Here is a 115,343-nt window from a genome sequence, read left to right as displayed (position 1 = left end):
AAAAAGAGATAAAATCCTCCTGGTCTTTATTTTGAAATCTCCGCAGTTCTTCGATTTCTTCTTGGAAACTCTCTAATACATGTTCGGTCCGCTCGATCTTATCACGAAGCTGTCTGATTTCAGTGAGGTCTCTGGAAGTAAAGATAATGAATTCAATATTTCCTTCAGAATCAAGGGATGGGTTGCCAATACAATGGATTGTATGGCCAGTTCTTGTTCTTTGAATCATGGATACCCGTTCTTTCCTTTCTTTTACGATAGGAAATAGTGAAGGGGAAAACAGTCCCTTTCTGGCAAGATCTTCAGTGTTTTTTCCTACTAATTCATTTGCTTTCATGCCATAAAATACTTCACCTGCCGGATTGACCCGCAGTACTTTTCCGTTGCCATCAGTCACGAAAATTTCGTCAAAACAGGTATTAATGATCGTTTCTAATTCATGATTTAAAGCCTTGTAAAGTGTAATCTCGCTTGCTTCCATCTATTCACCTCCATTTTTACAATTGAAATTCTAATAATTGATAATGAAATAATAGCATAATAAGCAGACAGCAACAATTCGTAATATTTAGAATGATAAATATAATAATGCGGTGGTGCATTATTTGTAATGCATGAAATCATCAAAATTGAATTAAGGCATCATTTATTCTTCATCTAATAAATATCTATTTTTCTGGCATAGAACTTGCAGAATACTTTTTTAAGGACTTTTATCTTAATCATCTATTATAAGGAGGTAATCTTTATGTCCACGTTTAATAAAGATCAAATCCAGAAACTCCAAGAGTTGGATAAAAAGCATTATTTGCACCCAACATCTTCATTGAGACAACACCAGGAAAGCGGCCCTAAACGAATTTTTACTGAGGGGAAGGGGGTTTATTTAACAGATGTAAATGGAGATCGCTATATTGATGCGCTGGCATCCTTGTGGAATGTAAATGTAGGGCATGGAAGGAAAGAACTTGGCGAGGCTGCCAGCCAGCAGATGGGCAAACTTGCATATAGTTCATCTTTCAATAATTTTTCACACGATACGGTTATTCAGCTGTCTGAGAAGCTGGCAAGCCTAACACCTGGGGACTTGAATGTGTTTTTCTTTACTTCCGGCGGATCCGAATCAAATGATACCGCATTTAAGCTAATAAGACATTATTGGAAGCTGAAGGGTGAGCCGGAAAAAAAGAAGATTATCGGATTAGAGCGTGCCTATCATGGAATTACTATGGGGGCAACAAGTGCAACTGGAATTCAGCAATTTCAGAATATGACAACCTCACTAGCGCCTGATTTTCTACATGCGGCAGCTCACAAAACGAATTGTGAATTAGGAGATAAGAATGATCCGGATTATTCAAAAAGCATAAGAGGGATTATCGAAAATGAAGGTCCGGAAAAGATTGCTGCTGTAATCGTTGAACCGATACAGGGGGCAGGGGGAGTTATAATTCCTCCGAATGGTTATTTAGAAGCTGTTCGTGAACTTTGTGATGAATACGGAATCTTAATGATAGCTGATGAAGTTATCTGTGGTTTTGGACGAACAGGAAAAATGTTCGGTGTAGACCATTGGAATGTGGTACCTGATGTCATGTGTATGGCAAAGGGAATTACAAGTGGTTATATTCCTTTGGGTGCGGTTGCCATTACTGAACGATTAAGAGACAGCCTCGCAGAAGTATCAGATGATGTTTTCTTCCATGGGTTCACTTATAGCGGCCATCCGACTGCCTGTGCAGTTGCATTGAGAAATATCGAAATTATTGAAAAGGAAAATCTGCCAGCTCATGCAAGCAAGATGGAGAAAGAACTAATTAAAGGATTTGAATATTTGACAGAAAAGCATAAATCTGTGTCAAAATCCCGGGCAAGAGGTTTGATTGGGGCTTTTGAATTATTTGAGGATAGAGAGCAGGAGACTCCTTTTGCACCGGAGAAAATGGCTGCACAGAAGCTAGTTGAAGAATGTCTTTCTCGAGGACTGATAGTGCGATCTGTTACGTTTGGGGGAACAAACATAATTGCACTATCACCACCGCTTATCATTTCGAAAGAAGAAATTGAAAAAGTGATATCAATCTTTTCAGACGCGATTCAAGTTGTTGAAAAAAGTTTAAAATTACAGAGTGTATAAGGGTTTTCATACAAAGAATCTAGTGCCTATTCATCTGAATAGGCACTGTATTCAGCATTAATATCAGAACATTTATTATATTTGGATTTATCGTACTTACTTTCAAACTTTTTTCACCTAAAAATGAGTGGAGGTAAATGAATGAGTGAAAGCAGATTTATAAAAACACTTGGGAATCGGGATGTCCTTTCTCTTGCTTTTGGGGCAATGATTGGCTGGGGCTGGGTGGTTACAGCGGGCATATGGATTACGGAAGCAGGCTCGCTTGGTGCCATTCTTGCCTTTGTTATAGGTGGCTTGCTTGTTACTTTTGTTGGACTAACATATGCAGAATTGGCATCGGCTCTTCCCTTGGCAGGAGGGGAACATGTATATAGTTTTAAAGCCATGGGGAGGGTTGCCAGTTTTATCACAACATGGGCGATCATTTTAGGCTATGTTTCTGTAGTAGCATTTGAAGCTGTGGCTTTGCCGACTGTATTTGAGTATTTAATTCCTGATTATAGTAAAGGCTACTTATACACAATAGCAGATTGGGATGTAACACTTACATGGGCAGGTGTAGGTATTATAGGTTCAATTTTCATTGCGTGGATTAATTATCGGGGAATCAAGTTTTCAACTGCAGCTATGTTTATATTGACATTATTAATTCTTATAGCAGGTGTATTACTAATATCAGGCAGCTCTTTCTTAGGAAACGGGCAAAATATGCAACCTTTATTTGAAAAAGGAATGGCGGGTATTTTAACAGTTGTCATTATGACTCCTTTTATGTTTGTTGGGTTTGATGTGATCCCACAGGCAGCAGAAGAGATAAAGCTTCCACAAAAACAAATTGGGAAATTGTTAATCGTGTCCGTCATTCTTGCAATCGTTTGGTATATTGCAGTAATTTTCGGTGTTTCCAGGGTGTTAAGTCCTTCTGAAATTGCTGAATCCAATCTTGTAACAGCTGATGCAATGGCAAAAGCATTCAATAGTCAAATGATGGGCAATATACTTGTCCTTGGAGGGATTGGCGGGATTTTAACAAGCTGGATTGGATTTTATGTTGGCGGAAGCAGAGCCATTTATGCGCTTGCACGGGCAGGCATGCTGCCGAAATCTTTAGGTGAACTCCACCCAAAATATAATACCCCTCATAAAGCTATTTTATTAATTGCTGTATTATCAACAGCTGCTCCTTTGCTGGGAAGACCTGCGTTAGTTTGGTTAGTAGATGCAGGCGGGCTTGGGTTAGTTGTAGCATGGTTTATGGTAGCCCTTTCTTTTGTGATTTTACGTAAAAAAGCTCCTGATATGCATCGGCCATTTCGTCTTCAAGGAGGTTCATCCATTGGATGGATCGCGGCTATTATGTCATTGGGCGTAAGTATTCTTTATATGCCAGGCATGCCTTCAGCGCTTATTTGGCCATATGAATGGGTAATCGTATTTGCCTGGGTTATCCTTGGAATTGTTTTTTATAAGATCTCAATGTCAAAATACGGAACTGAATACTCCGATAAACATATGAATGAAGAAATCGCCCGGGTCATAAAATACGAGGACCAAACTGATAGAAGGGAAAAAAGCAGCTAACGGGTACCAGGTACCTATACCACTTAAGCCAACTTGGTATAGGTGCCTGGTACTTTTTTGCGTATAAAAAGGCATCCGGCGCCTCAAAATAAAAACAATTTCAACAAGGGGGGGTACATGATGGGCGAAAAATGTTTTTATTGCACGGATGAAATTGAAGGAAACCAAATGCATATGATTACGTTTGATGTAGCTAAAAATGAAAGGGAAGAAGTTCTTTGTAAAGATTGCTACCAGGAATGGCTTCAAGGAATGAAAGGTTAGGAAAAGAAATTTTGGAGGTTGTTTATGAAAAGGGATAATGATAAATACAATCTGGATACCAAGGGTGTAGAGTTCAAAAGTGAGCCAGCTGAAGGAATTCTGGAAATCAGTTCAACAGGGTACGGGTTGGAGTCTGTGTCAAAAGACGAAGCCAGCCATACTGAAAGTCAGCAGGAAAATTCATCTGGCTGTGGAGGATTATAATAAAAGTGTCTGCTTAAATGCAGGCGCTTTTAAATTTAGGAAAAAAGGTACAAACTGAGCAGCTGTTATGAAGGAATACCTTTTCCCTGCCTTGAATACAATAAGAAAATGGAAACAACTTCCTAAAAAGAGATATAGGAAGAATATAAAGAAAAGCTGGGGGAGAAATGAGTAAGCGAAAATGGGGAATTTCACTATTGTTGATTGGCAGTTTAATAGCGTTAGCTGGGTGTGCGGAAGAAACTTCAGCTGATAAAAAAACAGAGGAAAAGACAGCTGAAGAGAATGCAAAGGAAGAAGAAAAAGCCAGGAAAGAAGCTAAGTTAGAAGAGCAAGCTAAAGAAGAGAAAAAGGAGAAAGAAGCAAAGCCAGTTGTTGTAAATGTAATCGACCCAAATACAAAAGCGATTCTTAAAGCCTTTAAACCAGCTGAGATGGGATTTGGATCAGGAGATGAGAAATATAAGGCAGTGCTTGAGAAGTGGGCGAGAGAAACTGCTAGGGGTACGGATAAAAAGCAAGGCTACGATCAAAGGATGATTCTGGATAAAATAGGGCCAGACGGAAGGGTCATAAAGGGTCAGCCTGAGATCATTCTGGAAGAAAGTGAATTAGTTGAGAAAATCCTTGAATCCTCTGTAAGCGGTGGAGATGTGGGACTACCGCTTTATGTAACAGAAAGTGGATATAATCCTGAAGATCTCCCAGGGCTGGATGAGGTTGTAGTTGCATCTTATACGACCCATTTCAATAGTGGAGTGGCAGGCAGAACGAAAAACATCGAGCTTTCTGCAGAAGCAATCAATAATATTATTCTTGGTGTCGGGGATCATTTTTCATTTAATACAACAGTTGGGCCAAGTGACGAAGCCCATGGATATCAGCCAGCAGAAGAGGCGATTAATGGGAAGCTTGTTATGGGTATTGGCGGCGGAATCTGCCAGACATCCTCGACTTTATTCAATGCCGTTGATAAAGTTGGAGTCAGTTATGTGGAAAAGCACCATCATTCTGTAACCGTAGGCTATGTTCCCAAAGGGCGGGATGCAACTGTTTCCTACGGAGGCAAAGACTTCAGATTCGAAAACACAACAGGTGTACCCCTCCTGGTAAAAACCCATTTCGGTAAAGGGGTATTAACCATTGAACTTAGAACCTCCAAACAGTATGAGGGAATGTTTAAGAAAGCCATTTAATCGGTACCAGGCCCCTATGCCAGTTAAGCCAACTGGTATGGAGGCCTGGTACACTTAAAATAATTATTGAAATATTCAATTAAATATAATATAATTGTTTCAACAAACCGATGACAGCAATTTTCTTGCTGCATGTACGGCTTGAATTTTAGTTAAAAAGAATATTTTTAACAATTGGCTTTGTTCACTTGATCTTCCTTGCCGGGAGACGAGCCTTGGATAAGAGTCAGTAAAGCGTTCAATGTCCTTAAGACATTGTCTGTTTTGCTGGCTCTTTTTTGTTTATTTAAATGGACGAAAGAGGTGAGAGTATGAGCGGTGCACTAGAGGGGATTCGGATTATTGATGTCTCCCGTGTATTGGCCGGCCCTTTTTGCTCAATGATTCTTGGCGATCTGGGGGCAGAAGTTATAAAAATAGAACATTATAAAACAGGCGATGAAACACGCGGTTGGGGTCCACCTTTTGTAAATGGAGAAAGTGCTTATTACTTATGTGCCAACCGCAATAAGCAAAGCATCACATTGAATCTAAAAACAGAAGAGGGAAAAGAAATTTTTCGGAGGCTTGTCTCATCAAGTGATATTGTAGTCCAAAACTTTAAAGCAGGAACTCTGGAAAAAATGGGCTTGGGATATGAAAGTTTAAAAGAGTTGAATCCAAATCTGATTTTGGCTTCCATTACCGGATTTGGTTCAACTGGGCCATATAAGGACCTGCCAGGCTATGACTATATTATTCAGGCGATGAGCGGTCTTATGAGCATTACAGGAGAACCAGATGGAAGTCCTATGAAGGTAGGTGTAGCCATAGCAGATGTACTTACTGGGCTCTATACATGTATAGGAATCTTGTCAGCGTTACACCATCGCACTCAGAAAGGAGAAGGCCAAGAAATTGATATCTCGTTAATGGATTGCCAGGTTTCTTCATTAATTAATGTCGCAAGCAATTATTTATGCAGTGGAGTGATACCTGGCCGGTTAGGAAACCAGCACCCAAATATTGTTCCTTACCAGGTGTTTTCTGCAATGGATGGAGAACTGGTTGTAGCAGTTGGGAATGATGAACAGTTTAAACGATTTGCGGATGCTCTTGGCAGACCAGACTTAGCTGAAATAGATGAGTTTGTTCATAATGAGAACAGAATGGAGAATAAGGCAAAGCTGATTCCGATTTGTGAAGAGCTGCTCTCTAAAAAAACAAAAAAAGAATGGAAAGAGATTTTGGATGTAGCGGGGATTCCTAATGGTCCAATAAATACGGTTAGAGAAATGTTTGATGATCCACAAATTAAAGCTAGAGAAATGGTAGTGGAAATGCATCATCCATTAATTAAAGACCTAAAATTGACAGGATCTCCGATAAAACTATCCAAATCACCAGTGAAGATGAGACATCATCCTCCTCTTTATGGCGAACACACGGAAGCAGTATTAGAAAAAATGGGGTATCAGCCGGACGAAATCAAGGAATTTAAACAAAATAAAATTATTTAGGAGGAATTAATATGATGAATTTCGAATTAACTGAAGAACAGCAGAGTGTAAAGAAATTAGTAAGAAAGTTTGTAGATAAGGAAATTATCCCCAATATTCAGGAGTGGGACCGCCAAGGCCATTTTGAACCTTCTATTTTAAAGAAATTAGCCGAGCTTCAATTGATGGGAGTTTGTATCCCTGAGGAATACGGCGGTGTAGGAATGGACTACAATACACTGGCTATTGTATGTGAAGAATTAGAGCGGGGAGATACAGCATACCGTACAGCGGTTTCTGTCCATACCGGTTTAAATAGTATGACTTTGCTGCAGTGGGGTTCAGAGGAACAGAAACAAAAATATTTAGTGCCTCAAGCACAGGGCAAACAAATTGGGGCATTCGGCTTAACTGAACCTAATGCAGGATCAGATGTTGCTGCCATGAATTCTACAGCGATCAGGGATGGAGACTCCTATATTTTAAATGGATCAAAAACCTGGATTTCACTTTGTGATGCAGCAGATAACTTTCTCATTTTTGCTAAAACTGAACACGATGTAGGCCACAAGGGGATTACTGCCTTTATAGTTGAACGTAATTTTCCTGGAGTGGTATCAAAGGCAATTAAAGGCAAGCTGGGCATTCGCGCGGGAAACACCGGCGAGGTATTTTTGTCAGATGTCAGAGTGCCGGTATCCAATAGACTTGGTGAAGAAGGGGAGGGCTTTAAGATTGCCATGTCTGCGCTGGATAACGGAAGATTTACAGTTGCAGCGGGTGCTGTCGGATTAATCCAAGCAAGTCTGGAAGCAAGCTTAAAATACTGCCACGAACGCAAAACTTTTGGCAAAGAGATTGGGAAACATCAACTGGTACAGCAAATGATTGCTAATATGAGTGCCAATTTAGAGATATCCAGATTGCTTGTTTTTAAGGCAGGATGGCTAAAGAACCAGGGTAAAAGGAATACAAAGGAAACTTCCCTTGCTAAGTGGATTTCATGCAATGCGGCTTTTGAAGCTGCCAATGATGCTGTGCAAATTCACGGTGCATATGGATATTCAGATGAATATCCAGTCGAACGTTTCTTAAGAAACTCAAAAGCTCCAGTCATATATGAAGGCACCAGGGAAATCCATACCATCATGCAAGGAGAATACGCTCTGGGCTACAGGGAGGATAAGCCGCTTCGAAAGCAATTGCCGGCTTGGCCTTTTGAAGAAGTGTCGGTCCATTAATTATGAATTAACTGGCTTCATTTAGCCCCTTTTTTAAAAGCCCCTCTTAAAAAGTCGGCTAACCACCCTGTTCATTAGAGTAGTAAAAAGGAGATTCAAATAATGAACACATATTTCATTGCAGGGCATGCCAAACTTCCACAAGGAATGGCAGCCAGGAATTTATATGATTCCATTACCATTACATTGGAATTGGACTTTAAATACGGGGTGATCGTCGATTCATCCTGTACGCTTGCAACCGAGCATGGAAGGGAGTATATCCGCCAGCTCTTGAGAGGTTATTGTCTAGGTGATGGAGTTGAAGAACTTATTGAAAAGGTTCAACTCCATTACCGGGGGAAAGCAGGCCAGGCTATTCAAGCGGCTTTAAGGGATGTTAATCTTCAATTTGAATTGGTTTCATGTAAATAAATAATAAGTATAGATCTAACCTTATCAATCCAGGTTAGGTCCTTTTTAATCCTATATTTAAAGACATTGGATAGAGTCCATAGCTATGTGGAAGGTATCTCATATTTGTAAATCCGATTATATTTCAGCATAATCTTTGTAAATTTACTATTTTTTTATCATGATATGATAGGCCCATCATTTTAATTTAGGTTTGCCCTTTCGGAAGGTTTTTACAGACCAAAACATATAAATTTCAGAATTTATTGACTAATAGAAATCTTTTTTTTATCATAAGATTGTAATATCAGGTCTTAAAAAGGAGGGTTTACCTATGAATTCAATTTGGCTGGCTGTCATTGGAATGACTGTTTTTGCCATCGGCTATCGCTTTTATTCAAAATGGGTGGCTGAAAAGATTTACAGGCTTGATCCGAACTATGTAACACCTGCTCATCAATTTAAGGATGGAGTCGATTTTGTCCCGACCAATAAAAAGATTCTTTGGGGGCATCATTTCACCTCAGTAGCAGGAGCTGCACCGATTGTCGGCCCGGCAATTGCGGTTTATTGGGGGTGGCTGCCTGCGTTCCTTTGGGTTATTTTAGGAACAGTGTTTGCTGCCGGTGTCCATGATTTTGGCACCTTGGTATTATCGGTGCGCAATAAAGGCCAATCGGTTGGTACGATTACTAATAGGCTAATTGGAAAGCGCGCGAAGATGTTGTTCTTATTCATTATTTTAGTCCTTGTACTGATGGTAAACGCTGTATTTGCCTGGGTTATTTCCAATTTGTTTGTCAAGTTTCCCGCAAGCGTGCTGCCTGTCTTCATCCAAATTCCGCTTGCCATCTGGATTGGATATGCCGTTTATAAGCGGAAAGCAAGCATGCTGGTTCCTTCTCTGATTGCACTGGCAGTCATGTATGGTACAGCTGTTTTGGCTAGCCGTGTACCTGCCTTGCAAATTGACTTGGTCAGTTATTTTGGGGGTGCTGAAAACAATGTTATGTTTGGGTTAAATGGTGTGGCGATGGCTTTTTTCATCTGGATCATTGTTTTAATGGTGTATTGTTATATTGCATCGACATTGCCGGTATGGAAGCTTTTGCAGCCTCGCGATTATATTAATTCCCACCAGCTTGTTGTGGGTTTGCTCATTCTTTATCTTGGTTTGGTGTTCCTGCAGCCGAAAGTAACAGCACCGGCCACAAATGCAGCTGCATCTGATATTTCATGGTTTCCATTATTATTTATAACAATTGCTTGTGGTGCTATTTCTGGTTTCCACGGCCTCGTTTCTTCTGGAACATCCTCCAAGCAGCTTGATAAAGAGACAGATGCCCGATTTGTCGGTTATCTAGGCGCAGTAGGAGAAGGTGTTCTTGCTTTAATTGCAATTATTGCGGTTGTTACGTTCTTCTCTTCTCAGGGCGAATTTATATCCACATACTCGAGCTTTTCTGCAGCAAGTTCCGGCGGTTTAGGCGTCTTCATTCAAGGGGCTGCCCAATTAGCAACCGGGGTTTGGATACCCGCTGATATTGCCAGCACCATTGTATCGGTTATCGTTGTATCGTTCGCAGCTACAACACTTGATACATCTGTTCGTTTGATGCGCTATATCATTGCTGAAATCGGAAGCGAATACAATTTAAAGCCATTAACAAAAACCCATGTAGCGACAACTATTGCTGTGGCTTCCAGTGCAGCGCTGGTTCTGCTGCCAAAAGGCCCGAATGGTTTCGGCTCAGGCGGATATTTATTATGGCCGCTGTTTGGCACAAGCAACCAGCTGCTTGCTGGGATTAGTTTATTGCTGATTTCCATCTGGCTGAAGCGCCAGGGACGAAACTATCTAGTTACTTTTATCCCGATGGTGTTCGTATTCTTCATGACAGTCTGGGCTATGATTCAGCAAGTCGTGTTCCAGTGGTCCGGCTATGGTGAATCAGATGCGAATATGCTGTTATTCATTCTTGGCGGTATGATTCTCATCTTTGTTTTCTGGATTATCGTTGAGGCCATTAGTGCATTTAATAAGGATCATACACCAACTTTGACACAGGACATGTAAAGTAATGGAGGCCGGGATGACCCGGCCTCTATTGTCATTGTGAAAGGAGGAGCATCGTGAGCATAATGGAAAAGTTGAAAAGGGCTATAGCTCTTTACGATGAAATTCTCAAACAGCCCCACAGGACTGAACTGGCCAGGGAATTCAGAGATGAAGAAGATTTGTTCATGCTCCTCTGTTTTTCTGAAATGCTCGGGCTTCCTAACCCGGCTTTCTACTACACCCTGGAACTATATCCAGTGATCATCGAGAGATTCCACGAGTGGCATTTGCGGATGGGTATGGAAAAATCGCCGCTTGATGGAATCCGCTGCTGTTAGAAAGGGGAATAGAGATATGGATTTTTTAAACAAGAAGATTTACTTTGTCGGCGGCAAAGGGGGAGTTGGAAAAAGCACCACGTCTGCGGCCCTTGCCCTGCTTTTATCCAAACAGGGCAAAGACGTCCTCCTTGTTTCCACTGATCCTGCACATAATACGGGAGATTTATTTCATATTGAGTTGACTGGAGAAATTACATCGGTCAAGAAGGGGCTGGATGTGCTTGAGATAAACTCCGGCAAGGAGACTTCCCGTTACATAAATGGTGTAAAAGAAAATATTAAAGGTCTTGTCAAATCAACGATGCTTGATGAAGTACATCGACAGATTGACCTTGCTGCAGCATCGCCTGGAGCAGAAGAGGCAGCGCTGTTTGACCGGATTACATCGCTGATCCTGGAAACTGTGCACCAGTATGACAGCATTGTGTTTGATACAGCCCCAACTGGACATACCATCCGCTTGCTGACTCTTCCTGAGCTAATGGGCGTCTGGATGGACGGGCTATTAGACAGACGGAAAAAAATAAACAAGAATTACACAGAATGGATGAATGATGGTGATCCAGTGGAAGACCCCATCTATGAAAAGTTAATGGAACGAAAAAATAGATTTATGAAGGTAAGGAATTATCTCCTTAATCAAGGCCAAACAGAATTCTTATTTGTCTTAAATGCCGAGCGGCTCCCGATCCTGGAAACGACAAAGGCCATCAATACACTGCATAATCACGGGATCGATATTCATACGTTAGTTGTTAATAAAATTATTCCAGTTGAAGCAGACGGACAATTCATGGAAAATCGGCGAATAAATGAAAAAATTTATTTAGACGACATCCATGATCTGTTTTCTAAGAAAAGAAAGCTGCTGCTGCCATTACTCGATAAAGACATTTCGAGTTTTGAAGATTTAGAGATATTCACTTGTAATTTGCGAAACTCTTTATTAGAAGGAAGCCAGCCGTCCATTTCTGTACAATAATGCTGTATTTAAAATCATAAGTGAAATGTTCATTGAGATTATGGTATAAACCCAAAATCCTGTAAGAGTGTGGCGTTAAGGAGCAAAAAAATGAGAAAAAAGCGGAAAGGTTTGTCCACACATTTTCATTCAAATTTAATACACTAATATAGAAGATCTCCTCCCTAAGGATCTTTGGTCTGCATAGTTGCCGTTATTCCGCGAACCGGAATAGCGGCTTTTTTAATGGGCGTAAGAGAGGACGTTGAGCGCAGTTGAGCGCAACTAAATTAGTTGAGCAGAAGTTGGCAAGCCGGCGTGGGCAATGGAAGAGGTCTCTTCCTTTCCTAATTCGCTTGCAAGACTGGCTGATGAGCTTCATGTGGTGGTTTCACGATTTAAACTATAGTGATATTTTACAAGAAGGGACTCAGAGGAGCCCATTCTTTCTTATAGAATTCTTACATTAATCGGGTACAAGTAGGGAATAAAAGGCTCATCTATTTCTTCCCAACCTGTAATCTTAATAAGAGGCATTTCAGTTCCATTATAGGTTGCCGTATCAATGACGCCTTTTACTTTAACCCACATATTTTCATACAATTCCGGTGCCTCCTCCAATTCTGAAAGAAATCCGATCATACTGGCATCAGCCACACAATGGGTAATTAAAAACCTTGAAATTACAAGTTGGTTAGAAGAAAGGCCTTCCTCCTTATAAACAAATCCCTGAAATTCTATTTGGCGTCCTTTAAATCTCTCTATATCTTTACTTATTTCCTCGTAATACAAACTAAAAACAAAATCATCCATTTTAATGACAGAGCTTGAATATAGCCCCTTCTTTAAGTGTTCAAATTCTTCCTTGGAAACTTCCTGTTCTTCTTCGTATAGAGGAGGTTCCTGTTCAGCCGAATCCTCGAAATCCTCTAAAGAATCCCGAATAGAGTAGTCTTCCATATCATCATTCTCATCAACGCTAGTCGAATCGGCCTGGTTTGAATTAACATTATTTTTGTTCCCAAGTACAGCTAATCCGCCCTTTTTATCGGCTATAGATGCATCAAGTGTTGCAGCGGGTAGATAGAAGCCAGTCAATAATGGAAAAATGATAATGCTGTATGAAAACAATTTTTTTACTGTAAACGGTGTATCCCCGTGATCATGATGGTGTGAGCAATCATGATCATCGACATGATGGCAGCAGGCCCCGCCTGCGTGTTGTCCGTGGGACTCCCCCTCTTTTTTAGAACTCCATATTCTTGTGATTTGAATAAAAAACAAGAATAGAAAAAGTATGGATGCAGACTTGCTTAGTGGGATGTATTTTGGATTAATATATTTCGTTATATCACCTGTATAGTGCAAATAAAAAATCAATCCGCAAAAAGCTAGAAGTATCAATGCCCTTAGGGCCTGCTGGAAATGAAATGCCATTTGAAACCCCCTAAATGATATTTTGAAAAAGAAGGATTGTAATAAATACAACTGAAGCGGTCAATACCAATACTCCTAGTACGAACTTCAGGCGAAAAACACTAAGCATCATAATGGAATTTTTAAAATCAATCATCGGTCCAAAAATGAGGAAGCCCAGGATTGAGGGACGTGGAAAAATACTGCTGAAAGACGCACCAATAAAGGCATCTGCTTCGGAACAAAGTGAAAGAATATAGGCAAAGCCCATCATAATTACTAAAGAAATAACAGGGTCATCCGCAATTTGCAAAAACGCTTTTGCAGGCATAAAGACTTGTACAATAGAAGCTAAAAAAGCCCCAATAATTAAATATTTCGCCATATCAAAAAACTCATCAATGGAATGAGTAAGCATGGACCAAATCTGCTCTATCAGGGAACGCTTTTTTACATAGCTGTGGTGATGAATGACTTGAACTGAATCCTTCAGATGATTTGATCTAAATATTATACTCACTATAAATGCTATTATTATAGCAATCAAAAATCCCAGTCCCATTCTAAGACCTGCCATTTTAAGATCATTCCCAAAAGCCATATATGTAGAAACAATCACAATTGGATTAATAAGCGGGCCTGTCAGCATAAAGCCAATGGCTGCATAAACAGGTACACCTTTTGATATGAGGCGGCGAATTATCGGAACAATCCCGCATTCACACGCGGGAAAAAGAGCTCCAACAGTGCAGCCCATGACAACAGCTGCGGCTTTATTTTTCGGGATCCATCTGCGGATATGTTCTTCCGTAATAAAAATTTGAATAAAACCTGCAATGAAAACACCAATCAATACAAAAGGCAGTGCTTCTATTAAAATGCTGATAAAAATAACATTAAGATTTAGAATCGAGGCAGGTATTCCAATAGGCAAGTTCAGTCCGGAACTAAAAGAGATGAGATAAACTAGAATCCCCAATAAAATAATGCCAGTGAAATCAATTAGATGACTTCTAAATATTTGGATTATAAACTCCTCCTGTAATAAAAATCGTAACGATTACGTTTTAAACTTTACATTAATTCTATGAAGTTGTAAATGGAAATATGAACATTTTGAGAGGATAGGAAAAAAGTCAGAAAAATATTTTTTGAATAGGACTTGCAATCAGCTGGAATATCGAATACCATTCAAATCATAATAATTACGATTTGATAAATCTTAATATACTGCAACAAAAAAAGCGGGTTAAAGCGCTGTATAGATAACTTTTCACAATATCTAAATCGTAATGAATACTATTTATTTGGAAGGAGTGTTTATCCATGGACAAAAAAATTCCTGTAACAGTATTAAGCGGCTACCTTGGCACAGGTAAGACGACATTGCTGAATCACGTTTTACATAATCGAGGGGACAAAAAAATAGCTGTTATTGTAAATGATATGAGTGAAGTGAATATTGACGCTTCGATGGTTAAAAAGGGGGGTTTTTCAAGAACGGATGAATAGTTGGTTGAGCTTCAAAACAGCGGTATCTGCTGTACTCTGAGAGAAGACTTAATGATAGAAGTAGAAAGACTGGTCAAGGAAGGAGAAATTGACTATATCCTCATCGAATCCTCAGGTATATCAGAACCAATCCCAGTTGCCCAAACTTTCACATATATCGACGAAAGCATTGGGATTAATCTTTCTGATCGATGCCGGCTGGATACAATGGTTACAGTTGTGGATGCAAACCGCTTTTGGCATGACTTTGCATTTGGTGAAACTTTGCTTGATCGTAAACAGGGAACGGATGAAAGGGATAACAGGGAAGTAGTTGACCTATTAATTGATCAAATCGAATTTGCGAATGTACTGGTGCTAAACAAAATTGATTTAGTGGATGATGAAAGTGCAGCTGAACTAAAAACGATTTTGCAAAAATTGAATCCTGATGCAATGATAATTGAAACCGTTCGGTCAGAAGTGGAATTAAAAGAGATTCTAGATACTGGCTATTTTAATTTCGAAAAAGCTAGCCAGGGAGCTGGCTGGATAAAAGAATTGAATGAAGAGCACATTCCAGAATCGGCCAGCCAGAGGATGCAGCAAACCTGGCAGCCTTTCTTGCCAGTGAAGTTGGCAAGTGGATAAGGGCAAGTACTTTATTCCGAGGGTGCTTTCTCCGCAGCTGAAGTAACCTGAGTGTCAAAAAATCAAGTAACAGTTATATAACAAATCATTGCTATTTTTATCATTTTCGATACAAAATACCTGAAAGGGTTTATAGTTCTCTTCCGAATGTGTATAAATAGAAGATAGTAAAGGGGAGAGACCTATGAATAATCTATTAAATGACCCTGATTTTGTGCAATTTTGTGAAACTGCTTCCCCGCTTGAAATGGTAGAGCGTTTAACAGATGGTAATATAAGAGGACTTGAAAAAATTGCATTGGGGACATTGACAAACAGGAAACAGCTTCCTGCAGATGTTGTTAACGTCCTGCTTGTTTATTTTTTCAGTGCTTATGCCAATGAAGTATACGACCGAAATGATTTGGCCAGGTTGTACGATTACTGGTCATCAAGTTATGTATATAGCTTTTCAAAAGCACAGGAAATGACAGAGCAAAACATAGATCAGGTTTTATCAGGATTAAAATAATGATTATGTATCAAATGAAAAAAGTTCAATCCCCAAGGGGTTGGACTTTTTCAAATGCTGCTATACTAATCCGCTGGAAACGAGATTACATTGAACAAGTAGCCGGATACACATAAGACAAATAAATCCGCCTAACACGAAAAAGAAAGCTTTCGTGACCCACCCACCAAGGTGGCTTTTTCAAAAGATATGGCATATGTCCGATATTTTGCATATGTGATTCATAGCTATATTTTTTGCCGAAGTACAAGAATGGCAAACCAAACAGGAGAAAAATGAAAACCACAATCCATCCTTCAAACCACGATGGCGGATTTTGTTTATACATGATGACAATAATCTCCTTAATAAAAAAATTTTAAAATATTTTAAGCAAATCTTTAGAAAAAGTTATAAAAGAAGTCCTCTATTCGAGGACTGAAAGGGCTATTTCTTCTTTCTTGCTGAAGCGCCTTCTAACGTTTGTTTCATCATTTGATGTCCGAGTACGGCCACACCTGCAGCTGTAATGCCATTGATGACACCACTTACTGAAAAACCGAAAGCGATGCTCCCGGTTATAACCGAAATGATGACAAGGATCCAAAGGATCGACCAATCAGGCACAGAAGGTGTTTGTTTTAGCCCATAGCCAATAACCCATAAAGCAGGTACTAGCATATAGTAATTCTGGCTCAGGAAATCAAGTAAATTCAAAAGAGTCACCTCCTAAATGTAATACTCCATTATATGAATGGCTCTACTATAACGTTTGTTTGCTTGTCTTCATCCTGCAAAAAGAAACTGGTTTCTTTGGCGAGTATCTAATCTTTACATATAAGAAATTGCCTGTCCTGCTAATGGTTTAAGCGCTTTAAACATGATTATGATTAGTTGACATTCATATTTAATAGTGCTAAATTTAAATCAGCCGTTATGCATCGTATTATATTTTGCTAGCTGCTTCTTCAACCGTTAGGAAATGGTCTGGATGAGTAATGAACGTAAAGTTATAAGCGTGTATAAGGTGAATTTACACATGGCTTTTTGAAGCCAATAGGAGGATTTTTTTCATGAAAAACGGTAAAGTAAAATGGTTCAATGCTGAAAAAGGTTTCGGATTCATCGAAGGTGAAGACGGAAACGACGTATTTGTACATTACTCTGCTATCCAATCTGAAGGCTTCAAGTCTTTAGAAGAAGGCCAAGAAGTTTCTTTCGAAGTTGTTGAAGGCGCTCGCGGTCCTCAAGCTGCTAACGTAACTAAACTATAATTGATTGACCCATACAAAGACAGCCTGGCTTTTTAGCTGGGCTGTTTTATTTTGCCTAAATTGCATAGTTGCCCCTTCATTTCCACATCCTATGAAAAAACAAGGAAGGTGGCTTCAAAATGAATTTTGCCTGGCAATCAATCCTATTAGTTTTTGCTGGAGTTTTGCTTTTGCGTGTTGCCGGAAGAAAATCTATTTCGCAAATGACACTCGCCCAAACTGTTGTAATGATATCGATAGGTTCCATAATTATTCAGCCCATCATAGAGACAAGTGTTTGGAAAACCATTGTAGCAGCTGCCATTTTCATTGCATCCTTGATATTAATGGAATATTTGCAAGTGAAGTTTAATTTCATTGAAAAATTAATAACAGGCAAATCCAAAATTGTGATCGAAAATGGCAAGCTTCGGCCTGCTAATATGAAAAAGCTCCGCTTCACAGCTGATCAATTGGAAATGAGACTGAGAACGAATGGAATTACAAAAATATCGGATGTGAAAATGGCAACACTCGAATCCAACGGCCAATTGGGATATGAACTAATGGATGATGCAAAGCCATTGACAGTTGGGGATTTCAAGCGGCTTATGGGCGGAATGATCTTGCAGTCTCCCGTGCAGCCTATCCCTCGGCAATCAGAAGATATTTTTCAGGAACTTAAAGAAGGCCATACTCAGCCACATTCCCAGGATCTTCATTAATTTGGACAGGGAATGAATCCGTAAAATGAAAAAGCCGCCCAAGTTTGGCAGACTCCTCTCGTTATTCCATGTTTGAATTTTGCAGGCTTCTTCTCGTATCAAGGATTGATTCCTGAATACGCAAATGATGAATAATGGTCAAAATGATGATGCAGATGCTGAAGAGACTTGATAAAAACGTACTTCCAACCAAAAATCGAACAGACTTCCGATCGAACATTGTTCCACTCCTTTTTTCCTTAGTATTTCAATAGGAGGGAAAAATATGTTTATTTTCAATAAAAATCCCAAACAAAATAATCTTGAACTTTATTGGTTTTCCTGTATAATTTTCAAGCAGGAGTTAATACATGAAAATTAAATAGAAGTATCTTATCAAGAGAGACGGAGGGACTGGCCCAAGGATGTCTCGGCAGCGGGCTCAATATGAGCGCTGTGCCAAATCCAGCAAGCATTGATGCTTGGCAGATAAGAAGGGACTGTGAAATAGCTAAGATCTCTTCTTGTTTGAAGAGGTCTTTTTATTATGTTGATAAAGCCAATTATGGAGAGTGGATTAATATGAAAAAAGCAGGTAAAGGAAATCCTTGGGCATTATTCCCGCTTATTGCATTTCTTTTGATTTTTATTGGCAGCGGAATTGCGACAGGCGATTTCAAAAAAGTTCCCATTATTGTTGCTGTAGTAATAACTGCGGGTATTGCACTATCGATGAATAGAAAGGTACCATTTATGGAAAAGGTTGATATCTTTACAAAAGGAGCAGGAAACCCGAATATTATCTTGATGGCGATCATTTTTATTCTTGCTGGTGCATTTTCAGGAACAGCCAAGGGAATGGGAGCAGTCGATTCGACAGTTAACCTGGCCTTGAATTTTGTTCCGCAAAACTTGCTTATGGTAGGGATTTTTGTTATCGCGTGCTTCATTTCCCTTTCTATGGGAACTTCTACTGGTACAGTCGTTGCACTTGCGCCAATCGGTGTTGCTCTTTCAGCTGAAACGGATATATCTATAGCGTTGGCTATGGCTGCCGTCATCGGCGGAGCCATGTTTGGCGACAATCTATCTGTCATTTCCGATACGACCATTGCAGCTGTCAGGACTCAAGGGACCAAAATGACTGATAAATTCCGTGTGAATTTTTTAATTGTACTGCCTGCGGCATTGATTACTGCCCTGATTCTTGGATTATTAACAGCCGGACACGAAAGTGCGGTAACGAGCCAGGAATTCAGCCTACTAAAAGTAGTGCCGTATTTAGGTGTACTGGCGGCAGCGCTATTAGGAATGAATGTAATTATAGTTTTAAGTGGCGGTATTCTGCTCGCGGGGATAATTGGAATTGCTGATGGAAGCTATACAATCGTTACATTCCTGCAGATGATTGCTGAGGGGATGGCAGGAATGCAAACTCTTGCGATCATTGCAATCCTAATTGGCGGTGTGGTGGAAATTATCCGCTTCAATGGGGGAATTGACTATTTACTGAACTTAGTGACAAGCAAAATAAACTCCCGCAGGGGAGCCGAGTTTGGAATAGCATCGCTTGTCTCACTTACGAATATTTCTACTGCGAACAACACCATTTCTATCATAATTGCAGGGCCCCTGGCAAAAAATATTGCGGATCAGTATGATATAGACCCAAGGAAATCTTCAAGTATACTGGACATTTTTGCTTGTTTTATTCAGGGGATTATACCTTATGGAGGCCAAATGCTGGCTGCTTCCGGACTTGCTGCGATTTCGCCGGTGAGCATTATGGCATACTCTATTTATCCAATATTGATAGGGATTTGCGGGATTATTGCCATCCTAATCAACTTCCCAAATCTGAAAGATGCTTCAAATAAACTACCTGAGGGATTACACTCTGGTAAGTTAAAATAATTGTAGAGTAAATCTAAAAGAGCCTGGGTGTCAGGCTCTTTTAGATTTTTTCTTAATAACTATGTTCTGGCAAATCTTTCTGATATAATAAGAACGAATGTTCTGTTAATAAGATTTCCTTTTTTTGCAGAAACTCTAAATTTTTGGGTTTGCTATAATGGTAACATTGCATAGATTGAACGAGTCAGAAAAAGAGGGTGGTTATGATGAAATTTATCCATACGGCAGATTGGCATCTGGGAAAACTGGTTCATGGCGTTTATATGACAGAAGACCAGCGCCATTTTTTAAACCAATTCATTGAAGTTGTAGAAGAAGAGAAGCCGGATGCTGTAGTAATCGCAGGAGATTTATATGACAGGTCTGTCCCTCCCACAGATGCTGTTGAATTGTTAAATGAAATCCTTTTTAAAATAAATGTAGAACTAAAAACGCCAGTAGTGGCAATTGGCGGAAATCATGACAGCGCTGAAAGGCTTTCGTTTGGCAGCTCGTGGTACAGACAAAGCCATTTCTATTTAAAAGGAAAACTTGTAAATGATTTCAAGCCTGTACATATCAATGGTGTTAATTTTTATCTGGTGCCGTATGCAGAGCCAGGAATGGTCAGGCAATTGCTTGATGATGACGGTGTTCATTCTCATGATGATGCCATGAAGGCTATTGTTGGGAAGATAGAAGAATACTTAAAACCGAATGAACCCAACGTATTTGTTGGTCATGCATTTGTCCTGGGCGGGGCAACAACTGATTCGGAAAGGACTCTATCCGTGGGGGGCTCAGGGTGTGTTCATTCCAGCTGCTTTGATCCTTTTTCTTACACTGCACTTGGGCATTTACATAGTCCTGATGCAATCAAGCATGACAAAATCCGCTATTCAGGCTCCCTGCTTAAGTATTCTTTTTCCGAGGCGAAACAGGAAAAGTCCATTTCTATTATTGAAATGAAAGATAACGGGGAATTTGAACTTCGTACACGCTCGCTTACGCCTAAGAAGGATTTAAGAGAAGTGGAGGGCCATCTTGATGAGCTGATGGATCCATCATTTTATGAAAAACAAAATCTGGATGACTACCTTAAAATCACACTGTTGGATGAAGGGGCCTTGCTTGACCCAATAAACAAGCTTCGGCAGATATATCCGAACGTCCTTCATCTTGAACGGAAGATTTCTATTACGGATATGAAGAAAAAAAACTCCTTCTTATCTATAAAGGAGGAGAAAAAATCAGAGCTTGAGCTTTTCAAGCAGTTTTACGAGCAGATGACAACCTCAGAATTTACAAAAGATAAACAGCTTGTTATGACCGATGTAATTGAAAATGTGCTCAAGGAGGAGGCACTGAAATGAGACCTTTAAAATTAAAGATGCAGGCATTTGGCCCTTATGCAGATTGTGAACACATTGATTTTACAGAGCTTGGGAACCGGACGATGTTTGTTATTTCCGGAAAAACCGGATCAGGAAAAACTACTATATTTGATGGAATCAGCTATGCCATATACGGAAAAGCAAGTGGCGAGGACCGAAATGGGCCGGAACTTAGAAGCCAGTTTGCCAAAAATGAAACACTGACTGAAGTTTCCCTCGAATTTACATTAAGGAACAAAACCTACTATATCACCAGGTCCCCACAGCAGGAAAAGAAAAAGGAACGGGGCAATGGTACAACAACAGTGAGTGCCAAAGCGGAACTCTACACGTACGGTAATGATGGAAGCCGTCAGCTGCTTGCATCTAATGTCAGGGATGTCGATGAAAAAATAAAAGAAATCATGATTATCGACAGCAATCAATTCAGGCAAATTCTCATGATTCCTCAAGGTGAGTTCAGAAAGCTTCTTACCTCTGAAAGCAAGGACAAGGAAGTTATTCTTCAGCGATTATTTCATACTCAAATTTACAAAAGGATTGAAGAAAAACTTAAGGAAGAGGCTTCTGAGCTAAAAAAAACAGTTGAAGATCAGGTTAAGCTTCGTAATCAGCACTTACAGAATGCTCAAGTTGTTTATAATGAGGAACTGAAGGGTTATTTGGAAGCAGGAAGTGTAAATGACTCAATTTTGCTCCCTTTATTGGAAGCAGAAATTACGAAAATGGCTGAGGGGATCGAACAATTAACAGCTGCAGGCATGAAACAAAAAGAAAAAAGGGACGCACTCCAGCAAAAGCTGTTTGAAGCAGAAACGATCATGAAGCAGCTGAATACAAAAGAAGAACTGAAGCAAAGAAAAAACGGGCTGGAAGAGTTAAAAGAACAGTATGATGGTAAAGAAAAGCTTATTTCCCTTGCCCAGAAAGCTGTTTTGCTTCACCAGCAGGAACAGCTTTGCCATGACTTAAAAAATGATCTGGATGCAGCGAATGAAGACCTTTCTGCAATAATGAAAAACTTTGCATCCCTGGCCGGCCTTCTAAAGCAAAATGAAGAAAGATTGGAAACCGAAAAGAATCGGGAAGGCGAAAGAAAACAGGCTGCTGAACAGGTAAATCGTCTGCAAAACATGAAGGAAGATATAAACTCCTATGCAGATGTAGAAAAGCAGGTCCGTATTCTTCGAGAAAAGCTAGAAACCCTCCGTATGCAAAAAAAGCAAAAAGATGCAGCGTTAAAAGATACCGATCAAAATTTTCAGGGGCTAGTAGAGGAAAAACAAGACATTGAAAAAAGCCATTTGACATATATCGAGAACGATCGCCACCTTGAAAAAATGGCAGAAGAACTAGAAAAGCTGATTAAGTATGAAAACCTGCAAAAAGAGAATACGCAGGCTCTTGAAACCCTTGATAAGGAGAAAAGTTATTTTGAACAAGCTTCATCAAGGTTGGAAGATGCGAGACTGCTCGTTGACGAATTGGAGCGAAAATGGCTGCATGGACAAGCATCCATATTAGCTGGCAAGCTGCAGAATGGGGAAGCATGCCCTGTTTGCGGATCTGATCATCATCCTAATCCTGCCACATCGCAGGCCGATATTCCAGATGAAAGTGATTTAAAGTCAGCAAAACTTCAGGCATCCGAAATTGAAGCAGAAAAAACGAAAGCCGAATCATCATTTTATGAAGCTCAATCCCATATGAAATCTCTTGAAAATGCTTCAGATGAACTCTTTAAAAGGATACAAAAACACCTACCTGATTTTGAAATAGGAAACTTGGAGTTACTAAAGGAAACATTGATTTCAAAGAGGACGGAACTTTCTAATCATCAGGTGGTGTTAAAGAAAAAGAATTTCAGGCTGGAAGCTTGCACTTCAGAAATTGAAAAATGCAAAAAGGTGAAGGAATCCCTGGCTGCAGACATAGATCAGCTTCAAGATCAACTCAATGATGCCTCCATTCTCCATGCAGAAAAGAACAGCAACTGGATGAGGATGACTGATGCCATACCGGAAGGCCTTCGATCCATCAAGACTTACCAGGCCAGCTTAAAAGCAGCAATGGAACAGCAGGAACAATTGCAAAAGAACTTGGAAATGGCACAGCAAAAATATCAGGATACAAAGGCTGCATACTTGGCAGAACAAGCAAAGCTTGAGACACTTGAAAAGCAGGCTGCTAGGCTAGAAGAAAAACTTACGGTTGAAAGGCAAAACTTTGTTCAGCAAATGAAAGACCAGGGCTTTGAGGTATATGGAGAATACCGTAATGCCAAGAAATCAGACAAAGAGATAAAAAGCCTTGAAGCAGAGGTTCGTAAATATCGTGAAGAAGTACGGTCAGTAAACGATCGTTTCATGGAACTCACGCAGCTTCTCGACGGCGCTGATACACCTCATATGGAAAATCTTCATTCGGATTTAAGGGAAACAGATGAAGAATTGAAACAGCTCCAGGACCAATACACAAATCTTTATATGAAAAAGAAACATAATGAAGAAACAATCAATAGGATTATCGAAATAAATGATAAGATGAAAGCTCTTGAAGATCGTTATAAAGTCATTGGACATTTATATGAAATCTCCAAGGGGCAGAATACTTATAGGATTACATTTGAAAGGTTTGTGCTTGCTGCATTTCTGGATGATATTTTAAGAGAAGCAAACGGACGCTTAACTCAAATGACGAGCGGAAGGTATCAGCTGCTAAGAAAAACTGACCGGTCAAAAGGAAACGCACAAAGCGGCCTAGAATTGCTTGTTTTCGATCAATATACTGGGCAGGAAAGACATGTTAAAACATTATCAGGCGGAGAAAGTTTTAAAGCTGCTCTTGCTCTTGCACTTGGGCTTGCTGAAGTTGTACAGCAGTATGCAGGTGGAGTTTCTCTTGAAACTATGTTCATTGATGAAGGGTTTGGAACACTTGATCCCGAATCCTTAGATCAGGCCATTGAGGCATTAATTGATATCCAATCGGGCGGAAGACTCGTCGGTATTATCTCACATGTTCCTGAGCTCAAAGAAAGAATTGATGCCCGACTGGAAGTATCCGCCAGCCAAACAGGAAGCAGCACGCAGTTTCAATTTCTGAATTAAGCATTGTCTTAAGCTAAGTGTGAGCTGGGATAGTTTTAAATGTGAATCTGCGGTTTTAAAGATCCATATAAATGGAAGATGATAGATTGCCTATCCTGTTCTTCCTAACTTAAGCGGTTAAGAAGGTGTGAAAATGAATAATAGAGTAGCTTTATCCTGGAGCGGCGGAAAAGACAGCAGCCTAGCTTTAGACGTTTTAATAAACAAGGGAGTTGAGGTTGCATGTCTGCTTACAACTGTGCCAGCAGAAATCGGCAGAACCTTTGGGCATGGCGAGAAGATAGAATTGATTAGCCTCCAGGCAAAGGCTTTGTCGATTCCCTTGGCATTCGTTTCTTGTTCTTTTGAAGATTATACTCAACGTTTCGTTGACGATTTAAAGAAAATTAAAGAAGAGTACAGCCTAACAGGCATTGCTTTCGGGGATTTGTACCTGGAAGGACATCGTGAATGGGGAGAAAAGGCAGCAGCTGAAGCAGGGATAGAGGCTGTATATCCTCTCTGGATGGAGGAAAAAGATAGTATAAAGGCTTTGGAAACATTTATAGACTCTGGCTATAAAGCGAAAGTGATTCGCGTGTGTGAAGATGTGCTGGATTCCTCATGGCTTGGAAGAGATCTTGATTCCGCTTTTTTGCGAGATATTCAGAATGTGAATGCTTGTCCAATGGGTGAGTCTGGAGAGTATCATACTTATGTTTATGATGGGCCTTTATTCTCTCAAAAAATCCAGCTGGCATCTCCCAAATTAATTCAGCTGGAAACAACAAAAAAATTAGAATTCGAAGCATATCAACTTACCGAAAAATAGTATAGAAACCTCCGCTATTATAGAGTTTTTATTTTGGCTAAACTGTATACTGCGGCTAAAAAATACGTCAATGACGAGAATGAGCAGGTAATAATATGATTGAGATTAAAACATCTACAATTAGTGATGGTGAACATAACAGAGGTGTTTTTGCAACACGTGATATAAAAAAAGGAGAATTAATTCATGAAGCTCCAGTTCTCTCTTATCCCAATGAAGAGCACAGGCACATTGAAAAAACCGCCCTTGCTGATTATGCATTTGAATACGGAAGTAAGCACAGCGCTATCCTCTTAGGCTATGGCATGCTTTTTAATCATTCCTATAAACCCAATGCTGTCTATGACATTAATTTCGACAATCACACCTTCGACTTTTTTGCCTATAAAGATATAAAAGCTGGCGAGGAGATACTGATTAATTATAATGGCGAAGTGGATAATGACGATCCGCTTTGGTTTAATGAGTAATGCAAAGATGGCAAAAAACGTGAGGTAATCCCATTTACCAGTCAATCCAAGGAAGCGCAGCAAGGTTTGCAGAAAGGATAGAATAAGGAATCAGTCTGGAGGGAGACTTATCATGCCAGGAATTTTTTCTTATGATTATAATGCTTTCCCTTTTACTGTTTTTACAGCTTCACATATTTTAATGATTGTTTTACTTGCTGCTGTTTCCGGCATCCTCTTTATACTCAGGAAGAGGCTTCGTCAAGTTGACGCCTGGGTTAGGGGAATGATGTTTTTCCTGCTTTTTGTTTTAGAATTGCTTTATCATATCTGGCTCTTCAACAATGGCCAATGGGATATCTCCTTCACTTTGCCTCTCCATTTATGTTCAATTAGTCTTATCCTTTGTCTGGTACTACTGGCAACAAAATCAAATGCGATCTTTCAGGTTGTTTATTTTATCGGGATTGTAGGCGCTTTAATGGCTATTTTAACTCCCGAGCTTTTTTTAGGGTTTCCGCACTTTCGCTATTTTCAATTTTTCATTACCCATAATCTTATTATCTGGACATGCCTTTATTATGTGTTTGTCCATCAATTCAAACCAACTGGCAATGGGATGCTTCTTTCCTTTCTGTTTTTGAACATTAGTGCCTGTGCAGCTTTCTGGGCTAACCAAATAACGGGTGGAAACTATATGTTCGTTGCCTATAAACCTGAAAATGCTTCATTGCTGGATTATCTTGGTCCATATCCGTTTTACATCTTGTCGCTTGAAGGAGCTGCACTATTGCTGTTTTTTATTTTGCTGGCTCCATTTAAGATGAATAATAGTAAGAAAGAACGAATGGAGGATATGTCATGAAACCGGTTAAAATTGGGATCGATGCAGGAGGCACTTTGCTGAAAATGGTTTATGGAGAGAAAGGACGATTTCACTATAAAACATTTTCAACACATGAATTGCAAGCGCTTACGGGCTGGCTGAACATAACTATACCGGTTGCTTCCATTGCCTTGACCGGAGGAAGATCCGCAAGCCTAAAAAAAGATTACTTTCCGGATGCGTCAATCATTTCCGAGTTTGAGGCAAACTGTGAAGGAGCTGCTTTTTTAATGAAGGGGGCAGGAATTTGGAAGGATCCATATCTGCTGATTAATATTGGAACGGGTACTTCCATTTACATGAATAAAGGCACAAGTTATAGCCGTTTATTAGGAAGTGGCATCGGCGGAGGTACATTTATGGGCCTTGGGAAGCTGCTTACTGGTGTAAATGACTTTGCGGAGCTAGTTTCCCTGGCAGCCAAAGGGGATAACAAGGAAACTGATTTACTGGTTAAAGATATCTACTTTCCTTCCAAACCGCCTATTGGTGGAAGCCTGACTGCCAGCAATTTTGGAAAATCGAAACTAAATGAAAATGTCAGCAATGAAGATAAAATGTCGAGTTTAACAAATATGATTGCAGAAACCATTGTTCTGTTGAGTATGCAGGCAGCTGCCCTTCATCAGGTTCATGATCTTGTTTATATTGGAGGCACACTTAAAAGTAATAACCTGCTGAAATCGCGTTTAGAGCATTACACGAGGATGCTGAACCTTTCTCCTAATTTCCTTCCGAATGGAGAATACAGCGGAGCAGTCGGCGCTTTCATGTCCTTGTAAAATCAGTTTGATTGAAAGATTCTTTTTTTCAAGATACAGTAAAAAAATGTACGAATAAGTAGGTGGCATAATTGACAAAAAGGTATTTTACTATAGGTATGGCAGGCCATATCGATCATGGAAAAACAACTTTGACTAAAGCATTAACAAATGTGGATACAGACAGACTAAAAGAAGAAAAAGAACGGCAGATTTCCATTGAGCTTGGATTTGCACCCCTACATGAGGATGGAGAAATCCAAATTTCAGTTATAGACGTTCCAGGCCATGAACGATTCATCAGGCAGATGATTGCCGGAGTTGCAGGTATCGATCTGGTTGTCCTTGTGGTGGCAGCGGATGAGGGTGTGATGCCGCAAACGAAAGAACATTTGGAGATACTCGACTTCCTTGGAATCCAGAATGGTATTGTAGCAATCACAAAGATGGATCGGGTAGACAGCGAATTCATCGATCTTGTGAAAGAGGAAGTCATGGAGGAACTTCAAGGAACTGTTTTTGAAAGTGTACCATTTGTGTTAACAGATAGTTTATCAGGAAAAGGAATAGAAGAGTTAAAGAACTTAATCATACATATTTTGAAAGAACAAGATACAAGGGATGCCAAAGGGGCATTCCGGCTTCCGATTGATCAGGTATTTACTGTAAAAGGGCAAGGAACGGTTGTAAGGGGAACTGTTTACGAAGGCAAAATTGAGGAAGGTCAGGCTCTTAAAGTTTTGCCAGCAGGTCTTGATGTAAAGGCAAGACAAATTCAAGTCCATCATCAGCCTTCTCCTTCTGCGTTTGCAGGGCAAAGGGCTGCGATTAACCTTTCCGGTGTTTCCAAAGAAGATCTGGAGAGGGGAGAAGTCCTAGTTTCTTCTGAACATTTTAGTGTGACAAAAACAATTGATGTGGCTTTAAGAATTGTTGATGATCTTGAACATCCCATCAAACAGCGGATGCCTGTTAAATGTCATATCGGCACTGCCGAGGTTATGGGAAGAATTGTATTTTTCGATCGTAATGAATTGAAAGATACTTCAGGAGAAATTCTTTGCCAGCTGCGTTTGGATGAGGAGATTGTAACAAAAAGGGGAGACCGGTTTATTTTACGCAGGCCAAGTCCGGTGGAGACTATTGGCGGAGGCTGGGTAATTGATCCAAATGGTGATAAATACCGGTTTGGACTGCAAACCATTGAAGACCTAACTAAGAAAAAAGAGGGAAGCCCCAAAGACCGAATTATTGCAGCTTTAGCAGAAGACAAAAGCCTGGCGCTTCCTGAAATCATGGCAAAAACTTCACTTGATGAACAGACGGCAAGTGAAGTACTTACTGCCTCTGATTTCCTTCAAATTAATAGCAAAGATTTTATACTTGCTTCACAGCAAAAAAGTCTTGAACAAGAAATATACGGCTATTTGCATGAATTCCACCATGAAAATTCATTGAAACAGGGGCTAAACAAAGCGGAGCTTCTACAGGTCATGCAAAGGGTCTATCCAAAAGCACTAATTGAATATGTAATTAACCTAGGGATAGAAAATGGTATTTTCAGAAGGAAAGGGCAATTTCTGCATAATGCAGATTTTAACCCCCACGCACCGAAGAGCTGGCAAAAACGCACTGAAAACCTTCTAGCAGATTTGAAAAAAGATGGCTTAAAAGTAAAGAATTTTGATGATTACTATCAATCCGCAGGAATTCCAGATCATCTTAAGGTTGATTTAAAACGCTTCTTAGAAGATCAGGGGGCAATTTCCCCTCTTGATGGACAATTCTATTGGCATGGAGATTATTTCAGGGACGCAGTGGAAAAGCTAAAGAGAGGGACAGGTTCAGATTTCGAAGTCGGGGATGCCAAGGAAATCCTTGGGCTTTCGAGAAAATATATGATTCCTTTCTTGGAGAGGCTTGATTCAATTGGACTTACAAACAGAGTTGAAAACAAAAGAGTATGGAGATAAACAGAACTAAAAGCTGGTCTATTGGACTGGCTTTTTTCTTTTGTTTTGAGGAAAATAGCAAAAGAAACTTAAAATTGGGGTTATTTTCTAGTAAAAAGTTTATTTAAAACTTTCGGATTATTTGGTTTGTATTACACGTATTTTTTATTTATTTATTTGAAATTATCCCTTATACCGGGACTATGTAACTATTGATTATAGGAATATAAAGGGATACTAGGAATATTAAGGAATTAAAAGTTTTCCTTTCCAAACACTCCAATATTTTCAGGTAGGATTTTACTAGATTAATTACTAATATTAGGTTGTCAAAGAAATTTAAGGAGTGTACAACTTGAAAAAACAACTACTTACAATGGCTGCGACAGCTGGATTATTGTTTACAACGTTCAATGGTGAAGCAAGTGCTCATGAAAATAGATATAAAGTTCAATCAGGTGATACATTATGGAGAATTTCCATTAATCATAATCTATCAGTGGAAGAATTAAAGAAATGGAACAATATTTCGGGTTCAACGATTTATGCCGGAGTGTCTATGACACTATTACCACCACATAGCCATGAGTCATCTCAAAGTACAGCGGGAAGCGTAACTGTTAGCTACACAGTGAAATCTGGCGATACTTTATGGGGAATTGCAAGAAAAAATGGCCTCTCTGCCAATGCTCTTAAGAATTTGAATGGATTAAGCAGCGATATTATTTATTCTGGCCAAAGACTAAGAGTCAAAGGAAGCTCTTCTGCTCCTGCGCCAACTGCTTCTTCAGGAGACAGCAGTGTCTATACAATTCAAAGAGGAGACACCCTTTCAGGGATTGCATCTCGCCATAATGTATCGGTTTCACAATTAAAGGCTCTAAATAATCTGTCTTCAGACTTGATTTATGCCGGTCAAACGCTAAAAGTGTCTGGTTCTGCAGCCAGCCAGCTGTCAGAAACAAGAGTAGCAGCCCAGTCAACATCCAAGGTTAATGAGCTTATTGCCGGGGCAAAAAAATATATTGGTGTTCCTTATGTATGGGCAGGCAGCACACCATCAGGCTTTGATTGCTCTGGTTATCTTAACTATGTCTATAGCAATGCAGGAATCTCTATACCTCGTACCGTAGCTTCCATTTGGAGTGCTACAAGATCTGTTACATCACCGCGTGAAGGTGATCTGGTTTTCTTTGAAACTTATAAAGCTGGCCCATCTCATGCGGGAATCTATCTTGGAAATAACAAGTTTATTCATGCAGGTTCTTCACGAGGTGTCGAAATCAGCGATATGAATAATTCTTATTGGAAGCCACGTTACCTGGGTGCTAGAACAACTTTTTAATCTATTACCCAATTAATTGTAAATGAAACATAGACACGCAAAAAAGGTACCAGCAGCTGGAAAAGCTGCTGGTACCTTTTTTAATTTCTTGAATCATTGAAGGTTTTTGATAGTGCTTCTTCGTATCGCCCCATGTTTCTTTGGCTTGGCCTTTCATCTTCTCCATATTGCCTTCAGTTTCTTTCGATTCATTATTGGTAAATTTTTCGTACTGTTTTTTCATCTCGCCTTTCAGCTGATCAATATTGCATTTGTTTGTTCTCTGTTTATTCAAGTCTCCTCCTTGGCTAATATTTCTTGGCTTTTATATACCCTTAATTAAACGGCTAAAACCAATTGCACAAAAAAATCTTTTCTTACTCCCACAAGAACGTAAGCGTTTCCTAAAGAAGTCTGAATATAAAATACTTATTGACAATTTACTTGTATTGATATAATATTTTCACTATCAACTTAATAGCAAACTTATCAAGAGTGACTGAGGGATCAGGCCCTATGACGTCCGGCAACCTCCAATACGGAACGGTGCCACTTCCTGCAGAATGATTTCATTCTGAAAGATAAGTCGTCATACATACACGATGCCTCTTTCCGAATGGAAAGAGGTTTTTTACTTGAAATTGGAACAATGAATGGGGGATCTGAATGATAGAAATAAAGGAACTAGTAAAAGTATATGAAATGAAAAAAGGCAGTGTAATGGGTGTAGATCATGTAACACTTACTGTGGAAAAAGGAGAGATTTTCGGAATTGTAGGGTACAGCGGGGCAGGGAAAAGCTCATTGCTTAGATGCTTAAACCTATTAGAAACACCGACTTCAGGAGAGATAAAGATTGATGGTCTGTCATTAACTGCACTTGGTAAGAAAGACCTGCGAAAGGCTCGCTTGAAAATAGGAATGATTTTTCAGCATTTTCATCTGGTTAGTTCAAAAACAGTCTATGAAAATATTGCATTTGCATTAAAAGCGGCACACAAAACAAAGTCCCAAATAGATGCACGTGTAAAAGAGCTGCTTGATATGGTGGGACTGACAGACAAGCGGGATGTATACCCGTCACAGCTAAGCGGCGGACAAAAGCAGCGTGTAGGCATAGCAAGGGCTTTGGCCAATAATCCATCTGTTCTTTTATGTGATGAGGCAACATCCGCGCTGGACCCTAGCACAACAAAGTCAATCCTGGCTCTGTTAAAAAAAATCAATAAAGAACTTGGCTTGACCATTGTATTAATTACCCACGAAATGGAAGTTGTGAAAGATATTTGCGACCGGATGGCGGTCATGCAGGACGGAAAAGTCATTGAAGAAGGAAAAGTGTACGATCTCTTCTCAAACCCGCAGCAACCGCTGACAAAAGATTTCATAAACAGCATCCTGCAGTTTGATTTGCCGGATAAGCTTTTAAAGGAGCGAGACGGGAAAATTATCAAGATCTATTTCCAAGGCAGCATAGCCGAAGAATCAGTTATCTCAGATGTGTTCCAGCAATTTAAAGTGAAAGGCAATATCCTTCACGGGAAAATTGAGTATATACAGGATACGCCGCTCGGAATCTTTGTCATGGAACTGACGGGTGCGACGCTCGAAATTGAACGTGCCATCCATTACATCACGGAGAGGACAAAGAGTTTGGAGGTGATCAGAGATGCAGCTTGATAGTTTAATAAGTATACTGCCAGAACTCAATAAAGCGTTTTTTGAAACCATCTATATGGTTGGGATTTCAATGATTGTTGCCATTGTTATTGGGCTTCCGACAGGTATCTTGCTATTCGTTACAGATAAAGGTTTATTTATGGAAAACACATCTTTTAAAAACATTGTTGGTTTTATCGTTAACATGATTCGTTCCATTCCATTCATCATTCTGCTCATTGTCTTATTGCCTTTAGCCAATATGATCACAGGAACAACCATAGGACCGACTGCTGCATCGGTATCACTCTCAGTAGCTGCCATTCCATTTTTCGCAAGGATTGTTGAACAGTCACTGCGGGAGATTGATAAGGGTGTGATTGAAGCTGCTGTAGCTGTTGGAGCGTCGCCATGGATGATTATAAAGGATGTTCTCGTTCCGGAGGCGAAACCGGGAATCATCCAGGGTATTACCATTACCGTCATCAGTCTTGTCGCTTACTCAGCGATGGCAGGCATTGTCGGCGGCGGCGGAGTCGGTGACCTGGCCATCCGCTTTGGATATTACAGATACGATAATACAGTTATGTTTACAACCGTTATTATTCTAATTTGCCTGGTCCAGCTTTTCCAATTAGCTGGTGACCGGATTGCCAGATTAGTTGATAAAAGATAAAAAAATACATCAGGGGGAAAAGAAAATGAAAAAATTAGGATTAGCACTATTGCTTCTTCTTACATTAGGGATTTTGGCAGCATGCGGAAGCGAGGATTCTTCTTCTGAAGCAAGCGCCGAAAAGAAGGAAATCAGTATAGGGGCTACGTCGGGTCCCTACAGTGACATGGCAAGCAAAGCAATTAAACCGATTCTTGAAGACAAAGGCTACACTGTGAAAGTCGTTGAATTCAGCGATTATATCCAGCCAAATCTGGCACTTTCAAAAGGTGACCTGGATGCAAACCTGTTCCAGCATAAAATCTATATGGAAAACTTCGCAAAAGAACATAAAATTGATCTTTCGGAAGTTATTTCTGTTCCAACTGCGCCAATGGGAATTTATTCAAAAAAATTCACTTCACTTGATAAAATTGAAGATGGGGCAGCCATTGCGATTCCTAATGATCCAACTAATGCAGCACGTGCTTTCTTAATTCTTGAGGACGCTGGACTTATCACATTAAACCCGGATGCCGATCCGCTTACAGTCTCTGAAAAAGATGTTGAAAACAATGTGAAAAACCTGCAATTTAAGCCAATTGAAGCGGCTCAGCTTCCGCGTGCTGTGGATAGCGTTGATTTATCAGCCGTTCCAGGAAACTTTGCCCTTGCAGCAAAAATGAATCTTCTGGATGCATTGCAGCTTGAGAATATGCCAGATCAATATCGCAACAGGGTTGTAATCGACTCAAAGAATGATGATACCCAATTAGCTAAAGACTTAAAAGAGGCAGTTGAATCAGCCCAGTTTGAAAAAGTGATCGATGAACAATTCAAAGGTTTCGGAAAGCCGGAATGGATGGAAAATCGATAATTATAGGAAGCGCGCCAGCAAATGCTGGCGTCTTTTTAATTGGTGAATCAGAGATAGGCAATCTCTCTCTAAATGAAATTTGTTCAATTTCCTGCTAAAATAATAAAAGCATCTATCCAAAGAACCAGCAAAGAAAGGACATTTATCATTGTTTTTTAAACAATTAGGAAGCTTTGTTCTCTTTATATTAGTGATTACAACTGTCGGACTCATATTCTATCAATACATTCAGCAAATAGAAGAACCCGATCTTAAAGACGTACCTCTGCCTGTTCATCTTCATCCAATCGTTGCAGAAAAAAAGGAAGAGCTGATTGCCAAAGCTGCGGATAAAGGAATTAACGTGGTCATTACACAGGATTTTAGAAGCATCGAAGAGCAGGATACCCTTTATGAAAAAGGCCGCTCCAAGGAAGGAAGCATTGTAACACATGCCAAGGGGGGCGAGTCATACCACAATTTCGGGCTGGCAATTGATTTTGCATTGCTGTCTGTTGACGGCCAGGTTATTTGGGATATGCAATACGATGGCAATGGCAATGATAAGGCTGATTGGATGGAAGTAGTCGAAATTGCCAAGGGACTCGGTTTTGAATGGGGAGGGGATTGGAAGCATTTTAAGGATAATCCTCATCTGCAAATGGATTTCGGACTTTCCATCTGGGAACTGCAAAGAGGGAAGAGACCGCCTGAAGAAGAATAGAATTATAGACATATAAAAACTGCACTCCGGCTGACCGGGTACAGTTTTTTAACTGATTATAGGACCATCTCTGATTGAACATAATGGTAAAGCAATTTAGCCGTATTTTCAATTGAGTCTTCATGTGTGCGTTCAAAGGCATGGGAAGAGTCGATTCCCGGACCGATTAAACCATGTACAATATCGTGGCCTGCCCGGATGGCAGCTGAAGCATCAGATCCGTAAAAAGGATATATATCAAGCTTGTAGCCAATCTCATTTTCCTGTGCCAGCTGAACAAGCCGTTTTCTTAATTCGTAATGATAAGGGCCGCTCGCATCCTTTACACAAATGGATACTGTATATTCATCTGTTGATTGGCCATCTCCCATTGCCCCCATATCAACCGCCAGATATTCAACGGTTTCCGGAGTGATATTCGAGTTTCCGCCATAGCCAATTTCTTCATTGTTTGAAATAAGGAAGTGTGTAGTATATGGCAGCTCAATGTTTTCTGCTTTCAGCTGTTTAATAAGCTGAAGAAGAATGGATACGCTCGCTTTGTCATCAAGATGGCGGGATTTAATATATCCGGAAGGTGTCGTTTGCACCCGGGGATCGAAGGAAACAAAATCTCCCACTTCAATGCCAAGAGCACGCACTTCTTCAGCATTATGTACTTTTTCATCAAGGCGGACTTCCATATTGTCCTGATTTCTTTCAGCATTCCCAGCATCTTTATATACATGAACAGAAGTCTGATGCATAAGAATGGTGCCAGTGAATTTTTTGCCGGAAGAGGTTTCAATTTCGCAATATTCACCTTCAATGGAGTTGTATTTAAAACCGCCGATAAGGTCAATTTTAAGCCGTCCGCCAGGCTTAATTTCTTTAACGATTGCTCCCAGTGTATCCACATGCGCTGTCAGCATCCGGTGATTTGCTTGATCCTTTCCAGGAAGTGTCGCGATAAGGCCGCCTTTGCGATTCCGCTTTGTTTCGACATTCAGCTCATTCAGGTACTTTTCTACATATGTGATCACTTCATTTGTTTTACCGGAAGGGCTCGGAATGGAAACAATTTCTTTTAACAAACTAATGGTTTCTTTTGTGTTTGGATAGGACATAGTAAAACTCCTCTCAATATATTTCCGCAATTCTTATTATACTGTTTTATTTAAGAAGAATCATATCCTATAAATTATCTCGGCAAAAAAGCTGCCGTTTTAGCAGCTTCCAGCTCTATTTATTCTTCAGACAGAATGCTTTCCCGAGTTCTAAGTCTGTAAAATTTTCTAAAGTCCTTCACGATTACTTTTATGATTGAGTATACAGGGATCGCAATAAGGATTCCGATAAATCCATAAAGAGAACCGGCAACCATTAAAATAATGATGACTGTTAGGGGGTGCAAGTTCAGTCTTTTTCCCATTACATGGGGGGACACCAGATTGCTCTCTAGCAGCTGTACAGCAATCAGAACAAGAAAAATTTTAAAGACCATTCCAGGACCTTGCATTAATCCAATAAAAATGGCCGGAATGATTCCCAGAATAGGCCCAAGGAAAGGAACAACGGTCAGAAACATGGCAAATATAGCTAAAATTAAAGAATACTCCAGACCAATAATCAAATAGCCAATATACATTAGGACACCATCGACAACGGCGACAATAAACTGTCCTGTAACATAAGAAAATAACGTCTTATCTATATCCCCAAGTATTCTATTTCCTTCTTCCTCATGTTTATCAGGAAGATATTTTAAAAGAAATGGTCTAAGCTTATAATCATCTTTAAGAAAATAGAAAAGGATAAAAGGAACAACGACTAATACCGTTACAATGCTCGTAATCGTGGAGAATACGTTCATAATATTTTCCCCAGCACCAGATAAAAGAGATTTTAAAAAGTTTAATACTCTGTTTTTTAAATTGTCATATGAGACCATACCCATATTATTTTTCTCAACAACTTTTTCTGTTTCTTCTGATAGCTCCTGCATTTTAGCAGGCAAATTATCGCTGAGCTCTGTTATTTGGCTGCCAACAGTATTGCCCATAAATTGAAAGACTAAATATCCTAACCCTATGAATGCAGCAAAGATAACGAAGATACTGGCTGTTCTGGGTAATCCATTAGATAACAATCTTACCAGAGGCCTTAATAGGTAATAAAGTACACCTGAAAGCATTATGGGGAAAAAAATCGAAGCAATCAAAGCCCGGAATGGCCACAGAAAGTAATCAATTTTGCCCAGGAGAAAAATAATGATCAAAACTAATATAATGCCTGTTGCATATTTGAAAAACGGTTTGTTCATCCACATTCACGTTCCACAACCTTATAAAATAATATAATCATCAACTTTCCTTTTTTTATCATTGTTAAACATCTCTTTTGCTTATACATATCTGTTTAATTAGGCAAAAAAGAAGGAATACGTATAGCATCAGAAATTAAATTAGGTGAGTGTTAATGGCAGAATGGGATAGATCATTGTTTTTTATTAAAAATGTAACGATACAGGAGGCTGCTTTATTTCTTTTATTCAGCAGCGCCATTTTAGCAGCAAAATGGACGATCAATGCGGTTCTGGATAAGACAGGACAGAAAAAGTCCATTCACACCGAGCGCATTTTGCAGGGAGTTGCTTCGCTTGTAAATTGGGCTGCTTTCTATGGAATCATTATTCTCTTTCTGTTTTATTTTTCGAAGGAAGAGTGGATTTTTTATACTTTATTTACTGCAGGTGAAGTTGAAGTAACGCTCTATTTGATTATGGTAGCGTTTCTAACCGTATCGCTTGCACATCGGCTGGTCAAAATAGTAACCAAATATGTGCTGACCTCTGTATATGAATTTTACGGAGTCGACAGGGGCCTAGGCTACTCTTTAAATCGTATGATATATTATACAGTTATGATAGCAGCACTTGCGGTGAGTTTAACGACTGTTGGGATCGATTTAAGCGCTGCTGCAGCTTTATTAGGGGTCCTTGGGATAGGGATTGGTTTTGGGCTGAGAAATGTTGCAGGTAACTTTATTTCTGGTATTATCATCCTATTTGAAAGGCCGGTTGAAATTGGAGAAGTGATTGAAATCAATAATAAGATTGGAAAAATTGAAAGCATACGTTTGAGGTCTACGATTGTCCGGACTGCAAAAGAAGGAATGCTGATTGTACCCAATCAATATTTCATCGAGCAAATCATTAAGAATCGGACCGGTTCGGAAATGCTGTCACAGGTAATGATCAGTGTGGCCTATGGAACGGATACTGAAAAGGTAGAAGCACTTTTAATGGAGATAGTAGAAAGAGAAATACCCCATTCGGAAGGAGTTTTACTCTCTCCCCCGCCGGATATCCGGTTTGTTGACTTCCGCAATAGGGCTATGGATTTTCTTATTGAAGTGCCTGTTGCCCATTTCGAAGCGAAGCAGAAATTTGAAAGCCGTCTCCGCCATGGAATTGCGGAAACTTTTTATAAAAATGGAATTGAACTCGCATCGCCTCAGGTTTTCCCTTCTGAATAGTTTTTAAATAAAGCCAATCTGCAGCAGACTAGTGCAGTCTGGCTTTTTTATTGTTTTTTTATGGATGGGACTAATTCTAAGCAACTTTGCCTAAATAAAAAGCATCGGCGAATAGCCGATGCAGCGTTACTGTAACTCTATCTTCCAAGTAAAGCTTTTACGCCAAGGTAAAGAGTGGCCAGGCCAAAAATTATCATTGCAAGACCGCCGACAATGGTGAAGAAGCTGGTAATACCAGAAGTAATAACTGCAGTAACAGGCACCATTGTCAAACCATAGCCAGCCAGCATACATGCTAAATACAATAAAGCCAATTGATACATGATTGATCCCTCCTTCACTTATTAAAATATGAGGAGGAACCGAGGTTGCTTGGTCTAATATCATGAATTTTTCCAACAAAAAATAAACAGTACTTTAGGAGGAGAATAGTGAATCCCGATTTTGCAAATGTTTCTCTAACTCAGAACGTACGTGCTATAATGGAGACACAGTCATTGTAAGGAGCCGGTTCAATGCACGAAAAGATAAAAATATCTGTAAGGTCTTTAGTTGAATATGTTTATAGAAGCGGAAGCATTGAAACAGGGTTTCGGTCTTTTATTTCCCTTGCCGAGGGAGTCCGGGTGCATTAAAGCATTCAAAAACAATATAGGAAAGAGGATCAGAAAGAAGTCCTACTGTTCGCTGAACTTTCATTAGAATGACTCGTGCACACTTTTTGCATAATTTTAATGTACTCTTAGACTGAATCAAGGTCTTAGGAAAAAAGGTGGCGTTCTTGTTGTTTTTATACAAACAGATATATTTGAATATGTTTGACATCTATACAGCAAAAGCTAAAAATCAGAAATGATGGAGTGAGAAAGTTGAAAATGCTATTGATTGTGGCAGCTGCCGGACTAACAATTGGATTAACTGCATGCAGCCAAAATGAAGAACCGAAATCGGCAGACAAAGAAAAAGAAGTCGTGGAACAGTCTGGAAAGGATGAGGAAACCGAAAGTGAGAAACAAACAGAAGATAAAATGGCTATAGCAAGTAATGAATTTTTTGAACCGTTTAATGGGAAAATCGATCACATACATGGCGTGGGATATGCAGGGGATCAAGGAGCACCTTTTTATGCAGCTCATGATGGCTTGAAAGTATTTGAAGATGGCAAATGGTTTAAAACAAAAAAGCAAAACAATGATTATATGGGATTCAATGCTACACAAGACGGTTTTTATTCCAGCGGACATCCAGGCGAGGATTCTGATCTTCCCAATCCAATTGGTATTCAAAAGAGCACCGATAACGGACAAACTCTCGAAAGCTTAGTATTAGAAGGAGAGATTGATTTTCATATTATGGGAGTCGGGTATGAAAATAAAGCAATTTTTGTTCAGAACCCGCACGGCAACTCTTTAATGGAAGCTGAGAAATTTTATTTGAGTGAAAACAATACTGATACATGGCAGGAAATGAATGCCAATGGACTTCAGGATGAAATAATCAGTGTTGCTGTTCATCCTCAAAAGACGGATTACCTGGCGGCTGCAGGACAGCAGGGAATTTATCTATCAGAGGATAAAGGCAGCCATTTTGAAAAAATAACAAATGGTGGCCAAGGCACATCTGTGTTCTTTACAAATGAAAGTTTGATATATGGATCTTATCAGGATGGCACTCCCAGATTGGTGAAGCTTTCGCTCGATGATGGGGTGGAAACTGAAATTCCGCTGCCGAAAATGAAGGAAGATGCAGTCATGTATTTTGCACAAAACCCCAAAAATAAACAAGAAATGACTTTCACTACTTTTAACGGAAATATTTTCTTTACAGAAGATGGCGGGAGCAGCTGGGATCTAATGGTAGAGGCTGGCAATCTTAAATAAATGGAAACGGAATGGGGATCTCCTCATTCCGTTTCATAATTTTCGGACACTTTTCTTAAAAAGTATGCAGAAAACATGCAGTTTACTAAAAAGATGCCGGGGTAGATTAATAATGTGAGAAATCTCAAGGAGGGATAAAATGTATAATCAGTCATATGAACAATGCATTCAGGCTTGTCTGGAATGCATGGAAGCCTGTAATGTGTGCTATGATGCATGCCTTGGTGAAGAGAACGTTAAGATGATGGCAGACTGTATCCGTTTGGATAGGGAATGTGCAGATATATGTGCTTTTGCAGCTAAATCTATGCAATCCAATAGTCCATTTGCCAAGCAAATTTGCAGTTTATGTGCAGAAATTTGTGAAGCCTGCGGTAATGAATGCAAGAAGCATGATCACGATCATTGTCAAAAATGTGCGGAAGCATGCTTTAAGTGTGCAGAGGAATGCCGCAAAATGGCTTCATAACAGCAAGTGATAAAAGCAGGCACCGATGAGTGCCTGTTTTTTAATGTTATGGTTTATCTCCTCACTTTCTCCTTATTTTCGTGTTATAAATAATACATATTTTTCCTGGGAGTTTTGGATACCATGGCTTACTGGACAATAGGATAGGCAACAAAGTTTGTTCCTTATTTTCTGCACATTTTATTGCCATAATTGAAAACAAATGAAGGAGGTTACAAAATGAATAGCATCAAAAGTTTTCTTTTTGGTATCTTTGCATTAACAGCTATACTATTACTATCAGCTTGCGCAGGTAATGAAGAGGAAGCAAGTCCTGAAGATAATGGGGGTAATTCTGCAAATACAGAACAAAGCTCAAAGGAAAGTGAACACGCAGGAGATCACTCAGGTATGGACCATTCAGGCACTGGTGAGGTTCCGGAGGGTTTAAAAGAAGCAGAAAATCCGAAATATGATGTCGGCAGCAAAGCCATTATTACAGATGGACATATGGAAGGCATGAAAGGTGCCGAAGCCACAATAGCTGGTGCCTATGACACCACAGTTTATGCGGTTTCTTATACTCCAGCAACAGGTGGAGAAAGAGTCGAAGATCATAAATGGGTTGTCCATCAGGAAATTGCTGATGCTGGTGAAGAACCTTTCAAAGAAGATGACGAGGTGAAACTAAAAGCCTCACATATGGAAGGCATGGAAGGAGCAACTGCTGAAATTGACTCAGTACAGGAAATGACTGTATATATGATTGACTTTACTACATCAGATGGGCAGGAAGTTAAAAATCACATGTGGGTTACAGAAAGTGAACTTTCCCCAGCTGAGTAAACAATAAATAAATCGCTTAAAAGGGCTTACATGGCTAGTATGTAAGCTTTTTTTCATAAATTTGTGAAAAGATATGGCTTTGAACATTTGCGCTCGAACAGATAACGTCTTTATGAAGATTCAAATGTTCAGCCATAAGGCTTAAATCCATTGCTCTAAGTATCATGTTAATCCTCCTTCTAATGCCAGATTCACGCTCTTACTATGTATATCACTTCGGGGCTTGCCCTAATGACAAGAAAAAAAGAACAGCAAAACGCTGTCCTTTACTTGCTTCTTCTTTTCCATATAAAATGCAATAAAAACATTCCAGCAGCCAAAAAGATAATGATGATTTGTATTTCGATTTTCATTGTAAGTGCGTGGGAAATCGTGTAAGCTTCAATAATTAAAGCAGGAACCTTTCCAAGTGTGCTGGCTATGCTGAATGACAGCAGGCCCATTTGGCTGATTGCGGCAGTGAGCGTCACTGCTCCTGATGGAACAAAGGGTAAGACTCTTAAAAAAATAACAATAAAAAAGGCATTGGAACCTTTAGCATCTTTTAGATTAAGCAAGTAGCTCCTTTTTTTATTATTCGATTGTGGCACTCTGGAGAGAAGCTTGGAGAGACCCTTGCGGTAAAGAATAAAACTTACGACTGCTCCAGCTGCTTCTCCAATAATTAAAAGGACTAATCCCGTTTTAAATCCGAATAAGGCAACAGTGCCGGCTGTTATAAAGGCACTGGGAAGAACTCCTGTTATGGCTACCGCTATGTTCATTAATATACTGAATAGTGCGGCCAATATAGGCTGTCCAGACAGCCAGCCAAGAATTTCAGCAAACATCCTTTATTCCTTTCCAGTCCATTTGTATCCAACACCCCAGACGGTCATCAGAAAATTATCTGCAGGGAAACCGGCTTTCCGCAATTTTTCCCGTAGATTACGGACATGTGAATCGATTGTGCGATCTTCAATTGATACCCCATAGCCCCAAACAGAGCTGATTAAATGCTCACGGGAGAATACTTTGTTTGGGTTAGCGAGAAACAGCTTTAGCATGGAAAATTCTTTAGGAGTCAAAAGGATTTCTTTTTCTTTATAATAAAGTTCAAATGAGTCCTCTTTCAATACTAGTCCTTTAAAAGTTAATGTCTTACCTTCTGCTTTGCTTCTTCTTAATACCGCTTCGATTCTAGCAATCAGCTCCTCTTCGTCAAAGGGTTTTAAGATATAATCGTCTGCTCCGATATTAAGTCCCTTAACGATATCCGGCTTCTCGCTTTTGGCTGTGAGCATGATAATTGGGATATCCCAAAACTTCTTAATTTCCCTGCATGTTGTCCAGCCATCCATCTCAGGCATCATGACATCCAAAAGAATGAGCTCTGCTGAATGGGAATCCAGATATAACAAAGCATCCGCACCTGAAGTTAGCTTAACGCAGTTATATCCGCGCGGCGTTAAATATAATGAAATTAAATCAAGCATTCTTGTTTCATCGTCAACCAGTAGTATTGTTTTCATCAATCAATATCTCCCTTAAAGACCATTTTAAATTCAGTTCCTTTATTCTCTGTGCTCTTAACACTTATGGTTCCTCCATGGGCGTGGACAAGCTCCTTTACAATCGCAAGTCCTAGGCCTGTCCCGCCAAGTGCTCTTGTACGGGATTTATCGACTCTGTAAAAACGATTAAAAACATAAGGCAATTCCTGTTCGGGTATACCTTTTCCTGTATCTTTGACCCGAATGACGACTTGTCTTTTATGTTTCTCAACAGCTACATATGTTTTATCGCCTGGAGAGGAGTACTTTAAGCTATTATCTAAAAGATTAAAAATAATCTGTTCAAGACGGGCTGCGTCTGCATGCAGGAATATAGCATCTGAACACTTTACCTCAAGCTTCATCCCGTTTTCGATGAAAGCTGGTGTAAACTTTGCCGTTATTTTTCTGGTAAAATCCTGCAGATCAATTGGTGTTTTCTTAATATCAAATGTATTTTTATCGATTTTAGCCAGATCAAACAGGTTCTTAACCATTTCTGATAACCGGTTAGTTTCTTCCAGGATAATTGTTAAATACTGATTCCTTTCTTCTGCACTCAAGTTTCGTTTTTGAACAATATCGGCATATCCCTTGATATAAGTAAGGGGAGTCCGAAGTTCGTGCGAAATGCTGGATAAAAATTCGCTTCTTTCTTCCTTTAGGTAGCTCAGATCATTGGCCAATAGTTGAATTGATTGGGCCAAGTCCCCAAGTTCATCGTCTCCTGTTTTTGGAAGGGAAACGGAAAAATCCCCTTTGCTGATTTGTGAAGTTGCTTCTTTCATTTTAACTAAGGGTTTTGCCAATGCTTTTGATAAAAAGATAATGATGGTAATGGTAAAAATGACAGCTATGAATCCAGCAAATAGGAATTGTTCATTCAATCGGGAAATCAGAGATTGAATCCATGCTGTATCCTGAAACATATAAACAAAGCCGATTTGCTTGCCATCCTGTTCTATTGGGCTGACTGTAACGATAAATTTCTCTTCTTGCCATTTATCCACGATCGTTTGCCCTTCTCTGGGGACGGAAGAGGTGGCATTTTCTATATAACCTTTGATTAAACTGTTTTTTACAGAAGAACCGAGTATTTCTTTCCTTCTATTCGTAATAACTACATCAGTATTTGCTTCAGATTCCATTAAGGCTACATGGGATATAGTGTTTTCGTCAAAATGTCTTTCAAGGATGGCACGGTGAGAATTCCCTCTTGTCTGCAGGGCGATAAGCTCTTCCTCCACACGCGATTCAACAAGCGTACTATGTAAAAAGAAAAACATAAACGTTTCAAGCCCAAAAAGAATCAGGAAAAACAGCAAACCTAATTTTAGGGATAGTTTTTTCAAAAAAACTCACTCATTTCTAATCAATTACTTCTATTATATTTAAAAAGTCTGAAGAATCCATGCAGATGTTTTAATACGAGTGGAGGAAGGTAAAATAGAATTATGTGCCGAAATGTAAAACATAAAAAAAGGCAGAAATTCAGGAGGGATAAAGATGAGCGAATGCAAATTGGATCATTCATTGGAAGATGTACAAAAGAAATTCGAACAGCAGGAACCATTCCTGCCAGATGAGATGAAACCGCTATTTCAATCTTTTTTTAAAGAAGAGCATACACAGGATTTACTTAACGAAGTTTTTCATTTATTGAAGAAGTTTGACCTTGCATCAGATGAAGAAAAAAGCGAGCGTGTGAATAGGCTAAATCTTGTTTTGAAAAATGTGTAAATGTGAAAATGCCGCAGCCAAATGGTGATGCGGTATTTTTATTATTCTACAAATTTTTTGTAGCTATTAAAATTTTATTTTAATTTTTTTCTTTTTATGGTATGATTCAATTATTGAGAAATATAGAGTAGTATAATAATGTAAGCAATTTCAGAAGGAAGTGACAGAAATTGAAGGAATGCCATAAAACAGTTTTTGATTTGGCGATCCGGACTGCCGATATGCTTGTCAGAATGTTTGGTTCACGCTGCGAAGTGGCAGTGCACGATTTCAGCGACTTAAAAAAATCGCTTATTCATATAGCAGGTAATGTAACGGACAGGAAAATTGGATCTCCCATTACAGATCTTGTTTTAAATGAATTAGCCAAGTACGAAAACGATGTTAATGATATAGCCAATTATAAAACACAATCAAAAAAAGGCAATGTAATGAAATCATCCACGATCTTTCTACGTGATGATGAACATAAAGTTATAGGTGCTTTGTGCCTGAATTACGATATTAGCCTTCTCATGCAATTTGGCGGAGAGATAGAGGAGTTCATCAGGTTTGATGATCACCATGCCAAATCGGAAAACTTCTTTAACACCGTACAGGATGTCATTCACGAAATGGTTGACCAGGTTCTTCAAGGTTTCAAAAAGGCACCTTCACTGATGACGCTTGATGAAAAAGTGGAATGTGTGCGGCAGCTTGAGGATAAAGGGACTTTTCTCATTAAAGGAGCCACGGATTATGTAGCCTCCGTTTTGGGTGTCTCAAAATTTACAATCTATAACTATCTTCAAAAAATCAGGACTATCAATGAACTTCATCCTGAAGCAGCTATAGAGCAAAAATAATGCATGTTTTTTCTTTTGGAATATAATCAGCTTTGGCACAGTAGATAAATGATTTTATTCATATGAAAAAGCTGATACAATTAAATTTTGCCGCTAAAAAATAGAATTTCAACATTATAGTAAAGGGGCACATAAAATGAAATATAGATCTGCGTTTGATATTATCGGTCCTGTGATGATTGGGCCATCAAGTTCACATACAGCTGGTGCTGCTCGAATTGGCCGTGTTGCCCGCACCCTTTTTGGAAAGCCGCCAGCTAAAGCGGAGATTTCTTTATACGGTTCTTTCGCCAAGACATACAAAGGCCATGGAACGGATGTGGCGATTGTTGGCGGAATTCTTGATTTTGATACATTCGATGAGCGTATTCCATCTGCCCTGCAATTAGCAGAAAAGGCAGGGATTGAAGTGGTTTTTATTGTAGAGGATACAGTGACAGACCATCCTAATACCGTAAGAATCAAGCTGAATGAAGGAGATCGGGAGCTTGAGCTTGTTGGAATTTCGATCGGCGGCGGTACGATTGAAATAACGGAGCTGAATTCTTTCGAACTGAAATTGTCTGGTGAACATCCAGCCATTCTCGTTGTGCATAATGATCAGTTCGGGGTAATCTCTGCTGTTACGAATATCTTATCAAAACACCAAATTAATATTGGGCATATGGAGGTTTCCCGCAGAGAAAAAGGTAAGATGGCGATTATGGTCATTGAAGTCGATCAGAAGATTGATGAACATGTAATAGCTGAACTGGAAGGGCTTCCTAATATTACGCAAATTATCAGGATGGTAGATTAATAGGAAAAAAGTAAGACAAGAAAGAGCATGGAAGGCTGGCTCAGTATTAGACAGCTGTATTCCGGACTTTTTATGCTTCTATGATTAGGATGCTGGGCATCAGGAGGGAAAGACTTATGCTATTCAGAAATGTCGCAGAGCTTGTTGAGCTCGCTGAAAATAAAAGTGTGAAAATCGCTGAAATTATGATTCAGCAGGAAATAGAGGTTACTGGCCGGACACGCGAGGAGATTTTTGAAAAGATGGACCGTAACCTGACAGTTATGGAACAGGCAGTGGAGCGTGGCCTAAATGGAGTGACATCTGTTACGGGATTGACCGGAGGAGACGCTGTTCTGCTGCAAAAATATATTAAAAGCGGAAAAGCATTATCCGGCCATATTCTTTTAGATGCGGTCAGTAAAGCGGTTGCAACAAATGAGGTAAATGCTGCAATGGGTACGATCTGTGCCACACCGACAGCTGGTTCTGCCGGAGTTGTTCCTGGTACGCTTTTCGCAGTAAAAGAAGTACTGAATCCTACTCGTATAGAAATGATTGAATTCCTTTTTACTTCAGCAGCATTCGGGTTTGTTGTAGCGAATAATGCATCCATCTCAGGTGCAGCTGGCGGCTGTCAGGCAGAAGTTGGTTCAGCAAGTGGGATGGCTGCTGCATCCATCGTGGAAATGGCTGGGGGAACACCTAGTCAGGCAGCTGAAGCAATGGCCATCACTTTGAAAAATATGCTGGGACTGGTTTGTGATCCGGTTGCCGGACTAGTCGAAGTTCCTTGTGTTAAAAGAAATGCGATGGGTGCCTCAAATGCTATGACAGCAGCTGACATGGCACTGGCAGGGATTACAAGCAGAATCCCTTGTGATGAAGTGATTCATGCGATGTTCCAGATCGGCCAGACCATGCCGTCTGCACTTAGGGAAACAGCAGAAGGCGGTTTGGCAGCTACTCCGACAGGCAGAAGGCTGCAGGAACAAATTTTCGGGAAAATGAAATAGCTTATCCTGTGTTTTATTTTCGATAACACCAATTCGAAAGGGAATTGGTGTTATTTGTTTTATGGAATAAATTGGATAAAAGTATAAAGCAGATTTACGATATACTTACAAAGGAAAATTTTTAATAGGGGAGAATGATTGAGTGAAGGCTGTAAGATTGGTTTTTAGTACTATAGCAATATTATTTATGTTGCTTTTGACCATTGTTTCACCAGCTGCTTTAACCGGATTAGTGATATTTTTAGTTGGTTTATATTTAAGCAGTCAGTATCACCGATCTAAAACAAATTTTAATAAGTCCGGATGGGTAATGGCAGCTGGACTATTTTTGTCCGTTGCATTGGCTGCTGGATTTTTAAGCGAAACGGCAGTGGAACCGGAAATAGAGGATACACCTCAACAGGAAGAACAGAAGGACGAAGAGCTAAAAGCTAAAGAAGACGAAAATGCTAAACAAGAAATACAAAAACAAGAAAAACTGGCTGAAGAAAAGGCCAAAGAAGAGGAAAAAAAAAACAGGCTGAAGAAAAAGCAAGATTAGAAGCAGAGAAGGCAGAAGAAGATAGACAACAGAAAGAAGAAGAAAAACAGAAGCAGGAAGAGGAACAGAAAGCTGCAAGCTTTGGTCTTGAGCTGATAATAGTTGGCAGAGTAGTCGATGGAGACACGATTGAAACATCAGATGGAAGAAAAGTTCGATTGATTGGCGTCAATACACCGGAATCGACTACAAGAATTGAAGATTACGGTAAAGAGGCCAGCCGATATACCACATCCGAGTTGACAGGGAAACAAGTCTGGATGCAAAAAGATGTTTCAGATACAGACCGATACGGCCGTCTTCTGAGAATCATTTGGCTCGATATCCCGGTAGATGATATGGATGAAAACGAGATACGAACCAAAATGTTTAACGCAAAGCTAGTTTTAAATGGTTATGCCGAACCATCTACCTATAACCCGGATGTAAAATATAGTGAATACTTTAGAAAGTTTAGCAGAGAAGCAAGGGAAGAAAATAAAGGACTTTGGGCATATGGAAAAGAAGGAACGACAAGGGGAGATTTGGATTCCTCCGGCGGAAGCAGCAGTTCTAGCGGTTCCTCATCCAGCTCAGGATCTTCAAGCACTCCAGGCGGAGCAAGTTCGGGGACCAATTCCACTGCTAGTGATTCGGCTTCTTCAGGATCCGAATCTTATCAAAATTGTACCGAATTAAGAAAGGTTTATCCGAATGGTGTGCCATCTACACATCCAGCATATGACTCAAATCATGATCGGGATAAAGACAATTATGCCTGTGAACGATAATGAAAGGGGCCGGCTCGAGTTAAAGAGCCGGTTTTTCTTTGATTAGGGAATTAGAATATTGCCTGAATGCTGAGCAGGCCATTGCTAACTGACCAAATTGTTCTGCATACAGACACAGATGAAGCTGATCGATTTTACATAGCTTATGGCTTCAAAAGAAGCAATGCTTTTCCTGAATCTACTCATGTTTATATATTAAACAAGCTATGTTAAACCTGCACATACCTTTTGATCCAGTCCTGCTGGTTTGGTTAATAAACAGTCTATGCACCGAGCAGCGGTATGACCGATACTTAAAAGCGAGCTTCATGATTGAAATTCAACAGGCAAACAAAAAACACTGGCTATAAACCAGCGTTTTAAGATGTTCTTCTATGTTGGCCATTCAGCTTGATAAGCGAGCCTCTTTTAATCCAATAATGAAAGCTTTCTGCAGGAAAAACTCCCCGGCCGCTGGAGCGATCCATTTGAATCACTATGCTGTTTGGTGTTACATCCAATATTTTAAGGGTTTGGGAACGGCTAAGATTCGGAGCGAAGCAACTCTTAATTTCAAACTGCATATCCTTTTCCAGGTTCAACGATCACACCTCCAAGAGTATTGTTATCCTTATGGTTGCCATTTTTTCATTTTCTATCCATATATTGGCCAGTATATTGGACCAAAAAAATTTAATGTAGCTTTGTTTGGAAAAGAAAACGAAAAATCTCCAGTTTTTATAGCTGGAGATTTGTATTGGCTGTACCTATTCTACATACACAGAATGAAGATTTGTTTTCCTTCCTTTGCTTTCAATGACATCTGGATTTTGCTTTTTCAAATAGTTTTCATATTTTATGGACCAAAATCTTTGTGCGATCAGGAAATTGCTGCTGTGATTATGATAATTCCTCCGATGATAGTCCAATATACTGGAGATACAATCCCATTTTTATATGCCAGGCCGGCCGGAGAGAAGGTTACATAGGCAATAGCAACAGCAGAAAGAAGAATAACCGAAATGGGAAGTGCATATTTCCATGGGATCATCTCTACTTTTGGGACAGTTTTAAACTGGTAAACATATTTTCTAGGCTTGATTCTTCCAATGACCAGCATTAATGTAACTTCGATCACAAACAGGATGGCATAGATATGGATAAAATGTATAGGAACTGTGAAACCGAATAATTGGTCCGCTCCCCATACTAGCATGTAATAGGTTATGACATGAAAGACGATGATGACTTTGGCAGCAATTGCCGGAACAAATTTTGTGAAAATGCCCACAAGAACAATCACAATAATTGGAATATTAAAGAAACCTGTAAACCTCCTGATTAAATCCCATAATCCTTCTGAAGCATTCATTAGCATAGGGGAAATGAATAAAGAAACAATTGCCAGCAAAGTTCCAAACCATTTGCTGACAGAAATCAGTTTCTGGTCATTAGCCTCTGGATTAATACGGGGTTTATAAATATCAAGAGCAAACAAGGTAGCAGCACTGTTTAATATAGAGTTAAATGAACTGAAAACAGCTCCAAGGAGGACGGCAAGGAAAAAACCTGACAAATATCCAGGCAAAATCTCCGAAATTAATGCAGGATAGGCAAGATCAACTGATCTTAGGGAATCTCCATAAAGATGAAAAGCTATTACTCCAGGAATCAACATGAACACAGGAACAAGAAGTTTATAAAAGCCCGATACTAAGACACCTTTTTGGCCCTCGGCAAGGTTTTTGACCCCTAATGTCCGCTGAATCACATATTGGTTGGCGGACCAGTAAAATAAATTCGCATAGATCATGCCGGTAAAAAGGTTCCAAATGGTACAGAGTCCTCACTAGATCCAATTGAATTCAATTTTTTGGGGTTATGGCTGTTTACCTGCTTCCAAAATATCTGGGCGGAAGTGTCAATAACAGAGAGCCAGCAATAAATCTTCCTGTCAATCCCCGGCCTGCCAAAAAGTATCCATCTGAATTGCTGACTTTTGCTTTCGTTTTTAAATAAGAAACCCAGGCAACCATACCCATAAAAAAAGCACAAGAAACCATAGTGAACCAGATAGAATCAAACAAATACATTCTCCCCCTAATGTTTTCTTTCGCTGTTCTCTTAAAAATTGTTGATATTACCTACACGAAGTCGCCGAGTGGCTCATTGGTCAGGCATTTGAATGAAAATAAAAACAGTTTTTTCTAAAAGTAAAGTTTATATATCTTTTAAAGAAGGGTAAGAGATTCAAAAAACGCTGGAGCAAATATTAACGTCAAATTAGAGGCACATTTGTGTCTCTTTTTTTGATCTTTTCCATTTCGATACATTTGTAACGAAATATCCACAGCTTTTAGCAAAATGCCGATGATAAAATGAGTCTAAAAAAAAGACGAGGAGAGATCATTATGGAGGAGCTACTAAAACAGCTGCTGGAAAGCAGCAAGGACATTAAGAATCAGCTGATCCAAATTGATAAAAATGTAAAGACACTTGAGCATAGATTAGACCGCCTGGAGAAAGTTGATAGCATTGAACACCGTGTCATGGTAAACCAGATTGATTTGACAGATATAAAAGAAATCGTTGAAAAATTGGACTCTTTCCAAAGGGAAGAAATGAAGGATTTTTTGGAGATTATGAAAGAGACTGCACTAAAGCAAATGTTAAGTGAAGAGATTCATCAAATACACCAAAGGCATGATGCGCAATTAACAAAGATTGCTAATAATGAAGAAGCAATCCTCATGATGGAGGGCAAATCATCTTCAAAAGCAGTTTAATAACAATTAGCTTGACCTCTTATTTTTAGAGGTTTTTTATTTCGAAAATTCACAAAAATGTATTGCTAAAAGTGGGGAGGCAGGATTATGATTACATATGAAATATTTAGTGTGACGAAATAAGAGGAAAGGAAGATGGACAGATGGCATTTCCGGCCGTAGAAATGAAACTTAAATTTGAACTTTATTGGTTTCTAATTTAAAAGGATAAAAAACATATACTCGAAAATGTCCCGCTATTTGATGTATAATAATGTAGTATGAGTTCTTCTAAGTGCAGAAGAATTACATAATATTTTACATTTTGATAGATCCAAAGTTGAAAGAGAGTGGGACATATGGGCCGTAAATGGAATAATATTAAAGAGAAGAAAGCTTCAAAGGACGCGAATACGAGCCGTATATATTCCAAGTTTGCACTTGAAATATATGTTGTGGCCAAACAAGGCGAGCCTGATCCAGAAGCAAACCAAGCTTTAAAATTTGTGCTTGAACGTGCAAAAACATATAATGTACCAAGAAATATCATCGACCGTGCATTAGAAAAAGCAAAAGGCGGAGCAGAAGAAAATTATGATGAGCTTCGCTATGAAGGGTTTGGGCCAAACGGGTCTATGGTTATTGTTGATGCATTAACAAATAACGTTAACCGTACAGCTTCCAATGTGCGTGCTGCCTTCGGGAAAAATGGCGGCAATATGGGAGTGAGCGGATCAGTATCCTATATGTTTGATTCAACAGCAGTTATTGGAATGGAAGGCAAGTCAGAAGAAGAAGTGCTTGAAATTTTAATGGAAGCGGATGTTGATGCCCGTGATATATTAGAAGAAGATGGTACGATCATTGTCTATGCAGAGCCTGATCAATTTCACGCAGTTCAGGAAGCTTTTAAAACGGCAGACATTTTGGAGTATACGGTCGCTGAATTGACAATGCTTCCTCAAAATGAAGTGACACTGGATCCGGATGCCCAGGCACAATTCGAAAAACTGATTGATGCGCTGGAAGACTTAGAGGATGTTCAGCGAGTTTATCATAATGTTGATTTAGGTGAATAGATTTGTAAAAAGGAGTCCACATTAAATTAATGCTGGACTCCTTTTTTTAGATGAGATTGTTTTACATAATAATATTATGTAAACAGGTGGGTTAAATTTAAGAATTTCTAGATAAAAACGTTGTGAAAAAATCGATTGCATGTTAAAATCAAAAAACGCGGTTTATTTCAATTGTTCACAAAAAATGAATAATATTATCTACTCTAATCATATCACATCTGGTTTGACAGTGTCAATAAAATGGCCGCAATTTTTTTCGGGGAGTGGTTTTATGAGTGAGATGCAAAACAAAGCTGCAGAACAAAAAAGAGTAAATTCAATTGTCGATCTAATCCAGTTTAAAATAAGTTCCTACTTGGAAAAGACTCAGAATGTGGGAGCTCATGTATGGGAGATACGGCAAACGTTTTGGGATGATGTAACAGTCAATCTCGATGAACCGGATGATGTTATTGAGACTTTTACAAGCATTAAGCAGCAGGCAGAATTGCTCTCCGAACGTGAAAGAATAAAGGGGCATCTAGATAAACAGATAAAAGTGCTTAACCGTCTTGAGAAGTCGCCATATTTTGGGAGAATTGACTTTAAAGAAGAAGGTGAGAGTGAAATAGAGCCCATTTATTTAGGCATTGCTTCCCTTATGGATGAGAAGGATGAAAATTTTATCATATATGATTGGCGGGCTCCGATTTCAAGCCTTTATTATGATTATTCACCGGGTGCAGCCGAATATCGGACACCTATCGGACGGATGCATGGAGAAATGACGTTGAAGCGGCAATTTATCATTCGAAATGGTGTTATTGAAGGAATGTTTGATACCGGAGTTACAATTGGAGATCAGCTTCTTCAGGAAGTGCTAGGAAATCAGGCTAATTCTCAGATGAAGAGTATCGTCGCAACCATCCAAAAAGAGCAGAATGCAATTATCCGAAATGAAAGAAGCAAAATTCTTGTTGTACAGGGAGTTGCAGGCAGCGGAAAAACATCCGCCGCACTTCAGCGTGCAGCATTCCTGCTATATAGATACCGGGAAACTTTAAACTCTGAAAATATCATGCTTTTCTCACCTAATCCTCTTTTCAACAGCTATGTGGCAACAGTCCTACCCGAGCTGGGAGAAGAAAGCATGAGACAAACGACCTTCCAGGGATATTTAACACATCGGCTAGGAAATGATTTTCAAGTAGAAGATCCGTTTACACAACTTGAAGAAATCCTTACTTCTGAAGATGATCAAAATTTAAAAATAAGAATGACAGGAATCGCATTAAAGGCAGATTTAAACTTTAAAGAAAGGATGGATCAATATTTGCTTACTCTATCTGACAAGGGCCTTGTTTTCAGGGATATCTCCTTGAAAGATAAAGTTCTAATAAAAAGCAGGCAAATTTCGGAACAATTTTATTCTCTTGATTCCTCCTTTTCAATTCCCAATCGGATTCAACTCATTCAGGAATGGCTTCTGGCCGAGATCAGGCAGCAGGAAAAACGCGAGCGAAAAAAGGAATGGGTAGAGAAAGCGATTGGGTACCTGGATAAAGAAGATTATTTGGAAGCTTTCAAACAGCACCAAAGAAGACAAAGAGAAGAAGAGTATACTTTTGATGACCAGGAGATGGAGGAAAAATATCTGGCAAAAATGGTTGTCAGCAAAGCGTTTAAACCGGTTAAGAAAAAAATAAAGCAATATAAATTCTTGGATATGCCTGCTATTTACGAGGGTTTTTATAAGGGTATGGATGGATCTGCTGACAACTGGGAGGAAATAAGCAAACAAACCATCATGAAAATAAGCAGCGCTCAAATGCCTTATGAAGATGCAGCCCCATATTTGTATATACAGGATAAGATAGAAGGAAAGAAATCAAATACATCCATCAGGCATGTATTTATTGATGAAGCACAGGACTATTCACCGTTGCAATTTGCCTATATCTGTGAACTTTTCCCATTTAGCAAAATGACATTGCTTGGAGATATAAATCAGGCCATTTATTTGCAGCAGGCAGGCAATTCGACCATTTTCGAGACTGTTGAGGAAAATGAAAAAGAAACATTTCTCCTCATGAAAAGCTATCGTTCAACCAGGCAAATCGTGGAATTTACAAGAGGCATCATTCCGGGCGGAGAAAAGATTGAAGCATTTAATCGAAATGGAGATCTGCCTGTTGTGATAAAAGCAGCGGATAAAGAAGTGAGGAATGTCCAGCTGCAGAAAGAAATTGAATCTTTGCAAAATGAGGGACATCAATCGATAGCAGTAATATGTAAAACTGCCAAGGAAAGCCTAGAAGCTTTTTCAATTTTAAAGGAAATGGTAAATGTGCGGCTAATCGAAAAAGGTACGGGTTCCTTTGAAGGCGGAATCATCGTTATACCATCCTATCTTGCAAAGGGCATTGAGTTTGATGCAGTGATCATTTTCGATGCATCAGAATACAGAAAGGAAAGGGAAAGAAAGCTTTTTTATACGGCTTGTACCAGAGCCATGCACCGTTTATTATTATTTTCGCTTGGTAAAAATTGTCTGTTTATCGGAAGTATAGACCAAAATACGTATCATAATGTAGATATTAATTGATATTTGTCGAGTAGCAGAGTGATAGCGTTTGCTAGCAATTTGCTGCGTAAAGTGTCGCATCTCGGCATTTATTTAATGAGGAGTTTAATCGCATCATTTGCCGGGAAGATAAACGACGAAAGGAGAGTTTTACTACATGAATTCGTTTAAAATTATTTATACTTTTGAAAAAGATGTAAAAGTTACTGAAGTTGTTGAAGCAGAAAACAAATCTGAGGTGATTGGCAAAATAAAGGATCTTGAGGGGTTCGTTGAAATGACAGATTCTGAAGATCAATACCACCGATTTGATTTTGCTGACGTTAAATTAGTAACGATTACTGAATAAAAGGAAGGCCTTGAGAAAGGCCTTCCTGTATTATTGCCCGCTAACAGCAGTAGTAATTCTACTTTCTCACTAAATCAGCAACTAAAATATAACGCTGTGGTGCATCCCCAATAAAATCAAAAGGATAACAGGTAGTCACCGTGAGAGTTGCTCTAGGCTTAGGTACGATGACTGTTCGATCATCGGCTTCTACTATTCTTACTTTACGGATTTTATAGGTAAACTCACCAGCAGAAGTGGTTACCACAAGCAAGTCCCCTACTGCTACTTCGCCCAGCTTTCGGAATACGGTATCTCGATGGCCTGACAGGACAGAATTATCAGGCTCGCCAGGAAGAACGCTCCCTGCGAAATGGCCAACCCCTTTTTCCAGTTCATCTTCGTCAGTTCCATGGAAAATAGGAAGGCTTGCAGAAATTTTGGGTATGGAAAGTATCCCAATCTCTTCTCCGATAGCAGGAAGTTCCGGATACAAAGAAGCTGCCTCTGCTTTCATCCCTTTTGGTACAGGCTGCGTGTTATTCTGTTCGATCGGTTTTTGATCGGTAATTGCAGTCGTTTTATAGGCAGTGAAAAAGGGCTTGCTATAAAAAAAGATAAGCCATATTCCAACCATGATAACAGCAATTCCAAGAACCTTTAAAAGTCTGTTCACGCAGATTTCACTTTCCGTTTACGGATGATAAATGCGCCTAAAGCAATTAAGCTCATACCTGCTAAAATACCTTCTGCATAATTACCTGAGGTATTTGGCAGCTTGCCGCCTTTAACTGTTTTTATGCTCTTAGGAGCTGGCATTGCTTTAGCAGGCTCCTGTTTGTTAATAACAGTTTCCGCCTGATTCAGATCACTTACTGTGTCTTCAATCAATTCTGAACTGAACATATCAGCAGTAATAATCATATCAGCAAGGAATTCACCTTGAGTGCTATATAGCTCGATTAGCAGGTCATAGCCATTTGTTTCTTCCAAAATCATCATTTCTTCGGTAGTTAAGTGAATTTTTTCACCACTATTATTTACCAAGTAAAATTCTGCATCAAGCTGGAAGAGGTCCATCATTTCCTGCATGACGCTGATCAGTTCAGCGATTTCTTCCTCAGTCAAATCCTCAGCGCTCTCAAAATGGCCGAATGCCATTAAGCGGCTTTCAAGGCCCATCATTTTGTCAAGCAGTGGAGGGTCTTCAAAATCCAGACTCATAAAATGCATCATTAATGCTTCAAGTTCTTCATCAGTAAGGCCAATATCAGCAAGCATTTGTGTAAGCTCGTCTTCTCCAGGCATTTCTTCTGCACCTAGATAAATAGAAACCATGATATCAAGGTCTTCAATATAATCGTAGTTTTCCAAAGAATCCTCATTATCCTTTAGCAATGCATGCAGTTCTTCAAGAGTAAGCCCATATTCGTCCAGGAGCACTTTAAGCGTTTCATCGTTAATCTCCGTGCCTGTATATGTTAGGAATGAGGTTGTTATATTCAGTGCATCAATGTACTTAAAAACGTCACGAACATTTTCGTTCGCTTCCATTTCTCCATTTTCCACCAGAAGTGCTATTAATTCTTCCTCGTTAGCAAATCCATAGTCATCCAATAATTGCTGCAGGTTTTCTTCAGTAATCGGTTCACCAAGGAAAGCGATTAATTCCTCCGCTGTGTCAAAATCCTCTACGCTTACATCCCAAAAATATTCGAGGTGATCATTAAGCTCTGCTTCAGTCCAATTGACTTTTTCCAGGAATTCAGCCAAATCTTCTTCGGTTGGAGCTGCGTAGCTTGCAGCAGGGAACAAACCGATTAATAGAATAGCAGTTAATAATATGTGCAGTTTTTTCAAAGGTGATTCCTCCGTAATAGAAAATAAATTCTAGAATAATATAAGGGAAAAAATATTTTTCGGATAGAATTGTTATTTCATTATTTATCAGCTATAATAATAGGATTTTTTTTGAATGTTTAGCAGGGGTATAAAATGCTGATTTATCTAGGATTATAGCTGGAGTTTATAAACTTGTTTGCTCCTGGAATTATTAATTTTTCCTTAATTAACTAATTTTACCTTTATTTTTATAAAATAATTTTTATCTTCAATACCCCATAAGCTTGTTCATAAAGTTAAGACTTCCGTAAAAAATCCAATTTATAAACTTTAAATTTTTCCGTAAGGTATTGAACAAGGATGCAGCGTAAGAGATTGTCTGAAAAATTTTCATGGATTCCAATCCTGTTGTCTGGTGTCATGTTATTGGAACCTTATTATGCAATTTTGCGGAATATTGAGGTGCCTGTTTTGTTCACAAGTGAACTATATGTGCTGCCGCTCGTTTCTCTCATTATTTTTGCAAAGAAAATTCTCAAAGATCGATTTTGCAAAGTAACACATCGGCTGCAATGGGGTGTCCTCATTATTGTTTCAATGCTGCTGGTACAGGATGGGCTTGCAAGCAACACGGTATACGATGCGCTTATCGTTGGAACGCTATCACTAGCCTCAGTGCTTGCTGGAACTTTTTACCGGATTAAATCCTATTTCTTTGTAGGATCGGGCGTTTTATTATTGAACGTTATGCTGCAGACGAGGCCTTATGGGGGAAACCTCCCATGGTGGGCATACCTCTTATTAACGGGCTCTCTTCTTATTTCTATAGCCAGCTATAACGAGTGGCAAAAACAAAAGACATCAAAAGGTGAAGAGACTCTTCTTTCACAATGGAAAGATAGCATTGCCAGGAAATTAAAGGAGTGGCAATAAAATGAGAAGCCCGCAAATCCGCGGGCTTTTTTGCGAACAAATTTCCAATGGGTCATTTTATACACCATAGAAATTAAATTAGTAAATATTCAGAAAATAAGTTGACTTTTTACTATTTACAAGGTATCTTTGTGTTAAATATATGACACATATTAAATATAACGATATATAAACGTTATATAATTAATTATCTTAGTATGATAATTAGTGTGGGAGGTTTTGCTTTGATTCTGCATAATATTGAAACGGAAAGCCGCGGTTATATTGAAGAATTGCAGTTGGGCCGGCTCAAGCAGACAGTGAACAGTGTTTTTAACAAAGTCCCTTTTTATCGGAAAAAATTTTTGGAAAGTAATATTACACCTGAGGATATTAACAGCCTGGATGATATTCAAAAGCTGCCATTCACCGTTAAAGCAGATCTGCGTGAACATTACCCATTCGGGCTTTTTGCCGTGGAGAAAAAAGAAATCGTTCGCCTTCATGCTTCCTCTGGAACAAGCGGAAAGCCGACTGTTGTGGGATATACAAGGAAAGACATTCAAATGTGGAGCACTCTCATAGCCCGTGCGATCACGATTGGGGGAGGACTTCCGGGCCAAACATTGCATAATGCCTACGGGTATGGTCTTTTTACAGGTGGTTTGGGCCTTCACTATGGGAGCGAACAGCTCGGAATGGCCACGGTCCCTATTTCAGGCGGAAATACTGACCGGCAGATTATGCTGATCCAAGACTTTGAGCCAGAAGTCATTTGCGGAACTCCTTCCTATATCTTGAATCTTGCTGAAAAGATGGAAGAGCAAGGGATAGACCCAGCAAGTACATCTATAAAATATGGCATTTTCGGTGCTGAACCCTGGTCAGAAGAGATGAAGCATACCCTTGAAAGAAAACTTGGCATTAAAGCGTGTGATATTTATGGGCTGAGTGAAGTTCTGGGGCCAGGAGTAGCCATGGAATGTCATGAGGCACAGAATGGGCTGCACATTGCAGAAGATCATTTTTATGCCGAGGTGATTGATCCCATAAAAATGAAACCGCTTCCAAGTGGCGAGGAAGGCGAATTGGTATTTACAAGCTTAACAAAGGAAGCTTTCCCGGTTATTCGTTATCGTACAGGCGATATTGCATCACTATCAAAAGAAAAATGCGGCTGCGGCAGGACGACTATACGAATGAGCCATGTGAAAGGCCGGATAGATGACATGCTCAATATAAATGGGGTTAATGTTTTCCCCTCCGAAATTGAACGGTGCATTTTTAGGATTCAAGAGCTCGCACCTCATTATCAAATTCATGTCACTCAAAAAGGAAGTTTAAAAGCATTGGAGCTTCAATGTGAATGGAGCGACGGCTTTTATCGAAATATGGTTCAGCCCGAATTGGTAAAAAAGAAGATCCAGCAAATGCTAAAACATCATTGCTTTATCAGCATAGCACTAGAAATCCATCCGCCGAAGACCTTGCCAAGGTCGGAAGGCAAAGCTGTTCGGATCGTGAATCGCTTAAAGGAAAATGCAGTTACCTGAAGAGAAACAATTTTATTTCATTGGGGGTGAACTCTATGTCTGAAGCAACTTTATATCAAGAATGGACAGACGAACAAAAATATGCTCATTTTATGAAACGCATCGAAGTAGGCGAAAAAATAGAAGCGGATGACTGGATGCCGGAAGATTACAGGATGACATTGATTAAATTGATTAGCATGCATGGCATTAGTGAAATCATGGGGGCCCTGCCTGAAAAAGAGTGGGTTCCTAAAGCTCCTTCATTAAAAAGAAAGCTTGGCATTATGGCAAAGGTTCAGGATGAAATGGGGCATGGGCAGCTGCTGCTCCGTGTTGCAGAGGATTTGATGAAGCCGCTTGGCAGAACGCGGGAAGATATCATGCAGGATTTATTTAGCGGCAGACTTAAGTTTCATAATGTCTTCCATATGGAGGCACCAACATGGGGAGATGCAGGATTGATCGGCTGGCTGGTCGATGGTGCGGCAATCATCACCCAGACCAATATGCTGAATGCCTCTTACGGACCATATGCCCGGGCACTAAAAAGGATTTGTGCTGAAGAAGTCTTCCATGCCCAACATGGTGAAGCCATTATCATGGCCTTGGCTGAGGGTACCGAAAAGCAAAAAGTGATGGTCCAGGATGCGGTGAACCGCTGGTGGGAGGCTCTTTTAATGTTCTTCGGGCCAGGTGATGCTTCAACTACTGGCACTTCGAAACAGGATATAACCATAAAGTATAAAATCCGTACAAAGACCAACGAAGATCTAAGACAGGATTTCTTTACAAAGTATATTCCGCGTGTTCTTTCGCTTGGTCTTACACTCCCGGATGAAACGATGTATTTTGACCAGGAAAAAAATCTTTGGGTGTACAAACAGCCTGACTGGAACAAATTCAAGAATATTATCAAAAATAATGGACCAAAATCCAACGAGCGTCTCAGCCTGCGCCGCACTGCTTATGATACAAACAAGTGGGTGCGCGAAGCCCTCAATACAGCAAATTAATATGGATAAGTTGGGAGGGAACACTTTGGGAAGCGAAGGTTTTTATCAGGAATTCGAGGTTTTTAGCAAACGAACCGACACGTCTCCTCTTCAATATCAATTTTCATTGCTGGCACCAAACCGGGAACTTGCCCTTGTTATGGCGCAGGAGAATTTCATGAGGAGAGAGCCGGTGGCTGATATTTGGGTAGTCAAGCGTTCAGATATCAGAAAGATGTCATTAGATGAAAAACAATCACTTCAGCGCCTGGATAATAAAGACTACCGCACGACAAAAGGCTACGGGTATTTGAAGAAAAAATGGCGTCATTATGAACAGGAGATGCTTGATGAGAACGAAATCCTATCTTGGGGAGGGTTGAAAAAAAGTGAGTAAACCAGAAAGAAAGCTGATTGATGAAATAAACCCAGCGTTAACCTCTTTACTCTATCAGCTGGCTGATGATGATTTCATCCTTGCTTATCGCGGTTCGGAATGGCTTGGCCTTGCCCCGCATATTGAAGAAGATGTCGCCTTTTCATCAATCAGCCAGGACACAATGGGACATGCGGCGATGTTTTATCAGCTGCTTCAGGATTTCGGTGAAGGAGATGTAGATCATCTTGCACATGGCAGAAAATCTTCAGAACGGAAAAATGCGGTCCTTTTAGAAATGGTAAATGGTCCTGGGCACTATTTATCGACTGCACAATATGACTGGGCTTTTGCAGTAATAAGAAATTATTTTTACATTCAATCAAAGAAGATTCGAATGGATTCGCTTAAAAACTCATCTTATCAGCCGCTAGCCGAAGTGGCAGTAAAGGTCAATATGGAACTTTATTATCATCTTCTTCACTGGAAAACCTGGTTTGTGCAGCTGATGGAGGCAGGTGGCGAAGCAAGATCAAGAATGGAAGCTGCCGTAAAAAAGACACTAGCCGATTTCGGAGGAGTCCTCAGTTTGGGGCCGCTTGCAAAGGAAATGGGGGAACAAGGTCTAATTGAAGAGGAAGAAATATTAAAGCAGCGCTGGTTTTTGATGATGAAACCGATCTTCGAATCTGTAAATCTAACGGTTTCCGAAGCTGACTTTGCAATGAAGAATGGTAATGGGCGTAAAGGAGAGCATACAGCCGACCTTGATGCTGCATTGTCCACTTTAAGTGAAGTGTACAGCGCAGATCCGGCCGCAAGCTGGTAAGTTGTAAAAGGGTGATAGATATGGCGCAGGAGCAATTGTTGGCAGAAACAGCGTTGGCAGCACTTCAAAAGGTGAAAGACCCTGAAATTGATTCCATTTCAATTGTTGATTTGGGAATGGTTGAGATTTTGGAGGCTGAGGTAAGGGAGGTAACAGTTAAACTATTGCCTACCTTTATGGGCTGTCCAGCGCTAGATATAATACGAAAAAATGTAGAAGCAGAATTAAGAAAAGCTGGCGTTTTTGAAAGAATAGAAGTTCAATTTATCCATCATCCTCCATGGACTTCTGACCGGGTTACGGAGAAGGGCAGGAAGCAGCTGAAGGAATTCGGAATCGGCCCGCCTCCCAAACGGATCAGTGAGACAGGTGAATGGCATGTGGAGTGCCCGTTTTGCGGCTCGGCTTATACCACAATGGATAATCTTTTTGGGCCGACTGCATGCCGAAGCATTCTTTACTGCAAAGCATGCCGGAATCCATTTGAGGCAATGAAGCCAGTATCGACAATGATGTAGGTGATGATTTTCTGATGACACTATTCTGGGTGAATGACAGGCAGTTTCATTGGGCAAACGGTCAAACTGTGCTAAATGCCAGATAAATTTTAATAAATGCTAGATAAAACTGAAAACATGCTAGATAAATTTTAATAGGTGCTAGATTAATGGGGAACTATGTTAGATAAACAGGTAAATAGGCTAGATAAATCCTGGAGTTCCCAATATTTTATTTGAAATGGACCAAATAACATATGATTTCCTCTCCAGGAATATTAATAAATGAGTAATTCTACTACTATACCGAAAGGAAGTTGTCCAAATGGTAAAACTAATCGCGCTTTATAAGCATCCTGAAAATAAGGAGGCATTTGATGACCATTATTTTAATACGCACGCGCCGCTTACAGCCAAAATACCGGGTCTCCGTAAAATGGAGGTTACAAAAATTGTTGGCAGTCCTATGGGGGGCGAAGGGAAGTACTATTTAATGTGTGAAATGTATTATGACAGCCATGAAGCTTTGCAGTCAGCAATGAAAACTGATGAGGGAAAGGCTTCAGGGAAGGATGCCATGAAATTTGCCGGGGACTTAATCACCCTCATGATCGGTGAGGAAGTAGATGAGTAAAAACTATGAATTAATTGAAGTATCAAAGCAAGGGAAGCTAGGCTTAATTGCTTTAAACCGACCAAAGGTGCTGAATGCTATTAATCGGCCGATGGTTTCAGAAATCTTAGATGCGATGGAAAACTTTGAGGCAGACAGCAGCGTCAGGGCCATTGTGTTAAGCGGCAAGGGCAGAGCTTTTGCTGCCGGAGCAGATATAGATGAAATGGCAAATGATAACGCAATTGATTTTGAACTTCGTAACCAATTCAAGGATTGGGATCGCCTCGCTATGATTAAGAAGCCTATTATTGGTGCTGTTCAGGGCTTCGCACTAGGAGGCGGCTTCGAGCTGGCTTTATGCTGTGACATGCTTTACGCAGCTGATGACGCAGAGTTTGGGTTTCCCGAAGTGAACCTCGGGGTCATGCCTGGGGCTGGAGGAACACAGCGCCTGACGAAGCTTGTTGGGAAAACAAGGGCGATGGAATGGCTCTTTACTGGAAAAAGAATATCGGCACGTGAAGCGCTTCACTGCGGCATTGTTAATACCCTGATTGCAAAGGAGCTCTTATTGGAAGAAACGATTAAGGCTGCTGAGCTTATAGCAAATCAGGCTCCAGTTTCGATTAGGTTTATTAAAGAAGCTGTTCTTAAATCGGTGGATACTCCTTTAAATGAAGGAATGGAACTTGAACGCAAAAACTTCTATCTATTATTTTCTACTGAAGATCAAAAAGAGGGTATGAGGGCCTTTATTGAAAAGCGCAAGCCTGAATTTAAAGGGAAATAGAGGAGGTGTACATACCACATGTTCGAAACGGTGAAATATGAAGTGGCCAAGGGCGTAGCCTGGATTACACTAAACCGGCCAGATAAACTGAATGCTTTTACAGAGCAAGTAAATAAAGAGGTCCAGCTGTCCGTTAAACAGGCAAGCAGGGATAAAGAGGTACGCTGCTTAGTGATCACAGGTGAAGGACGCGCCTTTTGCTCAGGTCAGGATCTTCAAGGTGTTAACGAAGATATGGATCATGGCGAAGTACTACGCAAATTCTATAACCCGATGGTAATGGAGCTGCATAGGTGTGAAAAGCCGATCATTGCTGCAGTAAATGGTGTGGCAGCGGGAGCAGGAATGAGCCTTGCTTTGGCATGCGATTTCAGGATTCTTTCTGAAAAAGCGAGCTTTTTAGAGGCTTTTATCCATGTAGGACTGGTGCCGGATGCGGGGAACCTTTATTTTCTGCCAAAGCTTATAGGTCACGCGAAAGCGATGGAACTTGCCGTGCTCGGTGAAAAGATAACTGCTGAGGATGCGTAAGACCTGGGTCTGGCTACCATGGTTATTCCGATGGAGAATTGGCAAGATGAAGTTGCTTCTTTTGCTGAACGGCTGGCCAGCATGCCGACAGCTGCTATTGGCATCATAAAAAAGAACCTCAAGGCGAGCTGGGAATCCACTCTGGAGGAGAGCCTGGAAAGGGACGCACAAGGCCAGCGCATTGCAGGACTTACTCATGACCATAAAGAGGGCGTCAAGGCTTTTATGGAGAAACGCAAGCCTGTTTTTCAAGGGAAATAGATAAGCAATCATCACGAGCCGAGTCTGACTGGAAAGTGCAATCAAATATTCTGCCCGTTATATCTTTTTTGTGAGCATCTCACTGCGGATGCTCGTCTTTTTTAAGTGAAACCTTCAGCAGTAGGGATTTTGCTGCTTGTAAAAATCAAGAAGGAGGCTTTAATGTGAAGAATCTAGTTGTGGTTGGGTCTGGGGTAATGGGACGCGGAATTGCCTATATAAGCTCGGTCGGAGGGTTTCATACTACACTGGTCGATATCAGCCAGGAACAATTAATCCGTGCAGAAAAAGAGATTAATAGCATTTTTGAAAAAGGGGTTATAAGAAAAAAGTTAACGATTGCTGATTTAGAAGAATGCAAAAGCCGACTTCACTATTCAGTAAGTCTTGCTCAGCATGTGAAAGAAGCCGATCTTGTAATTGAGGCGGTTCCTGAAGTAATGGACATTAAAAAAAATATCTTTGAAGTAATCGATCAGCACGCTCCTGAATGCTGTTATTTTGCTACTAATACTTCTACAATGAGTCCGACGGAAATTGGCTCCTATACAAAACGGCCTGATAAAGTAATCGCCATGCATTTCTTTAATCCGGTACACAAAATGCCGCTTGTAGAAATCATAAAAGGACTCGAAACAAGTGAAGAAACAGCAGAAGCAATAAAAAAGGCTGCCCAGCAAATGGGAAAGGAAACAGTCATCATTAATGAGTTTCCGGGATTTGTAACGAGCCGGATCAGCGCGCTTGTCGGGAATGAAGCGTTCTACATGCTCCAGGAAGGTGTGGGCACTCCGGAAGAAATTGATAAAGCGATAAAGCTTGGATTGAATTATCCGATGGGACCATTTGAGCTTGGAGATCTAGTTGGTCTAGATACACGACTGAATAATTTAAAATATCTTCACAGCAAGCTTGGGGAGAAATACCGTCCTGCACCTCTACTTGAACAATATGTGAAGGCAGGAAGGCTAGGACGTAAATCTGGGAGAGGTGTATACGATTATTCTGCAAAAGAGGAAGTTGTACAATGAGAAAAGTGGTTATCGTTGATGCCGTCAGGACTCCAATTGGAAGATATAAAGGCGCTTTAAAGAACATACGTCCTGATGACCTGGGAGCAATAGTTATTAAGGCCCTGTTAGAACGAAATCCTCAAGTAAATCCAAGTGAAATAGAAGAGGTTGTACTAGGGAATGCCAATCAGGCTGGTGAGGATAATCGAAACGTGGCCAGAATGTCAGCTCTTCTGGCTGGGCTTCCAGTCGAAGTGGCAGCTGCAACTGTGAACCGGCTCTGTGGTTCGGGATTAGATGCTGTAAATTATGCTGCACGCGCCATTTTGGCAGGCGAAGGGGATATTTTTATAGCCGGCGGCACTGAAAGCATGACTCGGGCACCTTTTGTTATGGCCAAGCCAAACAGCGAGTTCCCAAGAGGGAATATAGAAATGTACGACACAACCATCGGCTGGCGCTTTACAAACAGCAAGCTGGAAGAGATGTATGGTGCTGACAGCATGCCGCAAACTGCAGAGAATGTGGCTGAAAAGTATGGTATTACTCGCGAAGAGCAGGACCGCTTTGCTTTTGAAAGCCAAATGCGAGCTAAGTCGGCTTTAGACAATGGTCTTTTTGATGATGAGATTATTCCTGTGGCTTACTTGGATAGAAAAGGAAATAAGATCATTGTAGATCGTGACGAACATCCCCGTCCGGAAACTTCATATGAAAAGCTTTCAGGATTAAAGCCTATTTTTAAGGGAGGGTCTGTTACAGCTGGAAATGCTTCAGGAGTAAACGATGGGGCAGCTGGATTGCTGCTGATGTCAGCGGAGAAAGCGAGAGAACTTGGGTTAAAGCCTCTGGGAAGCTATGTAGTTTCTGCCACGGCAGGGCTTGAACCATCAATTATGGGAATAGGCCCGGTATATTCCACAAGGAAGGCTTTAAAAAGGGCTGATCTTACAATAAAAGATATCGATTTAGTAGAATTAAATGAAGCTTTCGCTTCACAGTCCATTGCATGCATAAAAGAGCTCGAAGCGGATTCAGAACGGGTGAATATTAACGGCGGTGCAATTGCATTTGGTCATCCGCTTGGGGCGAGCGGTGCCCGGATCCTCACTTCTCTTCTTCATGAAATGAAGCGAAGAAATTCAAAGTATGGTCTTGCTACCATGTGTGTAGGCGTCGGCCAGGGGATTTCAACCATCGTTGAGCGTGATGATAGCTAACAAGCCAGAACCATAGAGATTGTGTCTCTATGGTTTTACTGCACTCTAACGGGCAGTAAGACCTCCAATCTAATAATCAGAGTTAAAGGAGAATAGATGGGAGTCAAAATGCCTGTAGGCCCGATTGGCAACTAACAATTAGGGCCCAATAATTAAAGTTTCACTTTATCTCTGACACAAAATATTTAGTATTACGAAAAAATATTTTTCAAATTCCCCCAATTTTAGTACAATTGTTATATAACGAATTAATTCCGTGCAACCCACTTAATGAAATGAGGATGAAAGCAAGTTGAATACGAGGTCAATGATTTTTACACTTTATGGAGATTATATTTCGCATTATGGGAGTAAAATTTGGATTGGCAGCCTTATTAAGCTATTGAGTGAATTTGGACATAATGACCAATCGGTCAGGGCAGCTATTTCCAGAATGAATAAGCAGGGGTGGGTCCAGTCGGAAAAGATTAGCAATAAAAGCTACTATTCTTTAACGCCAAGAGGTCAGAAAAGGATTGAGGAAGCAGCAAAACGTATTTTTAAATTGAAGCCTGAAGATTGGGATGGACAATGGCGGATCCTTATGTATACTATCCCTGAAGAAATCCGGAGTGTACGTGATGAATTGCGGAAAGAACTGGTTTGGAGCGGTTTTGGCTCCATGTCTAGCAGCTGCTGGATTTCTGCAAATAATCTTGAAAAACAAGTATTTGATCTGATAGATAAATACGATATTGCCAACTATGTCGATTTTTTTATTGCCAGATATGCAGGTCCGCATAAAAATTATGAAATCGTCGAAAAGAGCTGGAATCTTCAAGAAATAAATGATAGATATCAGGAGTTTATTTCGAAATACAGCCAGAAATATATAATAGATAAACATAAAATACAAAAAGGAAATATGAGTGAAGCAGAATGTTTTGTCGAAAGAACGAAGCTTGTTCATGAATACCGGAAATTTCTTTTTGTTGATCCGGGGCTTCCTGAGGAGCTTCTTCCTGATAAGTGGCTCGGCAGTCACGCCGCTGCTTTGTTTAGTGATTATTACAAAGAGCTGGCAGAACCTGCATCAAAATTTTTCGAGAGTGTGTTTAAGGAAGGGAATGAACTGAAAAAACGGGATGCCGATTATGACGTTCTTAACCATCCATACATGGTAGAGTAATAAAAAGCCATCATGTTGCCCAGCGGGAACGGATGGCTTTTCCTTTTTCACTGGCTGGATTAGATTGATTGGCTTTATATGAATTTTTTTATAGCCCCAAAGAAATAATAACTAATTAAAGAGACTGACCACTAAGGTGATATTATGGCACTGCCTGCAGCAATTGTTATAACCTTATATCAAATATATTTTTTCTATTTATTAAAAAAACGTTTATCATTTCTGCAAAACTCAATCGTTTTTATGTTTATTTTTATACTTTTAACATATTTTTCAACCATTATTAATCTACAGCTAAAATGGCTGGATGTTACGGAAGATTCTTTATTATTTATGTTTTATTTGCTTAACCGGGATATAATCAAACCCTTGTTTGTACTTGTTTTTATTAACGTTTTTGCAGGGGGAAAAACGTTTGGAAAAAAAGGTATTATCTTTATCGCAATGGTATTATCCATGCTTCTTTTAGATATATTAAGCCAGATTTTTGGGGTTGTTACATATATAAAATGGAACTTGTTTTACGCTGCATTAGCCAACGGTGCATTCCTTATGCTGGGTCTGGGGTTAGCAAAAGGGGTAAAATATCTTAAGCGGGTGAGTTCATAGTATGGTAACAGTTTATGAGAGAGCTTTTGATTGGAATGAATGGTTTGTGATAGTCAGCCTTTTTGGATTAATAATTATATGGAAATTACCGAAAATTTTATCACCTTTAGAGGGGACAGCGCATTTTTTATATGGAATGCTTGTTGTGACTTTTTATGATCACACTATAAGTATCAAGCCTTGGGATTTTTTTGATGTGAATGATTCATCAGCATTTCAGTTTATGGATTTTTTAAGCTATATAACGTACGGGCCATATGCCTATATTTTTATATACCTTTACAAAAAGTTAGAAATTAAGGGATATAAAAATTTGCTGTATGTTTCCGCATGGTCTTTATTTTCTTTACTAATGGAGCTGCTTTCGTTAAAAGCAGGTGTGTATCATTATGATAAAGGATATAGCATGTTTTGGTCCTTTCCGATCTATTTAATTGCCCAGATTGTGCAAATATTTTTTTATCATACAAGTTTAAAACTTGAAAAAGCCGCTGAATAACAGCTTTTATTTTCAGTATTTTGTCATGTCCCTAGTATTAATCACTTCTGTCAAATTGCTTTTATACTCTTGGCCTTTTTTACATAAGTTTCGATGGAAAGCTGAATTAGCTCAAGATCCTTTACAGACAGTTCTCTGACGACTTTTCCTGGAGAACCGACTACAAGTGAACGCGGCGGAATCTTTTTGCCTGCAGGTATCAGCGTATTTGCCCCGATAATGCACTCCTCTCCGATTTCGGCACCATCGAGTATCGTTGCTCCCATTCCAATAATCGTTTTCTTTCTAATGGTACATCCATGTAAGATGGCATTATGGCCAACCGTTACCTCGTCTTCGATCATTAGAGGAGAGCCTTCGTATAGATGGCAAGTTACATTGTCCTGGATACTGCACCGATTACCAATATTAATGGCATCCTCATCTCCTCTTAGGACTGCATTAAACCATATGCTTGATTCTTCCCCAATTTCCACGTCACCTATCACATAGCATCCTGGAGCCAGAAAAACGGACTGATGGACTCGAGGCATTTTGTCATTGTAAGATAATTGCACAGTGATTCCCCCTGTCTTAAAGTGGATTTTTCTTAATTGTCAAATGATTAACATTAGTATAACATTATTTTAACGAAGGGGGAATTTTATTGAATATGTTGTTGAGTACCTTGAATATTAAATATCCAATAATCCAGGGTGGCATGGGAAATATAAGCAATGCCATTTTAACAGCTGCAGTATCAGAAGCCGGGGGACTTGGCACAATAGGAGCTGGTACGATGCTTCCTGATGAAGTTGAAAAAATCATTATGGAAACAAAAAGAAGGACTGAAAAGCCTTTTGCTGTCAACTTAGCACTGAGTGTGTGTCCGCATGTAAAGGAGATCCTTTCCCTTGTGATTAAACATAAGGTGCCGGTTGTGTCTCTTTCAGCCGGAAACCCCGCTCCTTTTATACCGAAATTGCATGAAAATGGTGTAAAGGTTATTTCTGTTGCAGCTTCTGTCAGACAGGCGATGAAAGCAGAGGCAGCTGGGGCGGATATCATTGTGGCTGAGGGATATGAAGCAGCGGGAATCAACTCTGCACTTGAAACAACCACACTTGCACTGGTCCCGCAAATCGTCAGCCGGGTTTCCGTTCCTGTAGCTGCTGCCGGGGGGATTGCTGATGGAAAAGGACTTGCTGCCATGCTGGCACTTGGAGCAAGCGGCGTCCAAATGGGCACAAGATTTATTGCCACAAAAGAAGCACCCTTTCATCCTGATTATAAAAAGAAGATTATTGAAGCGTCCGACCATGCAACCGTTATAGTCGGACGATCAGTTGGCAGGATCAGGAGAGTTCTTTCAACAGGCTATGCTTATAAGCTGCTGGATATAGAAAATAAGGGAGTCAGTCTTGAAGATTTTAATTCTTTAACTACAGAGAAATTTCATAAAATCGGAGCTTTAGAGGGAAACGGAGATAAAGGATTTATGAACAGCGGCCAAATTTCGGGGCTGATTGCTGACTTGCCGAGCGTGAAGGAGCTTTTGGACCGAATGGTAAATGATGCGAGTCACCAGCTTCTGAAGGCAAAAAGTATATTAAGCTAGCGTGCAGATGAGTTATCTGCATGCTTTTTTTGTTTCTGTTAATGCAATAATTGGATGTATTTGTATGCTAACATCAAGTAGAGCAGAGTTTTTAAAGTAAAATGCCTATATTTATCATAATATATTAAATTTTTGGAATATTATTGACACTTGAGTAGGTCTGATGATAATATAACGTTGTATTTACGATATTAAAAGTAAATATCATATAAACGTTACTAACAGGACAGAGGTGATTTCTCAGCTTTCTTTTACAGCATTATGTAAGCGCATACATAATAGTTGGCATAATCAGACTTCTGGTAGAAATTAATTAGAATAGGGGGATACAGAATGAAAAAACCGTTTAGGGCTATATCTTTATTAATGGCTTCTGGCATGCTTGTGCTAAGCGGCTGTGGAAAGGAGGCATCGAATGGCTCGTCTGAAGAAGGAAATGAAAAGAAACAGTACTCGATTGGCATAACACAATTTGTTGAACATCCTTCCCTTGATGCAGCAACTGAAGGATTTAAGAAGGCATTGGAAGATGAAGGTTACAAAGAAGGAGAAAATGTTAAGTTTGACTTTCAAAATGCCCAGGCTGATATGAATAATACTCAAACAATTGCCAATAATTTTGTGGGTGACAAAGTGGATATGATATTTGCCAATGCAACACCTAGTGCTGTCAGTGCCTTAAATGCCACAAAGGACATTCCCATTTTGTTTACATCAGTGACTGATCCTGTTGGAGCTGGGCTGGTTGAGTCCTTCGATAAGCCTGGAGATAACATTACTGGTACAACAGATAACCATCCGGAAGGGACTTCGAAGACAATTGATTTTATGATTAATGAGGTTGGCGTCAAAAATATTGGAATCATTTATAACTCGGGGGAACAGAATTCCGAAGTCCAGGTAAAGCAGGTAAAAGAACTGGCTGAACCGCAAGGGGCCAAAATTATCGAGGCATCTGTTTCTACTTCTGCGGAAGTTAAACAGGCGGCAGATTCTCTGATAGGCAGGGTGGATGCCATCTATATTCCTACTGATAACACTGTTGTTTCTGCATTGGAGTCGGTTATTTCGGTGGCTAACAGCAAAAAGGTTCCTTTGTTTGTCGGAGAGTTGGATTCAATGAAACGCGGTGCTATTGCCGCTAGCGGATTCAGCTATTATGACCTAGGATACCAAACAGGCAAAATGGCGGCAGAGGTTTTAAAAGGAGAGAAAAAACCATCTGAAATTCCTGTTGAACTACCTGGCAGCCTACAGCTAGTCATCAATAAAGAAGCTGCAAAAGCACAGGGGCTGGAAGTAAAAGAAGAATGGTCAGAAATTGCTGAGTTCTATGAAGAATAAAAGAGCTAAGGATTTGCCGGCGGGCTAAGCCGTTTTAAAAACCTGCCGGCTATCTTCGTTTTAATAAACTTCTGTAAAACTATATACGGCATTATATAGGAAAAGGGCGTGATTCTTAGTGTTTACAGCCATATTCGGTGCGTTTGAGTCAGGAATTATATACGCAATTATGGCACTTGGAGTGTATTTATCTTTTAGAGTATTGGATTTTCCAGATCTAACTGTTGATGGAAGTTTTGTAACTGGTGCAGCAGTGGCAGCTACGATGATTGTCAGCGGGGTTAACCCTTTTATTGCAACGATTATTGCTATGTTTGCTGGATTTATTGCAGGCTGTCTCACTGGTATTATTCATACTTTTGGAAAGATCAATGCCTTGCTGTCGGGAATTTTAATGATGATTGCCCTGTATTCGATTAATCTACGGATTATGGGGAAATCAAACGTACCGCTGCTTAATACCGAAACGGCTTTAACTTATGTAAGGGAATTTTGGGATAAAATTGGGATTGATTCTTTTTTCAACATTCTTTTATCCATGGTTGGACTTGGAGACAGCCTGCCAAGAACATGGGGTATCATTATTTTTATGGTCTTAGTCACCTTTACGATTAAATTCTTCACAGACCGTTTTCTTAGCACTGAGATTGGATTAGCATTACGGGCTACAGGCGATAACAAAAGGATGATAAGAAGCCTTTCTGCCAATACGAATTTAATGGTCATTTTGGGTTTGGGCTTGTCCAATGCCATGGTGGCTTTATCAGGGGCTCTTATTGCCCAGCAAGGCGGATTTGCCGATGTTGGGATGGGGATTGGAATGATTATTATCGGTCTGGCTTCAGTTATCATCGGGGAAGCGTTGTTTGGCACTAAAACGATTGCAAGAACGACACTTGCCGTTATTGGCGGAGCCATCATTTACCGAATCGTTGTAACGATGGCACTCCGGGTAGAATTCCTAGAACCAGGTGATATGAAGCTAATTACTGCGACGATCGTTATTCTGGCTTTAATTATGCCGAAAATAATTGACAGGACAAAAGAGAAGAAGCGCAAAGCTAAGAGACTTGCAGAAAGCGTATCTTTAAGCGAATTGCCTTCAGGCAGAAAGGGTGAAGCCGGTGCTGCAATTAAATCAGATTCATAAAGTTTTTAATGAAGGTACACCGGATGAAAAACTTGCACTTGATACGATCAGCCTTATATTAAATGAAGGTGATTTTGTCACTGTAATTGGAAGCAATGGAGCCGGGAAGTCGACTATAATGAATATCATTTCAGGGGTAATCTTCCCGGATGCAGGTTCCGTTTATATTGATGGCCAAAATGTAACTGCGATGTCGGAATATAAACGCGCAAAACTCATCGGACGTGTATTCCAGGACCCGATGGCTGGAACTGCTCCTTTGATGACCATTGAGGAAAATTTGGCTATGGCCTACTCAAGGAATAAAACAAGAACATTAAAAAAAGGGGTTACGAAGAAGCGCAAAGATTATTTTCGTGAAGTGCTTGAAACCCTTCATCTTGGACTTGAAGATCGGTTAAATGCCAAAGTTGGATTATTATCTGGGGGAGAAAGGCAGGCACTCTCATTGCTGATGGCTACCTTTACGGAGCCTTCCATTCTATTGCTTGATGAACATACGGCTGCCCTGGACCCGGCACGTGCTGAACTCATCACGAAACTCACAAAAGAAATTGTAGAAAAATACAATTTAACAACCTTAATGGTTACCCATAATATGCAGCAAGCCTTGGACCTGGGAAATAGGCTGATCATGATGGATAAAGGACAGATTATACTTGAAGTGGATGAGAAACAGAAGGAGGAGCTAACAATTGAACAGCTTCTGAACGAATTCCAGCGTATTCGCGGGACAAAAATGGCAAGTGATCGTGCCCTTCTTTCATAGAAATAGAAAAAGGATTAGCCAAATGGATGTGTTAATCCTTTTTCTATGTCCACAAAACCAAAAGAGTATTTAAAATTTTTACAATTTATTGACTATTTATTTGACGTAATGGTATTATATCGTTAATTAAACGTCATACATATTATTGTTAAGCGCGGGAGGGATATTATGAAACCTGGGCTGAAAATAGGAAATCAGGCGGTTATCCATGCAGTTGTTACTCCGGAAATGTTTGCTCAATTTGAAGGGAACACGGTGCACCGGGCGTATTCAACTGTAACTATGATTTATCATATGGAGTGGGCTTCTCGTATGCTGATTCTTCCCTGCCTGGATGAAGAAGAAGAGGGGATGGGAGGTGGAGTTTCCGCTAGCCATCTTGCCCCTTCACCAGAAGGAGCATCCTTAACGATTACAGCAACAGTTGCCAGGCTGGATGTAAATTTCGTGCACACAGATGTAACTGTCCATAATGGAGAAAAACTGGTAGGCAAAGGTGAAGTAAAACAGGTAATCCTGCCTAAAAGCAAAATTGACGAAATGCTTAAGCGAGAATAAAAGATTGTAAATATTCAAGCTTAAAAGATCCTATCGGCTTTTTTAATTGATTTTATTGTAAGCGCTATCATAAGTAAAGGGGAGAATGAAATGGCAGATATGTTTCAAAAAATCAAAAATCATGAACAAGTCGTTTTCTGCAATGATGAATCCACTGGGTTAAAGGCAATCATTGCAATCCATAGTACAAGACTGGGGCCAGCCATGGGAGGCTGCCGCATGTTTCCTTATAACAGTGTTGATGATGCACTTGAAGATGTCCTCCGTTTATCGAAAGGCATGACATATAAGTGTGCGGCAGCAGATGTTGACTTCGGAGGAGGAAAAGCAGTAATTATTGGTGATCCTTCAAGGGATAAAACGCCAGAATTATTCCGTGCTTTCGGACAATTTGTGGAATCATTAAATGGACGCTTCTATACTGGAACAGATATGGGTACATCCACTGAAGATTTTGTTCATGCACTAAAAGAAACCAACTGCATTGTCGGTGTTGATGAGGTATACGGAGGCAGCGGAGATTCGTCTGTCCCAACTGCACAAGGGGTTATTTACGGCCTGCAGGCAACGAATAAAGTATTGACAGGTTCAGATGACCTCTCAGGAAAAAGCTACTCAATACAAGGACTGGGGAAAGTTGGCTATAAAGTGGCTGAAAGATTACTCGAAGAAGGTGCTGATCTTTATGTAACCGATATTAACCAGAAAGCAATAGACCCGCTGCTAACAAAAGCCAGAGAAATAGGTGCAGGAATTAAGGTCTTATCCAGCAATGAAATTTACGGTGCACAAGCTGATATTTTTGTTCCTTGTGCTATGGGTGGAATCATTAACGATGAAACAATCTGCCAATTAAAAGTAAAAGCTATCGTAGGTTCAGCCAATAATCAGCTATTGAAAATAAACCATTGCCAAATCCTGAAGGAAAAAGAAATTTTATACGCGCCTGATTATATTGTAAACGCAGGCGGGTTAATCCAGGTTGCTGATGAACTTTATACTCCAAATAAAGAAAGGGTACTTCGCAAAACAAAGGCAATCTACAATTCTCTTCTAAACATCTACGAACATGCTGAAGCAAATGGAATTACAACTGTGGAAGCATCCAATCAATTCTGCGAGAGCCGCATTGAAGCACGCACACGCAGAAACAGCTTCTTTTCCCATATGAAACGTCCGAAGTGGGCGGTTAGAACCTAATTTTTTGAATAGTTAACAATATATGTACCATTAATAAGTTTTGAAAAAATAAGGCTGTTTTCGTAAAGTATGTTGCTTTACAATATCTTAGTTATATTTACCTAGTTGATTGGAACGGAGGGTACTTGATCCTCGAAAATGCATCCGCATTTTCTTCGTGCGGTGTTGATTCGAGGAAGATTATTCAATGTCCTGCGGGAGGAGAGGGAGCGGGAGACCCCACAGACGCAGAGCGTCGAGGAGGCTTCCGTTCCTCCCCGCGGAAAGCAAGTACCTCGTGCTGAAATCAACGGCTAAATTCATAAACAAAAACAACAATCTATGAGAAAAAAGCCAAAAATAATTATGCTAAAGGGTGAGAAAATGGAAAATCACTTTCCAATCCGGCAAATATTAGATAAAAATGGGAATGTTATTGCCGCAGAGTACAAAGAAAAAATAACTGAAAAACTAGCAAAAGATTTTTACAGACAAATGCTGAGATTACGAATTTTTGACCGTAAAGCCATTTCGCTTCAGCGTCAGGGCAGGATTGGAACGTATGCACCATTCGAAGGACAGGAAGCTTCCCAGGTGGGTTCAGCCGCAGCATTAGCGGGAAATGATTGGATGTTTCCGACCTATCGTGACCATGGCGCAGCTATGTCATTTGGCCATTCACTGAGAAATGTTCTTCTTTTTTGGAACGGAAGAAATGAAGGATGCATACCACCTGATGGAAAAAGGATTTTTCCGCCAGGCATCCCAATTGCAACCCAAATCCCGCATGCGGCAGGTGCGGCTTTTGCAGAAAAGAAAAAAGGCACTGCAAATGCAGCCATTGCTTATTTTGGCGATGGGGCGACATCTGAGGGAGATTTCCATGAAGGCTTAAACTTTGCCAGCGTCTTTAAAGCCCCAGTCGTCTTTTTTAACCAAAACAATCAATATGCCATTTCCGTACCAATCGAAAAGCAAATGAATACAAAGACAATAGCTCAAAAATCTCTAGCTTATGGTATGCCAGGAATTAGAATAGACGGCAATGATATCTTTATCGTCTATTTTGAAACATTAAAAGCTCTTGAAAGGGCGAGGAAAGGCGAAGGGCCTTCACTAATTGAAGCTGTTACCTGGAGATACGGGGCCCATACGACGGCGGATGATCCTTCAAAATATCGGGATCAATCGGAAAGCAGGGCCAGAAGGCAGGAGACAGATCCCGTTCTAAGATTGGAACGATGGATGCAAAATCAGGGAATATTTGATGAAAAATGGGTGCAGGCCGCAGAGGAAGAGGCAACAGCAGAAATCGACCATGCTGTAGCTGAGATGGAAGAGTTTCCTCCTGCTGATCCGGCAGCTATTTTTGACCATGTCTTTGCAGAGCCGACATGGCAAATTAAACAGCAAAAAGAAGACTACCTGAAAGTGATTGGGGGTGGCCGAGAATGAAAACAGCAGTGGGTGCAAAAACCATGACACTAGTGCAAGCCATTACCGATGCGCTGGATACGATGCTTGATGAAAGGAAAGAAGTTTTGCTGCTCGGTGAAGATATAGGGAAAAATGGCGGAGTCTTCCGAGCTACTGATGGCCTTCAGGCTAAATACGGCGAAAGCCGGGTCATTGATACTCCTTTAAGTGAAGCCGGCTTTGTTGGAGCAGGGATTGGGATGGCTGTTAATGGTTTTTTGCCAGTCATTGAAATTCAATTTCTTGGTTTTATTTATCCGGCTTATGAGCAAATCATGACCCATGCTTCCAGGCTGCGAATGAGAACAATGGGCCACTTTACCGTCCCGATAGTGATTCGGGCTCCCTATGGTGCAGGGGTTAGGGCTCCTGAAATTCATTGTGATTCAACGGAAGCCATTTTTACCCATATGCCAGGAATTAAGGTTGTTTGCCCCTCAAGCCCTTATGACGCAAAAGGCCTTCTAATTGCAGCCATCGAAGATCCGGATCCTGTCCTGTTCCTTGAGCCGATGCGCTGCTATCGTTCAGCAAAGGAAGAAGTGCCTGAAGGAAGATATACAATAGAAATTGGAAAAGGAAAAAAGCTTATGGAAGGTGATGATGTAACAGTCATTACATGGGGAGCGATGGTGCCCGAGGCTATGCAAGCGGCAAAGAAGATGAAGCAAAAGGGGATTCAATGTGATTTGATCGATCTAAGGACACTCTTCCCTCTTGATAAAGATATAATTGCCGAATCTGTTCAAAAAACAGGCAGAACAGTGATTGTTCACGAAGCACATGCTACTGGGGGAGTCGGAAATGATGTGCTTGCCATCATTAATGACACATCCTTTTTATATCAAAAAGCTCCTGTCGAGCGAGTAACAGGATTTGATTCGCCGGTGCCATATTTTGGTTTCGAGGATCATTATCTGCCGACTCCAGTGAGAATCCAGCATAGCATCGAAAAAGTAATGAAGTTTTAGGAGGGGAGAAGTCGTGGAAGTTAAACTGCATGATATTGGAGAAGGCTTGACAGAAGCAGAGATCAATTGCTTCTTGGTCAAACCCGGGGAAGCAGTTAAAGCTGATGCACCGCTTGTCGAAGTACAGACTGATAAAATGACTGCAGAAATTCCGGCTCCCAGAGCAGGTATTATTAAGGAATTTAAAGTCCAGCCTGGCGAAACGGTTTCAGTTGGGACCACAATTTTAATTTTAGAGGAGGAAGGCCAAGCCGGTCCGGAAAATGAAGAGGAAGCCATCTCCATGGGGGCAGCATTTAAGCCGCAGCAAGAGCTCCTGCATTCTTTTGCCGCATTTAAAGGCAAACGAGTGCTTGCCTCTCCTTTTACGAGAAAAATTGCACGCGAGAATGGAATCGACATTGATAATGTTATAGGAACAGGTCCTGCTGGCCGTGTGATGGATGAAGATATTTTTAAATGTATGGCATCGGCACAGACGAAACCTGTTGAACTGGAAATAGCATTTTCACCGGAACATTTGGAAAAAACGACTACAGATAAAGGCATCATCCCTTTTAGAGGCAGAAGAAAAGTGATTGCCAAGAAAATGGAAAAATCGCTTTCTACCATTCCCCATTGTACCCATTTTGAAGAGGTCGATGTAACAGAGCTGATCTCGTTTAGAAAAGAACTCAAGAGTCTGAATCAAAATATATCGGCAACGGCATTCTTCCTGAAGGCTTTATCCATCTGCCTAAACGAGTTCCCGGTGTTCAATGGGGAGCTACATGAAGCAAAAGAAGAAATTCATTTGCACAGTGAGCATCATATCGGTATGGCTGTGGATACGGAAGAGGGCCTGATCGTTCCGGTTATTAAGCATGTTAGTAATAAATCGATACGGGAAATTCATGCGGAGATGAAGCGTCTCACGGGGAAAGCGATTGAAAATAAACTAACTGAGAAAGAGATTGCTGGAGGGACATTTACGATTAGCAATGTGGGTCCGCTAGGCGGAAGTTTCGGAGCGACGCCTATTATTCAGCATCCGCAGACAGCTCTTGTGTCTTTTCACAAAACAAAAAAAATGCCTGTTGTGGCAGATGGCGACCAAATTGTAATCCGCTCAATTATGAATATATCCATGTCCTTTGACCATCGAGTTGCAGACGGAGCAACTGCAGTACGCTTTACAAACCGGTTTGCTGAACTGATTCAAAATCCGAAAATGATTGTTCTGGAGTTGGTATAAATGGTAGTTGGTGAACTTGCACATGAGCGTGACGTGATCATTATCGGCGGCGGCCCTGGGGGATACCATGCGGCGATTCGAGCTGCACAGCTTGGGCGCCATGTTACTTTAGTTGAAAGGAGCTTGCTTGGCGGCATTTGTTTAAATAAAGGCTGTATTCCTTCGAAAATCCTTACACAGTCTGCTGGGAAATTCACTGCTTTTCAGGACGGGGAAATCTGGGGTTTAGAAGGGGAGGCTATATCAGTTAACCTGAAAAAGCTTAACCAGTACATGAAGAAGACGATTGAACAGCTGCGGGCTGGAATTGAAGCTCTTTGCCGAACCAATAAAGTAGAGATTCTTGAAGGTTCGGCATCTTTTCTGTCGGAGGATAGGGTAGGAATCGAACATGGCGACAGATTTGAAGTGTTCAAATTTAAAGATGCGATAATCGCAACCGGAGGAACACCAAAAAAACCTCTATGGCTTAAGGAAAAAAGTGAAAGGGTGTTCGATATTCATTCATTTGCAGAACTGAGTGAAACACCCAAGAAGCTTTTAGTTTATGGAAGTGATTATATTGCGCTGGAAATAGGTATGGCTTTTCAGGCTCTTGGTTCTGAAGTGATTTTTATCCTCGATGAAGGCAAAACTGAGTTCGATTTTGATCACTCAATCTGCCGGGAGCTGAAGAGGATGTTTAAAAAGAAAAAAATAAATGTTCTTAGGAATGTAGATGTAATGGATTCACTGTTGGCTGAAGATCATGTAGTGCTAACTTTGGAGTCAGAGGGAAAGTCAGAAACCATTACTGGTTCGCAATTATTTATCTCTGCATCTATAAAACCGAATACGGATCAGCTTTGCCTGAATCGTATAGGGGTTGAACAATGTCCTGCTGGTTTTATTAAGGTGGATCACCGAAGCAGAACCACACAGCCTAATATTTTTGCGGTCGGTGATGTAACAGATGGCCCGGCACTTGCTGTTAAGGCTATTAAACAAGGAAAAACAGCTGCAGAAGCAATTGCAGGAATCAAATCCGAATCAGACTTTCATTTTATTCCATTAGTAGCACATACCCAGCCACCAATTGCCAGTGTGGGCTTAACGGAAGAAGAAGCTATTAAAATGGGCCATGATATTGACATTGGCCAATTTCCACTTTCGGCTAACGGATACAGCATATTAACAGGTCAGAAAGATGGATTTATTAAGGTGATCAGCTGTAAGGAAAAGCATGTTCTTCTCGGTATCCATATGATTGGAAGTGGTGCGATTGAATTAATTTCAAGCGGAATCACAGCTTTGGAAATGGCAGCAAGGGACGAAGATATGATTTTCCCAAATTATCCTCATCCTAGCGTGAATGAAGGATTGCTGGAAGCTGTGGAAGCCTTAAAGAATAAGGCAATCCATATGCCGCTGAGCAAGAAAGAAGAGAGGATGAAAGTTTAAAGATGACTGAAAGGGCTTCATATTTACATGCTATAACTGTAAGTGAATTCCTTTAGGAGAATTTATTTACTTTACTGCATAAGTGCATTATAGCTTTAATTTGAACTCTTGAGATGATTTGCAAGTTTCATATATGATAATTCTAAATATTAGTAATATTCTAACGGAGGGATATACATGCAAGAAGAAAAAATGTTAAAGGAACAAAAAACAGAGGATTTCTTCCCTGTAAAGGAAGTGGATTATTTAGAGATCTATTCCGGTAACGCGAAGCAGTCCTTCCATTATTTCTGTACTGCTTTCGGCTTTGAACCTGTCGCGTATTCAGGATTGGAAACAGGCAATAGAGAAACGGTTTCCTATGTTCTTCAGCAAAGAAAAATTCGCCTGGTCATCACCGGTACTTTAAACGATAGCTCTCGAGTATCAAGCTTTATTAAAAAGCATGGAGATGGAGTCAAAGATATTGCTTTAACGGTTGAGGATGTTGAAAAGGCCTATAAAGCGGCAGTTTTAAGAGGTGCTATAGAAATACAGCCTCCCTATGAAACGAAGGATGAGAATGGCACAGTGAAAAAAGCAGTCATCGGTACATATGGAGATACCATCCATACATTGGTCCAGCGGAATAATTATAGGGGAGTTTTCATGCCTGGCTTTGAGCCTTATGAAACGCAAGTCCCTTTTGAGGATGCAGGGTTTATCGGCATCGACCATGTTGTCGGAAATGTAGAAAGAATGGACGAATGGGTGAACTATTATGCGAACGTGATGGGCTTCAAGGAAATGAAACATTTCACAGATAAGGACATCACAACTGAATATTCCGCTCTCATGTCCAAAGTCATGCATAATGGAGGAAGAATAAAATTTCCAATCAATGAGCCGGCTGAAGGGAAGCGCAAGTCCCAAATTGAAGAATACCTTGAATATTATAATGGACCCGGTGTTCAGCATCTTGCCATTCTAACGGAAGATATTGTGAACACAGTCAGTATTCTGCGAAAGAATGGGGTCGAGTTTTTAAGCACTCCTGATTCCTATTATGAAATGCTTTCTGAACGGGTTGGGGAAATTGATGAAGAGATTGATAAACTGAAAGAATTAAATATTCTGGTTGACCGAGATGATGAAGGCTACTTACTGCAGATATTTACAAAGCCAATCGTTGACCGTCCAACACTATTCATTGAAGTAATTCAGCGCAAAGGCGCCAGAGGCTTTGGTGAAGGGAACTTTAAAGCTCTTTTCGAATCGATTGAACGCGAGCAGGAAAGACGCGGAAACTTATAAACAAACTGAAAAGGGAGATGCTGTCTCCTTTTTTTAATAACAAAAATCCGAGCAAAGGAGGCGATATCTATGGCAAAAATCCAGACGAGAAGCGCAGTGAAAAAGATCATGTCTTACCCGCTGGGAAGCTCTCCAGAAGAGATTAAACAAAAATTCAATTTAAAGGCTGTTCGCAAAATGTCCGATAATGAGAACGTCTACGGCTGTTCTCCTGATGTAAAAGAAAGCATCAGTAAAGCAATTAGCAGCTTATATTTTTATCCGGATGGCACAGTTTCTCAGCTGATACGCAAGTTGGCTGAATTCTATGGGATCAATGAAGAGAAATTTCTGGTCAGCAACGGCTCTGAAGAAATCATCCGTCTTCTGACTAGAGCCTACATAAGCCCGGGCGATGAAGCAGTAATGGCTCAAATCACCTTTCCGAGATATCAGACAAATGTAGCCATTGAAGGCGGTAAGTCAGTAACCGTCCCTGTGCAAAATGGCACACATGATTTAGAAGGTATGTATGCGAAGATAAATGCTGAAACAAAAATGGTATTTATCTGCAACCCTAACAATCCTACAGGTACAATTGCCGCAAAAAAAGACCTATATAGTTTCATACAAAAAATCCCGCCGAACATCTTAATCGTCTTGGATGAAGCTTATTATGAATACGTGAGGTCTGAAGATTACCTGGATTCGATTTCGCTTCTTGACAAATATCCTAATCTGATCATCCTAAGGACTTTTTCAAAAATATATGGCCTTGCCGGACTTCGAGTGGGTTATGGTATGATGGATTCTGATATTGTTAAAGAACTCCATAAAGTAAAGGATGTATATAATGTAAACCATCTGGCCCAGGCAGCTGCAGCAGCTGCGCTTAATGACCAAGCTTTTGTGAAGGACTGTGCAGAAAAAAATGCAAATGAAATGAAATTTGTCTGCCAGAAACTCAAAGAGCTGAAAATTGGATTTTTCCCTTCCCAAACTAATTTTATCTATATCTTCAGTCAGCATCTAATAGCAGAAGGCCTGATTTCACAGGGTCTGGTTGTACGGCAGATGAAGCTGCCGGGATATGCGGATGCCTGTCGGATGACGCTTGGCACAAGGGATGACAACGAAGCAGCTGTAAATGTGATCAAAAAGCTTTTAAATGAAAAGGGGTGTAAATAAAATGGAAATTAATCCTGCAAGTCTTGAATGGAAAGAAGCTTATAAATTGATGGTAGGTTCAATCCTTCCCCGTCCCATAGCATTTATCACAACTGTAGATGAAAGCGGTAATGTTAATGCTGCACCTTTCAGCTTTTTTACAGCCATTTGTGCTGATCCTATGCTAATCTGCTTTTCCCCCATGAGAAAAGGGACGGATGGCTCCAAGAAAGATACTCTCTCTAATATTGAAGCGACAAAGGAATTCGTCATCAATATCGTCAGTGAGGACTTTACAGATAAGATGAATATATGTGCAGCCGATTACCCACCCCTTACAGATGAACTGGATGCAGCCGGGCTTGCAAAAGAAAAAAGCGCAGCTGTTAAGCCGCCAAGAGTAAAGGAATCGAAAGTGCACCTGGAGTGCAGTTTATACCAAGTGCTTCCATTTGGAGAACATGCCGGTTCAGGCAGCCTCGTGATTGGAAAGGTTGAACATGTACATGTAGCAGAAGAGGTATATGAAAATGGAAGGATTAATTCCGAGAAACTAAAGCCGGTCGGCCGGATGGCTGGCCATATCTACACAAAGCCTATGACAGATGTTTTTGAATTAATCCGAAAAACGGAGCCAAGGTGATGCTATGAAATTTATAACCTTTCAAAAAGAAGATGGATCTATAAGAGCAGGGTGGCTGAAAAATGAGGAGTATGCCGTTGATATGCATGAAGCGACAAATGGCGTGCTGCCCAAAACCATGCTTGCTTTCTTGGAGAATCATGCATTTTACATGGAATACTTATCAACCAGCAAAACGCTGAAGGATAATGACAAAGGCGTGTATCCCATGTCAGAAGTTGCTTTGAAAGCTCCTCTTCCAAACCCGAAAAGCTTCCGGGATTTTTATGCTTTCGAAGAACATGTGAAAACAGCAAGAGCAAATCGAGGACTTGATATGTTACCTGAATGGTATGACATCCCTGTTTTCTATTTTTCTAATCATCTTGGCATAACAGGTCCAAATGAAGAAATAGCGCGTCCGAAAAATTGTGAATGGCTGGATTATGAGCTGGAAATTGCCTGTGTTATTGGAAAAGAAGGCAAGGATATTAAAGCATCTGAAGCAGATAAATATATTTTTGGATACTGCATATTAAATGACTGGAGTGCAAGAGATATCCAGAGAAAAGAAATGAAGGTTGGGCTGGGACCTGCAAAAGGCAAGGATTTCGCAACTTCCATCGGCCCTTATATCATTACAAAAGATGAACTGGAAAATGATCGTGTTGATAATGGCTACGATTTGCAGATGACAGCTAAAGTGAATGGGACTCTATTATCAGAAGGAAATATGCAGGATATCTATTATTCTTTTTACGAAATGATTGAACGTGCGTCTGAAGGTGTCACGTTGTGCCCTGGTGAAATCATCGGCTCGGGCACCGTTGGCAGCGGATGTATTCTCGAACTGGGTACCGATGTGCATCGATGGCTTGAGCCAGGGGATGAAGTGGAGCTTGAAATAAGCAGCCTGGGAATCTTAAAAAATAGAATCGAAAAAGAGTGAGGTGGAAATATGTATTATCGCCAATTGGGAAACATCCCGCATAAACGGCATACTATGTTCAGAAAATCAGGCGGCAGCCTATTTCGGGAACAGGTAATGGGAACGAAAGGATTTTCTGGGACACAATCGATTCTTTATCATCACTACATGCCGACAGAAGTGTCACGCACTGAATTAATTGGAAAGTATACCCCTGAATACGAGGATCAGGATAGCCTGAAACACCGCCATTTGCTGACGGATCAGATAGTGAAAAACGGCGATGCTTTAGCAGCGAGAGAATACTTGCTTGGAAATGATGATCTGTTAATCGGCACAGCAAATATTACCGATCCGATGAAAAGCTTTTACCGGAATGGCGATGGTGATGAAATGCTTTATATTCACTATGGAACCGGAAAAATAGAAACAATGTTTGGCACACTGACCTATCGCCCGGGTGATTACGTCATCATTCCAATCGGGACCATTTATCGGGTTATTCCAAAAGACAATGAAATTACTAAAGTTCTTCTTGTCGAGTCTTTTAGCCAAATCACCACTCCAAGGAGATACCGCAATGAATATGGGCAGCTGCTTGAACATAGCCCATTTTGTGAAAGAGATATACGTGGTCCGGAAAAATTGGAGACATACGATCAAAAAGGAGAATACGAGGTCATCACGAAAACGAGAGGATATTTGCATTCGCATATCCTGAATCACCATCCGCTTGATGTGGAAGGGTGGGATGGCTATCTTTATCCCTGGGTGTTTAATATAGAAGATTTTGAACCGATTACCGGCAGAGTGCATCAGCCTCCTCCCGTCCATCAGACTTTTGAAGGGCACAATTTCGTTGTCTGTACTTTTGTTCCAAGGCTTTATGACTACCACCCCGAAGCTATTCCAGCACCATACTACCATAGCAATGTGAACAGCGATGAACTCCTCTACTATGCAAAGGGGAATTTTATGAGCCGAAAGGGCGTCAGGGAAGGATCGATAACACTTCATCCAAGCGGCATCCCGCATGGTCCGCATCCTGGAAAAACAGAAGCCAGCATTGGGAAAAAGGAAACTCTTGAACTTGCTGTTATGATCGATACCTTCAGGCCTTTAAAAGTAGTGAAACAGGCGAAACTAATAGAAGATGATAAGTACATGTATACATGGGCTGAATGAATAAAAACACTTTCCCAAATTGGGAGAGTGCTTTTTACTACTTTTCATTATGCCAAATAATCGCCAGCGTTCCTTCACCGTCATGGCTGTGATTGTGGAGCTGATATTATTCGTCATCGTCATGTATGTATTAGTTCTTTATTTTTGGAAAAATTTAACCGTTTTTAATTCTGTAAATTCACCTTATTATACACTAAGAAACCATCAGCCGTATGTAGGGAATGACGGGGGAACTCTTAAAAAGGTGATTATATGAAGCTATTTTCATTTAAAAGAAGAATTAAAGCTGTATTCCTGTGGGAGTGCAGCTTTTTTGTTTGAATATCTAAAAATACAATCCAATCCTTTTTATTTGGCCAAACATTGCATAACTTAATTTTATCGGCCAAAAACCTAGGTTTATATGTCGAATTTTCACCTTTAACGGTCAATCAGCCGTATACCCGGGCCAAACAAATAATCCCCTGCAAATTAGCAGGAGATTTACATTCTTTAGTTGGCATTCAATTGCTGTGACCATTCTTCAACATTCCATACTTTTGTTATCCAATCTTCATAAAAATCAGGTTCGTGGCAAACAAGTACCACTGTACCTTTATAGGCTTTCAGCGCCCGTTTCAATTCTTCTTTTGCTGTCACATCAAGGTGGTTGGTAGGCTCATCAAACAGCAGCCAGTTGCTTTCATTCATTAAAAGTTTGCAGAGTCGGACTTTTGCCTGCTCTCCTCCGCTAAGCTGATTCATTGGGCGGGAGATATGCTCATTTTTCAATCCGCATTTTGCTAGAGCGGCACGAACCTGATGCTGATCCATTCCAGGGAATTCACTCCAGACATCATCAATCGGCGTCATATTTCCTGCTTTTACTTCCTGTTCAAAGTAGGAAGGGAAGAGGAAGTCACCCTGTTCAATCTTGCCGCTGATTGGCTTTATTTTACCAAGCATGGTTTTCAGCAAAGTCGATTTTCCCACACCGTTGCAGCCGACAATCGCTATTTTCTCACCGCGCTCAATTGTCATGGACATATTCGGCAATAATGGATGCGAATAACCAATCTCAAAGTCCTCACCCTGGAACACATAACGACTGCTGCCGCGTGATTCTTTGAATTCAAAAGTTGGCTTCATAGCAGTTTCAGGCCGGTCAATTCTTTCCATACGGTCAAGCTGTTTTTGTCTGCTTTTTGCTCGGCCTGTCGTTGAGTAGCGAGCTTTGTTTTTTGCAATAAAGTCTTCCTGTTTCTTAATGAATTCCTGCTGCTTTTCATATGCATTTAGATGCTGGTTCTTATTTATTTCTGCTAATTCAAGAAACTTTTCGTAGCTTGCTGTGTAGCGCGCAAGCTTAGAAAACTCCAAGTGGAAAATCGTATTGGACACCTGGTTCATGAATTCAGTATCATGGGAAATCAGCATGAAAGCATAAGGGTATTCTTTTAAATAGTTCGTCAGCCAGCGAATATGTTCGACATCCAGATAGTTTGTCGGCTCGTCAAGGAGCAAAACTTTAGGCTGTTCCAATAGGAGTTTCGCTAAAAGGACTTTCGTACGCTGTCCGCCGCTTAAAGCTGAAACATCTCGGTCTAGCCCAATTGCATCAAGACCAAGTCCTCGTGCCGCTTCTTCAATTTTTATATCTAAAGAATAGAAACCGCCAGCATCAAGGCGGTCCTGGATCTCACCCATTTTTCCCAGGAGTTCTTCAAGTTCTTCTGGTGCAGCATCTGCCATTTTGGCAGTAACTTCATTTAATTCTTTTTCCTGTTCAAATAGAGGAAGGAACGCATCCTTAAGGACATCACGCATTGTTTTGCCGGGTGTTAGCACCGTATGCTGATCAAGGTAACCATATTCTGTTCCTGGTGTCCATTCCACACGGCCTGAATCATGAATCAGCTGGCCTGTGATAATATTCATTAGTGTTGATTTACCAACTCCATTTGCACCTACAAGACCTACATGGTCTTCTGCTAGCAAACGGAACGTTACATCTTTGAATAATGTACGGTCCCCGAATGTGTGGCTCAATTTATCTACAGTTAATAAACTCATTGTTTTTAATCCTCGCTTTATCCTTAAATAATCCATCTCTACATAATACTAGATTTTTATCGCTTAGACTAGACGGAAACGGCTGGATTGAAGATATTAATTTTAATTCTGCATCTAAAATACCTTTCTGACGAGAAAATTTACAATTTGTCACAGCGATTATTAATTCATGTGTCAAGGGAGGAGGAATGTAAAAGACACCCATTGGTCGTCAATGAGTGTCTTCTTAATTGATAATTTAACAATGAAAATGAAAATAGAAGGAGTTTCTCTCTATTAATAGTCTATTACTTAACACCCTGTGGGATTGCCAAGCCAAGCCCCTTAGCTATCCGTGTGCCATATTCAGGATCTGCCTTATAGAAGTGCTGAATCTGGCGAAGTTTGATTTCTTCTTTTTCCACAGGCTTCATGGCTGCCACAATATTTGCCACGAGGCGGGAGCGCTCATCTTCGCTCATTAAGCGGTACAAGTCACCGGCCTGTGTATAGTGGTCATTATGGTCATAGGCGACACTTTCAGCCAATCCGGAAACAGGATAGGCTGCCTGCTTGTGTTCAGATACTTCTGTTGGACCGCCAAAGCTGTTTGGCTCATAGTAGACAGATCCGCCGCCGTTGTTATCAAATCGCATTTGACCGTCGCGCTGATAGTTTTTAACTTCATTCTTAGGACGGTTGATTGGAAGCATTTGATGGTTCGCCCCTACACGGTAACGGTGGGCATCATGGTAAGCAAACAGGCGGCCTTGAAGCATTTTGTCAGGTGATACATCAATGCCTGGTACTAGAGTTCCTGGAGAGAAGGTAGCCTGCTCAACCTCTGCAAAGTAATTTTCAGGATTTTTATTGAGAACCATGCGTCCTACTTCGATTAATGGGTAGTCTTTTTGTGACCAAACTTTTGTAACATCGAATGGATCAAAACGGTAAGTATTCGCATCTTCAAGAGGCATGATTTGTACACATAGCTTCCATGATGGGTAATCTCCATTTTCAATTGCATTAAATAAATCCTCTGTATGGTAATCAGGGTTTTCTCCAGCCATTTTAGCTGCAGCTTCTACGCTGAGATTCTTGACGCCTTGCTCTGTTTTGAAATGATATTTAACCCAAACCCCTTCACCTTTATCATTGACCCACTTGAATGTATGGCTTCCGAAACCATGCATATGTCTTAGTGTGGCAGGAATTCCGCGGTCAGACATTAAGATTGTTACCTGATGAAGAGATTCAGGTGACAGCGACCAGAAATCCCAAACAGCTGTTGGATTTTTTAGGTGAGTTTTAGGGTCGCGTTTTTGTGTATGGATAAAATCAGGGAACTTGATCGCATCGCGGATAAAGAATACAGGAGTGTTATTCCCGACCAGGTCATAGTTTCCTTCTTCCGTATAAAACTTAACTGCAAAACCACGGGGGTCACGGACTGTATCAGCTGATCCAAGCTCTCCAGCCACTGTGGAAAAGCGAATAAACAGGGGAGTGTGTTTTCCTACTTCTGATAGGAATGCTGCCTTTGTATATTTTGTGAGGTCATTAGTTACTTCAAAATAGCCGTGTGCACCAGCACCTTTTGCATGTACAACTCGCTCAGGCACACGCTCTCTGTTAAAGTGAGCCAGCTTTTCAAGTAAATATACATCCTGGATTAATGTTGGCCCTCTTGAGCCAGCAGTCATAGAATGTTGATTATCGCCTACAGGTGCGCCCCAGCTAGTAGTAAGGTTGTTGTTTTTAGTCATTCTTTCTTCACCTCATAAATAATTTAATTTAATAGGTTGCTTATAAAATTAATGATAACATTTATCAATATAAAATCAATACTTTTTTATAATAATTATTAATAAATAAATTATAAAGTAATATCTCTTATAAAAGTTAATTAAAGATGCTTGTTTTTAAGGGCATTAGTATATTTATATTTAATTGATACTTTAAAAGAACTGCTTTTAGAAATTTAAACGAATCGGTTTTCGGATGCACTTATGAAAGTTACATTTAATGGAGGGTTTATTTTAGTACCTCAAAGGACTTATGCCTGATCAATTTTTCCTTTGTTGAATTGGTTCCCCGGAAATAGATTGAGTAAACAGCTCAATTTTGTGTATTTTATTCAGGATTACGGATTGATTTAGATGGGTACTCTTAATGGACAACTTTAGAAATAATTGAAACAGTTTCAGGGTAAAGGGGTAAACTATTTTAGCGTGGAGGACATTTTTTATAAAACTGTGTCCTCCATAAGTGTACAAAGTCAAAAAATGTGTTAAAGTAATATTTGAAAAACCTTTACATAGCTTTACTTACCTAAGGATTTTATGTCCTCTCTAGAAAAACAGTTGTTTTTGAGTTAGCGACATTTATTAAAAATGTATAGGGGGAATTATTAAGTGACAAGCAAAATCTTAGATTCTTTTTTAAAAGAAAATCTGGAAGATTTAAAAGATAGAGGCCTTTATAATGTAATTGATCCTCTTGAAAGTCCAAATGGACCAATAATAAAAATTAAAGGCAGAAAACTCATTAACCTTTCTTCCAATAACTACTTAGGTTTGGCCACAGATGAACGACTAAAGAAGACTGCAATCGAGGCGGTTAAAAAGTATGGAGTGGGGGCAGGCGCTGTCCGCACGATCAATGGAACACTTGAACTCCACACAAAGCTGGAAGAGAAGCTCGCGGAGTTCAAGCATACAGAGGCAGCTATCGCTTACCAGTCTGGTTTTAACTGTAACATGGCTGCAATATCAGCTGTTATGGATAAAAATGATGCCATTCTTTCAGATGAGTTAAACCATGCTTCCATTATTGATGGATGCCGTTTATCAAGATCAAAAATCATTCGTTTCAACCATTCAGATATGGAAGATTTAGGAGCGAAAGCAAAGGAAGCAAAGGAATCAGGACAATTCAAGAAAATCATGGTCATCACTGATGGTGTATTCTCAATGGATGGTGATATTGCGAAGCTTCCTGAGATTGTGGAGATTGCTGAAGAACTTGATCTAATTACTTATGTTGATGATGCGCATGGGTCGGGTGTTCTTGGAAAAGGAGCTGGAACTGTTAAGCATTTCGGATTATCTGATAAAATCGATTTCCAAATCGGTACACTTTCGAAGGCAATTGGAGTAGTAGGCGGATATGTGGCTGGCAAGAAGGACTTAATTGACTGGCTCAAAGTGCGCAGCAGACCATTCTTATTCTCAACATCCTTAACTCCTGCAGATGTAGCAGCAAGCATCAGGGCAATCGAGCTATTAATGGAAAGCACTGAGCTTAATGAAAGGCTTTGGGAAAATGCCAACTATTTAAAAGATGGCCTGAAGAAATTAGGTTTTGATATCGGTGAAAGTGAAACACCAATCACACCTTGCATTGTCGGTGATGAGGTAAAAACACAGGAATTCAGCAAAAAGCTTAATGAAGAAGGCGTATATGCGAAATCAATCGTATTCCCAACGGTCCCTAAAGGAACAGGACGTGTCAGAAACATGCCTTCTGCGGCGCATACAAAAGAAATGCTTGATCATGCCATTGCCATCTATGAAAAAGTCGGCAAAGAAATGGGAATTATTTAGTTTCTTAATAATGGTGGTTTTCGTAAAGTTTGTTGTTATTAAATCGATAACTAAGGTTAACCAACGGGCAGAATTTTAGAAAAAAAAATATACGAGAGCCAACAAAGATGTTAATAGACAAACTTTTTAAGGCAAAGAGGAAAAGTGGAGGGTAATAATGAAACGAATAATGATTACAGGTGCATTAGGACAAATCGGCTCCGAACTCACCTTAAAATTAAGAGACATATATGGGACAGATAATGTAATCGCAACGGATATCAGAAAAAATGAATCTGAAGCAGCTCACTCTGGACCTTTTGAAATGGTTGACGTAACCGATGCAAAAACAATGTTAGAAACGGCGAAAAAATATGATATTGATACAGTTATTCATATGGCCGCGCTTTTGTCTGCTACCGCTGAGGCCAATCCTGTATTTGCATGGAATTTGAATATGGGCGGCCTCCTGAACGCATTGGAAACAGCTAGAGAATGCAAAGCTCAATTCTTTACGCCAAGCTCCATTGGCGCTTTTGGACCTTCTACGCCAAAGGACAATACGCCGCAGGATACAATCCACAGGCCAACTACAATGTACGGTGTAAATAAAGTGGCAGGCGAATTGTTATCTGATTATTACTACCATAAGTTTGGTGTTGATACGAGAGGTTTACGTTTTCCAGGCTTAATCTCCTATGTTACTCCTCCTGGTGGAGGAACAACGGATTATGCCGTTGAGATTTATTACGAAGCCATTAAAAATGGCCGTTATACGTCCTATATCGATAAAGGCACTTACATGGATATGATGTATATGCCTGACGCATTAAATGCAATTGTAGATTTAATGGAAGCGGACGCTGATAAATTAAGTCACCGCAATTCTTTTAACGTTACTGCGATGAGTTTTGAACCGGAGCAGATTGCTGCTGAAATCCGAAAGCACATCCCAGGATTTGAACTCTCCTACGATGTCGATCCTGTACGCCAGGCTATTGCTGACAGCTGGCCAAATTCGATAGATGCCACAGCAGCAAAAGAAGAGTGGGGCTTTAAAGCAGAATTTGATCTTGCAAAAATGACAGCAGATATGCTTGATAAGCTAAAAACAAAGTGAACATAAATCCAAAAGGACAGCCGATACAGCTGTCCTCTTTATATTTTGAAATTGAAATGTCAATCCATCCAGACAGCGGCAAAATCGCCTGCCCGAATTTAGTTAATGGCAAGAAGGGAGGAACAATTTGCAGTCAGCTAGAGATTGTACTAAAATGTGAGTATATTTACATTCTAGAATATTACATTTGGGGGAGTTAGTATGAAACCTTACGAAGTTACCATTGAATTTTGCATGATGTGAAACTATGCACCAAAAGCCGCGAGTTTCGCGGAAGAACTATTTACACATTTCCGTTCCGATATCTTAAAAATGGAGCTTATTCCGAGTTCGGGCGGAGCGTTTGAATTGACGGTTAATGGAGAAAAGCTTTATTCCAAATTGAATACGGGCGTTTTTCCGAAGTCCAAGGATATTATTGAAAAAATGCAAGAATAATTTGAAACCTTCTCCATATAGGGGAAGGTTTATTAATAGGCAAGTGAACGATATTAATATTATGTAAACTTATGAGCAGAAATCAGGCATACTCTAACTCAGTTTTAATCAAGGGATCGTTATATATCTATTACAGCCAGGCCCAGCTTCATTCTTGGCTATAAAAATCTCCAATATTCCGTTTGAAAAGGCGGCCCCTACCTTTTTGTCAATGACTGGAAAAGGAAGTTCTACCTTTCTTATGCAGGGTTGGCCACTATTTTCTGTGGGCAGTTCTTTTTTTTGAGCTTTTATAATCACCTTATTATCCTTCAAGGAAACGGTTACATCTTTTGGTACACAGCCGATTAATAGCGCTTCAACAATTATTTCTGTCTCTGTTTCAAATAGATCAATCCGAAAGGTAAACTGATCCATATAGGATGTATGAGGATCAAGGAAAAACTTTTCCATCCATTCCTCCATTTCACTTAAATTAAATGGGTGCTTATCTTCTTTCTTGTCCACTTCATTACCCCCTTGCTTTGTTCTTTCTATAGTATTCATTCCTTGCTAATAAGTGAAAAGTGGTATAATAATCAGGCTAGAGCTGGAGGGATTGCTTTGAAAAATAAACTTAGAGAAATACCGCCCGTTCATGAATTGCAAAAAGAGGAGCAATTCAATGAGCTGATGGCTGTGAATGGACTTGATTTCATACATACAACAAACATATTAAAGGAAATTATTGCAGGCATTAGGCAGACTATCCTGGATGGACAGTGGGAAGGTGACTCTCCTGGTACGAAGGAATTTACAGACAAGCTCTTTCATTTGGCGGAGGAAAAAATCCGCAGCCGTTATGGGTACACGCTAAAAAGAGTTATCAATGCTACAGGAACCATCCTGCATACCAATCTTGGGCGAGCAAGATTAAGCAGCAGGGCTTGTGCCCATATGCTTGAAACTGCCATGAATTATTCCAATTTGGAGTATAAGTTGAGTGAGGGAGAGCGCGGTTCGAGGCATAGTCATGTAGAAGGGCTTATCAAAGAACTGGCTGATGCAGAAGCCGCCATGGTTGTTAATAACAACGCTGCTGCAGTTTATTTTATATTAAAAGCTTTGGCAACTGATCGGGAAGTGATCGTCTCGAGAGGACAGCTTGTAGAAATCGGGGGATCATTTAGGGTGTCGAGCATTATGGCAGAGAGCGGGGCAAGGCTTGCTGAAGTGGGAACCACAAATAAGACCCATATATCAGATTATGAAAAAGCAATAAATGATAAAACTGCGATGATTTTAAAAGTGCATACAAGTAATTTTAAAATTATTGGATTTACAAAAGAAGTTGGTACACAGGAACTTGCATCGCTATCTAGAGAGCGGGATGTCATTTTTTATGAAGACCTTGGCAGCGGAGCGCTTTTTGATTTTGCAAGTAAAGGAATCGGCGACGAGCCTGTTGTGAGAAAGGTTATTGAAATGGGAGCAGATCTTGTTTCATTCAGCGGAGATAAGCTGTTGGGCGGACCGCAGGCCGGTATTATTGCCGGCAAAAAGGAATTGATTGATAAGCTGAAAAAACATCAGCTAGCCAGAGTGCTTCGTGTTGATAAAATGACGCTTGCAGCTCTTGAAGGTACTCTTATTGACTACTTAAAAGGGGAAGATGGCGTGAAAAACATACCTGTAGTCCGGGATGTTTTGACGGCTGGCAAAGAACTGAAACAGAGAACGGAAAGTTTCCTTCGTAAATTGGAATCAGCCTCTAAAAATTATGATATGTCCATGAAAGAAAGTGTCGGACAGGTAGGCGGCGGAACCATGCCAGATGTGCAGCTTCCTTCATGGATTGTAGTTTTAAAACATAAGAAATATTCCGCTGAGTATGTAGGAAGGCAGTTAAGAACAGGATTTACTCCTGCTGTTATTGTCAGAATCCAAAAGGAGGAAATCTTAGTTGATTTGCGGACAGTAACAGAAGAAGAAGAGGTTGTCATCATTCATTCATTTGCCGCTATCTAAACTAAAGCAATGATGGCAGCTGCCGCTAAGAACGGCAGCTGTTTTAACTATTGTTACATATTATGATGGGAATTATGCTTTTGCCTGGTATGGTTGCGGTTTTTCACTTTTTTTGATCCGCTTAAAGGCTCAGGCTGCCCTTCATTATGTCCCTTAGTTGCATTTTTGCGCATATCTTTTCCATTATTTTTATTCATTTGATTTCCCTCCTCCTGAATGAAGAATAAGGTGTGTTCCACCTTAACTTCTTTTGTTAGTTTGGCTTGTTTCTGGTGGAAAATCACCTTGCAAAATGTGGCTGGAATTGAACATTTGCTTCTGTAATAGATTGCGGAATATTTTTGTCAGCTATTGCGCAATTTAATGGTACAAATTTTAATGAGGAGTGAGGAAGGTATGCCATACCATAAAGATAAACAGCAGGCATTTCAGGCAGCACAGCAGGGAATGGAGGACGCTCAAGAGCTATATGCTGAGATTGTAAAAGATTCAGCAAGCTATGGTCATCAGCTTAAACATCTTAAGCAGGAAGTAAATGAAGCATTTGCCCAAATCGAAAATGCGCTTGAGGTTGCTTCTGAGCATCAGCGAGCACAGCTTGTGCGTTTCCAGCAGGACCTAAAGTCAATGGTGGATGATGTGAATCAATACTAAATAAATAAGTGGAACCCCGGCATTTTCATAGAGCCGGGGTATTTTTTGTGTGATTACTTTATTGATTCTTCTTCCGCTTTTTATTATTTTGTTTCTGAGCAACAGTTAAAGATTCATTCGATAATTCCTCATTGTAGCCAGCACCCATGCCTTGCCCCTTTGCTGCATTCATACCCTCAATAATATGGTTTGCTTTTCGTTTAGCCAAAATTAATCACCTCCATATAGATATTTTTCCTTGTGAAGTGACAAAATATGATAGATTTCAACAGAGGAAGGAAATACATTTTGTTTTTTCAGCATAATAACTATAATGACGTTATATAATCATCTAATTGAAAAACGCTTTCAATTAGGGCTTTTGAAAGGCTTATGGAGCAGAAATAAAATTTAATATAAGTAAAACTTATCAGAAACAATAACTTTCTTGTTATTTACTTATATAAAAGGTTGTATTAATATAGAAGCTGTGAGAAAAGTGAGGATGGACTAAAATTCAAACTTTTCGACAATTACCTATCACTTGGTATATGATGTTTAATGAAAGAGGGGGTAATACATATGGCAAAGAATGATGTGTTCAATTCCCGCAAATCCTTTGATCTAGACGGGAAGCGCTATCATTACTATCACTTAGGCGCTCTAGAAGAAGCTGGAGTAGGTAATGTTTCCAAACTGCCTTATTCCATTAAGGTTTTATTGGAATCGGTACTTCGTCAATATGACGGTCGTGTAATTACAAAAGAGCATGTTGAAAACTTAGCAAAATGGGGAACATCCGAAGTTAAAGAGGTTGACGTTCCTTTTAAACCTTCACGCGTCATTCTGCAGGACTTCACTGGAGTACCAGCAGTAGTTGACTTGGCTTCATTGCGCAAAGCAATGGCAGACATGGGTGGCGACCCGGACAAAATCAATCCTGAGAAGCCGGTTGATCTTGTTATCGACCACTCTGTACAGGTTGATAAATATGGAACTCCAGATTCGCTTGAAGCGAACATGGAACTTGAATTCGAGCGTAATGCTGAGCGTTACCAGTTCTTAAGCTGGGCTCAAAAGGCATTTAACAATTACCGTGCGGTTCCGCCGGCAACAGGTATCGTTCACCAGGTTAACCTTGAGTTCTTGGCAAATGTCGTTCACGCCCTTGAAACAACTGAAGGCGATTTCGAAACATTCCCGGATACACTTGTTGGTACCGACTCCCATACAACAATGATCAACGGAATCGGCGTTCTTGGTTGGGGTGTAGGCGGTATTGAAGCTGAAGCAGGTATGCTAGGACAGCCTTCATACTTCCCTGTACCTGAAGTTGTAGGGGTTAAGCTTACTGGCGAGCTTCCTAACGGAACAACTGCTACTGACCTTGCATTGAAGGTAACTCAAGTACTTCGCAGCCAGGGAGTAGTTGGCAAATTCGTTGAATTTTTCGGTTCTGGTGTGACACAGCTGCCACTTGCAGACCGTGCAACCATTGCTAATATGGCTCCAGAATACGGTGCTACTTGCGGATTCTTCCCTGTTGATGCAGAAGCCCTTGATTACATGCGCCTAACTGGACGCCCGGAAGAACAAATCAAAATTGTTGAAAAATACTGCAAAGAAAATGGAATGTTCTTTGATCCATCTCTAGAGCCAGTATATACAAATGTAGTTGAAATCAATCTTTCCGAAATTGAAGCGAACCTTTCAGGTCCAAAGCGTCCGCAGGATTTAATTCCGCTTTCTCAAATGAAAAAGGAATTCAATGATGCTATCACAGCTCCTCAAGGCAACCAGGGCTTCGGTTTAGGCAAGAAAGAAATCGATAAAGAAGTCACTGTTGAATTCGCAAATGGAGATTCAACTAGAATGAAAACGGGTGCAGTTGCCATTGCAGCGATTACTAGCTGTACAAACACCTCAAACCCTTACGTTTTAGTTGGAGCCGGTTTAGTTGCGAAAAAAGCAGTTGAACTTGGAATGGAAGTTCCTAAGTTTGTAAAAACCTCTTTGGCTCCTGGTTCAAAAGTTGTTACTGGCTACCTGCGTGATTCAGGCCTTCTTCCTTTCATGGAGCAGCTTGGATTCAACCTTGTAGGATATGGCTGTACAACATGTATCGGTAACTCTGGTCCATTAAGAGAAGAAATCGAAAAAGCTGTAGCTGAAAGCGATCTCCTAATAACATCAGTTCTTTCTGGTAACCGTAACTTTGAAGGCCGTATCCATCCGCTTGTGAAAGCAAACTACCTTGCGTCTCCGCCATTAGTAGTTGCTTATGCATTGGCTGGAACTGTTGATATCGATCTTCAAAAGGAACCGATCGGCAAGGATAAGAATGGAAATGATGTATTCTTTAATGATATCTGGCCATCTACTGCTGAAGTGAATGAAGTGGTTAAGCAGACTGTTACACCTGAATTGTTCCGTAAAGAATATGAACATGTGTTTGATGACAATGCTCGCTGGAACCAAATTCAAACTAGCAATGAGCCATTATATTCATTTGATGATAATTCAACTTATATCCAGAATCCGCCATTCTTTGAGGGCTTAACACCTAATGCTGATGAAGTTAGACCTTTATCAGGATTGCGTGTTGTCGGCAAGTTTGGTGATTCTGTTACAACTGACCATATTTCCCCGGCAGGTGCAATTGGAAAAGATACACCAGCAGGAAAATATCTTCGCGAGAACGGTGTTGAGCCACGCGACTTCAACTCTTATGGATCCCGCCGCGGAAACCATGAAGTTATGATGCGCGGTACATTTGCAAACATCCGTATCCGCAATCAGATCGCTCCAGGAACAGAAGGCGGATTCACTACCTACTGGCCTACCGGAGAAGTTACTTCCATCTATGATGCTTGCATGCAGTACAAAGAAGACGGAACAGGACTAGTAATTCTTGCCGGCAAAGACTATGGAATGGGATCTTCCCGTGACTGGGCTGCAAAAGGTACGAATTTACTTGGAATTAAGACAGTTATTGCTGAAAGCTATGAGCGGATTCACCGTTCCAACCTTGTTCTAATGGGAGTGCTTCCGCTCCAGTTCAAGGAAGGCGAAGGCGCTGAAGCTCTTGGCTTAACTGGTAAAGAAACAATCGACGTACAAATCGACGAAAACGTAAGACCTCGTGACTTTGTAAAAGTTACAGCTACAGATGAAGATGGTAGCAAGACTACTTTTGAAGCACTTGTTCGTTTCGACTCTGAAGTTGAAATTGATTACTACCGTCACGGCGGAATTCTGCAAATGGTTCTTCGTGATAAGTTGGCAAATTAATTGCTTTGATAAAAACCGCCATGTGATTCACACCACATGGCGGTTTTTTATTTTACAAAAGATACGGGATTAGGTATCTTAGCTTTAGATGAGTTTTTGGAGGGCTAACAAATGGGCGCTTTTATGCTGGGACCATTATTAATCAAATATGAATGGGTTCTAATTTTGCTGGCTGGCATTGTATCTTATATTGCAATAAGCTTGTCGTTCAGTAAAACCCGAGAATTTAAAAAAGATTTTTTGAATGAGATCACAAATGGAGTTTTAATTGGATTTTTTTCATATAAGTTTAGTTCCATCCTCTTTCAGACAGAAAATGTAATGAGTAATCCAATTGCGATTCTCTATATCTCCGGAGGAACAAAAGGGGTGATTTTAGGCATTATTCTGGCTATGAGCTATGTCGGATGGAGAATTCAAAAATACACTTATTGGTTCAAAAGCTGGATAAGCGGAATTGTTTACGGAACTGTCACATTTATGCTCGCTTTTTGGCTTTTCAGAACCTTATTTATTTTAGTATTTTAGGTTACAATACAAACAATAAAGCAAAAGGCTGTTTAGCCTCGTGAGCTGGAGGGACTGTCAGCATGTTTAGGAAGATGTTTTTTGCAGCAACGGTATTGTTTGTATTAATCACAGCAGCCATTGTTCAGGCGGAGAAAAAGGAGCCTCAGAGCGAACCTGTTAATCAAACTGGTTTAGGGATTGGACTAAAAGCACCTGATTTTGAATTAAAAAATCTAGAGGGTGAAACAGTAAAGCTTTCCGATTATAAAGGAAAGAAAATAATGCTGAATTTCTGGGCAACATGGTGTCCCCCTTGCAAGGCTGAAATGCCGGATATCCAAAAGTTTTATACAGAAAAAGGGAATAAAATTGTCATTTTGGCTGTTAACATCGATCCACAGTATGATGTTGAAGGCTTTGCCAAAGAAATGCGCGTGAACTTTCCGATTTTGCTTGATGAGGATGAAAAAGCAGTTAAGGCTTATCAAATCTTAACCATTCCCACAACTTTTTTTATCGATGAACAGGGTATTATAAGGAATAAATACTTGAGTGCCATGTCTATAGATATGATGAGACAGTATATAGATGAAATGTAAGGTGAAAGCATCTGCTGTGAGCAGGTGCTTTTTAGTTTAGTTAAGTTTGCTGCTTTCTAACCAAGTTCGACCATTGAGTAAATTGGAGCGAGAGCCTGTAGCGCAAATTAAACACTAAGATTATTAGCTAAGCATCAAGAAAAGAGCCTTATTAATATCCTTGCTTTATGATTAAGCTGCTTCGGTTCCTGGTTTTAAAGGGAGTAAAAAGGGGAAACGTTTAGTAAGGCAAGCATCACGATTATTTTTCTGAATATTTTTTTAAATGGCATCTTTTTATAAAGCATATAAAGCATATAAGGCATATAAAGCATATAAAGCAATGGAAATCTTTCACTTGTAGTGGATTAAATTTTCAAAAAGTTGTAATAATTTGAACGGTTTTTGGACATAATGACTGTTACAATGTTGTTAAAGGAAGGTGAATGTTCTTATGAGAAAACCTAGAAAACGCTCCTTTGCTGATTTAGTGTTAGAAAACAAGCGTCAATTGCTTAGAGATCAAGCTGCCATGGAAAAAATAGAAGAACGCATAGAGAAAAAGCATCTAAATAAGGCAGAATAGCAGTACTTCCCATTCATGAAACCCTATTCATGGGACCATACTTAAAATGAGGAGGGATTTAAAATGGGAAACCCGAAAAAACACCCAGAGCATTTTGTTCCAAACCATATTGGTACACAATCACACGGATTTGGCGGCAATAAAGGTAAGAAAATGCAGGACACATCCGGCCAGCATCCGCAAGTTATCCAAACAAAAGGTGAATAAAAAGGATTTTTGCCTGCCGCAAAAATGCGGCAGGTTTTATTTATAAAAATTCTTCAGGCAAGAGACCCACACTTTTCCGCCGATAATTTTTCCGCTCTTTCACAAACTAATTTTGTACCATCACTCACCTAAGGGAGGAACTTATCATGGCACATAACAAACCAAATCCTGATGACCGCAGCGATAATGTAGAAAAGCTTCAATCAATGATTGTCCATACCATTGAAAACATGGACGAAGCGGAAGAGTCAATGAAGTTTGCAAATGCCGAGGACCTTGCCAGAATAGAAGCGAAAAACGAGCGCCGCCGAGAAAGTATTGCATCTTTCCGTTCCGAGGTAAAAGATGAATACCAGGCACAGCAAAATGGGTACAAAAGCGATAATGACTAAATCATAAGAATTCCGAAAGACCTAATCTTTGTGATTAGGTCTTTTCTTTCGAATTAAAAGCGCATTCTTATAGAATAATGAGGAAATATGATAAGATAAGTTGTGGAAACTAAGAAGAGAAGTGATGAAAATGGCGCAGCAAGTAAGGTACGAAAAACCAACAGACATTCAGATTCAGAAATGGAAAAAAGAAGTTGATCATAAAGGGTACATACAGAACGAAGCAGAATTGCTTTATTTTATCAAGTATTTAAATGAACAAGATGAGCCAAAGCTTCTGTCTGAATTATTAACTTTGGCAGCTCTTTCAAGATGCAATAAAATAAATGGAGACCACCTTGGAACTGCCTGGCTTCAAAAAGCGGTCAATTTGGATCCGGAAAATAATATTGCCGCTGCCCAATTGGGAAAATCAGAATGGAAAAATAAAGTGAATATTCTGGATTCGCTAACATTCCCTCCAATCCGGGAAACGGATAACAGGGCAGCTAAAAAGAAAACGGCAGAACAATTCATTGAAATCTGCCGAAGCTTTATAAACAAGGCAGACGATGAGCTTGAGGATCTTCAAAAGAAAAATAGGGCTTATCAGGACCCTGAATATCAGAAGCTTGAAGAACTGCTTGAAGAAGCAATTGCAGAAACAGCTTTGCTGTTAAAGGCTTCTGAAGAATATGAACAATCCATATCAGGCGTTTTTCATACATCTACCTATTACACTGATATGAAAAAACACTTAAATGTTATTACCAGGCTAAAAGATGATTGGAAAAAAGTTTTTAAAGCTGAACAAGAAGAAACGCTACTTAAGAAAAACCCGCTGGATGAGCTGAATGAAATGGTTGGATTAAAGACTGTCAAGAGCAGAGTCCATGATTTTTACCGTTTTTTAAAATATCAAAATGCACGAAAATCGCTTGGCTTTCAAACAAAAGATGAACTAAGCCTTAATATGATTCTGACAGGCAACCCCGGGACAGGCAAAACAACAATTGCCCGGCTTTTGGCCAAAATTTATCATAGCCTTGGCGTCTTGCCGCGGGAAGAAGTAATTGAGGCTGACCGCTCCCAGCTTGTAGGCGGGTTTGTTGGACAGACTGAAGAAAATGTCAGGGCTGCCGTTGAAAAAGCAATAGGGGGAGTTCTCTTTATCGATGAAGCCTATAGTCTAAAACGTGAAGGACAGACTGGCAGCGATTATGGGCAGACTGCAATTGATACGCTCGTTTCACTTATGACGGGAACGGAATATGGCGGTAAGTTCGCGGTTATCATGGCTGGTTATCCGGAAGAGATGAGACAGTTTCTTGATAGCAACCCCGGGCTTCGCAGCCGTTTTCCTGAATCAAACTTTATCTCACTGCCAGATTACTCAAATGAGGAGCTCCTTCTTATTGCAGAAAAGCTGGCAGAAGATAATGACTATGTCCTTACTGACGGTGCCAAACAGGAGTTAACGAAACGGATTGAAAAAGAGCGGGTTGATGACACTTTCGGCAATGCCAGGACGGTACGAAATATTGTTCTGGATGCCATTTTTAAAAAAGGCTCCCAGTCAAAAATAAATCAGAATATCATGGCATACACACTTTTAGAAAAAGAAGATTTTGAAATCGAAGAAGAGGACAAACAGATCAATCCCCATGAACAGCTTGACAAGTTAATTGGTCTCGAAACCGTTAAAACCGAAGTCAAGAACCTTGTTTCGTTTGTAAAAATGCAGCAAATACGCCGAGAAAAAGATCTTCCTGTTGTTCCTATTCAACTGCACTCATTATTTACCGGTAATCCGGGGACGGGGAAAACAACTGTTGCAAAAATTTATGCAGAACTTCTGAAGGATTGCGGATTTCTAAAAAGAGGCCATCTTATGGTCTCAAGCAGGGCAGATTTTGTTGCTGGTTATGTTGGCCAAACCGCCCTTAAAACAAAGAAAAAAATACGTGAAGCATTAGGCGGAGTGCTATTTATTGATGAAGCGTATTCGCTTTTATCCCAAATGGCAGGTGACTTTGGAAAAGAAGTGATTGATACCTTGGTAGATGAAATGACAAAACATAATGAAAACCTAGTAGTTGTATTGGCTGGCTATCCAAATGAAATGGAGAAACTGTTGAATAGCAATCCAGGGCTGAAATCCCGTTTTAAGAAATTTTTCCTCTTTAAGGATTATACAGTAAGTGAGCTCTTGGAAATCATTGTTTCCTATTCAGGTCAGTACGAATACACACTAACCGATGAAGCACGTGATTTTCTGATGGAAACTCTTTTGGAAATGGACCTAAACGGAAACGGCCGTTTTGCTGCAAATCTTGCGGACGAAGCGATGCAGGCACAGGCAATGAGAATCGTTCCATTACTTGACGTCGCTAAAGTTGACCGGGTTAGCATTTTGGAGAGAGAGGACTTCGAAACAGCATTAAAAAAAGCGAATAAAGGAGAATAGACATGCTCGTATCAAAAAAAGAAGTTGAAGTCAGATATGCAGAAACAGACCAAATGGGCGTTGTTTATCATGCAAATTACCTAGTTTGGATGGAACTTGGCCGAACACAAATCATTAAAGATTTGGGGTTTAGTTATGCAGAAATGGAAATAGATGGAATTATTTCTCCTGTTCTGGATATACAGGCATCTTACAAAAAGCCGCTTCGTTACGGTCAAACCGCTATGATTAAGACTTGGATTGAAGAATATGATGGTTTCCGGGTAAGTTATGGCTATGAAATTTATAACAGCGAGAGTGAGCTTGCAGTAACAGGTTTTTCTAAACATGTTTGTGTCAAAAAGGATTCATTTAGACCTATATCCATTAAAAAGAAGTATCCTAATTGGCATGAAGCATATGAAAAAGCCAAGAAGCAGCCTGAAGAAGCGATCAGTTAATTTCAGTTTGCTCCTTGTTTAAGAGGGTGAATTAGGAATATGGCATTTGGTCTTCGAAAAGCGGATATTCGTGAATGGAAAATGAAAATAGATCAGGGTGAAATTGCCTTTTTAACACATTTTTGGATTGATGATCGATTTCCTGGCTGCAATACAGTTACAAAAGTCGGCTGTTCCGACCTGAATAAATTGATTGCTTGGGGAAAAATACACAATCTGAAGCCAGAATGGATCGATTTTAGAAATGATGGCTATTCACACTTCGATTTAGTGGGGGAACGGCAAAAAAAAATTTTGAAAAAGGAAAATTTGCTAGGTCAATTAAGGCGGCTTCAAGGAGTTGGGGTCAATGGACAGCACCAGGAGGATAACGAATAATAGAACTTGAAATCTCAGTTAGGAGCTGGAATGTAAAAAAAAGACTTTGAGAGATCCAAAACTATTCTGAGCAAGTCTAGTGAACAGCAGGGTGAACGCTGCCGAGAAGCCAATTCAGTTTGAAAAGTTTGAAGCACAGCAAAAAGTTTTTGGCTAGCTAAAAAAGAATGCAGACTAAAGACTAAGCCTGCTTCCTTTCTTGATCTAAAATTTTGAACGTTGATTCCTATCTGGCTCTGCAAGGAACGCTTCCGATAGCTTAATTTTCGCACAACAAAAAGCATTAGTTTAACAGTGCTTTTCTTGTTTATCATAGTTAAAAACTGGCTCCTGCGCTTTTTCATTAAAATCAACATATAAATCATGATTATCGAAATACCAAAGATCTTTCTCTTCTATAAAGTAGGTAATTCCGTTTTTTTCTGACAATACACCTGCATTGTGAGGCTGTTCATTAGAAACGCCTAGTGAAAAGCCCTGCTGGACTGTGCTGCAGCCGCCATAACGTGCAAAAAAGCGGACATAGTCACCCTTGTTTAAGAGCATTTCTTCTTGGTACCATGCGGCGGCTTCATCTTTAATATGTATTTTCATTTTGAAAATCCTCCTCTTGGGTGATAGTAATATTATAGGCTAGTTTTTTTAGGAGTGCGAGTAATTGAATTATTTAGCCAATTTAATTTGACTTAAATTCATTAGTAGAGGTGATATTATGACTTCATATCGGCTTTTCAACATTTTAGGCGCTATCCTATTTGGGGGAATAGCCCTTCAGATGTTCATCCAAACCAGCGGTTCAAAGAAACTCACGGAGGCAGGAATCTTTGTTGCTGTTTCTGCACTGTTATATTTTATCCTTGTTTTTATTTTTCATAAAAACAGAAATCTTTTTGTTCCGTTAATGGCTGTATTGTTTGTGCTTTCTACAGGAATGATTTTTCTTCAGGTTTTGATCTTTGGAGGAGCACACTAAGATGTAAGAAAAGCTCAAGACACCTTGACCACCCCCGACAAGCACAAGGCCTGGAGCTAGGCAGTTCTCTAAGTTCAAAAGGATATAAATTCTTATATTATAAAAAAAGAGCACTCGCCAAAAAACATGCGAGTGCTCCTTTAATAGCCTGGAAAGGGGATGGAACCAGACAAAATCATTAAAGTATTGAGCGCGAAATGCCATAGTAAGGCAGGAAACATGCTGCCTGATTTGACAGTTATGGCTCCATAGAAAATTCCACCTGCAGCAAATAAAAGACAAGCCGCAAGTGAGTAGCCAAGCATCAAATGGGAAAAACCAAAAGCAATCCCGGTTAATATCACTGAGGCTTTTTCTCCTGCCAAATCAGCTGCTCCAGTTAATAAGATTCCTCGCCATATCACCTCTTCCATAAATGCATTTACCGCTGAAAACCCAATCAGGAATAGATAAAAGTTCGTGCTGCTAAATGGGTTTCCACTTGAAAATATCTGTGGACCTAATATGGCAAAATTTATTAAAACGGCTGCAAATAAAAACTTTTTAACAGTAATTGAATGAAAACCCCTCCAAATAAAAGGAAAATAAATGCGGCCATTCCAATCTGTCTTTTGCAAAAAGCGGTTGGGGATCTTATTAAATTTCCTAGATACATAAACCATAAGCAAAATAGGCATGATTAGGAAGAAACGGTTAAGTATTAATAAAACAAAGGCTTGAAATGGCAGTTCATCCAGCAGCCTGTCTCCATATAGAAACAGTAAATTTCCAGATAAATAGGCGGCAATGATCCAGGAAAATACTCGCTCCTCCTTTGATATGAATACCAAGATAAGAATCAGCCCAAAGGATAAAATAAAAGCGAAAGTAAATAGTTTATATTGAAACAGCAAAACAACAGACAGAAAAACGCCCAGCTGCAAATAAGCAAATTCTTTGTTAGAGGCAGTTTGGCTTTTCACCATATCTCCTCCTATTCCTGCCGATTATTTTACCATTTTTTATATGATAAAAGCCTCGTATCATGGCGCTTTAATGGAGATTTTTCAGCATATGCTCCTGAATTTCTTTAAACTTTGCATCCGCATTCTGAAGTCCGAAGCTGCCAGCTTCTTGTAAGGGGACAATCCTATAACCTGTTAAATGCTTATTGCTTACATAAGTTGGAGAGAAACCAGGATTGGAGAGTTCAACTCTCACTCCATTTTGATTGATATATTTGGTTACATCTACAGTTGCAAGGCCCCCAATATCCTTATAATCACGCATTTGTCCGGATAGGAAATTTCCAAGAGAATATACAATTAGGGCTTTCCGGCCATCCACTGCTTCAATCCATTCCATTGGCTGCAGGACATGCGGGTGGTGCCCAAATATGATATCAACACCTTCATTTACAAGATCCTTTGCCAGCTCTTTTTGATCATCAGTAGGAAGAAGCTGGTACTCATTTCCCCAATGCAGACTCATTACAACCACGTCGGCTTCATTCCTTGCCCGTTGAATGTCGTGCTGCATTGCAGGCTTATCAATTAAATTAACAAGATATTCTTTTTCTTTTGGGATTGGAATGCCATTTGTACCATATGTATAGGAAAGATAAGCTACTTTAATGCCGTTTGTGTTCATGATTTTTAGAGTATCACGTTCGCTTTTCGACCTGCTTGTTCCTACATGAGGCAATCCAATTTTGTCCATATAGTCGAGAGAAGCTATCAGTCCTCTTTCGCCCTTATCCAGAGAATGATTATTTGCAGTTGAGACAATATCAACTTCAGCATGAATTAGAGCATTTCCAACTTCCTGGGGACTGTTAAACATCGGATAACTGGAGATGCCAATTGCTGTTCCGCCTAAAATCGTCTCTTGATTAGCAAGAAGAAGGTCGGGTTTGACAAGTATGGGTTTAATGTGGCTGAACATCGGGCTGAAATCATAACCAGTTTTCGTTTTGGCATCATTATAAATCCAGTCATGAATCAGGATGTCTCCGATTGCTCCAAGGGTAGCCTGCTCTCTGAACTCTTTGTTTCCCACTAGAGTTTCTCGGGATTGATAGTGTAATTGAGCTGATTTCTTGATTGCAGCGGCAGCGTTATCTTCCGCAAGCGTTTTAAAAACAAAGAAGGAAGAGACCAATACTAAAGCTGTACAGAACAAGCTGGTAAAAAGAAGCGATTTTCTAATACTCATTTTTATTAATCCCCTTAAAGCTAAGTATTAAATTATAAAATTATTGATAATTCTAATATAATACAAATTTAACGATTTTTCCTTATATTTTTACAATTTACTTATCTATGCCAATGCCTGTCGTTTCTTTTTTCTTTTATAGGGTAAAATAAGGGAAAATCAATATAGGGGGCTTCAATGATTAAAATGACAGACAATGCAGTGAATGTTATTACCAAGGCCATTCAAAATGAGAAAAAGGATCAGCCCATTGACAGACGAATTGTATCTTCGTCTGTCAATGGGCATTGGCTGAGGGAATCCGCAATTAAAGCTGTCTCTGGAGGGGCAGCCATTAAGTAATGATGAAGTTATGGAAATGGAAGGGGTTCATGTACTGATCCATGAACGTGATAAAGTTTATTTTCAAAACACAAAGCTGGATTTCGTACAAGATGCATTAGGCAGTGGACGATTTCAATTGCGAAAGCTTTAAAGTACGCAGAGCTCCATTCATTAAAAGCGGTGCCTAATGTGGCATCGCTTTTAATGTGTCTCTAATTCTTCGACAAAATCAATTAGTTCATCAAAACCTTTCAAGACTTTTAGAGGGGAAACATTGCATTCCATTTCAGGAGAAAATTCAAATAGCTCAACCAAAAAGCTTTCTTTCCCTGCAGATTCGGTGACAGAAGTGGTAAAGATATACCATGGTTTTTTTGCTATTTGTGTATTTTTCATTAAATCCACCTTCCGCTAAATGTATCTATCTACATTTAGTTTACTATCTAGTGGTGAAGAATTTTCATTATTTTTTGAATATTTTATGACAATATTACTTGGCATTGGTTTTAGATAGCGGGAGTTCAATCTTGAAAATAGTGCCGGCATCCGGCTGGGAATTGATAAGAATGCAGCCTTCATGCGCTTCGATAATTTTTTTGCAAACCATTAGCCCTATGCCTGTTCCTTTTTCTTTTGTGGTGAAAAAAGGGGTGAATAACTGATCAAGTGTTTCCTGTGCCATACCTGGGCCATTATCTCCTACGATAATAATGGATTTTGAATGCTTAACTTCTGATTTAATTTGAATGCAGCTCTGTGGTCTTTTGTTATACTGAAGGGCTTCCAAAGCATTCTTTATTATATTCACTAATACCTGTTTTATCTGTTTGCTATCGCCTGCAACATACGGATCGGCATTGCTAAGTTCGATGGAAAGATCAATATTTTGGAGACGGGCCTCACTATCAAACAAAATGGCCATTTCTTTTATGATCTTGTTGATCGCGATATCCGTTTTTATATTTTTTGCCGGTTTTGCTGTATTGAGAAATTCATAAATAATCTCATTAGCTCGATTGATTTCTCCTAAAGCGATGTCCGCATATTGCTCTTTACCAATTTCAAATAAATACGGTTTTAATAGTTGAATAAATCCTTTTACAGTTGTTAATGGATTTCTGATTTCATGTGCAATGCCAGCGGCAAGCTGATCTACATTTGCCATATAATCAGATGCGAGAGAGGCTTCATGAATTTCTATTGCTGTTCTTTCAATATACTTCTTTTTCTCCATTAGCTGCAGATTATTTTGAAAAAGCTTTTTATCAAGCTGGGCAGCCGTTTTCTTGGTTTCATCATCTTCGATAGAAAGGGGAAAACAGAATAGATGAAAGCGGTTAACTTCAGCTGCTGCCAGATAAACCCGGTGTGGGTTGTAATCGTCCTCAATTTTTATATTAAAAACACCATTCCCCTTATCATTTAATAGATTAGTAAAGAATTCCCTTTCATCAGAAGACAATAAATCAGTAAATAACCGACCAGATAAGTGATCATGATCATCTAAAGAGGCAGTAAGAATCTCATATTTGTCAGTTATCAAAAAATATGGAAAAGGCAGCTTTTCACACAGGGTCTCAGTTAAAACCATTCTTATACCATCCTTACTTTAAGTTTTTGGCTGATGAAGATTTTTAGCGAAAGTTTATCAATCTCTTAATGTGGTAAGTAAAAAGTAATTATCAGCCCTAAATTAATGTATGGCGAATGAAAACAGGTTATGTCTTTTTATGTAATAAAAAAATGAAGTGGTTTAAAAGGATAAACTCGATTCCTGATAGATCGTGGATATAGTTATTTGTGATTAGCATGAAATTTACGAAAACTCAGAATCAACAAAACGATATAATATTGAAGGAGAAACGATATGACAGGAAGAGAAAAACTTAAGGAATATCTGCTTTATAATAGCGATATGATTATTCAAAAATGGCTATCAATCAGTCGGGGAGAAGATGATTTATCTAAATATTCGAGCCGTATGCCGCAAAACATTATAAATGAATTAATTGCTTCAAACTATGAACTCATTAAAGGAATTGCTGCCAGTCTATCAGATGAACAAGATAAAAATCTGCAATTGTGGAGCAGGGAAGCAGGCGAGAAAAGAGCAAGACTAGATATCGGGATTACTAGTTCCATTTCACAATTTAATGGATTCAGGGATATCGTTTGGGATTTCCTTGAACGATTTTTCAGTGAAAATGAAATTGGCACATCAGAGGCTTTAAAGCTTGGAAGAAAGGTCGATAAAACCCTGGATGGATTGACAGAAGGCTTTTTAACTTCTTATCATGCTTATACAATTAAAAGGATGCGCGCCCAACAGGAAATGATTGATGATTTAAGTACACCGATCATTACAATAATTGATGGAATTGCTGTGCTTCCTTTAATTGGGGATATTGACACCCATAGGGCAAAAAAACTTATGGAGCACTCGTTAAGAGAATGCAGCGGGAAAGAGGTAAGCTGTTTAATTATCGATTTGTCAGGTGTTTTAGTGGTAGACACAATGGTTGCTCATGAATTGTTTAAAGTCATTGAGGCGCTTGAACTTACTGGGGTAAAGGCAACTTTGACAGGCATGAGGCCGGAGCTTGCACATACAGTTGTTTCGCTAGGAATCCATTTTGATCATGTAAAGATGTACAACAACCTAATGCAAGCTTTAAAAAATTTTGGAATCACCAGAGTAAGTTAAATAGAATAGAAAAAGCAGCAGAAAAAAATTCTGCTGCTTTATTTATGTCATTTTGTTTTTGCCAAGCCATTTTATTTTTGGCTCTGTCTTGTCTTTAATACGTCTAATATTTGCTTTATGCCGATAAATGACAAAGAAACCAAGAATAGAAACAACAATGATCAGAGGAATATCCCATAAAATAAGTGCGTAAATGATAGAGGCTAAAGCAGCCAAAATAGAAGACAGGGATACATACTTCGTTGTGTATAGGCTTAAAAAGAAAACGCCAAGAATAATAAGAAACATAAGAGGCACATAGGCCAAAAGTACGCCACCTGAAGTAGCAACTGCTTTACCTCCCCGGAAACCTGCAAAAAGTGGATACATGTGTCCAACAACGGCAAACACCCCGGCCATTAACGGGTGCATATCCGATCCAAAGAAAAAAGGAAGGGCTGCAGCAAGAGTACCTTTCAAAATGTCTGATATGGTAACGGCCATACCTGCCTTTACACCCAGGGTCCGAAATGTATTGGTTCCTCCTAAGTTTCCGCTCCCATGCTCCCGTATATCCACTCCATAAAAAGCTTTTCCGACAATTAAACCGGAAGGAATGGAGCCAAGCAAATAGGCTGAAATGATAATAATGCCATAAATCATGAAAACTCTCCTTCACACATTCTTCGTTACTATATTGTACCATGCCACCAAACATGCATACCATGTCCAATTGAAAAGTTATCCATATATTTTTCTAAACTGCATTTTAAACCTGTTAAACTATCTCTGTTTTGTTTGATATTAATTAATGCGGGTATTTTTAGTATTGTCACAGCAATCAAATCAATTAAGGAGAGATGCAGAAATGGAACAACATATGAATAATACAAATGGCCAAGCAGAAAATGTAGAACAAAAGCTTAAAAATATGGGAAGCGAAAAAAAAGAAGAAATCCTTTCAAATTTTGATGAGTTTAAAGAATACCTCAGCGGCAAAGTATCAATGGGCAAAAAAATGGGGATGGGCGAAGAACAGCTTGCTAATACAGCGCAAAAAGCGGGGGACTACTTAGCTTCAAAAGAAGAACCTCGCAACCGTGAAGAGAAGCTTCTGCAGGAGCTCTGGAAAGTTGGGACTGAGGAAGAAAAGCATAAGCTTTCACATATGCTTGTCAAACTGGTAGGATAATGGATTAAATAAATTGTCAAAAAGGCATAGGGGCTAATAAAGCCTCTGTGCCTTTTATATTGCTGTGGAAGCATGGAAACGTTTATAAAAGTCAAAAATGGTCTATATATAGGTATCTAATTTTAGGGGGAGTTCTAGTGAGAAGAGTTCAGGAATTTATAAAAAAAAAAATGGTATGGATCCCCATATTAAGCCTGGTTCTTATATTAACTGCGACGATTATCTATCAAACCAACAAAGCTTTGCCGGACGGCCTTTCTTATGAGGGAGATATTTATTCAGTCGAAAACGTCCAATTTTTATTTGATCTAAATTTCGAAAACAAAGATGGCAAGAGGGTCAATGAGCAGTTGATTTTTCCGCGAATTATAGAAGCGATTGGCGAAGCAGAAGACTTTATTGTAATGGACATGTTTTTATTTAATAGCTATCATGACGGAGATAAAAAGTATCCAGACATTAGCGGTGAATTAACCGATGCACTAATAGCTCAAAAAAAGGATAATCCCGATATGGAAATAACCGTTATTACAGACCGCATCAATAGTACATATGGTTCACATAGTGTTCCCGAACTTGAGCAGCTTAAAGAGAATGGAATTATAGTTGTCTTTACTGCACTTATACCTTTAAGAGATTCAAATCCAATTTATTCAGCCTTCTGGAGGGTATTTCTACAATGGTTCGGCCAAGGGGGAGAAGGATGGCTGCCTAATCCGTTAGCCAAAAATGCCCCTGATGTTACATTCAGATCTTATCTGGACTTGATGAATATCAAAGCAAATCATCGAAAAGTTTTTGTAACTGAAAAAAAAGGAATTATCACGTCTGGGAATCCTCATAACGCCAGCGGATTCCATTCAAATATCGCGTTTGAGGTCAACGGGCCCATATTAGCTGACATAGTCAAGACAGAGCAGGCAGTTGTGGATTATTCTGCATCACGCAAATTACCTTCAGTGAAACCTGGGGCTAAAGGAAGCAACAGTTCTATAAAGGCTCAAGTGCTGACAGAAGGAAAAATTTATAAACACGTTATCAAAGAGATTAACCAAGCGAATAAAGGTCAGACGATCTGGCTTGGGATGTTTTATCTTGCAGATCGTGAAGTGGTAAATGCTTTAAAAGAAGCTGCCGATCGTGCTGTGAAAGTTAAGATGATTCTTGATCCCAACCAGAACGCTTTTGGATCAGAAAAGGCGGGCCTACCCAATATACCTGTTGCAGCAGAATTTGATAAACTTGGGAATGAGAATATTAGCATCCGCTGGTATAACACAGGTTTTGAACAGTACCATCCAAAGCTAATGTATATAACAGGCAAGGAAAACAGCGTAATCATCGCTGGTTCTGCCAATTTTACGAGAAGAAATTTAGATGACTTGAATTTAGAAACAAATTTAAAAATTTATGGACCTGAGGACTCGGAAGTCATGCGGGATGTTGATGGGTATTTCCAAAAGCTTTGGGAAAATAAAGGGGCCATTTATACTCATGATTATCAAACAAATGAAAAGCTCCCGGCTTTAAAATATATAATCTACAGGCTACAGAAGCTAACTCAGTTTACAACTTATTAAATTTAGTTGTATTTACCTGAAACTTTTCTTACACTTCTTTCGTTTTAAAAGAGGGTAAGAGATTTAGAATGAATAGCATAAAAATAAAATATCCCTTCCCATTTTCTGAGCATTTGGATACGATGATTTTAGGGGAGGATCTCACATGTCAAATATTGAAACAATCCAGAGAAAGCTTCCGGCAAAAAAATTCATTTTTGCGGGGCTTTTGTTTGCTTTTATACTGGTTTTTTCAAATGTAATTATGCTGTTGTACCCTTTTGCTTCAAAAGAGCATATTTCTTATTTTAAAGGCGAACACCCCATATTATTTTTGGGCAAGCAGCAAGGGAATGCCTTAAAAGAGGAAGAAACAATTTACTTACCGCTTTCATTTATGCGTGAGTTCATAGATGAAACGATTACTTTTGACGTAAAATCTCAATCTATTATAATTACAACGAGAAATAATGTTTTGCAGATGCCGTGTGAATCTCTTACATATTATATGAATGAAAAGCCAGTAGAGCTAAAATATAGTCCTGTCATACAAAAAGGGGAAGAGAAATATCTGGCAGTTGAACCGCTAATCTCCTATTATCCCATTACTTATTCAGTTCTGTCTGATACAGGTGCTATATGGGTCCAAAAAGATGGGGAAGAAATGAAGTATGGAGAAGTGGCTGAAAAAGAGATAAATAAAGAATTGCTTCGTCTTCGTTCGGACGCAAGCTTAAAGGCCCCTTATACAGCTTCCGTTTCACCTAAAGAAAGGATCAGTATTGAAGATGTTAAAGGGGATTACTATTTTGTCAGAAAAGAAGACGGTACGGCAGGATATATTAAAAACGTATATATTCAAGAAGGAAAGACAGAGCATATCACAGTCAACATTAATGAAGAGGTGAATCCTGTGCCAAAAATAGAAGGGCCGATCCAGCTCACCTGGGAAGCTGTTTATTCACACAATCCCTTACCTATACAGATACCAAAAATGCCTGGTGTCAATGTGATTTCGCCAACATGGTTTGAACTCTCGGGAGAGGATGGGTCCATTAATAATCGAGGCTCAATCGAATTTTCAAAATGGGCACAGAAGCAAGGCCTCCAAATTTGGGGCTTGTTCTCCAATGCGTTCGATCCGGTCTTGACCCATGAAGCCTTCCAATCATTCGAAACAAGGAAGAAGATGATTCGACAGCTGCTGCACTTTAGCAAGCTGTATGAATTAAACGGCATTAATCTTGATATCGAAAATGTAAACCCGGAAGATGGACCTATGATTACCCAATTTGTTCGCGAGGCGACACCTTACTTTCATGAGGCAGGATTAATTGTTTCAATGGATATTACATTCATTTCATCAAGCGGGAATTGGTCTGCATTTTATGAACGGGACAAACTTTCCGAAGCAGCAGATTATATGGTTGTAATGGCTTATGATGAGCATTGGGCCAGTTCACCAGTAGCAGGAAGTGTCGCAAGTCTGCCCTGGGTGGAGGGAAATCTGAAAGAGCTGCTGAAGGTAGTACCCAATGAGAAATTGATATTGGGAGTGCCTTTCTATACAAGGTTATGGGCCCAAAAAGATAACGGGGAAATTTCATCAAAAGCCCTATCCATGAGCAATGTTAAAAAATGGCTTAGTGACAAAAAAATTAATCCTGTATATGACCAGAAAAGCGGACAAAATTATGCCGAATATTATTCTGAGGAAGAAAAAATCACCTACAAACTGTGGCTCGAAGACGAATTATCGCTGAGTAAACGTTCTGATCTGGCAAGAAAGTATAAGCTTTCAGGAGTTGCAAGCTGGAGCCGGTTTTTTGCGGATGAAACAGCATGGACGGCTTTGTCTTTGGACAAGGGGGAAGTAACTAAAAAGTAGAATGGCCGGGGCGTGCTCCCGGCCTTATTTTTGTAATATCAGAATTTATATCCTTTTGAACTTGGATAACTGTCTAGCTCCAGGCGCCTACCCCCTCAAGGTCACAAGCTTGTCTAGTTGCGGCTCCTAGGGACTCGGGGTCATAAGCCGATTCCTTCCAGAAGGAAAGAACACCTTCTTACAGGGCTTGACTTATGAGGCCCCCAGGACGGGGGTTATGCAGGCGTTTGCCACAGGACGTGGCGCTTTTAGTCTGCGTTCCTTCGTGGTCAAGGCGCCTTGCGCTTTTTCTGTGAAAATAAATAAACTTGGGATCACCCTGTGTTATGAGAGTGGGGTTAACTT

The 115,343-nt window shown here is 39.9% G+C and carries 118 protein-coding genes, 3 pseudogenes and 2 riboswitches (1 of these 123 running past the window's edge); of the genes and pseudogenes, 91 read left to right on the top strand and 30 right to left on the bottom strand.

From position 1 onward, the window contains the following. Positions 1 to 481, bottom strand: the beginning of a protein-coding gene (locus NCCP133_RS15395; protein WP_264805947.1) for a sigma-54 interaction domain-containing protein. Its footprint begins 926 nt before the window's first position; 481 of the gene's 1,407 nt are visible here — the first part of the coding sequence; its start codon is at positions 479 to 481; its stop codon lies off the left edge, out of view. Positions 482 to 748: 267 nt separating this feature from the next. Between NCCP133_RS15395 and NCCP133_RS15390 the strand changes: the two genes are divergently transcribed. The 11 genes from NCCP133_RS15390 to NCCP133_RS15340 all read left to right on the top strand — a co-directional run bounded on the left by NCCP133_RS15390 (position 749) and on the right by NCCP133_RS15340 (position 11,879). Continuing rightward, positions 749 to 2,137, top strand: coding sequence for an aminotransferase family protein (locus tag NCCP133_RS15390; protein WP_264805946.1), 1,389 nt, complete (start codon positions 749 to 751; stop codon positions 2,135 to 2,137). A 141-nt stretch (positions 2,138 to 2,278) separates the two neighbouring features. After that, positions 2,279 to 3,721 carry an APC family permease gene (locus tag NCCP133_RS15385; protein ID WP_264805945.1) on the top strand — a complete coding sequence of 481 codons (1,443 nt, stop codon included), beginning with the start codon at positions 2,279 to 2,281 and terminating at the stop codon, positions 3,719 to 3,721. Between the two features lie 117 nt (positions 3,722 to 3,838). After that, on the top strand, positions 3,839 to 3,985 hold the full coding sequence (locus NCCP133_RS15380) for a hypothetical protein (RefSeq protein ID WP_264805957.1): 147 nt from the start codon (positions 3,839 to 3,841) through the stop codon (positions 3,983 to 3,985). A 24-nt stretch (positions 3,986 to 4,009) separates the two neighbouring features. Further along, complete coding sequence (locus tag NCCP133_RS15375; protein WP_264805944.1) at positions 4,010 to 4,189, top strand: hypothetical protein; 180 nt, start codon at positions 4,010 to 4,012, stop codon at positions 4,187 to 4,189. Between the two features lie 167 nt (positions 4,190 to 4,356). Then, positions 4,357 to 5,385, top strand: a complete 1,029-nt coding sequence (locus NCCP133_RS15370; RefSeq protein ID WP_264805943.1) for a VanW family protein — start codon at positions 4,357 to 4,359, stop codon at positions 5,383 to 5,385. Between the two features lie 311 nt (positions 5,386 to 5,696). Then, entirely contained in the window at positions 5,697 to 6,884 is a 1,188-nt protein-coding gene (locus NCCP133_RS15365) for a CaiB/BaiF CoA transferase family protein (RefSeq protein WP_264805942.1), read from the top strand. 14 nt (positions 6,885 to 6,898) lie between these two features. Then, on the top strand, positions 6,899 to 8,104 hold the full coding sequence (locus NCCP133_RS15360) for an acyl-CoA dehydrogenase family protein (RefSeq protein ID WP_264805956.1): 1,206 nt from the start codon (positions 6,899 to 6,901) through the stop codon (positions 8,102 to 8,104). 102 nt (positions 8,105 to 8,206) lie between these two features. Then, positions 8,207 to 8,518 (top strand): DUF3870 domain-containing protein, encoded by a 312-nt coding sequence (locus tag NCCP133_RS15355; protein ID WP_264805941.1) that lies wholly within the window; start codon positions 8,207 to 8,209, stop codon positions 8,516 to 8,518. Positions 8,519 to 8,831: 313 nt separating this feature from the next. After that, positions 8,832 to 10,574 carry a carbon starvation CstA family protein gene (locus NCCP133_RS15350; RefSeq protein ID WP_264805940.1) on the top strand — a complete coding sequence of 581 codons (1,743 nt, stop codon included), beginning with the start codon at positions 8,832 to 8,834 and terminating at the stop codon, positions 10,572 to 10,574. A gap of 65 nt (positions 10,575 to 10,639) precedes the next feature. Next, the gene (locus NCCP133_RS15345; RefSeq protein WP_264805955.1) at positions 10,640 to 10,894 is read left to right on the top strand and encodes a cory-CC-star protein; all 255 of its coding nucleotides are present in this window, start codon (positions 10,640 to 10,642) and stop codon (positions 10,892 to 10,894) included. Positions 10,895 to 10,910: 16 nt separating this feature from the next. Then, a complete protein-coding gene (locus NCCP133_RS15340; protein ID WP_264805938.1) occupies positions 10,911 to 11,879 on the top strand; it encodes an ArsA family ATPase in 969 nt (322 codons plus the stop codon). 429 nt (positions 11,880 to 12,308) lie between these two features. Here the strand turns inward: NCCP133_RS15340 and NCCP133_RS15335 are convergent, their stop codons facing one another. Together NCCP133_RS15335 and NCCP133_RS15330 are read right to left on the bottom strand one after the other, a co-directional pair. After that, complete coding sequence (locus tag NCCP133_RS15335) at positions 12,309 to 13,295, bottom strand: TIGR03943 family putative permease subunit (RefSeq protein ID WP_264805936.1); 987 nt, start codon at positions 13,293 to 13,295, stop codon at positions 12,309 to 12,311. Between the two features lie 10 nt (positions 13,296 to 13,305). After that, positions 13,306 to 14,304: a permease gene (locus NCCP133_RS15330; RefSeq protein ID WP_264805954.1), complete on the bottom strand. Its 999-nt coding sequence runs from the start codon at positions 14,302 to 14,304 to the stop codon at positions 13,306 to 13,308. Positions 14,305 to 14,600: 296 nt separating this feature from the next. On the opposite strand from NCCP133_RS15330, the pseudogene NCCP133_RS15325 reads away from it, so the two are divergent. Together NCCP133_RS15325 and NCCP133_RS15320 are read left to right on the top strand one after the other, a co-directional pair. Next, positions 14,601 to 15,353: pseudogene (locus NCCP133_RS15325) on the top strand (CobW family GTP-binding protein); the annotation flags it as partial. A gap of 247 nt (positions 15,354 to 15,600) precedes the next feature. After that, positions 15,601 to 15,927 carry a hypothetical protein gene (locus NCCP133_RS15320; protein ID WP_264805935.1) on the top strand — a complete coding sequence of 109 codons (327 nt, stop codon included), beginning with the start codon at positions 15,601 to 15,603 and terminating at the stop codon, positions 15,925 to 15,927. A 426-nt stretch (positions 15,928 to 16,353) separates the two neighbouring features. Here NCCP133_RS15320 and NCCP133_RS15315 read toward each other — a convergent pair whose 3' ends face one another. Then, positions 16,354 to 16,632: a phage holin family protein gene (locus tag NCCP133_RS15315; protein WP_442874277.1), complete on the bottom strand. Its 279-nt coding sequence runs from the start codon at positions 16,630 to 16,632 to the stop codon at positions 16,354 to 16,356. A gap of 347 nt (positions 16,633 to 16,979) precedes the next feature. Between NCCP133_RS15315 and NCCP133_RS15310 the strand changes: the two genes are divergently transcribed. Together NCCP133_RS15310 and NCCP133_RS15305 are read left to right on the top strand one after the other, a co-directional pair. Continuing rightward, the gene (locus NCCP133_RS15310; protein WP_009334826.1) at positions 16,980 to 17,180 is read left to right on the top strand and encodes a cold-shock protein; all 201 of its coding nucleotides are present in this window, start codon (positions 16,980 to 16,982) and stop codon (positions 17,178 to 17,180) included. A gap of 119 nt (positions 17,181 to 17,299) precedes the next feature. Further along, the gene (locus tag NCCP133_RS15305) at positions 17,300 to 17,884 is read left to right on the top strand and encodes a DUF421 domain-containing protein (RefSeq protein WP_264805931.1); all 585 of its coding nucleotides are present in this window, start codon (positions 17,300 to 17,302) and stop codon (positions 17,882 to 17,884) included. Between the two features lie 61 nt (positions 17,885 to 17,945). On the opposite strand, the gene NCCP133_RS15300 is transcribed toward NCCP133_RS15305, so the two are convergent. Beyond that, positions 17,946 to 18,104, bottom strand: a complete 159-nt coding sequence (locus NCCP133_RS15300; protein ID WP_264805930.1) for a hypothetical protein — start codon at positions 18,102 to 18,104, stop codon at positions 17,946 to 17,948. A gap of 149 nt (positions 18,105 to 18,253) precedes the next feature. After that, positions 18,254 to 18,359: riboswitch (SAM riboswitch) on the top strand. 86 nt (positions 18,360 to 18,445) lie between these two features. On the opposite strand from NCCP133_RS15300, the gene NCCP133_RS15295 reads away from it, so the two are divergent. The 9 genes from NCCP133_RS15295 to NCCP133_RS15255 all read left to right on the top strand — a co-directional run bounded on the left by NCCP133_RS15295 (position 18,446) and on the right by NCCP133_RS15255 (position 30,464). Next, positions 18,446 to 19,777, top strand: coding sequence for a Na+/H+ antiporter NhaC family protein (locus NCCP133_RS15295; RefSeq protein ID WP_264805929.1), 1,332 nt, complete (start codon positions 18,446 to 18,448; stop codon positions 19,775 to 19,777). A 206-nt stretch (positions 19,778 to 19,983) separates the two neighbouring features. Beyond that, positions 19,984 to 21,129, top strand: coding sequence for an exonuclease SbcCD subunit D (locus NCCP133_RS15290; RefSeq protein ID WP_264805953.1), 1,146 nt, complete (start codon positions 19,984 to 19,986; stop codon positions 21,127 to 21,129). Beyond that, positions 21,126 to 24,260: an AAA family ATPase gene (locus NCCP133_RS15285; RefSeq protein WP_264805928.1), complete on the top strand. Its 3,135-nt coding sequence runs from the start codon at positions 21,126 to 21,128 to the stop codon at positions 24,258 to 24,260. Before NCCP133_RS15290 ends, NCCP133_RS15285 begins: the two co-directional genes overlap by 4 nt. Positions 24,261 to 24,393: 133 nt before the next feature. Then, positions 24,394 to 25,071, top strand: coding sequence for a diphthine--ammonia ligase (locus tag NCCP133_RS15280; protein WP_264805927.1), 678 nt, complete (start codon positions 24,394 to 24,396; stop codon positions 25,069 to 25,071). A gap of 95 nt (positions 25,072 to 25,166) precedes the next feature. After that, entirely contained in the window at positions 25,167 to 25,541 is a 375-nt protein-coding gene (locus NCCP133_RS15275; protein ID WP_264805926.1) for an SET domain-containing protein, read from the top strand. A gap of 112 nt (positions 25,542 to 25,653) precedes the next feature. Next, entirely contained in the window at positions 25,654 to 26,385 is a 732-nt protein-coding gene (locus tag NCCP133_RS15270) for a YwaF family protein (protein WP_264805925.1), read from the top strand. Continuing rightward, positions 26,382 to 27,188 (top strand): type II pantothenate kinase, encoded by an 807-nt coding sequence (coaW, locus tag NCCP133_RS15265; RefSeq protein ID WP_264805924.1) that lies wholly within the window; start codon positions 26,382 to 26,384, stop codon positions 27,186 to 27,188. The genes NCCP133_RS15270 and coaW overlap by 4 nt, the downstream gene beginning before the upstream one ends. A 71-nt stretch (positions 27,189 to 27,259) precedes the next feature. Beyond that, positions 27,260 to 29,140, top strand: a complete 1,881-nt coding sequence (gene selB / locus NCCP133_RS15260; protein ID WP_264805923.1) for a selenocysteine-specific translation elongation factor — start codon at positions 27,260 to 27,262, stop codon at positions 29,138 to 29,140. Between the two features lie 334 nt (positions 29,141 to 29,474). Beyond that, a complete protein-coding gene (locus tag NCCP133_RS15255; protein ID WP_264805922.1) occupies positions 29,475 to 30,464 on the top strand; it encodes a C40 family peptidase in 990 nt (329 codons plus the stop codon). A 4-nt stretch (positions 30,465 to 30,468) separates the two neighbouring features. Here NCCP133_RS15255 and NCCP133_RS15250 read toward each other — a convergent pair whose 3' ends face one another. Next, positions 30,469 to 30,738, bottom strand: a complete 270-nt coding sequence (locus NCCP133_RS15250) for a CsbD family protein (RefSeq protein WP_264805921.1) — start codon at positions 30,736 to 30,738, stop codon at positions 30,469 to 30,471. A gap of 188 nt (positions 30,739 to 30,926) precedes the next feature. Next, positions 30,927 to 31,031: riboswitch (SAM riboswitch) on the top strand. A 78-nt stretch (positions 31,032 to 31,109) separates the two neighbouring features. On the opposite strand from NCCP133_RS15250, the gene NCCP133_RS15245 reads away from it, so the two are divergent. The 4 genes from NCCP133_RS15245 (at position 31,110) to NCCP133_RS15230 (ending at position 34,337) form a co-directional block, all read left to right on the top strand. Continuing rightward, positions 31,110 to 32,123, top strand: a complete 1,014-nt coding sequence (locus NCCP133_RS15245) for a methionine ABC transporter ATP-binding protein (RefSeq protein ID WP_264805920.1) — start codon at positions 31,110 to 31,112, stop codon at positions 32,121 to 32,123. Then, positions 32,113 to 32,778, top strand: a complete 666-nt coding sequence (locus NCCP133_RS15240; protein ID WP_264805919.1) for a methionine ABC transporter permease — start codon at positions 32,113 to 32,115, stop codon at positions 32,776 to 32,778. The genes NCCP133_RS15245 and NCCP133_RS15240 overlap by 11 nt, the downstream gene beginning before the upstream one ends. A gap of 25 nt (positions 32,779 to 32,803) precedes the next feature. Beyond that, positions 32,804 to 33,634: a MetQ/NlpA family ABC transporter substrate-binding protein gene (locus NCCP133_RS15235; RefSeq protein ID WP_264805917.1), complete on the top strand. Its 831-nt coding sequence runs from the start codon at positions 32,804 to 32,806 to the stop codon at positions 33,632 to 33,634. A gap of 148 nt (positions 33,635 to 33,782) precedes the next feature. Further along, a complete protein-coding gene (locus tag NCCP133_RS15230) occupies positions 33,783 to 34,337 on the top strand; it encodes a M15 family metallopeptidase (protein WP_309298077.1) in 555 nt (184 codons plus the stop codon). Between the two features lie 56 nt (positions 34,338 to 34,393). Here NCCP133_RS15230 and NCCP133_RS15225 read toward each other — a convergent pair whose 3' ends face one another. Further along, positions 34,394 to 35,443: a M42 family metallopeptidase gene (locus tag NCCP133_RS15225; protein WP_264805916.1), complete on the bottom strand. Its 1,050-nt coding sequence runs from the start codon at positions 35,441 to 35,443 to the stop codon at positions 34,394 to 34,396. A gap of 119 nt (positions 35,444 to 35,562) precedes the next feature. Beyond that, positions 35,563 to 36,645 (bottom strand): AI-2E family transporter, encoded by a 1,083-nt coding sequence (locus NCCP133_RS15220; protein WP_264805914.1) that lies wholly within the window; start codon positions 36,643 to 36,645, stop codon positions 35,563 to 35,565. A 149-nt stretch (positions 36,646 to 36,794) separates the two neighbouring features. Here NCCP133_RS15220 and NCCP133_RS15215 point away from each other — a divergent pair, with 149 nt between their 5' ends. Next, the gene (locus NCCP133_RS15215) at positions 36,795 to 37,853 is read left to right on the top strand and encodes a mechanosensitive ion channel family protein (RefSeq protein WP_264805913.1); all 1,059 of its coding nucleotides are present in this window, start codon (positions 36,795 to 36,797) and stop codon (positions 37,851 to 37,853) included. Positions 37,854 to 37,990: 137 nt separating this feature from the next. Here NCCP133_RS15215 and NCCP133_RS15210 read toward each other — a convergent pair whose 3' ends face one another. Further along, positions 37,991 to 38,176 (bottom strand): hypothetical protein, encoded by a 186-nt coding sequence (locus NCCP133_RS15210; protein WP_264805912.1) that lies wholly within the window; start codon positions 38,174 to 38,176, stop codon positions 37,991 to 37,993. 552 nt (positions 38,177 to 38,728) lie between these two features. Here NCCP133_RS15210 and NCCP133_RS15205 point away from each other — a divergent pair. The 3 genes from NCCP133_RS15205 (at position 38,729) to NCCP133_RS15195 (ending at position 41,027) form a co-directional block, all read left to right on the top strand. Then, the gene (locus tag NCCP133_RS15205) at positions 38,729 to 39,733 is read left to right on the top strand and encodes a F510_1955 family glycosylhydrolase (RefSeq protein WP_264805951.1); all 1,005 of its coding nucleotides are present in this window, start codon (positions 38,729 to 38,731) and stop codon (positions 39,731 to 39,733) included. Between the two features lie 139 nt (positions 39,734 to 39,872). Beyond that, the gene (locus NCCP133_RS15200; RefSeq protein ID WP_264805911.1) at positions 39,873 to 40,202 is read left to right on the top strand and encodes a four-helix bundle copper-binding protein; all 330 of its coding nucleotides are present in this window, start codon (positions 39,873 to 39,875) and stop codon (positions 40,200 to 40,202) included. Between the two features lie 219 nt (positions 40,203 to 40,421). Next, entirely contained in the window at positions 40,422 to 41,027 is a 606-nt protein-coding gene (locus NCCP133_RS15195) for a YdhK family protein (RefSeq protein ID WP_264805910.1), read from the top strand. Positions 41,028 to 41,061: 34 nt separating this feature from the next. Here the strand turns inward: NCCP133_RS15195 and NCCP133_RS15190 are convergent, their stop codons facing one another. The 4 genes from NCCP133_RS15190 to NCCP133_RS15175 all read right to left on the bottom strand — a co-directional run bounded on the left by NCCP133_RS15190 (position 41,062) and on the right by NCCP133_RS15175 (position 43,911). Beyond that, a complete protein-coding gene (locus NCCP133_RS15190; protein WP_264805909.1) occupies positions 41,062 to 41,193 on the bottom strand; it encodes a hypothetical protein in 132 nt (43 codons plus the stop codon). 100 nt (positions 41,194 to 41,293) lie between these two features. After that, positions 41,294 to 41,857 (bottom strand): TVP38/TMEM64 family protein, encoded by a 564-nt coding sequence (locus tag NCCP133_RS15185; RefSeq protein WP_264805908.1) that lies wholly within the window; start codon positions 41,855 to 41,857, stop codon positions 41,294 to 41,296. Between the two features lie 3 nt (positions 41,858 to 41,860). Next, positions 41,861 to 42,538, bottom strand: coding sequence for a response regulator transcription factor (locus NCCP133_RS15180; RefSeq protein WP_264805907.1), 678 nt, complete (start codon positions 42,536 to 42,538; stop codon positions 41,861 to 41,863). Continuing rightward, positions 42,538 to 43,911 (bottom strand): sensor histidine kinase, encoded by a 1,374-nt coding sequence (locus tag NCCP133_RS15175; RefSeq protein ID WP_264805906.1) that lies wholly within the window; start codon positions 43,909 to 43,911, stop codon positions 42,538 to 42,540. The genes NCCP133_RS15180 and NCCP133_RS15175 overlap by 1 nt, the downstream gene beginning before the upstream one ends. A gap of 154 nt (positions 43,912 to 44,065) precedes the next feature. On the opposite strand from NCCP133_RS15175, the gene NCCP133_RS15170 reads away from it, so the two are divergent. The 6 genes from NCCP133_RS15170 (at position 44,066) to NCCP133_RS15145 (ending at position 48,249) form a co-directional block, all read left to right on the top strand. After that, complete coding sequence (locus NCCP133_RS15170; RefSeq protein WP_264805905.1) at positions 44,066 to 44,299, top strand: hypothetical protein; 234 nt, start codon at positions 44,066 to 44,068, stop codon at positions 44,297 to 44,299. A 170-nt stretch (positions 44,300 to 44,469) separates the two neighbouring features. Then, positions 44,470 to 45,144 (top strand): helix-turn-helix transcriptional regulator, encoded by a 675-nt coding sequence (locus NCCP133_RS15165; RefSeq protein WP_264805904.1) that lies wholly within the window; start codon positions 44,470 to 44,472, stop codon positions 45,142 to 45,144. Positions 45,145 to 45,280: 136 nt separating this feature from the next. Next, positions 45,281 to 45,943, top strand: coding sequence for an L-serine ammonia-lyase, iron-sulfur-dependent subunit beta (gene sdaAB / locus NCCP133_RS15160; protein ID WP_264805903.1), 663 nt, complete (start codon positions 45,281 to 45,283; stop codon positions 45,941 to 45,943). A gap of 116 nt (positions 45,944 to 46,059) precedes the next feature. Then, complete coding sequence (gene sdaAA, locus NCCP133_RS15155; protein ID WP_264805902.1) at positions 46,060 to 46,938, top strand: L-serine ammonia-lyase, iron-sulfur-dependent, subunit alpha; 879 nt, start codon at positions 46,060 to 46,062, stop codon at positions 46,936 to 46,938. Positions 46,939 to 47,080: 142 nt separating this feature from the next. Further along, positions 47,081 to 47,479 (top strand): hypothetical protein, encoded by a 399-nt coding sequence (locus NCCP133_RS15150; protein ID WP_264805901.1) that lies wholly within the window; start codon positions 47,081 to 47,083, stop codon positions 47,477 to 47,479. Positions 47,480 to 47,637: 158 nt separating this feature from the next. After that, positions 47,638 to 48,249, top strand: a complete 612-nt coding sequence (locus NCCP133_RS15145; RefSeq protein ID WP_264805900.1) for a thermonuclease family protein — start codon at positions 47,638 to 47,640, stop codon at positions 48,247 to 48,249. A gap of 359 nt (positions 48,250 to 48,608) precedes the next feature. On the opposite strand, the gene NCCP133_RS15140 is transcribed toward NCCP133_RS15145, so the two are convergent. The 3 genes from NCCP133_RS15140 to NCCP133_RS21900 form a co-directional block, all read right to left on the bottom strand. Next, complete coding sequence (locus tag NCCP133_RS15140; RefSeq protein WP_264805899.1) at positions 48,609 to 48,830, bottom strand: hypothetical protein; 222 nt, start codon at positions 48,828 to 48,830, stop codon at positions 48,609 to 48,611. Between the two features lie 278 nt (positions 48,831 to 49,108). After that, a complete protein-coding gene (locus tag NCCP133_RS15135) occupies positions 49,109 to 50,041 on the bottom strand; it encodes a sodium:solute symporter family transporter (protein WP_309298076.1) in 933 nt (310 codons plus the stop codon). A 76-nt stretch (positions 50,042 to 50,117) separates the two neighbouring features. Then, on the bottom strand, positions 50,118 to 50,315 hold the full coding sequence (locus NCCP133_RS21900; protein WP_309298075.1) for a hypothetical protein: 198 nt from the start codon (positions 50,313 to 50,315) through the stop codon (positions 50,118 to 50,120). A gap of 324 nt (positions 50,316 to 50,639) precedes the next feature. On the opposite strand from NCCP133_RS21900, the gene NCCP133_RS15130 reads away from it, so the two are divergent. The 4 genes from NCCP133_RS15130 to NCCP133_RS15115 all read left to right on the top strand — a co-directional run bounded on the left by NCCP133_RS15130 (position 50,640) and on the right by NCCP133_RS15115 (position 54,984). Continuing rightward, positions 50,640 to 51,014: a hypothetical protein gene (locus NCCP133_RS15130; RefSeq protein WP_264805897.1), complete on the top strand. Its 375-nt coding sequence runs from the start codon at positions 50,640 to 50,642 to the stop codon at positions 51,012 to 51,014. A 338-nt stretch (positions 51,015 to 51,352) separates the two neighbouring features. Then, complete coding sequence (locus NCCP133_RS15125) at positions 51,353 to 52,072, top strand: YebC/PmpR family DNA-binding transcriptional regulator (RefSeq protein ID WP_264805896.1); 720 nt, start codon at positions 51,353 to 51,355, stop codon at positions 52,070 to 52,072. Between the two features lie 271 nt (positions 52,073 to 52,343). Continuing rightward, the gene (gene helD / locus NCCP133_RS15120) at positions 52,344 to 54,656 is read left to right on the top strand and encodes an RNA polymerase recycling motor HelD (RefSeq protein WP_264805894.1); all 2,313 of its coding nucleotides are present in this window, start codon (positions 52,344 to 52,346) and stop codon (positions 54,654 to 54,656) included. Positions 54,657 to 54,792: 136 nt separating this feature from the next. Beyond that, positions 54,793 to 54,984, top strand: a complete 192-nt coding sequence (locus tag NCCP133_RS15115) for a hypothetical protein (protein ID WP_264805893.1) — start codon at positions 54,793 to 54,795, stop codon at positions 54,982 to 54,984. A 58-nt stretch (positions 54,985 to 55,042) separates the two neighbouring features. Here NCCP133_RS15115 and NCCP133_RS15110 read toward each other — a convergent pair whose 3' ends face one another. Together NCCP133_RS15110 and NCCP133_RS15105 are read right to left on the bottom strand one after the other, a co-directional pair. Next, on the bottom strand, positions 55,043 to 55,639 hold the full coding sequence (locus tag NCCP133_RS15110; protein WP_442874276.1) for a class D sortase: 597 nt from the start codon (positions 55,637 to 55,639) through the stop codon (positions 55,043 to 55,045). Beyond that, a complete protein-coding gene (locus NCCP133_RS15105) occupies positions 55,636 to 56,823 on the bottom strand; it encodes a processed acidic surface protein (RefSeq protein ID WP_264805892.1) in 1,188 nt (395 codons plus the stop codon). The genes NCCP133_RS15110 and NCCP133_RS15105 overlap by 4 nt, the downstream gene beginning before the upstream one ends. A 357-nt stretch (positions 56,824 to 57,180) precedes the next feature. On the opposite strand from NCCP133_RS15105, the gene NCCP133_RS15100 reads away from it, so the two are divergent. The 14 genes and pseudogenes from NCCP133_RS15100 to NCCP133_RS15035 all read left to right on the top strand — a co-directional run bounded on the left by NCCP133_RS15100 (position 57,181) and on the right by NCCP133_RS15035 (position 68,653). Beyond that, complete coding sequence (locus NCCP133_RS15100) at positions 57,181 to 57,738, top strand: hypothetical protein (protein ID WP_264805891.1); 558 nt, start codon at positions 57,181 to 57,183, stop codon at positions 57,736 to 57,738. A 224-nt stretch (positions 57,739 to 57,962) separates the two neighbouring features. Continuing rightward, positions 57,963 to 59,270 (top strand): phenylacetate--CoA ligase family protein, encoded by a 1,308-nt coding sequence (locus NCCP133_RS15095; protein ID WP_264805890.1) that lies wholly within the window; start codon positions 57,963 to 57,965, stop codon positions 59,268 to 59,270. Between the two features lie 35 nt (positions 59,271 to 59,305). After that, complete coding sequence (gene paaA, locus NCCP133_RS15090; protein ID WP_264805889.1) at positions 59,306 to 60,265, top strand: 1,2-phenylacetyl-CoA epoxidase subunit PaaA; 960 nt, start codon at positions 59,306 to 59,308, stop codon at positions 60,263 to 60,265. A 25-nt stretch (positions 60,266 to 60,290) separates the two neighbouring features. Then, positions 60,291 to 60,641, top strand: coding sequence for a 1,2-phenylacetyl-CoA epoxidase subunit PaaB (gene paaB / locus NCCP133_RS15085; protein WP_264805888.1), 351 nt, complete (start codon positions 60,291 to 60,293; stop codon positions 60,639 to 60,641). Further along, a complete protein-coding gene (gene paaC / locus NCCP133_RS15080; RefSeq protein WP_264805887.1) occupies positions 60,634 to 61,449 on the top strand; it encodes a 1,2-phenylacetyl-CoA epoxidase subunit PaaC in 816 nt (271 codons plus the stop codon). Before paaB ends, paaC begins: the two co-directional genes overlap by 8 nt. 20 nt (positions 61,450 to 61,469) lie before the next feature. Continuing rightward, a complete protein-coding gene (gene paaD / locus NCCP133_RS15075; protein ID WP_264805886.1) occupies positions 61,470 to 61,967 on the top strand; it encodes a 1,2-phenylacetyl-CoA epoxidase subunit PaaD in 498 nt (165 codons plus the stop codon). Positions 61,968 to 62,271: 304 nt separating this feature from the next. After that, positions 62,272 to 62,580, top strand: a complete 309-nt coding sequence (locus NCCP133_RS15070) for an EthD family reductase (protein WP_264805885.1) — start codon at positions 62,272 to 62,274, stop codon at positions 62,578 to 62,580. Further along, positions 62,573 to 63,352, top strand: coding sequence for an enoyl-CoA hydratase-related protein (locus tag NCCP133_RS15065; protein ID WP_264805884.1), 780 nt, complete (start codon positions 62,573 to 62,575; stop codon positions 63,350 to 63,352). Before NCCP133_RS15070 ends, NCCP133_RS15065 begins: the two co-directional genes overlap by 8 nt. A gap of 18 nt (positions 63,353 to 63,370) precedes the next feature. Continuing rightward, positions 63,371 to 64,144, top strand: a pseudogene (locus NCCP133_RS15060) (enoyl-CoA hydratase-related protein). Between the two features lie 164 nt (positions 64,145 to 64,308). Beyond that, positions 64,309 to 65,175, top strand: coding sequence for a 3-hydroxyacyl-CoA dehydrogenase (locus NCCP133_RS15055; protein WP_264805883.1), 867 nt, complete (start codon positions 64,309 to 64,311; stop codon positions 65,173 to 65,175). After that, positions 65,172 to 66,377 (top strand): thiolase family protein, encoded by a 1,206-nt coding sequence (locus tag NCCP133_RS15050; protein ID WP_264805882.1) that lies wholly within the window; start codon positions 65,172 to 65,174, stop codon positions 66,375 to 66,377. Before NCCP133_RS15055 ends, NCCP133_RS15050 begins: the two co-directional genes overlap by 4 nt. Before the next feature lie 292 nt (positions 66,378 to 66,669). Continuing rightward, positions 66,670 to 67,545, top strand: a complete 876-nt coding sequence (gene paaX / locus NCCP133_RS15045) for a phenylacetic acid degradation operon negative regulatory protein PaaX (RefSeq protein ID WP_264805881.1) — start codon at positions 66,670 to 66,672, stop codon at positions 67,543 to 67,545. Between the two features lie 144 nt (positions 67,546 to 67,689). Continuing rightward, the gene (locus NCCP133_RS15040; RefSeq protein WP_264805880.1) at positions 67,690 to 68,154 is read left to right on the top strand and encodes a hypothetical protein; all 465 of its coding nucleotides are present in this window, start codon (positions 67,690 to 67,692) and stop codon (positions 68,152 to 68,154) included. A 1-nt stretch (position 68,155) separates the two neighbouring features. Further along, entirely contained in the window at positions 68,156 to 68,653 is a 498-nt protein-coding gene (locus tag NCCP133_RS15035) for a hypothetical protein (protein WP_264805879.1), read from the top strand. Between the two features lie 50 nt (positions 68,654 to 68,703). Here NCCP133_RS15035 and NCCP133_RS15030 read toward each other — a convergent pair whose 3' ends face one another. Next, positions 68,704 to 69,186, bottom strand: coding sequence for a gamma carbonic anhydrase family protein (locus NCCP133_RS15030; protein WP_442874278.1), 483 nt, complete (start codon positions 69,184 to 69,186; stop codon positions 68,704 to 68,706). Between the two features lie 113 nt (positions 69,187 to 69,299). On the opposite strand from NCCP133_RS15030, the gene NCCP133_RS15025 reads away from it, so the two are divergent. The 15 genes from NCCP133_RS15025 to NCCP133_RS14955 all read left to right on the top strand — a co-directional run bounded on the left by NCCP133_RS15025 (position 69,300) and on the right by NCCP133_RS14955 (position 85,545). Next, on the top strand, positions 69,300 to 70,250 hold the full coding sequence (locus NCCP133_RS15025; RefSeq protein ID WP_442874275.1) for an NAD(P)H-dependent flavin oxidoreductase: 951 nt from the start codon (positions 69,300 to 69,302) through the stop codon (positions 70,248 to 70,250). A 333-nt stretch (positions 70,251 to 70,583) separates the two neighbouring features. Further along, a complete protein-coding gene (locus tag NCCP133_RS15020) occupies positions 70,584 to 71,594 on the top strand; it encodes an ABC transporter substrate-binding protein (RefSeq protein WP_264805876.1) in 1,011 nt (336 codons plus the stop codon). A 118-nt stretch (positions 71,595 to 71,712) separates the two neighbouring features. Further along, positions 71,713 to 72,744 (top strand): ABC transporter permease, encoded by a 1,032-nt coding sequence (locus NCCP133_RS15015; RefSeq protein WP_264805875.1) that lies wholly within the window; start codon positions 71,713 to 71,715, stop codon positions 72,742 to 72,744. Then, a complete protein-coding gene (locus tag NCCP133_RS15010; RefSeq protein WP_264805873.1) occupies positions 72,719 to 73,513 on the top strand; it encodes an ABC transporter ATP-binding protein in 795 nt (264 codons plus the stop codon). The genes NCCP133_RS15015 and NCCP133_RS15010 overlap by 26 nt, the downstream gene beginning before the upstream one ends. 168 nt (positions 73,514 to 73,681) lie before the next feature. Then, a complete protein-coding gene (locus NCCP133_RS15005; protein WP_264805872.1) occupies positions 73,682 to 74,071 on the top strand; it encodes a thioesterase family protein in 390 nt (129 codons plus the stop codon). A 90-nt stretch (positions 74,072 to 74,161) separates the two neighbouring features. Beyond that, a complete protein-coding gene (locus NCCP133_RS15000) occupies positions 74,162 to 75,271 on the top strand; it encodes a Leu/Phe/Val dehydrogenase (protein WP_264805871.1) in 1,110 nt (369 codons plus the stop codon). A 363-nt stretch (positions 75,272 to 75,634) separates the two neighbouring features. Beyond that, the gene (pdhA, locus tag NCCP133_RS14995; protein ID WP_264805870.1) at positions 75,635 to 76,705 is read left to right on the top strand and encodes a pyruvate dehydrogenase (acetyl-transferring) E1 component subunit alpha; all 1,071 of its coding nucleotides are present in this window, start codon (positions 75,635 to 75,637) and stop codon (positions 76,703 to 76,705) included. Next, on the top strand, positions 76,702 to 77,697 hold the full coding sequence (locus tag NCCP133_RS14990; protein ID WP_264805868.1) for an alpha-ketoacid dehydrogenase subunit beta: 996 nt from the start codon (positions 76,702 to 76,704) through the stop codon (positions 77,695 to 77,697). Before pdhA ends, NCCP133_RS14990 begins: the two co-directional genes overlap by 4 nt. 13 nt (positions 77,698 to 77,710) lie before the next feature. Continuing rightward, the gene (locus NCCP133_RS14985) at positions 77,711 to 78,931 is read left to right on the top strand and encodes a dihydrolipoamide acetyltransferase family protein (protein ID WP_264805867.1); all 1,221 of its coding nucleotides are present in this window, start codon (positions 77,711 to 77,713) and stop codon (positions 78,929 to 78,931) included. Then, complete coding sequence (gene lpdA / locus NCCP133_RS14980; RefSeq protein ID WP_264805866.1) at positions 78,932 to 80,371, top strand: dihydrolipoyl dehydrogenase; 1,440 nt, start codon at positions 78,932 to 78,934, stop codon at positions 80,369 to 80,371. 177 nt (positions 80,372 to 80,548) lie between these two features. Continuing rightward, the gene (gene hppD / locus NCCP133_RS14975; RefSeq protein ID WP_264805864.1) at positions 80,549 to 81,664 is read left to right on the top strand and encodes a 4-hydroxyphenylpyruvate dioxygenase; all 1,116 of its coding nucleotides are present in this window, start codon (positions 80,549 to 80,551) and stop codon (positions 81,662 to 81,664) included. Between the two features lie 69 nt (positions 81,665 to 81,733). Beyond that, complete coding sequence (gene hisC / locus NCCP133_RS14970; protein ID WP_264805863.1) at positions 81,734 to 82,831, top strand: histidinol-phosphate transaminase; 1,098 nt, start codon at positions 81,734 to 81,736, stop codon at positions 82,829 to 82,831. A 1-nt stretch (position 82,832) separates the two neighbouring features. Then, positions 82,833 to 83,453, top strand: coding sequence for a flavin reductase family protein (locus tag NCCP133_RS14965; RefSeq protein WP_264805862.1), 621 nt, complete (start codon positions 82,833 to 82,835; stop codon positions 83,451 to 83,453). A 4-nt stretch (positions 83,454 to 83,457) separates the two neighbouring features. Continuing rightward, positions 83,458 to 84,381: a fumarylacetoacetate hydrolase family protein gene (locus NCCP133_RS14960; RefSeq protein ID WP_264805861.1), complete on the top strand. Its 924-nt coding sequence runs from the start codon at positions 83,458 to 83,460 to the stop codon at positions 84,379 to 84,381. Positions 84,382 to 84,390: 9 nt separating this feature from the next. Further along, on the top strand, positions 84,391 to 85,545 hold the full coding sequence (locus tag NCCP133_RS14955; protein ID WP_264805860.1) for a homogentisate 1,2-dioxygenase: 1,155 nt from the start codon (positions 84,391 to 84,393) through the stop codon (positions 85,543 to 85,545). 492 nt (positions 85,546 to 86,037) lie between these two features. Here NCCP133_RS14955 and NCCP133_RS14950 read toward each other — a convergent pair whose 3' ends face one another. Next, the gene (locus NCCP133_RS14950) at positions 86,038 to 87,597 is read right to left on the bottom strand and encodes an ABC-F family ATP-binding cassette domain-containing protein (protein ID WP_264805859.1); all 1,560 of its coding nucleotides are present in this window, start codon (positions 87,595 to 87,597) and stop codon (positions 86,038 to 86,040) included. Between the two features lie 287 nt (positions 87,598 to 87,884). Next, a complete protein-coding gene (katA, locus tag NCCP133_RS14945) occupies positions 87,885 to 89,342 on the bottom strand; it encodes a catalase KatA (protein WP_264805858.1) in 1,458 nt (485 codons plus the stop codon). Between the two features lie 648 nt (positions 89,343 to 89,990). Between katA and NCCP133_RS14940 the strand changes: the two genes are divergently transcribed. The 3 genes and pseudogenes from NCCP133_RS14940 to NCCP133_RS21990 all read left to right on the top strand — a co-directional run. Then, entirely contained in the window at positions 89,991 to 91,181 is a 1,191-nt protein-coding gene (locus tag NCCP133_RS14940) for a glycine C-acetyltransferase (protein ID WP_264805856.1), read from the top strand. 157 nt (positions 91,182 to 91,338) lie between these two features. Continuing rightward, positions 91,339 to 92,280 carry an L-threonine 3-dehydrogenase gene (locus NCCP133_RS14935; protein ID WP_264805855.1) on the top strand — a complete coding sequence of 314 codons (942 nt, stop codon included), beginning with the start codon at positions 91,339 to 91,341 and terminating at the stop codon, positions 92,278 to 92,280. A 255-nt stretch (positions 92,281 to 92,535) separates the two neighbouring features. Then, positions 92,536 to 92,718: pseudogene (locus tag NCCP133_RS21990) on the top strand (Rdx family protein); the annotation flags it as partial. A gap of 108 nt (positions 92,719 to 92,826) precedes the next feature. Here NCCP133_RS21990 and NCCP133_RS14930 read toward each other — a convergent pair. Further along, complete coding sequence (locus NCCP133_RS14930) at positions 92,827 to 93,225, bottom strand: Hsp20/alpha crystallin family protein (protein WP_264805854.1); 399 nt, start codon at positions 93,223 to 93,225, stop codon at positions 92,827 to 92,829. 96 nt (positions 93,226 to 93,321) lie between these two features. Between NCCP133_RS14930 and selA the strand changes: the two genes are divergently transcribed. Further along, positions 93,322 to 94,725, top strand: coding sequence for an L-seryl-tRNA(Sec) selenium transferase (gene selA, locus NCCP133_RS14925; protein WP_264805853.1), 1,404 nt, complete (start codon positions 93,322 to 93,324; stop codon positions 94,723 to 94,725). A gap of 53 nt (positions 94,726 to 94,778) precedes the next feature. Here selA and NCCP133_RS14920 read toward each other — a convergent pair whose 3' ends face one another. After that, positions 94,779 to 94,922, bottom strand: a complete 144-nt coding sequence (locus NCCP133_RS14920) for a small acid-soluble spore protein P (protein ID WP_264805852.1) — start codon at positions 94,920 to 94,922, stop codon at positions 94,779 to 94,781. 199 nt (positions 94,923 to 95,121) lie between these two features. On the opposite strand from NCCP133_RS14920, the gene NCCP133_RS14915 reads away from it, so the two are divergent. After that, a complete protein-coding gene (locus NCCP133_RS14915) occupies positions 95,122 to 95,379 on the top strand; it encodes a hypothetical protein (protein ID WP_264805851.1) in 258 nt (85 codons plus the stop codon). 58 nt (positions 95,380 to 95,437) lie between these two features. Here NCCP133_RS14915 and sspO read toward each other — a convergent pair whose 3' ends face one another. Beyond that, the gene (sspO, locus tag NCCP133_RS14910) at positions 95,438 to 95,587 is read right to left on the bottom strand and encodes a small acid-soluble spore protein O (protein WP_264805850.1); all 150 of its coding nucleotides are present in this window, start codon (positions 95,585 to 95,587) and stop codon (positions 95,438 to 95,440) included. A gap of 353 nt (positions 95,588 to 95,940) precedes the next feature. On the opposite strand from sspO, the gene acnA reads away from it, so the two are divergent. The 9 genes from acnA to NCCP133_RS14865 all read left to right on the top strand — a co-directional run bounded on the left by acnA (position 95,941) and on the right by NCCP133_RS14865 (position 104,186). Then, on the top strand, positions 95,941 to 98,649 hold the full coding sequence (acnA, locus tag NCCP133_RS14905; protein WP_264805849.1) for an aconitate hydratase AcnA: 2,709 nt from the start codon (positions 95,941 to 95,943) through the stop codon (positions 98,647 to 98,649). 111 nt (positions 98,650 to 98,760) lie between these two features. Then, a complete protein-coding gene (locus tag NCCP133_RS14900) occupies positions 98,761 to 99,177 on the top strand; it encodes a hypothetical protein (protein ID WP_264805848.1) in 417 nt (138 codons plus the stop codon). A 62-nt stretch (positions 99,178 to 99,239) separates the two neighbouring features. Continuing rightward, complete coding sequence (locus tag NCCP133_RS14895; protein ID WP_264805847.1) at positions 99,240 to 99,758, top strand: peroxiredoxin family protein; 519 nt, start codon at positions 99,240 to 99,242, stop codon at positions 99,756 to 99,758. 433 nt (positions 99,759 to 100,191) lie between these two features. After that, positions 100,192 to 100,323 (top strand): FbpB family small basic protein, encoded by a 132-nt coding sequence (locus NCCP133_RS14890; RefSeq protein ID WP_264805846.1) that lies wholly within the window; start codon positions 100,192 to 100,194, stop codon positions 100,321 to 100,323. Between the two features lie 63 nt (positions 100,324 to 100,386). Beyond that, the gene (locus NCCP133_RS14885; RefSeq protein WP_264805845.1) at positions 100,387 to 100,530 is read left to right on the top strand and encodes an acid-soluble spore protein N; all 144 of its coding nucleotides are present in this window, start codon (positions 100,387 to 100,389) and stop codon (positions 100,528 to 100,530) included. Between the two features lie 146 nt (positions 100,531 to 100,676). Further along, complete coding sequence (gene tlp, locus NCCP133_RS14880) at positions 100,677 to 100,922, top strand: small acid-soluble spore protein Tlp (protein ID WP_264805844.1); 246 nt, start codon at positions 100,677 to 100,679, stop codon at positions 100,920 to 100,922. A gap of 130 nt (positions 100,923 to 101,052) precedes the next feature. Then, the gene (locus NCCP133_RS14875) at positions 101,053 to 103,368 is read left to right on the top strand and encodes an AAA family ATPase (protein WP_264805843.1); all 2,316 of its coding nucleotides are present in this window, start codon (positions 101,053 to 101,055) and stop codon (positions 103,366 to 103,368) included. Positions 103,369 to 103,370: 2 nt separating this feature from the next. Further along, entirely contained in the window at positions 103,371 to 103,808 is a 438-nt protein-coding gene (locus NCCP133_RS14870; protein WP_264805841.1) for an acyl-CoA thioesterase, read from the top strand. Positions 103,809 to 103,847: 39 nt separating this feature from the next. Then, on the top strand, positions 103,848 to 104,186 hold the full coding sequence (locus tag NCCP133_RS14865) for a hypothetical protein (protein WP_264805840.1): 339 nt from the start codon (positions 103,848 to 103,850) through the stop codon (positions 104,184 to 104,186). A gap of 288 nt (positions 104,187 to 104,474) precedes the next feature. Here the strand turns inward: NCCP133_RS14865 and NCCP133_RS14860 are convergent, their stop codons facing one another. Further along, entirely contained in the window at positions 104,475 to 104,780 is a 306-nt protein-coding gene (locus NCCP133_RS14860) for a HesB/YadR/YfhF family protein (RefSeq protein ID WP_264805839.1), read from the bottom strand. Positions 104,781 to 104,898: 118 nt separating this feature from the next. Here NCCP133_RS14860 and NCCP133_RS14855 point away from each other — a divergent pair, with 118 nt between their 5' ends. Then, positions 104,899 to 105,159, top strand: a complete 261-nt coding sequence (locus tag NCCP133_RS14855; protein ID WP_264805838.1) for a hypothetical protein — start codon at positions 104,899 to 104,901, stop codon at positions 105,157 to 105,159. A 140-nt stretch (positions 105,160 to 105,299) separates the two neighbouring features. On the opposite strand, the gene NCCP133_RS14850 is transcribed toward NCCP133_RS14855, so the two are convergent. Continuing rightward, on the bottom strand, positions 105,300 to 106,124 hold the full coding sequence (locus NCCP133_RS14850; protein ID WP_264805837.1) for a CPBP family intramembrane glutamic endopeptidase: 825 nt from the start codon (positions 106,122 to 106,124) through the stop codon (positions 105,300 to 105,302). A gap of 67 nt (positions 106,125 to 106,191) precedes the next feature. Then, complete coding sequence (locus tag NCCP133_RS14845) at positions 106,192 to 107,352, bottom strand: CapA family protein (protein ID WP_264805836.1); 1,161 nt, start codon at positions 107,350 to 107,352, stop codon at positions 106,192 to 106,194. Positions 107,353 to 107,529: 177 nt separating this feature from the next. On the opposite strand from NCCP133_RS14845, the gene NCCP133_RS14840 reads away from it, so the two are divergent. Then, on the top strand, positions 107,530 to 107,694 hold the full coding sequence (locus NCCP133_RS14840; protein ID WP_264805835.1) for a hypothetical protein: 165 nt from the start codon (positions 107,530 to 107,532) through the stop codon (positions 107,692 to 107,694). Between the two features lie 183 nt (positions 107,695 to 107,877). Here NCCP133_RS14840 and NCCP133_RS14835 read toward each other — a convergent pair whose 3' ends face one another. Continuing rightward, the gene (locus NCCP133_RS14835; protein ID WP_264805834.1) at positions 107,878 to 108,072 is read right to left on the bottom strand and encodes a hypothetical protein; all 195 of its coding nucleotides are present in this window, start codon (positions 108,070 to 108,072) and stop codon (positions 107,878 to 107,880) included. A 94-nt stretch (positions 108,073 to 108,166) separates the two neighbouring features. After that, a complete protein-coding gene (locus NCCP133_RS14830) occupies positions 108,167 to 109,267 on the bottom strand; it encodes an ATP-binding protein (RefSeq protein ID WP_264805833.1) in 1,101 nt (366 codons plus the stop codon). Between the two features lie 276 nt (positions 109,268 to 109,543). Here NCCP133_RS14830 and NCCP133_RS14825 point away from each other — a divergent pair, with 276 nt between their 5' ends. Then, positions 109,544 to 110,380 carry an STAS domain-containing protein gene (locus NCCP133_RS14825; protein ID WP_264805832.1) on the top strand — a complete coding sequence of 279 codons (837 nt, stop codon included), beginning with the start codon at positions 109,544 to 109,546 and terminating at the stop codon, positions 110,378 to 110,380. Between the two features lie 42 nt (positions 110,381 to 110,422). On the opposite strand, the gene plsY is transcribed toward NCCP133_RS14825, so the two are convergent. Next, positions 110,423 to 111,022, bottom strand: a complete 600-nt coding sequence (plsY, locus tag NCCP133_RS14820; protein ID WP_264805831.1) for a glycerol-3-phosphate 1-O-acyltransferase PlsY — start codon at positions 111,020 to 111,022, stop codon at positions 110,423 to 110,425. A 205-nt stretch (positions 111,023 to 111,227) separates the two neighbouring features. On the opposite strand from plsY, the gene NCCP133_RS14815 reads away from it, so the two are divergent. From NCCP133_RS14815 to NCCP133_RS14805, 3 genes are all read left to right on the top strand, one after another. Then, positions 111,228 to 111,551 (top strand): DUF3243 domain-containing protein, encoded by a 324-nt coding sequence (locus NCCP133_RS14815; protein ID WP_264805830.1) that lies wholly within the window; start codon positions 111,228 to 111,230, stop codon positions 111,549 to 111,551. Between the two features lie 137 nt (positions 111,552 to 111,688). Next, the gene (locus NCCP133_RS14810) at positions 111,689 to 113,131 is read left to right on the top strand and encodes a phospholipase D family protein (RefSeq protein ID WP_264805829.1); all 1,443 of its coding nucleotides are present in this window, start codon (positions 111,689 to 111,691) and stop codon (positions 113,129 to 113,131) included. Positions 113,132 to 113,276: 145 nt separating this feature from the next. Further along, positions 113,277 to 114,998, top strand: a complete 1,722-nt coding sequence (locus NCCP133_RS14805) for a glycosyl hydrolase family 18 protein (RefSeq protein WP_264805828.1) — start codon at positions 113,277 to 113,279, stop codon at positions 114,996 to 114,998. The last annotated feature ends 345 nt before the right edge of the window (positions 114,999 to 115,343 follow it).

The organism is Cytobacillus sp. NCCP-133 (genome assembly GCF_026011715.1).
Taxonomy (GTDB): Bacteria; Bacillota; Bacilli; order Bacillales; family Cytobacillaceae; genus Cytobacillus.
The sequence above is the reverse complement of the archived record's forward strand: the minus strand, read 5'-3'. Positions and strand labels throughout refer to the sequence as shown.

Bases quoted from the DNA above. Each gene is read 5' to 3' on its own strand.
- NCCP133_RS14875 (WP_264805843.1), top strand. From the start codon at position 101,053: ATGGCGCAGCAAGTAAGGTACGAAAAACCAACAGACATTCAGATTCAG.
- NCCP133_RS15040 (WP_264805880.1), top strand. From the start codon at position 67,690: ATGGCACTGCCTGCAGCAATTGTTATAACCTTATATCAAATATATTTT.
- paaD (WP_264805886.1), top strand. From the start codon at position 61,470: ATGGCGCAGGAGCAATTGTTGGCAGAAACAGCGTTGGCAGCACTTCAA.
- NCCP133_RS15360 (WP_264805956.1), top strand. From the start codon at position 6,899: ATGAATTTCGAATTAACTGAAGAACAGCAGAGTGTAAAGAAATTAGTA.
- NCCP133_RS15070 (WP_264805885.1), top strand. From the start codon at position 62,272: ATGGTAAAACTAATCGCGCTTTATAAGCATCCTGAAAATAAGGAGGCA.
- NCCP133_RS15180 (WP_264805907.1), bottom strand. From the start codon at position 42,538: ATGAAAACAATACTACTGGTTGACGATGAAACAAGAATGCTTGATTTA.
- NCCP133_RS14890 (WP_264805846.1), top strand. From the start codon at position 100,192: ATGAGAAAACCTAGAAAACGCTCCTTTGCTGATTTAGTGTTAGAAAAC.
- NCCP133_RS15170 (WP_264805905.1), top strand. From the start codon at position 44,066: ATGAGCGAATGCAAATTGGATCATTCATTGGAAGATGTACAAAAGAAA.
- NCCP133_RS15280 (WP_264805927.1), top strand. From the start codon at position 24,394: ATGAATAATAGAGTAGCTTTATCCTGGAGCGGCGGAAAAGACAGCAGC.
- NCCP133_RS15190 (WP_264805909.1), bottom strand. From the start codon at position 41,193: ATGATACTTAGAGCAATGGATTTAAGCCTTATGGCTGAACATTTGAAT.
- NCCP133_RS14830 (WP_264805833.1), bottom strand. From the start codon at position 109,267: ATGGTTTTAACTGAGACCCTGTGTGAAAAGCTGCCTTTTCCATATTTT.
- NCCP133_RS15195 (WP_264805910.1), top strand. From the start codon at position 40,422: ATGAATAGCATCAAAAGTTTTCTTTTTGGTATCTTTGCATTAACAGCT.
- NCCP133_RS14920 (WP_264805852.1), bottom strand. From the start codon at position 94,922: ATGAATAAAAATAATGGAAAAGATATGCGCAAAAATGCAACTAAGGGA.
- NCCP133_RS15130 (WP_264805897.1), top strand. From the start codon at position 50,640: ATGGAGGAGCTACTAAAACAGCTGCTGGAAAGCAGCAAGGACATTAAG.
- NCCP133_RS14990 (WP_264805868.1), top strand. From the start codon at position 76,702: ATGAAAACAGCAGTGGGTGCAAAAACCATGACACTAGTGCAAGCCATT.
- NCCP133_RS15225 (WP_264805916.1), bottom strand. From the start codon at position 35,443: ATGTCCTATCCAAACACAAAAGAAACCATTAGTTTGTTAAAAGAAATT.
- NCCP133_RS15370 (WP_264805943.1), top strand. From the start codon at position 4,357: ATGAGTAAGCGAAAATGGGGAATTTCACTATTGTTGATTGGCAGTTTA.
- NCCP133_RS15385 (WP_264805945.1), top strand. From the start codon at position 2,279: ATGAGTGAAAGCAGATTTATAAAAACACTTGGGAATCGGGATGTCCTT.
- NCCP133_RS14825 (WP_264805832.1), top strand. From the start codon at position 109,544: ATGACAGGAAGAGAAAAACTTAAGGAATATCTGCTTTATAATAGCGAT.
- NCCP133_RS15220 (WP_264805914.1), bottom strand. From the start codon at position 36,645: ATGTGGATGAACAAACCGTTTTTCAAATATGCAACAGGCATTATATTA.
- NCCP133_RS15185 (WP_264805908.1), bottom strand. From the start codon at position 41,857: ATGTTTGCTGAAATTCTTGGCTGGCTGTCTGGACAGCCTATATTGGCC.
- NCCP133_RS15065 (WP_264805884.1), top strand. From the start codon at position 62,573: ATGAGTAAAAACTATGAATTAATTGAAGTATCAAAGCAAGGGAAGCTA.
- plsY (WP_264805831.1), bottom strand. From the start codon at position 111,022: ATGATTTATGGCATTATTATCATTTCAGCCTATTTGCTTGGCTCCATT.
- NCCP133_RS14885 (WP_264805845.1), top strand. From the start codon at position 100,387: ATGGGAAACCCGAAAAAACACCCAGAGCATTTTGTTCCAAACCATATT.
- NCCP133_RS15275 (WP_264805926.1), top strand. From the start codon at position 25,167: ATGATTGAGATTAAAACATCTACAATTAGTGATGGTGAACATAACAGA.
- NCCP133_RS14845 (WP_264805836.1), bottom strand. From the start codon at position 107,352: ATGAGTATTAGAAAATCGCTTCTTTTTACCAGCTTGTTCTGTACAGCT.
- NCCP133_RS14835 (WP_264805834.1), bottom strand. From the start codon at position 108,072: ATGAAAAATACACAAATAGCAAAAAAACCATGGTATATCTTTACCACT.
- lpdA (WP_264805866.1), top strand. From the start codon at position 78,932: ATGGTAGTTGGTGAACTTGCACATGAGCGTGACGTGATCATTATCGGC.
- acnA (WP_264805849.1), top strand. From the start codon at position 95,941: ATGGCAAAGAATGATGTGTTCAATTCCCGCAAATCCTTTGATCTAGAC.
- NCCP133_RS15000 (WP_264805871.1), top strand. From the start codon at position 74,162: ATGGCAGATATGTTTCAAAAAATCAAAAATCATGAACAAGTCGTTTTC.
- hppD (WP_264805864.1), top strand. From the start codon at position 80,549: ATGCAAGAAGAAAAAATGTTAAAGGAACAAAAAACAGAGGATTTCTTC.
- NCCP133_RS14815 (WP_264805830.1), top strand. From the start codon at position 111,228: ATGGAACAACATATGAATAATACAAATGGCCAAGCAGAAAATGTAGAA.
- NCCP133_RS14895 (WP_264805847.1), top strand. From the start codon at position 99,240: ATGTTTAGGAAGATGTTTTTTGCAGCAACGGTATTGTTTGTATTAATC.
- NCCP133_RS14805 (WP_264805828.1), top strand. From the start codon at position 113,277: ATGTCAAATATTGAAACAATCCAGAGAAAGCTTCCGGCAAAAAAATTC.
- pdhA (WP_264805870.1), top strand. From the start codon at position 75,635: ATGGAAAATCACTTTCCAATCCGGCAAATATTAGATAAAAATGGGAAT.
- hisC (WP_264805863.1), top strand. From the start codon at position 81,734: ATGGCAAAAATCCAGACGAGAAGCGCAGTGAAAAAGATCATGTCTTAC.
- NCCP133_RS14855 (WP_264805838.1), top strand. From the start codon at position 104,899: ATGACTTCATATCGGCTTTTCAACATTTTAGGCGCTATCCTATTTGGG.
- NCCP133_RS15205 (WP_264805951.1), top strand. From the start codon at position 38,729: ATGCTATTGATTGTGGCAGCTGCCGGACTAACAATTGGATTAACTGCA.
- NCCP133_RS14935 (WP_264805855.1), top strand. From the start codon at position 91,339: ATGAAACGAATAATGATTACAGGTGCATTAGGACAAATCGGCTCCGAA.
- NCCP133_RS14915 (WP_264805851.1), top strand. From the start codon at position 95,122: ATGCCATACCATAAAGATAAACAGCAGGCATTTCAGGCAGCACAGCAG.
- NCCP133_RS14900 (WP_264805848.1), top strand. From the start codon at position 98,761: ATGGGCGCTTTTATGCTGGGACCATTATTAATCAAATATGAATGGGTT.
- NCCP133_RS15355 (WP_264805941.1), top strand. From the start codon at position 8,207: ATGAACACATATTTCATTGCAGGGCATGCCAAACTTCCACAAGGAATG.
- NCCP133_RS15345 (WP_264805955.1), top strand. From the start codon at position 10,640: ATGGAAAAGTTGAAAAGGGCTATAGCTCTTTACGATGAAATTCTCAAA.
- NCCP133_RS15285 (WP_264805928.1), top strand. From the start codon at position 21,126: ATGAGACCTTTAAAATTAAAGATGCAGGCATTTGGCCCTTATGCAGAT.
- NCCP133_RS15020 (WP_264805876.1), top strand. From the start codon at position 70,584: ATGAAAAAACCGTTTAGGGCTATATCTTTATTAATGGCTTCTGGCATG.
- NCCP133_RS15365 (WP_264805942.1), top strand. From the start codon at position 5,697: ATGAGCGGTGCACTAGAGGGGATTCGGATTATTGATGTCTCCCGTGTA.
- NCCP133_RS14860 (WP_264805839.1), bottom strand. From the start codon at position 104,780: ATGAAAATACATATTAAAGATGAAGCCGCCGCATGGTACCAAGAAGAA.
- NCCP133_RS15350 (WP_264805940.1), top strand. From the start codon at position 8,832: ATGAATTCAATTTGGCTGGCTGTCATTGGAATGACTGTTTTTGCCATC.
- NCCP133_RS14840 (WP_264805835.1), top strand. From the start codon at position 107,530: ATGATTAAAATGACAGACAATGCAGTGAATGTTATTACCAAGGCCATT.
- NCCP133_RS15235 (WP_264805917.1), top strand. From the start codon at position 32,804: ATGAAAAAATTAGGATTAGCACTATTGCTTCTTCTTACATTAGGGATT.
- sdaAA (WP_264805902.1), top strand. From the start codon at position 46,060: ATGCTATTCAGAAATGTCGCAGAGCTTGTTGAGCTCGCTGAAAATAAA.
- NCCP133_RS15270 (WP_264805925.1), top strand. From the start codon at position 25,654: ATGCCAGGAATTTTTTCTTATGATTATAATGCTTTCCCTTTTACTGTT.
- NCCP133_RS15215 (WP_264805913.1), top strand. From the start codon at position 36,795: ATGGCAGAATGGGATAGATCATTGTTTTTTATTAAAAATGTAACGATA.
- NCCP133_RS15030 (WP_442874278.1), bottom strand. From the start codon at position 69,186: ATGCCTCGAGTCCATCAGTCCGTTTTTCTGGCTCCAGGATGCTATGTG.
- NCCP133_RS14850 (WP_264805837.1), bottom strand. From the start codon at position 106,124: ATGGTGAAAAGCCAAACTGCCTCTAACAAAGAATTTGCTTATTTGCAG.
- NCCP133_RS14960 (WP_264805861.1), top strand. From the start codon at position 83,458: ATGAAATTTATAACCTTTCAAAAAGAAGATGGATCTATAAGAGCAGGG.
- NCCP133_RS15245 (WP_264805920.1), top strand. From the start codon at position 31,110: ATGATAGAAATAAAGGAACTAGTAAAAGTATATGAAATGAAAAAAGGC.
- NCCP133_RS14950 (WP_264805859.1), bottom strand. From the start codon at position 87,597: ATGAGTTTATTAACTGTAGATAAATTGAGCCACACATTCGGGGACCGT.
- paaA (WP_264805889.1), top strand. From the start codon at position 59,306: ATGTCTGAAGCAACTTTATATCAAGAATGGACAGACGAACAAAAATAT.
- NCCP133_RS15005 (WP_264805872.1), top strand. From the start codon at position 73,682: ATGAAACCTGGGCTGAAAATAGGAAATCAGGCGGTTATCCATGCAGTT.
- NCCP133_RS15035 (WP_264805879.1), top strand. From the start codon at position 68,156: ATGGTAACAGTTTATGAGAGAGCTTTTGATTGGAATGAATGGTTTGTG.
- NCCP133_RS15295 (WP_264805929.1), top strand. From the start codon at position 18,446: ATGAAAAAAGCAGGTAAAGGAAATCCTTGGGCATTATTCCCGCTTATT.
- NCCP133_RS15300 (WP_264805930.1), bottom strand. From the start codon at position 18,104: ATGTTCGATCGGAAGTCTGTTCGATTTTTGGTTGGAAGTACGTTTTTA.
- NCCP133_RS15335 (WP_264805936.1), bottom strand. From the start codon at position 13,295: ATGGCATTTCATTTCCAGCAGGCCCTAAGGGCATTGATACTTCTAGCT.
- NCCP133_RS14965 (WP_264805862.1), top strand. From the start codon at position 82,833: ATGGAAATTAATCCTGCAAGTCTTGAATGGAAAGAAGCTTATAAATTG.
- NCCP133_RS14870 (WP_264805841.1), top strand. From the start codon at position 103,371: ATGCTCGTATCAAAAAAAGAAGTTGAAGTCAGATATGCAGAAACAGAC.
- NCCP133_RS15210 (WP_264805912.1), bottom strand. From the start codon at position 38,176: ATGTATCAATTGGCTTTATTGTATTTAGCATGTATGCTGGCTGGCTAT.
- NCCP133_RS15390 (WP_264805946.1), top strand. From the start codon at position 749: ATGTCCACGTTTAATAAAGATCAAATCCAGAAACTCCAAGAGTTGGAT.
- NCCP133_RS15240 (WP_264805919.1), top strand. From the start codon at position 32,113: ATGCAGCTTGATAGTTTAATAAGTATACTGCCAGAACTCAATAAAGCG.
- NCCP133_RS15125 (WP_264805896.1), top strand. From the start codon at position 51,353: ATGGGCCGTAAATGGAATAATATTAAAGAGAAGAAAGCTTCAAAGGAC.
- NCCP133_RS15290 (WP_264805953.1), top strand. From the start codon at position 19,984: ATGAAATTTATCCATACGGCAGATTGGCATCTGGGAAAACTGGTTCAT.
- NCCP133_RS14955 (WP_264805860.1), top strand. From the start codon at position 84,391: ATGTATTATCGCCAATTGGGAAACATCCCGCATAAACGGCATACTATG.
- sdaAB (WP_264805903.1), top strand. From the start codon at position 45,281: ATGAAATATAGATCTGCGTTTGATATTATCGGTCCTGTGATGATTGGG.
- tlp (WP_264805844.1), top strand. From the start codon at position 100,677: ATGGCACATAACAAACCAAATCCTGATGACCGCAGCGATAATGTAGAA.
- NCCP133_RS15200 (WP_264805911.1), top strand. From the start codon at position 39,873: ATGTATAATCAGTCATATGAACAATGCATTCAGGCTTGTCTGGAATGC.
- coaW (WP_264805924.1), top strand. From the start codon at position 26,382: ATGAAACCGGTTAAAATTGGGATCGATGCAGGAGGCACTTTGCTGAAA.
- NCCP133_RS15310 (WP_009334826.1), top strand. From the start codon at position 16,980: ATGAAAAACGGTAAAGTAAAATGGTTCAATGCTGAAAAAGGTTTCGGA.
- NCCP133_RS15115 (WP_264805893.1), top strand. From the start codon at position 54,793: ATGAATTCGTTTAAAATTATTTATACTTTTGAAAAAGATGTAAAAGTT.
- NCCP133_RS15375 (WP_264805944.1), top strand. From the start codon at position 4,010: ATGAAAAGGGATAATGATAAATACAATCTGGATACCAAGGGTGTAGAG.
- NCCP133_RS15320 (WP_264805935.1), top strand. From the start codon at position 15,601: ATGAATAATCTATTAAATGACCCTGATTTTGTGCAATTTTGTGAAACT.
- NCCP133_RS15340 (WP_264805938.1), top strand. From the start codon at position 10,911: ATGGATTTTTTAAACAAGAAGATTTACTTTGTCGGCGGCAAAGGGGGA.
- NCCP133_RS15050 (WP_264805882.1), top strand. From the start codon at position 65,172: ATGAGAAAAGTGGTTATCGTTGATGCCGTCAGGACTCCAATTGGAAGA.
- NCCP133_RS15305 (WP_264805931.1), top strand. From the start codon at position 17,300: ATGAATTTTGCCTGGCAATCAATCCTATTAGTTTTTGCTGGAGTTTTG.
- NCCP133_RS14865 (WP_264805840.1), top strand. From the start codon at position 103,848: ATGGCATTTGGTCTTCGAAAAGCGGATATTCGTGAATGGAAAATGAAA.
- NCCP133_RS15380 (WP_264805957.1), top strand. From the start codon at position 3,839: ATGATGGGCGAAAAATGTTTTTATTGCACGGATGAAATTGAAGGAAAC.
- NCCP133_RS15135 (WP_309298076.1), bottom strand. From the start codon at position 50,041: ATGATCTATGCGAATTTATTTTACTGGTCCGCCAACCAATATGTGATT.
- katA (WP_264805858.1), bottom strand. From the start codon at position 89,342: ATGACTAAAAACAACAACCTTACTACTAGCTGGGGCGCACCTGTAGGC.
- helD (WP_264805894.1), top strand. From the start codon at position 52,344: ATGAGTGAGATGCAAAACAAAGCTGCAGAACAAAAAAGAGTAAATTCA.